The organism is Mycobacterium sp. Soil_C_30 (assembly GCF_057656995.1).
This window is the reverse complement of sequence record NZ_JBDGJH010000003.1, coordinates 1-115,027: the sequence shown is the minus strand read 5'-3', so window position 1 is coordinate 115,027 and position 115,027 is coordinate 1. Positions and strand designations below refer to the sequence as shown.

103 protein-coding genes and 7 pseudogenes (1 of these 110 cut by a window edge) are annotated in these 115,027 nt (G+C 64.5%); 62 read left to right on the top strand and 48 right to left on the bottom strand.

The genetic code is table 11. The features are described 5' to 3' along the window. Positions 1–768: the 5' portion of a VOC family protein gene (locus tag AC3A6P_RS06205; RefSeq protein WP_487689669.1), read on the bottom strand. Its footprint begins 351 nt before the window's first position; 768 of the gene's 1,119 nt are visible here — the first part of the coding sequence; it begins with the start codon at positions 766–768; the stop codon falls past the left edge of the window. A 136-nt stretch (positions 769–904) separates the two neighbouring features. Between AC3A6P_RS06205 and AC3A6P_RS06200 the strand changes: the two genes are divergently transcribed. After that, positions 905–1,567: a TetR/AcrR family transcriptional regulator gene (locus tag AC3A6P_RS06200; RefSeq protein ID WP_487689666.1), complete on the top strand. Its 663-nt coding sequence runs from the start codon at positions 905–907 to the stop codon at positions 1,565–1,567. A gap of 752 nt (positions 1,568–2,319) precedes the next feature. Here the strand turns inward: AC3A6P_RS06200 and AC3A6P_RS06195 are convergent. Then, positions 2,320–2,577: a DUF3297 family protein gene (locus tag AC3A6P_RS06195; protein WP_487690582.1), complete on the bottom strand. Its 258-nt coding sequence runs from the start codon at positions 2,575–2,577 to the stop codon at positions 2,320–2,322. Between the two features lie 557 nt (positions 2,578–3,134). On the opposite strand from AC3A6P_RS06195, the gene AC3A6P_RS06190 reads away from it, so the two are divergent. The 4 genes and pseudogenes from AC3A6P_RS06190 to AC3A6P_RS06175 all read left to right on the top strand — a co-directional run bounded on the left by AC3A6P_RS06190 (position 3,135) and on the right by AC3A6P_RS06175 (position 5,867). Further along, a complete protein-coding gene (locus tag AC3A6P_RS06190) occupies positions 3,135–3,764 on the top strand; it encodes a TetR/AcrR family transcriptional regulator (RefSeq protein WP_487689663.1) in 630 nt (209 codons plus the stop codon). Continuing rightward, positions 3,761–5,011, top strand: coding sequence for a glycosyltransferase (locus tag AC3A6P_RS06185; protein WP_487689660.1), 1,251 nt, complete (start codon positions 3,761–3,763; stop codon positions 5,009–5,011). Before AC3A6P_RS06190 ends, AC3A6P_RS06185 begins: the two co-directional genes overlap by 4 nt. A 12-nt stretch (positions 5,012–5,023) precedes the next feature. Continuing rightward, positions 5,024–5,271: pseudogene (gene atpE, locus AC3A6P_RS06180) on the top strand (ATP synthase F0 subunit C). A 74-nt stretch (positions 5,272–5,345) separates the two neighbouring features. Further along, positions 5,346–5,867 (top strand): alpha/beta hydrolase, encoded by a 522-nt coding sequence (locus AC3A6P_RS06175; protein WP_487689657.1) that lies wholly within the window; start codon positions 5,346–5,348, stop codon positions 5,865–5,867. A gap of 145 nt (positions 5,868–6,012) precedes the next feature. Here AC3A6P_RS06175 and AC3A6P_RS06170 read toward each other — a convergent pair whose 3' ends face one another. Further along, positions 6,013–6,603, bottom strand: coding sequence for a TetR/AcrR family transcriptional regulator (locus AC3A6P_RS06170; RefSeq protein ID WP_487689654.1), 591 nt, complete (start codon positions 6,601–6,603; stop codon positions 6,013–6,015). A gap of 80 nt (positions 6,604–6,683) precedes the next feature. On the opposite strand from AC3A6P_RS06170, the gene AC3A6P_RS06165 reads away from it, so the two are divergent. The 4 genes from AC3A6P_RS06165 to AC3A6P_RS06150 are packed head-to-tail and all read left to right on the top strand — an operon-like array spanning position 6,684 to position 11,279. Further along, a complete protein-coding gene (locus AC3A6P_RS06165) occupies positions 6,684–8,096 on the top strand; it encodes an ABC1 kinase family protein (RefSeq protein ID WP_487689652.1) in 1,413 nt (470 codons plus the stop codon). Continuing rightward, positions 8,083–9,264 (top strand): cytochrome P450, encoded by a 1,182-nt coding sequence (locus AC3A6P_RS06160; RefSeq protein WP_487689649.1) that lies wholly within the window; start codon positions 8,083–8,085, stop codon positions 9,262–9,264. Before AC3A6P_RS06165 ends, AC3A6P_RS06160 begins: the two co-directional genes overlap by 14 nt. A 9-nt stretch (positions 9,265–9,273) precedes the next feature. Beyond that, the gene (locus AC3A6P_RS06155; RefSeq protein WP_487689646.1) at positions 9,274–10,719 is read left to right on the top strand and encodes an ABC1 kinase family protein; all 1,446 of its coding nucleotides are present in this window, start codon (positions 9,274–9,276) and stop codon (positions 10,717–10,719) included. Then, complete coding sequence (locus AC3A6P_RS06150) at positions 10,716–11,279, top strand: alpha/beta fold hydrolase (protein ID WP_487689644.1); 564 nt, start codon at positions 10,716–10,718, stop codon at positions 11,277–11,279. The genes AC3A6P_RS06155 and AC3A6P_RS06150 overlap by 4 nt, the downstream gene beginning before the upstream one ends. 1,386 nt (positions 11,280–12,665) lie before the next feature. Here AC3A6P_RS06150 and AC3A6P_RS06145 read toward each other — a convergent pair. Further along, positions 12,666–14,189 carry a UbiD family decarboxylase gene (locus AC3A6P_RS06145; RefSeq protein WP_487689641.1) on the bottom strand — a complete coding sequence of 508 codons (1,524 nt, stop codon included), beginning with the start codon at positions 14,187–14,189 and terminating at the stop codon, positions 12,666–12,668. Between the two features lie 13 nt (positions 14,190–14,202). Beyond that, on the bottom strand, positions 14,203–14,829 hold the full coding sequence (locus tag AC3A6P_RS06140) for a UbiX family flavin prenyltransferase (RefSeq protein WP_487689638.1): 627 nt from the start codon (positions 14,827–14,829) through the stop codon (positions 14,203–14,205). Positions 14,830–15,065: 236 nt separating this feature from the next. Here AC3A6P_RS06140 and AC3A6P_RS06135 point away from each other — a divergent pair, with 236 nt between their 5' ends. The 6 genes from AC3A6P_RS06135 (at position 15,066) to AC3A6P_RS06110 (ending at position 22,295) form a co-directional block, all read left to right on the top strand. Further along, on the top strand, positions 15,066–15,779 hold the full coding sequence (locus AC3A6P_RS06135) for an alpha/beta fold hydrolase (protein ID WP_487689636.1): 714 nt from the start codon (positions 15,066–15,068) through the stop codon (positions 15,777–15,779). A 110-nt stretch (positions 15,780–15,889) separates the two neighbouring features. Then, positions 15,890–16,795, top strand: a complete 906-nt coding sequence (locus AC3A6P_RS06130; protein ID WP_487689633.1) for a LysR family transcriptional regulator — start codon at positions 15,890–15,892, stop codon at positions 16,793–16,795. A gap of 393 nt (positions 16,796–17,188) precedes the next feature. After that, complete coding sequence (locus tag AC3A6P_RS06125) at positions 17,189–19,081, top strand: FAD-binding oxidoreductase (protein ID WP_487689630.1); 1,893 nt, start codon at positions 17,189–17,191, stop codon at positions 19,079–19,081. 39 nt (positions 19,082–19,120) lie between these two features. Further along, a complete protein-coding gene (alsS, locus tag AC3A6P_RS06120) occupies positions 19,121–20,794 on the top strand; it encodes an acetolactate synthase AlsS (protein WP_487689627.1) in 1,674 nt (557 codons plus the stop codon). Between the two features lie 23 nt (positions 20,795–20,817). After that, on the top strand, positions 20,818–21,621 hold the full coding sequence (gene budA / locus AC3A6P_RS06115; RefSeq protein WP_487689624.1) for an acetolactate decarboxylase: 804 nt from the start codon (positions 20,818–20,820) through the stop codon (positions 21,619–21,621). 242 nt (positions 21,622–21,863) lie between these two features. Further along, the gene (locus AC3A6P_RS06110) at positions 21,864–22,295 is read left to right on the top strand and encodes a hypothetical protein (protein ID WP_487689621.1); all 432 of its coding nucleotides are present in this window, start codon (positions 21,864–21,866) and stop codon (positions 22,293–22,295) included. Between the two features lie 809 nt (positions 22,296–23,104). Here AC3A6P_RS06110 and AC3A6P_RS06105 read toward each other — a convergent pair. The 5 genes from AC3A6P_RS06105 to AC3A6P_RS06085 all read right to left on the bottom strand — a co-directional run bounded on the left by AC3A6P_RS06105 (position 23,105) and on the right by AC3A6P_RS06085 (position 28,843). Next, positions 23,105–23,917, bottom strand: coding sequence for a DUF5718 family protein (locus AC3A6P_RS06105; protein WP_487689619.1), 813 nt, complete (start codon positions 23,915–23,917; stop codon positions 23,105–23,107). A 26-nt stretch (positions 23,918–23,943) separates the two neighbouring features. Continuing rightward, positions 23,944–25,035 carry a tartrate dehydrogenase gene (locus AC3A6P_RS06100; protein WP_487689616.1) on the bottom strand — a complete coding sequence of 364 codons (1,092 nt, stop codon included), beginning with the start codon at positions 25,033–25,035 and terminating at the stop codon, positions 23,944–23,946. Between the two features lie 31 nt (positions 25,036–25,066). After that, positions 25,067–26,014 carry a phosphoglycerate dehydrogenase gene (locus AC3A6P_RS06095; protein WP_487689614.1) on the bottom strand — a complete coding sequence of 316 codons (948 nt, stop codon included), beginning with the start codon at positions 26,012–26,014 and terminating at the stop codon, positions 25,067–25,069. A 119-nt stretch (positions 26,015–26,133) separates the two neighbouring features. Then, entirely contained in the window at positions 26,134–27,549 is a 1,416-nt protein-coding gene (locus tag AC3A6P_RS06090; RefSeq protein ID WP_487689611.1) for a cation:dicarboxylate symporter family transporter, read from the bottom strand. Positions 27,550–27,679: 130 nt separating this feature from the next. Next, positions 27,680–28,843, bottom strand: a complete 1,164-nt coding sequence (locus AC3A6P_RS06085; protein WP_487689608.1) for a mandelate racemase/muconate lactonizing enzyme family protein — start codon at positions 28,841–28,843, stop codon at positions 27,680–27,682. Positions 28,844–28,974: 131 nt separating this feature from the next. Here AC3A6P_RS06085 and AC3A6P_RS06080 point away from each other — a divergent pair, with 131 nt between their 5' ends. Further along, complete coding sequence (locus AC3A6P_RS06080; protein WP_487689606.1) at positions 28,975–29,676, top strand: GntR family transcriptional regulator; 702 nt, start codon at positions 28,975–28,977, stop codon at positions 29,674–29,676. 1,305 nt (positions 29,677–30,981) lie between these two features. Here AC3A6P_RS06080 and AC3A6P_RS06075 read toward each other — a convergent pair. The 3 genes from AC3A6P_RS06075 to AC3A6P_RS06065 all read right to left on the bottom strand — a co-directional run bounded on the left by AC3A6P_RS06075 (position 30,982) and on the right by AC3A6P_RS06065 (position 34,050). Beyond that, positions 30,982–31,533, bottom strand: coding sequence for a YaeQ family protein (locus AC3A6P_RS06075; protein ID WP_487689603.1), 552 nt, complete (start codon positions 31,531–31,533; stop codon positions 30,982–30,984). A 222-nt stretch (positions 31,534–31,755) separates the two neighbouring features. Next, positions 31,756–33,228: an MFS transporter gene (locus tag AC3A6P_RS06070; RefSeq protein ID WP_487689600.1), complete on the bottom strand. Its 1,473-nt coding sequence runs from the start codon at positions 33,226–33,228 to the stop codon at positions 31,756–31,758. Positions 33,229–33,339: 111 nt separating this feature from the next. Beyond that, positions 33,340–34,050: an SDR family NAD(P)-dependent oxidoreductase gene (locus tag AC3A6P_RS06065; protein WP_487690580.1), complete on the bottom strand. Its 711-nt coding sequence runs from the start codon at positions 34,048–34,050 to the stop codon at positions 33,340–33,342. A gap of 178 nt (positions 34,051–34,228) precedes the next feature. On the opposite strand from AC3A6P_RS06065, the gene AC3A6P_RS06060 reads away from it, so the two are divergent. Together AC3A6P_RS06060 and AC3A6P_RS06055 are read left to right on the top strand one after the other, a co-directional pair. Continuing rightward, positions 34,229–34,876, top strand: coding sequence for a TetR/AcrR family transcriptional regulator (locus AC3A6P_RS06060; RefSeq protein WP_487689598.1), 648 nt, complete (start codon positions 34,229–34,231; stop codon positions 34,874–34,876). A 14-nt stretch (positions 34,877–34,890) separates the two neighbouring features. After that, a complete protein-coding gene (locus AC3A6P_RS06055; RefSeq protein ID WP_487689596.1) occupies positions 34,891–35,052 on the top strand; it encodes a hypothetical protein in 162 nt (53 codons plus the stop codon). A gap of 793 nt (positions 35,053–35,845) precedes the next feature. On the opposite strand, the pseudogene AC3A6P_RS06050 reads toward AC3A6P_RS06055, so the two are convergent. Together AC3A6P_RS06050 and AC3A6P_RS06045 are read right to left on the bottom strand one after the other, a co-directional pair. Beyond that, positions 35,846–36,007: pseudogene (locus tag AC3A6P_RS06050) on the bottom strand (RidA family protein); the annotation flags it as partial. Positions 36,008–36,127: 120 nt separating this feature from the next. Then, positions 36,128–36,337: a hypothetical protein gene (locus AC3A6P_RS06045; protein WP_487689593.1), complete on the bottom strand. Its 210-nt coding sequence runs from the start codon at positions 36,335–36,337 to the stop codon at positions 36,128–36,130. Between the two features lie 135 nt (positions 36,338–36,472). On the opposite strand from AC3A6P_RS06045, the gene AC3A6P_RS06040 reads away from it, so the two are divergent. Beyond that, complete coding sequence (locus tag AC3A6P_RS06040) at positions 36,473–37,060, top strand: sulfite exporter TauE/SafE family protein (protein WP_487690578.1); 588 nt, start codon at positions 36,473–36,475, stop codon at positions 37,058–37,060. 372 nt (positions 37,061–37,432) lie between these two features. Here the strand turns inward: AC3A6P_RS06040 and AC3A6P_RS06035 are convergent, their stop codons facing one another. Both AC3A6P_RS06035 and AC3A6P_RS06030 read right to left on the bottom strand, forming a co-directional pair. After that, positions 37,433–37,702 carry a hypothetical protein gene (locus tag AC3A6P_RS06035; RefSeq protein WP_487689591.1) on the bottom strand — a complete coding sequence of 90 codons (270 nt, stop codon included), beginning with the start codon at positions 37,700–37,702 and terminating at the stop codon, positions 37,433–37,435. A 17-nt stretch (positions 37,703–37,719) separates the two neighbouring features. Beyond that, complete coding sequence (locus tag AC3A6P_RS06030; RefSeq protein WP_487689588.1) at positions 37,720–38,166, bottom strand: MFS transporter; 447 nt, start codon at positions 38,164–38,166, stop codon at positions 37,720–37,722. Positions 38,167–38,395: 229 nt separating this feature from the next. On the opposite strand from AC3A6P_RS06030, the gene AC3A6P_RS06025 reads away from it, so the two are divergent. Both AC3A6P_RS06025 and AC3A6P_RS06020 read left to right on the top strand, forming a co-directional pair. Further along, positions 38,396–39,595: an MFS transporter gene (locus AC3A6P_RS06025; RefSeq protein ID WP_487689585.1), complete on the top strand. Its 1,200-nt coding sequence runs from the start codon at positions 38,396–38,398 to the stop codon at positions 39,593–39,595. A 123-nt stretch (positions 39,596–39,718) separates the two neighbouring features. Then, a pseudogene (locus tag AC3A6P_RS06020) lies at positions 39,719–40,137 on the top strand (IS21-like element ISMyma9 family transposase); the annotation flags it as partial. Between the two features lie 209 nt (positions 40,138–40,346). Here AC3A6P_RS06020 and AC3A6P_RS06015 read toward each other — a convergent pair. Continuing rightward, entirely contained in the window at positions 40,347–40,778 is a 432-nt protein-coding gene (locus tag AC3A6P_RS06015) for a pyridoxamine 5'-phosphate oxidase family protein (protein WP_487689581.1), read from the bottom strand. A gap of 151 nt (positions 40,779–40,929) precedes the next feature. Between AC3A6P_RS06015 and AC3A6P_RS06010 the strand changes: the two genes are divergently transcribed. From AC3A6P_RS06010 to AC3A6P_RS05995, 4 genes are all read left to right on the top strand, one after another. Next, complete coding sequence (locus AC3A6P_RS06010) at positions 40,930–41,628, top strand: cysteine hydrolase family protein (protein ID WP_487689578.1); 699 nt, start codon at positions 40,930–40,932, stop codon at positions 41,626–41,628. Positions 41,629–41,969: 341 nt separating this feature from the next. Beyond that, positions 41,970–42,512, top strand: a complete 543-nt coding sequence (locus AC3A6P_RS06005) for a GNAT family N-acetyltransferase (RefSeq protein WP_487689575.1) — start codon at positions 41,970–41,972, stop codon at positions 42,510–42,512. A gap of 327 nt (positions 42,513–42,839) precedes the next feature. Beyond that, positions 42,840–43,448: an HAD family hydrolase gene (locus AC3A6P_RS06000; protein WP_487689571.1), complete on the top strand. Its 609-nt coding sequence runs from the start codon at positions 42,840–42,842 to the stop codon at positions 43,446–43,448. A gap of 12 nt (positions 43,449–43,460) precedes the next feature. Further along, entirely contained in the window at positions 43,461–44,456 is a 996-nt protein-coding gene (locus AC3A6P_RS05995; protein WP_487689568.1) for a serine/threonine protein phosphatase, read from the top strand. Between the two features lie 113 nt (positions 44,457–44,569). Here the strand turns inward: AC3A6P_RS05995 and AC3A6P_RS05990 are convergent, their stop codons facing one another. Both AC3A6P_RS05990 and AC3A6P_RS05985 read right to left on the bottom strand, forming a co-directional pair. After that, the gene (locus AC3A6P_RS05990; protein WP_487689564.1) at positions 44,570–45,436 is read right to left on the bottom strand and encodes a TIGR03620 family F420-dependent LLM class oxidoreductase; all 867 of its coding nucleotides are present in this window, start codon (positions 45,434–45,436) and stop codon (positions 44,570–44,572) included. Continuing rightward, a complete protein-coding gene (locus AC3A6P_RS05985) occupies positions 45,433–46,260 on the bottom strand; it encodes a MerR family transcriptional regulator (RefSeq protein WP_487689561.1) in 828 nt (275 codons plus the stop codon). Before AC3A6P_RS05985 ends, AC3A6P_RS05990 begins: the two co-directional genes overlap by 4 nt. 140 nt (positions 46,261–46,400) lie before the next feature. Here AC3A6P_RS05985 and AC3A6P_RS05980 point away from each other — a divergent pair, with 140 nt between their 5' ends. Further along, positions 46,401–46,745 carry a nuclear transport factor 2-like protein gene (locus AC3A6P_RS05980; RefSeq protein WP_487689558.1) on the top strand — a complete coding sequence of 115 codons (345 nt, stop codon included), beginning with the start codon at positions 46,401–46,403 and terminating at the stop codon, positions 46,743–46,745. Continuing rightward, entirely contained in the window at positions 46,742–47,581 is an 840-nt protein-coding gene (locus tag AC3A6P_RS05975) for an SDR family NAD(P)-dependent oxidoreductase (RefSeq protein WP_487689556.1), read from the top strand. The genes AC3A6P_RS05980 and AC3A6P_RS05975 overlap by 4 nt, the downstream gene beginning before the upstream one ends. Positions 47,582–47,623: 42 nt before the next feature. Here AC3A6P_RS05975 and AC3A6P_RS05970 read toward each other — a convergent pair whose 3' ends face one another. From AC3A6P_RS05970 to AC3A6P_RS05960, 3 genes are all read right to left on the bottom strand, one after another. After that, on the bottom strand, positions 47,624–47,989 hold the full coding sequence (locus AC3A6P_RS05970; RefSeq protein ID WP_487689553.1) for a hypothetical protein: 366 nt from the start codon (positions 47,987–47,989) through the stop codon (positions 47,624–47,626). A 107-nt stretch (positions 47,990–48,096) separates the two neighbouring features. Further along, positions 48,097–48,960, bottom strand: a complete 864-nt coding sequence (locus AC3A6P_RS05965; protein WP_487689550.1) for a citryl-CoA lyase — start codon at positions 48,958–48,960, stop codon at positions 48,097–48,099. After that, positions 48,957–50,147 carry a CaiB/BaiF CoA transferase family protein gene (locus AC3A6P_RS05960; RefSeq protein WP_487689547.1) on the bottom strand — a complete coding sequence of 397 codons (1,191 nt, stop codon included), beginning with the start codon at positions 50,145–50,147 and terminating at the stop codon, positions 48,957–48,959. Before AC3A6P_RS05960 ends, AC3A6P_RS05965 begins: the two co-directional genes overlap by 4 nt. A gap of 172 nt (positions 50,148–50,319) precedes the next feature. On the opposite strand from AC3A6P_RS05960, the gene AC3A6P_RS05955 reads away from it, so the two are divergent. The 4 genes from AC3A6P_RS05955 (at position 50,320) to AC3A6P_RS05940 (ending at position 54,974) form a co-directional block, all read left to right on the top strand. Continuing rightward, positions 50,320–51,102, top strand: a complete 783-nt coding sequence (locus tag AC3A6P_RS05955; protein WP_487689544.1) for an IclR family transcriptional regulator — start codon at positions 50,320–50,322, stop codon at positions 51,100–51,102. Positions 51,103–51,826: 724 nt separating this feature from the next. After that, a complete protein-coding gene (locus AC3A6P_RS05950; RefSeq protein ID WP_487689541.1) occupies positions 51,827–52,864 on the top strand; it encodes a Bug family tripartite tricarboxylate transporter substrate binding protein in 1,038 nt (345 codons plus the stop codon). Then, positions 52,861–53,424 carry a tripartite tricarboxylate transporter TctB family protein gene (locus AC3A6P_RS05945; protein ID WP_487689538.1) on the top strand — a complete coding sequence of 188 codons (564 nt, stop codon included), beginning with the start codon at positions 52,861–52,863 and terminating at the stop codon, positions 53,422–53,424. Before AC3A6P_RS05950 ends, AC3A6P_RS05945 begins: the two co-directional genes overlap by 4 nt. Next, the gene (locus AC3A6P_RS05940) at positions 53,421–54,974 is read left to right on the top strand and encodes a tripartite tricarboxylate transporter permease (RefSeq protein ID WP_487689535.1); all 1,554 of its coding nucleotides are present in this window, start codon (positions 53,421–53,423) and stop codon (positions 54,972–54,974) included. Before AC3A6P_RS05945 ends, AC3A6P_RS05940 begins: the two co-directional genes overlap by 4 nt. A 569-nt stretch (positions 54,975–55,543) precedes the next feature. Here the strand turns inward: AC3A6P_RS05940 and AC3A6P_RS05935 are convergent. Further along, entirely contained in the window at positions 55,544–58,867 is a 3,324-nt protein-coding gene (locus AC3A6P_RS05935; RefSeq protein ID WP_487689532.1) for a helix-turn-helix transcriptional regulator, read from the bottom strand. 159 nt (positions 58,868–59,026) lie between these two features. Between AC3A6P_RS05935 and AC3A6P_RS05930 the strand changes: the two genes are divergently transcribed. Both AC3A6P_RS05930 and AC3A6P_RS05925 read left to right on the top strand, forming a co-directional pair. Beyond that, complete coding sequence (locus AC3A6P_RS05930; RefSeq protein ID WP_487689530.1) at positions 59,027–59,938, top strand: maleylpyruvate isomerase N-terminal domain-containing protein; 912 nt, start codon at positions 59,027–59,029, stop codon at positions 59,936–59,938. 254 nt (positions 59,939–60,192) lie between these two features. Continuing rightward, the gene (locus tag AC3A6P_RS05925; protein WP_487689528.1) at positions 60,193–60,561 is read left to right on the top strand and encodes a hypothetical protein; all 369 of its coding nucleotides are present in this window, start codon (positions 60,193–60,195) and stop codon (positions 60,559–60,561) included. Between the two features lie 642 nt (positions 60,562–61,203). Here AC3A6P_RS05925 and AC3A6P_RS05920 read toward each other — a convergent pair. From AC3A6P_RS05920 to AC3A6P_RS05910, 3 genes are all read right to left on the bottom strand, one after another. Continuing rightward, entirely contained in the window at positions 61,204–61,845 is a 642-nt protein-coding gene (locus tag AC3A6P_RS05920; protein WP_487689524.1) for a LysE family translocator, read from the bottom strand. A 1,121-nt stretch (positions 61,846–62,966) separates the two neighbouring features. Next, positions 62,967–63,599 (bottom strand): NADPH-dependent F420 reductase, encoded by a 633-nt coding sequence (locus tag AC3A6P_RS05915; protein WP_487689522.1) that lies wholly within the window; start codon positions 63,597–63,599, stop codon positions 62,967–62,969. A gap of 398 nt (positions 63,600–63,997) precedes the next feature. After that, positions 63,998–66,871, bottom strand: a complete 2,874-nt coding sequence (locus AC3A6P_RS05910; protein ID WP_487689519.1) for an ATP-binding protein — start codon at positions 66,869–66,871, stop codon at positions 63,998–64,000. 175 nt (positions 66,872–67,046) lie between these two features. Between AC3A6P_RS05910 and AC3A6P_RS05905 the strand changes: the two genes are divergently transcribed. The 9 genes and pseudogenes from AC3A6P_RS05905 (at position 67,047) to AC3A6P_RS05865 (ending at position 73,228) form a co-directional block, all read left to right on the top strand. Beyond that, positions 67,047–67,607 carry a TetR/AcrR family transcriptional regulator gene (locus tag AC3A6P_RS05905; protein WP_487689516.1) on the top strand — a complete coding sequence of 187 codons (561 nt, stop codon included), beginning with the start codon at positions 67,047–67,049 and terminating at the stop codon, positions 67,605–67,607. Positions 67,608–67,857: 250 nt separating this feature from the next. Further along, positions 67,858–68,268 (top strand): nuclear transport factor 2 family protein, encoded by a 411-nt coding sequence (locus tag AC3A6P_RS05900; protein WP_487689514.1) that lies wholly within the window; start codon positions 67,858–67,860, stop codon positions 68,266–68,268. Between the two features lie 11 nt (positions 68,269–68,279). Beyond that, positions 68,280–68,434, top strand: a pseudogene (locus AC3A6P_RS05895) (RNA polymerase subunit sigma); the annotation flags it as partial. Positions 68,435–68,599: 165 nt separating this feature from the next. Then, on the top strand, positions 68,600–69,268 hold the full coding sequence (locus tag AC3A6P_RS05890; protein ID WP_487690576.1) for a cutinase family protein: 669 nt from the start codon (positions 68,600–68,602) through the stop codon (positions 69,266–69,268). Between the two features lie 71 nt (positions 69,269–69,339). After that, positions 69,340–69,732: pseudogene (locus AC3A6P_RS05885) on the top strand (pirin family protein); the annotation flags it as partial. Positions 69,733–70,327: 595 nt separating this feature from the next. After that, positions 70,328–70,960, top strand: coding sequence for a hydrolase (locus tag AC3A6P_RS05880; RefSeq protein ID WP_487689511.1), 633 nt, complete (start codon positions 70,328–70,330; stop codon positions 70,958–70,960). A 75-nt stretch (positions 70,961–71,035) separates the two neighbouring features. Then, positions 71,036–71,332 carry a putative quinol monooxygenase gene (locus AC3A6P_RS05875; RefSeq protein WP_487689508.1) on the top strand — a complete coding sequence of 99 codons (297 nt, stop codon included), beginning with the start codon at positions 71,036–71,038 and terminating at the stop codon, positions 71,330–71,332. A gap of 206 nt (positions 71,333–71,538) precedes the next feature. Continuing rightward, on the top strand, positions 71,539–72,243 hold the full coding sequence (locus tag AC3A6P_RS05870) for an SDR family oxidoreductase (protein ID WP_487689505.1): 705 nt from the start codon (positions 71,539–71,541) through the stop codon (positions 72,241–72,243). Positions 72,244–72,466: 223 nt separating this feature from the next. After that, positions 72,467–73,228 carry a helix-turn-helix domain-containing protein gene (locus tag AC3A6P_RS05865; RefSeq protein WP_487689502.1) on the top strand — a complete coding sequence of 254 codons (762 nt, stop codon included), beginning with the start codon at positions 72,467–72,469 and terminating at the stop codon, positions 73,226–73,228. Here AC3A6P_RS05865 and AC3A6P_RS05860 read toward each other — a convergent pair. The 3 genes from AC3A6P_RS05860 to AC3A6P_RS05850 all read right to left on the bottom strand — a co-directional run bounded on the left by AC3A6P_RS05860 (position 73,186) and on the right by AC3A6P_RS05850 (position 76,884). After that, positions 73,186–75,417 (bottom strand): S9 family peptidase, encoded by a 2,232-nt coding sequence (locus AC3A6P_RS05860; RefSeq protein ID WP_487690574.1) that lies wholly within the window; start codon positions 75,415–75,417, stop codon positions 73,186–73,188. The two genes, AC3A6P_RS05865 and AC3A6P_RS05860, sit on opposite strands and share 43 nt — an antisense overlap. Before the next feature lie 292 nt (positions 75,418–75,709). Then, the gene (locus AC3A6P_RS05855) at positions 75,710–75,967 is read right to left on the bottom strand and encodes a hypothetical protein (protein ID WP_487689500.1); all 258 of its coding nucleotides are present in this window, start codon (positions 75,965–75,967) and stop codon (positions 75,710–75,712) included. A 257-nt stretch (positions 75,968–76,224) separates the two neighbouring features. Continuing rightward, positions 76,225–76,884, bottom strand: coding sequence for a TetR/AcrR family transcriptional regulator (locus tag AC3A6P_RS05850; RefSeq protein WP_487689497.1), 660 nt, complete (start codon positions 76,882–76,884; stop codon positions 76,225–76,227). Between the two features lie 97 nt (positions 76,885–76,981). Between AC3A6P_RS05850 and AC3A6P_RS05845 the strand changes: the two genes are divergently transcribed. From AC3A6P_RS05845 to AC3A6P_RS05820, 6 genes and pseudogenes are all read left to right on the top strand, one after another. After that, positions 76,982–77,725 carry an SDR family NAD(P)-dependent oxidoreductase gene (locus AC3A6P_RS05845; protein ID WP_487690572.1) on the top strand — a complete coding sequence of 248 codons (744 nt, stop codon included), beginning with the start codon at positions 76,982–76,984 and terminating at the stop codon, positions 77,723–77,725. A 31-nt stretch (positions 77,726–77,756) separates the two neighbouring features. Then, positions 77,757–78,461, top strand: coding sequence for a GOLPH3/VPS74 family protein (locus tag AC3A6P_RS05840; protein ID WP_487689493.1), 705 nt, complete (start codon positions 77,757–77,759; stop codon positions 78,459–78,461). 55 nt (positions 78,462–78,516) lie between these two features. Then, positions 78,517–78,993 carry a nuclear transport factor 2 family protein gene (locus AC3A6P_RS05835; RefSeq protein ID WP_487689490.1) on the top strand — a complete coding sequence of 159 codons (477 nt, stop codon included), beginning with the start codon at positions 78,517–78,519 and terminating at the stop codon, positions 78,991–78,993. 48 nt (positions 78,994–79,041) lie between these two features. Continuing rightward, positions 79,042–79,893: an SDR family oxidoreductase gene (locus tag AC3A6P_RS05830; protein ID WP_487689487.1), complete on the top strand. Its 852-nt coding sequence runs from the start codon at positions 79,042–79,044 to the stop codon at positions 79,891–79,893. 150 nt (positions 79,894–80,043) lie between these two features. After that, positions 80,044–80,229 carry a hypothetical protein gene (locus AC3A6P_RS05825; protein ID WP_487689484.1) on the top strand — a complete coding sequence of 62 codons (186 nt, stop codon included), beginning with the start codon at positions 80,044–80,046 and terminating at the stop codon, positions 80,227–80,229. A 30-nt stretch (positions 80,230–80,259) separates the two neighbouring features. Next, positions 80,260–80,448: pseudogene (locus AC3A6P_RS05820) on the top strand (TetR/AcrR family transcriptional regulator C-terminal ligand-binding domain-containing protein); the annotation flags it as partial. A gap of 177 nt (positions 80,449–80,625) precedes the next feature. Here AC3A6P_RS05820 and AC3A6P_RS05815 read toward each other — a convergent pair. After that, positions 80,626–81,672, bottom strand: a complete 1,047-nt coding sequence (locus AC3A6P_RS05815; protein ID WP_487689481.1) for an aldo/keto reductase — start codon at positions 81,670–81,672, stop codon at positions 80,626–80,628. Positions 81,673–81,754: 82 nt separating this feature from the next. Here AC3A6P_RS05815 and AC3A6P_RS05810 point away from each other — a divergent pair, with 82 nt between their 5' ends. Next, entirely contained in the window at positions 81,755–82,282 is a 528-nt protein-coding gene (locus AC3A6P_RS05810) for a TetR/AcrR family transcriptional regulator (protein ID WP_487689478.1), read from the top strand. Between the two features lie 344 nt (positions 82,283–82,626). Here AC3A6P_RS05810 and AC3A6P_RS05805 read toward each other — a convergent pair whose 3' ends face one another. Then, on the bottom strand, positions 82,627–83,040 hold the full coding sequence (locus AC3A6P_RS05805) for a TIGR03618 family F420-dependent PPOX class oxidoreductase (protein WP_487689475.1): 414 nt from the start codon (positions 83,038–83,040) through the stop codon (positions 82,627–82,629). 341 nt (positions 83,041–83,381) lie between these two features. Between AC3A6P_RS05805 and AC3A6P_RS05800 the strand changes: the two genes are divergently transcribed. Beyond that, positions 83,382–84,011 (top strand): TetR/AcrR family transcriptional regulator, encoded by a 630-nt coding sequence (locus tag AC3A6P_RS05800; protein WP_487689472.1) that lies wholly within the window; start codon positions 83,382–83,384, stop codon positions 84,009–84,011. 132 nt (positions 84,012–84,143) lie between these two features. Here the strand turns inward: AC3A6P_RS05800 and AC3A6P_RS05795 are convergent, their stop codons facing one another. After that, complete coding sequence (locus AC3A6P_RS05795; protein ID WP_487689469.1) at positions 84,144–84,695, bottom strand: TetR/AcrR family transcriptional regulator; 552 nt, start codon at positions 84,693–84,695, stop codon at positions 84,144–84,146. Positions 84,696–84,776: 81 nt separating this feature from the next. Here AC3A6P_RS05795 and AC3A6P_RS05790 point away from each other — a divergent pair, with 81 nt between their 5' ends. Continuing rightward, positions 84,777–85,721, top strand: coding sequence for an aldo/keto reductase (locus AC3A6P_RS05790; RefSeq protein ID WP_487689467.1), 945 nt, complete (start codon positions 84,777–84,779; stop codon positions 85,719–85,721). A 392-nt stretch (positions 85,722–86,113) separates the two neighbouring features. Here the strand turns inward: AC3A6P_RS05790 and AC3A6P_RS05785 are convergent, their stop codons facing one another. Both AC3A6P_RS05785 and AC3A6P_RS05780 read right to left on the bottom strand, forming a co-directional pair. Further along, positions 86,114–86,959, bottom strand: a complete 846-nt coding sequence (locus AC3A6P_RS05785) for an SDR family oxidoreductase (protein ID WP_487689464.1) — start codon at positions 86,957–86,959, stop codon at positions 86,114–86,116. Positions 86,960–87,021: 62 nt separating this feature from the next. Further along, complete coding sequence (locus AC3A6P_RS05780) at positions 87,022–87,915, bottom strand: helix-turn-helix transcriptional regulator (protein ID WP_487689461.1); 894 nt, start codon at positions 87,913–87,915, stop codon at positions 87,022–87,024. Positions 87,916–88,042: 127 nt separating this feature from the next. Here AC3A6P_RS05780 and AC3A6P_RS05775 point away from each other — a divergent pair, with 127 nt between their 5' ends. Then, a complete protein-coding gene (locus tag AC3A6P_RS05775; protein WP_487689458.1) occupies positions 88,043–89,146 on the top strand; it encodes an alpha/beta hydrolase in 1,104 nt (367 codons plus the stop codon). A 977-nt stretch (positions 89,147–90,123) separates the two neighbouring features. Here the strand turns inward: AC3A6P_RS05775 and panD are convergent. Together panD and AC3A6P_RS05765 are read right to left on the bottom strand one after the other, a co-directional pair. After that, positions 90,124–90,528 (bottom strand): annotated as a pseudogene (panD, locus tag AC3A6P_RS05770) (aspartate 1-decarboxylase). Positions 90,529–90,693: 165 nt separating this feature from the next. Continuing rightward, a complete protein-coding gene (locus AC3A6P_RS05765) occupies positions 90,694–91,257 on the bottom strand; it encodes a cysteine hydrolase family protein (RefSeq protein WP_487689456.1) in 564 nt (187 codons plus the stop codon). 344 nt (positions 91,258–91,601) lie between these two features. Between AC3A6P_RS05765 and AC3A6P_RS05760 the strand changes: the two genes are divergently transcribed. The 3 genes from AC3A6P_RS05760 to AC3A6P_RS05750 are packed head-to-tail and all read left to right on the top strand — an operon-like array spanning position 91,602 to position 94,241. Further along, entirely contained in the window at positions 91,602–92,342 is a 741-nt protein-coding gene (locus AC3A6P_RS05760; protein WP_487689454.1) for an ABC transporter ATP-binding protein, read from the top strand. Continuing rightward, positions 92,335–93,183, top strand: a complete 849-nt coding sequence (locus AC3A6P_RS05755) for an ABC transporter permease (protein WP_487689452.1) — start codon at positions 92,335–92,337, stop codon at positions 93,181–93,183. The genes AC3A6P_RS05760 and AC3A6P_RS05755 overlap by 8 nt, the downstream gene beginning before the upstream one ends. A 56-nt stretch (positions 93,184–93,239) precedes the next feature. Continuing rightward, positions 93,240–94,241, top strand: coding sequence for an ABC transporter substrate-binding protein (locus AC3A6P_RS05750; protein ID WP_487689450.1), 1,002 nt, complete (start codon positions 93,240–93,242; stop codon positions 94,239–94,241). Between the two features lie 96 nt (positions 94,242–94,337). Here the strand turns inward: AC3A6P_RS05750 and AC3A6P_RS05745 are convergent, their stop codons facing one another. From AC3A6P_RS05745 to AC3A6P_RS05705, 9 genes are all read right to left on the bottom strand, one after another. Then, positions 94,338–95,162 carry a FadR/GntR family transcriptional regulator gene (locus AC3A6P_RS05745; protein WP_487689448.1) on the bottom strand — a complete coding sequence of 275 codons (825 nt, stop codon included), beginning with the start codon at positions 95,160–95,162 and terminating at the stop codon, positions 94,338–94,340. Positions 95,163–95,349: 187 nt separating this feature from the next. Continuing rightward, positions 95,350–96,321, bottom strand: coding sequence for a hypothetical protein (locus AC3A6P_RS05740; RefSeq protein WP_487689446.1), 972 nt, complete (start codon positions 96,319–96,321; stop codon positions 95,350–95,352). Between the two features lie 48 nt (positions 96,322–96,369). After that, entirely contained in the window at positions 96,370–97,560 is a 1,191-nt protein-coding gene (locus AC3A6P_RS05735) for an acetyl-CoA acetyltransferase (RefSeq protein WP_487689444.1), read from the bottom strand. Further along, on the bottom strand, positions 97,557–98,909 hold the full coding sequence (locus AC3A6P_RS05730; RefSeq protein WP_487689442.1) for an OB-fold domain-containing protein: 1,353 nt from the start codon (positions 98,907–98,909) through the stop codon (positions 97,557–97,559). Before AC3A6P_RS05730 ends, AC3A6P_RS05735 begins: the two co-directional genes overlap by 4 nt. Continuing rightward, positions 98,906–100,126: a CaiB/BaiF CoA transferase family protein gene (locus AC3A6P_RS05725; protein ID WP_487689440.1), complete on the bottom strand. Its 1,221-nt coding sequence runs from the start codon at positions 100,124–100,126 to the stop codon at positions 98,906–98,908. Before AC3A6P_RS05725 ends, AC3A6P_RS05730 begins: the two co-directional genes overlap by 4 nt. A 4-nt stretch (positions 100,127–100,130) precedes the next feature. Continuing rightward, positions 100,131–100,916 carry an enoyl-CoA hydratase-related protein gene (locus AC3A6P_RS05720; RefSeq protein WP_487689438.1) on the bottom strand — a complete coding sequence of 262 codons (786 nt, stop codon included), beginning with the start codon at positions 100,914–100,916 and terminating at the stop codon, positions 100,131–100,133. A gap of 1 nt (position 100,917) precedes the next feature. Continuing rightward, positions 100,918–101,724, bottom strand: a complete 807-nt coding sequence (locus tag AC3A6P_RS05715) for an enoyl-CoA hydratase/isomerase family protein (protein WP_487689436.1) — start codon at positions 101,722–101,724, stop codon at positions 100,918–100,920. After that, positions 101,721–102,593, bottom strand: a complete 873-nt coding sequence (locus tag AC3A6P_RS05710) for a MaoC/PaaZ C-terminal domain-containing protein (protein WP_487689434.1) — start codon at positions 102,591–102,593, stop codon at positions 101,721–101,723. Before AC3A6P_RS05710 ends, AC3A6P_RS05715 begins: the two co-directional genes overlap by 4 nt. 20 nt (positions 102,594–102,613) lie before the next feature. Continuing rightward, the gene (locus tag AC3A6P_RS05705; RefSeq protein WP_487689432.1) at positions 102,614–103,516 is read right to left on the bottom strand and encodes an SDR family NAD(P)-dependent oxidoreductase; all 903 of its coding nucleotides are present in this window, start codon (positions 103,514–103,516) and stop codon (positions 102,614–102,616) included. A gap of 145 nt (positions 103,517–103,661) precedes the next feature. On the opposite strand from AC3A6P_RS05705, the gene AC3A6P_RS05700 reads away from it, so the two are divergent. From AC3A6P_RS05700 to AC3A6P_RS05675, 6 genes are all read left to right on the top strand, one after another. Continuing rightward, positions 103,662–104,396, top strand: a complete 735-nt coding sequence (locus tag AC3A6P_RS05700; protein ID WP_487689431.1) for an enoyl-CoA hydratase — start codon at positions 103,662–103,664, stop codon at positions 104,394–104,396. Then, positions 104,393–105,559, top strand: coding sequence for an acyl-CoA dehydrogenase family protein (locus AC3A6P_RS05695; RefSeq protein ID WP_487689429.1), 1,167 nt, complete (start codon positions 104,393–104,395; stop codon positions 105,557–105,559). The genes AC3A6P_RS05700 and AC3A6P_RS05695 overlap by 4 nt, the downstream gene beginning before the upstream one ends. Next, a complete protein-coding gene (locus tag AC3A6P_RS05690; RefSeq protein WP_487689427.1) occupies positions 105,556–106,578 on the top strand; it encodes an acyl-CoA dehydrogenase family protein in 1,023 nt (340 codons plus the stop codon). Before AC3A6P_RS05695 ends, AC3A6P_RS05690 begins: the two co-directional genes overlap by 4 nt. Further along, the gene (locus AC3A6P_RS05685) at positions 106,578–107,336 is read left to right on the top strand and encodes a 3-hydroxyacyl-CoA dehydrogenase (RefSeq protein ID WP_487689425.1); all 759 of its coding nucleotides are present in this window, start codon (positions 106,578–106,580) and stop codon (positions 107,334–107,336) included. Before AC3A6P_RS05690 ends, AC3A6P_RS05685 begins: the two co-directional genes overlap by 1 nt. A gap of 53 nt (positions 107,337–107,389) precedes the next feature. Then, positions 107,390–108,724: a CapA family protein gene (locus AC3A6P_RS05680; protein ID WP_487689423.1), complete on the top strand. Its 1,335-nt coding sequence runs from the start codon at positions 107,390–107,392 to the stop codon at positions 108,722–108,724. A gap of 78 nt (positions 108,725–108,802) precedes the next feature. Then, positions 108,803–109,984, top strand: a complete 1,182-nt coding sequence (locus tag AC3A6P_RS05675) for an acetyl-CoA C-acetyltransferase (RefSeq protein ID WP_487689421.1) — start codon at positions 108,803–108,805, stop codon at positions 109,982–109,984. A 1,298-nt stretch (positions 109,985–111,282) separates the two neighbouring features. Here AC3A6P_RS05675 and AC3A6P_RS05670 read toward each other — a convergent pair. Further along, positions 111,283–112,335 (bottom strand): aldo/keto reductase, encoded by a 1,053-nt coding sequence (locus AC3A6P_RS05670; RefSeq protein ID WP_487689419.1) that lies wholly within the window; start codon positions 112,333–112,335, stop codon positions 111,283–111,285. A 77-nt stretch (positions 112,336–112,412) separates the two neighbouring features. On the opposite strand from AC3A6P_RS05670, the gene AC3A6P_RS05665 reads away from it, so the two are divergent. Continuing rightward, positions 112,413–112,979 (top strand): TetR/AcrR family transcriptional regulator, encoded by a 567-nt coding sequence (locus AC3A6P_RS05665; protein ID WP_487689417.1) that lies wholly within the window; start codon positions 112,413–112,415, stop codon positions 112,977–112,979. 1,613 nt (positions 112,980–114,592) lie between these two features. On the opposite strand, the gene AC3A6P_RS05660 is transcribed toward AC3A6P_RS05665, so the two are convergent. Beyond that, a partial coding sequence (locus AC3A6P_RS05660) for an AMP-binding enzyme (RefSeq protein WP_487689415.1) occupies positions 114,593–115,027 on the bottom strand: 435 nt, incomplete at its 5' end.

Genomic DNA, 115,027 nt, shown 5'->3' with positions numbered 1-115,027 from the left:
ATCCAGATCGCTGACCTGGTAGGCGGAGTGGACATAGCGGTTGGCCGGCCCCAGTGCCACGGCCAGTGTGTGGTGATCGGCGGGCTCCGACCCACGGTCGCAGCGAATGAAGCTCATGGTCGGGCCGCGCTCCCGTTGACCCGGGAAGAAGAGGAAGTCACTGACGATCATGCCGAGGTTGTCCAGGTACCAGTTCAGTGCCGCCAGGTACGTGGTGGACTGCAACACCACATGGCCCAGGCGCTGTACCCGGGCCGGGACCCGGCGGGGCCGCTGGGTGGTGTTCGTTCGAACGACGTAGCCGCCGGCGTTGATGAGCATGGGTTGCTGTCCGGGCAATGGGGGATGACTGTGGGTGCCTGCGACGACTCGGACCCGAAACCCGCTGGGGTCGGTGAGATGGACGGCCGATCCGCCGAGCGTCTCCGGCAGCCGCTGCACCCGTGCGCCGGTCTTCTCGGCCAACCGCCGCACATCGGCTTCGTCTGCGGCACGGAACGCGACGCCGGTAAAACGGGACTTCTCGCCGCGATGCAAGATCACGCACGGGGCTCCCGGGTCCGTCCCGCGTAACTGCAGTTCGCCGGGAGTGCGCAGCGCCACTTGGAATCCGAAGGCCCGCGCAAAGGCCTCGGCGCGCACCAGATCAGGCTTCTCGAATTCCAGCCACGCAATATCGCGCACTTTGATGATGGGGTTCTGTGCGCGTCCCGGATGTTCGCCCTGCAGCGAACCCTGCTCGCTGTGCAGCTCGCTGTGAGTACTCATCATTTGTGCGCCACCTCCCGCGCCCGAAGTTGAGGAAATCGTCACATACGACGTTATGCTCAGTCAAGCATCCTGACGAAATCGTCATCAATGACAGAACTGCTACATTGACCTCACATTCGAAGGTGAGGTGGTCATGAGTGAGCCGGCCGGCGCGGTGGTCAACCGGGTGCAGCGACGCAAGCAGCGCACCCGGGCCGCGTTGATCAACGCGGCGCAAGGTTTCATCGCCGACGGCAAGCTGAATGTGGCAGTCCTGGACATCACCCAGGCCGCCGACGTCGGCATGGGCTCGTTCTACAACCACTTCGACAGCAAGGAACAACTGTTCGCCGCTGCGGTTGCCGACGCGCTCGATGCGCACGGCGCGCTGCTGGATGTACTCACCGCTGGCGTCGAAGATCCCGCAGAGACATTTGCGTGCCGGTTCCGACTGACCGGGCGTCTATTTCGGCGCCGCCCCCAGGAAAGCCAGATCCTGCTGGCCAATGGGGTGGATTTGTTGTCCGCGGACCGTGGGCTGGCGCCCCGCGCGCTGCGCGACATCGAAGCGGCCATCCACGCCGGTCGGTTCACCGTCGAGGATCCGCAGCTTGCACTTGCCATCGCCGGTGGCGCCATTCTGGGTCTAGGTGCTCTGCTGCGGAAGGATCCTGGACGCGATGACGCCCGGGCCGCTGACTCTGTCACCGCAGACGTACTCCGACTGTTCGGAATGTCGGACAGTGACGCCGCCGAGGTGTGCGCCCGCCCACTGCCAGATCTCGACGCGGCTGCTGGACCCCAGCCTACGACTTGAGGCCGATCGCGTCCGGACCACCCCAGGCCACCCGGCCGTCCAACCCGAGGTGGTCCACCGGCGCGTACTGGTTCGCAGGAGGTGTCACGGCATAACCTCTACTGATTCACATCCTGGGCCGCCTGGGCATCGCACACGTCTCCGATGATTCCGAAAGCCTGTCGGGGCGAGCGGTGTTGGCCCTCCTTGGTGGTGCCACGATTGCGATTCTCCCTTTTCGGTATCGGGACATCTCCGCGCAGAAACGAACACCTGTGCACCGCGTCGGAATCGATGGGCTCAGTGCGGATAGCGTGGACAGCTCTCAGCCTCCGAGATGCATCAGCTGGAACGGTGCACCTCCAAGAGCACCGCGCTGTGATCACTCTCGGGGAGGCGTTTTTCCACGCCGTTGGTCCTGCCCTGACGTAGGCCGGTGCGAACCTGATCGCGCTGTCGAGGCTGCCGGCAACCCGGTACCTGCGCCACGCAGCACGACAGGCTAGATCGTGCCCCCTCCACCCGACCGAGCAGTACAGGAGTCCTCGCCCGAAGACCTCGCGGTACTGCGGGCCCTACTCGACATGGCCTTACGGCCCCTCGCTTCTTCTGCGGGAGTCTCCCACGTCGAGCAGGTTCTGCTGGGGCGTTGCGCTACCAACTCAACGCGCTGGAGACGGTCGTGGCGCTCCGGCGGTGGAGCTGATTGATCTCGAGCACAGGTTGACCGCCGGGGCCGCTTGACTGCCGCGCCAGAAATCCAGGGGCGTCCGCTATTCTGCCTGGCGGAAATATGGTTCGACCGTGCCACTGAGCTTGATGACCATGGGATTTCCGCGGCGATCCTTTGCGGTAGGGACTTCAACACGCACCCAACCTTCGGCCACGTTGTATTCGTGAACGTTGGTTTTCTCGGTGCCATTGAAGCGGATACCCACGCCGCGGCGGAGAGCCTCTTCGCTGTAGAAGGCGCTGCGCGGATCGATGGAGAGGTGATTCGGTGGGCTGTCTGTGTTCTGATCCTCGGGCATGATGGCTTTCGTTGAGTGCTGCGTCAGGTGCTCGGATTGAGCCTCAAAGAGGCTACGCGGCCCTGCGGTAGCGAGTTGCGCGTAGGTCTTGGCGGGCCGCCTCGAATCAGCAGCGACGCCCCCTTCCCCCTGTGGCTTCTCATACTTCATGTCCACTACCAATCCCCTCGGCTGCGCGGACGGCAGCGTTCTCATCAGATGTCCACACCTCGAATTCTCACTTTCGTGTCCACCAGTTGGGAGACGCTGGTTGTCTTCACGGGACCCCTGTCATCCCCTTCCAGGCCCACGGCTCTCGATTGGTCGCGCGACGTGAACTCGATGGTCGAATCTCTTCAAATTTGATTCGGCTGCAACAGTTCTCAGGACCTGTGGCGATCGCTGCGATGTCGTCGGCGGACCACCGTGATAGGTGGGTTTAAGACCGGGGCCGACTGACTGGAATGGCAACGGTGCTGCTCACACCACAGGACGCCCCACGCCCACGTCAACTGATCAGTTGATCTGATCCTAGATCACCCCTTCTAAACATCGCCGGATCCGCTTACGGTCAGGGCATGCCGTCAACTCAGGCTTCGCAAGAGTCCTTCACCCGATCGGCACGCAAGGCCCAAATCGTGGCCGCTGCGATCGACGTGATCGCCGAGGTCGGGTTCGCCCACGCGTCGATCCGCAAAATCGCCGACCGGGTGGGAATCGCGATGAGCGCAGTCCTCTATCACTTCGGCACCAAAGACAATCTCGTCGACGCCATCGTCGAGCACATGTACCGCACGATGCTCACCCAGCTCGCCCCCGCAATCGACGCCGAGCGCACCGCCACCGGCAAGCTACACGCTTACATCCGTTGCAGCACCAGCTATTTCGGCACACACCGCGTCGCCCTGAAAGCGCTGGCCTCACTCGGCACCACCTACGTACCCACCGATGGGCGCCGTTTCGAAGAGCTCGGGCTCAGGCCCGACATCGCCGAGCAGCTCGCGATACTCGACCCCACCTCGATCCTGGCCGCCGGCCAACGCGACGGCGAGTTCGGGGACTTCCCGCTGCAGTCCACCGCGATCGCACTGCGCGGAGCTGTCAACGGTGTCGTCGATAAGGTGCTCGGCGACCCCGGCTACGACGCGGGCAGCTACGCCGGCGACTTGATCGAGATCTTCGATCGCATCGTGGGCAGGTCGCGATGAGCACCGTCGCGATTGCGGCAGTCGGCAGCCACGGTGACGTCGCCCCGCTGGCCGGGCTCGGCGCCGCACTCCAACAGGCCGGGCACCGGGTCGTCATCGCCGCCTACACACCGTTCGCCGACCTGATCAACGAAGCCGGGTGCGAGTTCCGGGAACTGTCTGCCGATTTCACGCCAGGCACCGACCACGCCGGTGCCACCATCAAAGAGGCGTTCGCCGCGATGTTCACCCCGCGCGGCCAGCGCGAGACTGGCCAGCTCATCCTTGGTGCCCTCGGCGAAGCACCCGCCGACATCCTGCTGCTACCACCGCTGGCCGAACTTGCCGGACACCCCCTGGCCGAAGCCCGCGCCATCCCCTCGGTCGGGGTCCGGATGCAACCGCTGTCGCCGACCGTGGACCATCCCCCGAGCCTGCTGGGTGCCTGGTCACTCGGCGGAGTCGGCAACCGGATGGCCGCCGGGGCCGCGGTGTGGGCCATCGATCATGTCTACGGCGAGGTTGTCGCGCACTTTCGACGTGAACTCGGACTCCCGAAAGCCTCTGCACGTGCGCTTCGGCGTCGCCGCACGGACGCCGACTGGCCAGTCCTGCACGGCTACTCACCCACCATCGTGTCTCGCCCCGCGGACTGGCGGCCTGGCTTGCAGGTCACCGGGTACTGGTGGCCACCAACTCCTTTCCCATGGCAGCCCCTACAAATCCTCAGTGAGTTCCTGGCCGCGGGCCCCGCGCCGGTGTTCATCGGGCTGGGCAGCACCGTGGTCACCGCGGCGCGCGCTGAGCAGCTCGCCGACATCATCGCCACAGCGCTGCCGCAGGCCGGCGTGCGCGGCATCGTCCAGTCCGGGTGGGCCGGACTCGACGTCGCCGGCGAGAACATTCTCACCATCGGTGACACACCGCACGAGTGGTTGTTCCCGCAGATGGCCGCCGTCGCACATCACTGCGGCGCCGGAACCACCGCCGCGGCCCTGCGTGCCGGCATCCCCAGCATCGCCCTGCCCGGGCCCGCAGGCGATCAACCCTTCTGGGCGCAGCGTCTGCACATGCTCGGCGCGGCCACCACGCCCCTGCCCCAGCGCCGGCTGACCGCGCAGCGCCTCGCCGCAGCCATCCGCACCACACTCAATTCCACCGACCTGCCGCAGAGCACCCGACGTCTGGCGGACCGCCTCGCCGGCGAGGACGGCACCACCGCAGCCGTCACCGCCATTGAGCAACTCCTGTACTCATTCCATCGCTGAGAGGTACAGCCCATGGCCGCAGAGGAACTCATGGGCAACGCGCTGCTGGCCGGAGCGTTCGTTCTGGCCGGCGTTGCCATCGGCGCCGGCGTCGGAGACGGCATGGCCGGCGCCCAACTAATCGGCGGAGTCGCCCGCCAACCCGATGCACTGTCCCGCCTCTACACGCCCCTCTTCATCACCGTCAGCCTCGTCGCAGCCACCTTTCATCAACGTGGCGTTTATGGCCCTGTTCGGTATTCGCCACACCCGGACTCTGACTGGCCACCCGACAACCGGCTACCCACCGGAACACCCAGGGCTCCCGGAAGGCACCTACACGTGCAAGCATCCCTTGACCAACCACAGTGGTGGCATCCAGCCCCACAAGGCGTGCCGAACCACTGGCTGCTGGCGGCCGCCGAAAAAGCCGGGACGGCGGCGATCAACCGGCTACCACCACGGCTGCGCCCCCACGTGCTGCGCGCAACCCGCCATACCCGGCCGTCCCGAAACCATCGCAGCCACCGACGCAGCCGGTCTCACACGCGACGACAAATTCTGGTGGGCGTTCAAGCTCTATGCCGACGGTATGCCGTTCAACGACCAAACTCTGTCACCGATCAACGAGTCCGTCGCCGGTCTGCCACCAGTGCACATCAATGTCGGCACCGAGGACATCTTCCTCCACGATATCCGTCGATTCCGAGATGCCCTGCACGCCAATAATGTTCCCGTCGCCTACATCGAGCAGGAACGCGTCGAGCACGCGTATACGATGCGCACCAACACTCCCCAAGCCCGCTGGGCGCTCAACGAGCAAATCCGTTGGCTGGAAGCCAAACTGCCGCCGACTGTTCACGTGAGCGAGCGATGATCGGCGAGCCGGCATCGCTGCCCGGCTGACGTCACACTAGGTAGCCGGCGCCGCCAACGTAGGTCGTGTCGGATCATCGCGTGGCAGTGCCGCTCGGCTGATCCGGCAGCGGCCCGCCCTCAACAAATTGACCCATTGCGGGGTGTCACCGCACCTCGATGCGCGCGGCGAGGATGGCGGTCCATTCGGTGAGGTAGTCGGCGTCGTCGACGATGGGGTTGTTGCGGCGGAACACTTTTGTGGCGACGCGTGCGCCGAGCAGGCTGTTGACGGCCACAGCAGCCAGGGTGGCGCAATGGGGTTGAGTAAGTGCGGGATTCCAACTGTGGACCCAGCCGGCGAGTTCGCCGGTGAGTCCGTCAACGAGGGCTGCGTAGGCGGTGTCGAGGCGCTCGGATAGTCCGGTGGGGGTACGGGCGGCAATCTGCAGCAGTTCACTTTCTTGGTCGATGACGCTGAGCAGGTAGCGGCCGAGGACGGTCAGCTCACTGTGGAGGTCGCCAAGACCTGCAAACAAGGCCCGGATGTCGCTCATCGCCGCGCGCCGATCAAGCTGCCGGTCGATGCCTGCCGTCAGCAGGGCGTCCTTGGACTTGAAGTGCCGGTACAGGGCTCCTGATCCGGCGGCCAACCCCGCGGCAGCCTCAATCTGAGAGACGCTGGTCGCCTCGAAACCCTTGTCGCTGAACAGCTTCATCGCTTCATCGAGCAGCCGGTCACGAGTCGGCGCGGTCATTGACTCTCCCAAAGTGATCACTTACTGTCTGTCTGGAATCACTTTAACATCAGGTGGTTGCCTGGGAGGAGGTCCACGCGATGTCAACCGACGACGATCACGTATCCGTCGGCAGAGTCCGCCGGACTATGCCGCTGGCCGGGTTCACCACCCGCGCGGCCGGCGGCCGACTGGTGGCTGGGTTGCGGGAACGCGCCGGTGACCACGGCGCTGTCGACCGCTTCCACGCCAAGACCGCCGACCGGTACGCCGAATTGCTCGGCAACTCCAAGGGCGCGCTGATGAAGATCGGACAGCTGGCTTCCCTAGTGGACACCAGCACTCTGGGCACCGGCGGCTTCGCGCCCTACCAGCGATCCCTGACCCGCCTGCAGGCGGCAGCCCCACCAATGGCGGCAACTCTCGTCGGTGAGATTTTGGCACGCGAGATCCCCTCAGGCAGAGGTTCATTCGCCGACTTCGACGACGAACCGATGGCAGCGGCATCCATCGGCCAGGTGCACCGCGCCACCCTGCACGACGGCCTCGACGTCGCGGTCAAGATCCAATACCCCGGCGTCGCCCGCGCGATCCGCGAGGATCTCGCCAACACCGAACTCGTTGCCACCTTCTTGCGCTTCGCCACTTCAGCGTCAGGCATCGTATTCGATCCCCGCCGGATGGCGCGCGAGTTCACCGAACGCATCGCCGAGGAGGTCGACTACCGTCGCGAAGCCGCTAACCTCGCCGCATTCAGCGAGCTCTACCGCGACCACCCGTTCATCAGGATCCCCGAACCGATACCCGACCTGAGTACCGGGCACGTCCTGACCATGACCTATCTCGAGGGAATGAACTGGGACACCGCACAAACAGCCGATCAAGGCCTGCGTAACACCTGGGCAGAGGCGGTCATGCGGTTCAACTACGGCAACATCCGCCACGCCAACCTGCTGCACGCCGACCCCCACCCGGGCAACTACCGGTTCGGCAGCGACGGCACTGTCGGCGTCGTCGACTTCGGGTGCATCAAGGTGATGCCCGAACGCGCGCGACGACTGTGGATCGACATCTTCCGCGCCACCGTCGACGGACGCCACGACGATCTGCGCTCCTACGCAGTCACCGCCGGGTTCATCACCGACGAATCACCGCTCACTGCTGCCGACGTGGCCGAGTTCTGGGGTCACGTGCTCAGCGAGACCCTGTCCGAGGAGCAGCCCGCCACGTACACCGCGGCCAGCACCGCTCTCTCGGCGCGGTGGCTGTTCGGCCTGGACGCGGCCAACCCGTTGTCGAAGATGGCCGCACCCGATGACTACGCCTTCGCGCCCCGCGCGCAGCAGGCGCTGACCGCCGTATGCGCGGGATTGCAGGCAACTGTGGCGGTCCGCGCGATCGCTGACGACATGGACGGCATCGCCCCACCCACAACTGGTCTCGGCCTAGCCCACCACGCCTGGGTCCGTGAGCGTGGCCTACCTGGAGCGTTCGACGATCATGACGACCTCTAACCTCGACCGCCCACGGCTGCCGTGGGGTGCCGCCGACCCCTACCCGTTCTACGAGGCACGGCGCCGTACTGGCGATGTTGTGTGGGACGACACCGCCGGCGCCTGGCTTGTTCTCGGACACCGCTCAGCCCGGCAGGTCCTGTCCTCCCCCGATTGGACCAGCGACCCACGCGCTAACCCGGCTACCGCCAGCGATTCGTTCTTCAGCTCCGACCTGTTGGCCGCCACCATGCTGTTCACCGACGGCGCCACCCACGACCGGCTGCGCGGCGCGGTGCGCGACGTGTTCAGTCGATCCTTCATCGACGAACTGACCGACGGCATTGAAAGCCTCTGCGCCCAGGCCGTTTCGGCGACCGAGGCCGGGGTTGAGTTCGACGTGATGTCCGAGATCGCGGGGCCGCTGCCCGTCGCGATCATCGGCGCCTGGCTGGGCCTGAACCCCGCCCAGTGTGCCGTCCTGCGCGACCAGTCCCCCGCGATCATTCGCGTGCTCAACGGCATCACCGATGACGCTGACACCGTCCAAGAGGGTTTAGCAGCCTCCACCACCATGGTCACGGAGTTCCTGCCCGCCGCCGCCGAGCGCCGCGCCCACCCGCGAGACGACCTGCTCAGCTACCTCGCCACCGCAGAAGACGTAACGCTGGAGGAGGTCGTCGCTACCGCTATCCTCCTCGCGGTCGCCGGTCACGAGACCACCGCCAACCTGCTCGGTGCAAGCCTGATCCGCCTGCTCACACCCGCAGCTGACGGCACCCGGCACGCTGATCACGTCGACGTCGACGACCCAGCTGTGTTCACTGAACTGCTCCGCCTGGATGCTCCTGTACAGGCCGCCGTCCGCACCGCCGCCGTCGATCAGCACCTCGACCGCGCCGACATCCGCCGGGGCGACACCGTTGTGGTGTGCATCGCCGCTGCCAACCGCGACCCCGACGTGTACACCGACCCTGCGCAGTTCCGTCCTGGGCGACCCGGCCCACCTCCACTGACCTTCGGCCGCGGCGCGCACTACTGCCTCGGAGCATCATTGGCGCGCTTGGAAACCACCGCCGCGCTGCGACACATTCTGCGCCGCCGCCCCGTCCTTGCTGACACACCGACATGGCGCGATACCCCCGCCATCCGCGGACCGCTGCGCCTCCCAGCGCGATTCACTCGATAGGGACGACAAATGGTGAAACCAGCGGAGCACATACCGCACGGCCGCATTCGACGCACCATGCCACTGGCCCGATTCACTGCCCAGGCTGCTGGCGGCCGAGTGCTGGCAGGCATCCGCGAGCGCGCCGGTCACGAGGGTGAGGTGCGCCGGTTCCATGAACGCACCGCCGAGCGCTACACCGATCTGCTGGGTAATTCCAAGGGCGTGCTGCTGAAGGCCGGCCAAATGATGTCCATGATGGACAGTCGAGAACTCGGGACAGGCGGCTTCTGGCCTTACCAGAACGCGATGCGCCGGCTGCAGGCCGACGCTCCACCCATGCATCCCGTACTGGTGCGTGAGGTGCTCGACGCCGAACTCGGCCGAAATATCGCCCTCTTCGCCGACTTCACTGAGACCCCCATCGCTGCGGCATCGATCGGTCAGGTGCACCGCGCCGTTCTCCACGACGGACGTCAGGTAGCGGTCAAAATCCAGTATCCAGGCGTCGCCCAGGCGATCCGCGCCGATCTGGCCAACACCGAACTGCTGGCCACATTCCTGCGATTCATGACTTCGGCGGCGGGGGTGCGACTCGATGTGCGCGCTGTCGCCCGAGAGGCGGCGGCACGGATAATCGAAGAAGTGGACTACCGCCACGAGGCGGCGACGATAGAGACCTTCACCAGCCTGTACCAGGACCATCCGTTCATTCGAATTCCGAAGGTCCATCACACGACCTCGAGCGAGCGGGTGCTGACGATGACCTACCTCGACGGGATGGACTGGCCGGAGGCGCAACACGCCGAGCAGGGTTTGAAGAACACCTGGGCTGAAGCCGTCATTCGGTTCAACCAAGGCAACTTTCGGTACTCGAACCTGCTGCACGCCGATCCGCATCCGGGGAACTTTCGTTTCAACACTGATGGCAGCGTCGGCTTCGTCGACTTCGGCTGCGTGAAGGTGTTGCCCGAACCGGAGCGGTGGCGACTGGTTGCCATGACGCGCGCCGTCATCGACGGCCGCAAGGACGACTACCGCGACCTGATGGTGCAGGCAGGTTTCCTCGACAACGACTCCGACGTCACCGCCGACGAGTTGTACCAATGGCAGGCAGAGGCGCTCCACGAAATCGTCACGTCGCCACAGCCAGCAACTTACACACCGCAAACCACCGGGCGAATCATTGCGGCCTACTTCGATGTCCGCGGCTCCGAACATCCGCTCGGCCGCATGAACGCGCCAGACGACTACGTGTTCGCCAGCCGCGGAACCTTCGCCCTCAACGCCGTAGCCGCCGGCCTCGGCGCCACCTTGCCAATGAGAGCCATCATGAACGACCTGGACGGCGTTAGCGAACCCGTCACTGAACTCGGCAGGCTGCACCACACCTGGACCCGCGACCGCAACCTGCCCTCAGCCCTGGGTCACCATGACCGATCCCGAACGGATACCAGAACCGCAGGCGACCAATGAGTTTGGCGCACGGCGGATACAAGAGCCCCGAGGCGCGTCAACGCTTTCTGAGCGCCTACGACGAACTGCGGGCCCTGAGCCCGTCACCAGACGCGCTGCACAACATCGCAACCGAGCACGGCAGCGTCCGGGTCTACCAGCACGGACCGGGCCACGGCGTGCCGATTGTGCTTATCCACGGCTTCTTCATGACATCGGCGATGTGGTGGGCGCAAGTCGGTGAATTGACAAACGATTTCACCGTGTACGCGATAGACATGCTTGGGCAACCAGGAGCAGGGGTGCAGACCAGGAAGATGTCCACCCCGGCCGATGCCGCCCACAACATCGACGCGGTGCTGACGAGCCTCGGGCTCCGCGGCGCACACCTCGTCGGGCATTCCTACGGTGGTTGGCTAGCCGCCCACACCGCCGCATACGCACCTCGACGGATAGCGACCTTAACGCTCATTGATCCAGCCGCCACGGTTGTTCGACTCTCAACACGATTCTGGCGAGCCTGGCACTGCTCCTGTCGTGCCCTCGCTCCAAGCAAGCCCAACGCGCCGCGGCGTGGGTGACGGGCCACCCCCAGCCAGGTACCGCGATCGACGTACTCACCAGAGTCTTCGTGACCGGGTTCGACACGTTCGCAGCACCCATAAACACACCACCCCTGCGATACACGGGCAATCGTCTACTCCGCTCAGTAGGGCTTCCTGTCCAAGTGCTCATCGCAGGCAACTCAATCCACACCTCAGAGGAGAAAGCGATTCACCGAATCAAATCGGTGGTGCCAGCCTGGCGTCACCGACAATGGCCCAACGCCTCCCACCTGCTGCCCGCCGAGGATCCCGCAGAGGTCAATGCCTGCATCCGCCAGTTCGTGCTTACACACCTCTCGCGCTAGGGCTAATCCCCACAATCAACTCAGCTGGTGGAGATCACCTCACGTCCCTCTCCCCTGAATACCGTCCGGCCTATTAGCCGCACGGCTTGGGCGAGACCTGCATCGGCCTTGCCGCTTTGTGCTTCTGCGCCCTCTCGGATTGCGGGCGCAGGATCCTCGCCAGCTGCAGGCACCAGCAACCCACACCGTGGTGCGTAGCGGCTGTTCATCAAATCTGTTGCGCAAAAAAGGTATTTACCACCTCGTATCGCCGGCCCGGGTTTAACGACTATCATTCGCGCAACAACTCGATAGATGAAATTCTCACATACGTGGCCAAATGCCCATCGTGTACTGACCCGCCCCCGGCCGATCACGCTCGCATTACTGCCGTATCCGGCGGATGACCAGGTTGGCTAGGCGGGGCGGGTCATGTCGAACAGGGTACCGGGACCGATCTCCGCGTAGCTCGCTGGGACGCCGGCACGAAGGACGGGGTGTGGTCCGGCGGTGTTGTAGATAGCGTTTGTTAGCCAGGCTCGGTCGACGTGTACGGCGACAACTTCGCCCAGCACGAGCCAGGTATCAACAGCGGTACCGTCGGCCTGCTGAAGCTGTGTGACTTGTGTCAGTTGGCATTCGAAGTTGACTGGACCTTCCTGCACGTGTGGCGCCGAGACCCACGGTTGAGAGAACCGGTGTCAGCCGTGCACTTTCGAATTCATCGTGTTCGGCCGGCAATGTCGCGGCGGTTTGATTCATCTGTGTCGCGAGCTGGCGCGTGGCCAGGTTCCAGACGAACTCTCCGGTGGTGTCGATGTTGGCGGCGGTGTTTTTCCAGCCGATAGAGGAGAACAAGATGATCCGGGGGGTGATAGTTGAAGCCGTTGAAGAAGCTGTACGGGGCGAGGTTTCGTATACCGGCGCGGTCGATGCTGGAGATCCATCCGATGGGTCGTGGTCCGACGATCGCGTTGAACGGGTCGTGGGGAAGTCCCGTCCCGTCGACTGGCCGGTAGAAGTGGACATCAGGTCTCGCCATGCCAGATCCTCTGTGTCAGGCGCTTTTTGGGCTGGATTACGACGTGAATCCCCACCGTTCCCAGTTGTCGAGGACCTTCTGCTTCACCGGTGCTGGGTAGTTCTTGTCGAAGGACATAACTCGCTTCTGGGGCCGGCCCACTCTGTCGGCGTTTTCCAGGCAGGCGTAGATCACGAGGGAGGTTCCTCGGTTCTCGGCGAGTTCGCGAGCGACGTGGTAGGACTCGATACCGTCGCCGAACGCTTGCAGTTCGGGGAAGAAGTAGGTGGTGAATGTCGGGTGGTTGCGTGACGCGAAGGCCCACACCACCTGCTGAACGTCGGAAGGGTCGATGTCCTCACCGACAACAAGGATTTTGGTGACGGTATCGCCCACGTGTTGGGTCCAGAAAGTGTTGCCGAGACGATTCATGAACTCGTCGAGTGTCCAGCCGGTGCGTTCGTGCCAGTCGGTGGGCACACGGACGACGAACCACAGAATGGCGGCTTCGAAGAGGTACATGCCGTCGAGGACGGGCAGGCCGGCCTTGCGTAGCTCGACCACCGAATCGGAGGAGATGAAGAACCCCATGGTGACGTGGCAGTTGTCGATGGGCACGCCGGGGATCGACATGGGCAGCACCGGGTTGTCACGAAAGGTTACGCAGGTGACCTTCTGCCGGGGAAAGGTCGTCGTCTCGTCGGGCAGGTAGCCGGGGTATTCCCCGAAGGGGCCTTCCGGTTCACTGGTGCCGTACTCGACGACCCCTTCGATGATGATCTCGGCGTCAGCGGGCACGAGGATGTCGCTGGTTTCGCATTTGACCATGTCGAGTGGTTCATCCAGCAGTGCGCTGGCGACGTCATACTCGTCGACCCATGCCGGTATCCGCGATGCGGCTTGGGTTGAGGCGACCGGACTTACCCCCAAAGCGCATGCCCATGGCATGTCGCGCTTCTGCTCGCGCCACATGCCCCAGATCATGCCGTTGTGCTGTTTGGGCCACCATTGACCGGTCATGGTCTGGGCATCGAGAATGACCGCGCGATTGGTTGACCAGTTGGTCCAGCGCCCATCGGGGGTTTGAGTGATGTTCAGGCCGGCGGTCTGCAGGTAGCGTCCCCCGTCGCCGTCATGGGCCAGCGGCGCGGGGATCTTGTTCAGGTCGACTTGGTCGCCCACCCAGGTGTTTTGCTTGCAGGGCGCATCGGCCGCATCCAGGATTCGCGGTGCGTGGGCGCGGCCGTTTTCCTTGGCCTCGATGTAGGCGGCCTGAATATCCATCAAGGGTGTCTCGGGCGGTAGGCCCATCATGACCGCCAGCCGGCGCCATGGTTGACCGGGGTGCGAGCTCTTTCCCATTCCCCAGTCGGCAGCGCGAAAGCCTGGCGCCGCGTCCTTGACCTTGTTGAAAACTGGCATGGGTGCGCATGTTTCGGCGGCGCGGCGGAAGATGGCGCCCATTTCCAGGTTCCAATCGACCTCGTCGTTGATCTCGACGAGTTCACCCAACTCTTTCATTGCGGCCAGGTAGGCGCGGTAGCTACGCGGGATCTGGGTGCGGTCGATACGGTAGGTCATCGTGCTCCTGTCTTCAGGCGTGGGCCGCGAGGTGAAGGCGCTGTTCGCCGGCGATCTGCGATTCGGGGCCGCCGCCGGTCCACCGAGGGAACAGGTCGCGGTGAAGTTCTATGTCGCACAGGTCCAGGACGCGGTTGGCGGTCTGATCGACGATGTCCTGCAGTGTGGCGGGCCGCTGGTAGAAGGCAGGTGTCGCCGGCATGATGACCGCACCCATTTCAGCGAGTTGAGTGAGCATCCTCAGATGCCCAACGTGCAAGGGTGTTTCACGTACCAGCAGCACGAGACGGCGGCGCTCTTTGAGGGTGACGTCGGCAGCCCGCAGCAGCAGGTTGTCCGCGTATGAGGTGGCGATGCCGGATGCCGTCTTGATCGAGCAGGGGGCCACCACCATCGAATGCGCCCGAAAAGACCCTGATGCGATCGAGGCCCCGATGTCGTTGGTGCGGTGAACAATGTCGGCGCGGTCTTCGATATCGCTGAGGGTGAGATCGGTTTCCAGCGCCAGGGTGCGCTTGGCTGCTTGCGTCATGACCAGATGGGTCTCGATATCGGGTTCTTCGGCAAGGGCTTCCAGGATCCGGATGCCGAAGATCGCACCACTGGCTCCCGACATACCGACGATGACTCTGCGCTTCACACTCAACTCCGTTCCGGCGACCCGCCACGTGGCGGCGAGTTCGCATCGACTGTTCGGAGTCTGGTGCGCCGGGTAGGCCGGCGTCCAATAGGAATCATCACCGGCAGCCATCGGCTTCGTCGATAGCTGCCGGATCAGCGGTACCTATGGCTGCATCGCCAAACACTATTGGACGCTGGCGGATTCGGCCATCACGCTGTGAGCGTTCCTACGTCTTCGATCGGAGTGTGTCTTTGATGCCCACCCCCACCGTCGTTCTCGTGCACGGCGCCTTCGCCGATGCATCGTCCTATCAGCCCGTCACCAAGGGCCTACTGGATTCTGGAATTCCTGTGGTCGCCGTCGCTGTGCCCAACCGCAGCCTCACCGCAGACGCGGCGGTGGTGCGCTCATTCGTCGAGTCCATCGAGGGGCCCGTTCTGCTGGTCGGACACTCCTACGGCGGCGCGGTCATCACCGAGGCCGGCAACGCCTCTAACGTCGCGGCGCTGCTCTATCTGGCCGGCTACGCACTGGCCGAAGGCGAGAGCCTGGCCCAGCTTCAAGGCCAGTTCCCGGACTCCGACCTACCCGAAGCGCTCATCCAGACACCATTCCCGGCTACTTCCTTCTCTCCCGCCGGTGTGGATGTGTCGGTGGATCCGGCGAGGTTCGCTGCGGTACTGGCCGCCGACGTCGATCCCGACCTGGCGTCGGTGCTGGCTGTGTCACAGCGACCCCTGGCGGCGGCTGCCTTCGCCGAACACGCCACGACAGCAGCCTGGCAGACTCGTCCGACCTGGGCAGTGGTGTGCACCTCCGATCACGGCATCCTTCCGCAGGTGCAACGCTTCGGCTACGAACGTGCCGGCGCGACGATCCGCGAGGTCGAGTCCTCGCATCTGGTGATGTTGTCGCAACCTGGCTTCGTCATCGACACCATCCGTGAGATTGTGGGCGCGCTAGGCTGACCCCGCTGGCAATTGCTGTGACGCAGCGCACCCACCGGCATACCGGCTAGCAGTAATCTCTGCTCATTCCGGTAGCGACCATTCAGAGTCATCGGGCATCGTATCGGCCCATGGAGTTGCGCACCCTGGAGTACTTCGTCGCGGTAGCCGAGGAAGGCTCGTTCACCCGAGCCGCTCAGAAGTGCTTCATCACCCAGCCCTCGATCAGTGCGCAGATCCAGGGTCTCGAACGCGAGCTCGGTGAAGCACTGTTCGACCGCACCCAGCGCACCACCGCCCTCACCGACGCTGGTCAGGTGCTGCTGCCCTACGCACGCCAGTGCATCCAGGCCGCCGGAGACGCCAAGGCGGAATTCTCGGCACGCGCGGGTCTGCTGCGCGGAGAGTTCCGGATCGGCACCGGAGGTGGGGTCGAGCACACCACGATCCCCAACCTGCTCGGCGCCCTCCGACACAAATATCCAGGTATCGACATCGACGTGGCCGAAGCTCCCAGCAAGACGTTGCTTGAGATGGTCCTACAGAATCAGTTGCACGCAGCGGTGATTGCGCGTCCTGTCGACGCGTTGCCCTCCACGGTGAACATCTCCCCTATGTTCAGGGACGAGATCGTCGCCGCATACGACCCAACTGCCTACGCCCTGGGCGATTCGGACCCGCTCGACCTGGCTGACATCGCGCGCGCACCGATCATCACCTACCCCACCAGCAGTGCGCTTCGCGCCAGCGTCGAACGGGTCGCCGCCGAGGCGGGTCTGGACTTCCGGACCAACTATGCCGCCAACGATGTGCGGTTACAGGTCACCTTCGCCCAGCAGGGGCTCGGCGTCGCCCTGAGTGTCCGATCGGACCCTGCACTGCGGGACACCGGCCTGACCATTCGGCGCGTCGCACCGCGCGTCGGATTCGAGAAGATCCTGATCTGGCGCAACGATCTCGCGCCGTCCGCACCGCTGCGGGCATTCCTGGAGCTGTGGGACACCATGAACATCGAGGACGGCAAGCTCAGCGCATGATCGCCTGAGTCCATACACCGCGACGAATCCTCAAGCGAAGCAGATGCGGCCGGCGGGTTGTCTGCTCCACACTCCCGACTCGGCACGAACAACGCTGTCTGGCAATGACGTCGGTTCTTGCTCCGAAAAGCGTGGCGCCAATTCGCGGTTAACGCAGCAATTTTGGCGCACCTACCCTGACGGTATAGGCGCAACCTATGCCGCCAGGTCGAAGAACCAATTGGACCGCACCCACATCACTGCGCGAAGCTTGGGTCGACAACATCATCAGACTCAGAGTCACACGGTGATGCGCCGGCGATCAGACCGACACCACTGATCGAGCCCCGCACTCCGTCACACCTTCCCCTCACCTCGGTCGCAACACCCCATCTCGTGCGAAAGAGAGCCCTCATGTCCACAGTGGAGTCCCACGTATCCATTCCTGCACTCGCGCAGGCTTTCTCCGACTCGCTATCGCGCCCTGACGCCGTACTGACCGATGCTGATGCACTCGCCGCGCACAGCCATGACTACTGGGGCCTGGGCGGCACTCCGGTACTGGTCGTCAAACCCCACACCACTGATGAGGTGGTGGCGATCGTGCGCCTCGCCGCCGAACACGGCGTTCGGTTGGTCACGCGAGGCGGCGCGTCCAACTGCGCTGGTGCCGTGATGGCGGGCGATGACCGGGTCATGATCGACCTGTCCGGGATGGACCGCCTCATCAGCATCGACGCCGACGCGCGTACTGCGCGGGTGCAGCCGGGCGTCGTGAACAGCACTCTGCAGGAAGCCCTTGCCCCGCATGGGTTGTGCTTCTCACCAGACCCCGTCTCGTCGCACTTCGCCACCGTAGGCGGCAACATCATCGAGAACGCCGGCGGCCCCCACGCACTCAAATACGGCGTGACCTACCACCACGTGCTCGAAGCAGAGGCCGTACTCGCCGACGGCACCATCGTCACCCTCACCGCCGACGCCGAGGGCACCGACCTGCTCGGCATTCTCATCGGATCCGAGGGCACACTTGCCATCCTCACTGAAGCCACCGTCGCGCTGCGCCCCATCCCGGCCGTCACCCGCAGCCTCATGGGTAGCTTCGCCACCGCCCGCGACGCCGCCGACACCGTCGCTGCGATCATCCAAACCGGCACCGTGCCGGCCTGCGTCGAATGGCTCGACCACACCGGCATCGTCGGCCTCCAGCAGTACGTCGACACCGGCTACCCTCAGGACGCCGCAGCCATCGTGCTCGTCGATCTCGACGGCACCGACGAAGAGGTCGAACGCGACACCACAATTGTCGACGAGGTGATGCGCCGGCGCGCTGTCGACGTGCGTCGCGCCGACAGCGAGGACGACCGGCACAAGCTCTGGTTCGGCAGGTTGGCCGCCCCCGACCTCGTGGTCAAGAGCGGCAAAGGTTTCTTCATCGGCGATGTCACCGTGCCCCGTCAGCACTTCCCCGAGATGCAGGAAGCCATCCAGGCCGCAGCCGCGCGCCACACCGACGGACTGCTGTTCATCATGACCTGCGGGCACGCCGGCGACGGAGATCTGCACCCGTTCACCTTCTACGACCGCGACAACCCCAAAGCCCCCGCAGCCCTGAAAGCCGCCAACAACGAAATCATCGATGCGGCACTGAGTCTGGGAGGCACAATCACCGGGGAGCACGGAGTCGGTACCGAGAAGCGCCCCTTCATGACCAAGCGCTTCACCCCCGTGGAGATCGCCGCTCAGCGCGCCATCAAGCGGGTCTTCGACCCCCACGGGCTGCTCAATCCCGGCATCATGCTGCCCGACGAGTCCGTCGCCGAACCCGACGTCAGCCGCTTCGAGCACGCCGTGGAGGCAGCGTTGGCGCCATACCGGGCCGGCGCTGTCAGTACCCCACCACCCCCGGTCGCTGCCGCACCCGATGCCGACACCCACACCGTGGTCAACGCCGCCAACCTCAGCCTGGTCGTTGGCGCCGGCGTAACGCTCGCCGAACTCACCGCACACTTGGATCGCAACCGTGTCAGCTGCGCTGCCATCCCCTCCACTGACACCCAGCGCACCATCGGCGAGCTGATCGCCAACGCCACTGGCGCCGAGCGCACTGCCGTCCGCCACGCACTACTCGGACTCAACGTGGTTCTCCCTGATGGCAACACACCCGCGCGGTTCGGTGGCGAAAGCATGAAAGACGTCGCCGGCTACGACACCAAACGGTTGTTCATCGGTAGCGGCAACACCTTAGGCACCATCACCACCGCCATCTTCAAGATCACAGTGCAGCAGCAGAGCGCGGGCAGCTGACCGAACCCACCCCTGAACTCGCCCGACAAAGGACCAGCCATGACCAGCGAAGGCCCCGCCCGCAGCGCCCAGCGCATCGTCGACGTCCTCACCGCCTACAAGGTGCCCTACGTGTTCGGCGTGCCCGGCGCCAAGATCGACGCCGTCTACGACGCTCTGGCCGACGGTGGGCCCGAAGTCATCGTGTGCCGCCACGAACAGAACGCCGCCTTCATGGCCGCGGCCGTCGGCCGGCTGACCGGCACACCCGGTGTCGTCGTCGTCACCTCCGGTCCCGGCACCACCAACCTGGCCACCGGACTGCTCACCGCCAACACCGAACAAGACCCGGTGGTGGCACTGTGCGGCGCCGTCGGCCGCGCCGACCGCCTCAAACGCACCCACCAGTCAATGGATGCTGCAGCATTCCTCACCACCGTCACCAAACACACCGGGGAAATCAACGACGCCGACAACGCCGCCGAAGCCACCGTCAACGCCTTTCGTGCCGCACTGACCGAACCGCGCGGCGCAACAGCCTTGGTCCTGCCCGCCGATGTGCTCAGCGCGCCCACCGCGGCGGCGATCACCACACACCACCCGGTACCCACACCCGCCGGCGCGCCCACCACGGCGATCCGCGCCGCCGCCGACCTGATCACTGCCGCGCAACGCCCTACCCTGCTCGTCGGCATCCGCGGCGCAGCACCCGAGAGCTGCGCAGCGCTGCGCGAACTCGTATCCACCACCGGGTTACCCGTCGTCGAAACCTTCCAAGGCGCCGGCGTCATCTCCCGCGACCTCGAACCGCACTACCTCGGACGCGTCGGGCTGTTCCGCAACCAACCCGGCGACGTCCTCGTCTCCCAAGCCGACGTCCTGATCACCATCGGCTACGACGCCGTCGAATACGACCCAGGACTCTGGAACGACGACCCGACCCGCACCGTCATCCACATCGACTCCCTGCCCGCCGGCATCGACAACCACTACCAGCCCGCAGCCGAACTGCTCGGCGACATCGCCCACACCCTGGCCGAACTCACTCACCTGCTATCTGGATTGACCCTCACCGGCGACTTCACCCGCGACATCGCCCACCAACGCCAGGCACTGGCTGACATCGACACCACCGAACGCGCAATCCCCACCACGGCAGCAGGACTCAACCCCACCGCCGTGGCCCTGGCGCTGCGCGAGCACCTCGACGACGACGCCACCATCGCCTGCGACATCGGCTCGGTGTACATCTACATGGCCCGCCACTTCCGGGCCTACGAACCCCGCCGACTCCTGTTCTCCAACGGACAACAGACTCTTGGCGTTGCGCTGCCCTGGGCCATGGCCGCCGCGCTAGTGCGCCCCGGCACACAGATCGTGTCCATCTCCGGTGACGGCGGATTTCTCTTCTCCGCCCAGGAACTCGAAACCGCAGCACGGCTCGGTCTTAACCTCACCCATATCATCCTGCGCGATAACACCTACGACATGGTCGGATTCCAGGAACTCCTCAAGTACGGCCGTAAATCCGGCGTACAGCTGGGTGATTACGACATCGCGAGCTACGCAGCCGCTTTCGGAGCACACGGGTACCGCATCACCGACATCGACGAGTTCACCACCACACTCGCACAAGCTTTGAACGAGGACGGACCAACAGTGATCGACGTCCCTGTCGACTACAGCAGGAACACCGACCTGGCAGCCCACCTCCACCACGACGCCTTCGAATAGCCCGGCACGACGGGAACCTCATCATGACACCGGCACATTCCACCCTCGACCAGTTCAGAACATGGGTACAGCGCACGATCACCCACCACAGCACCGCGGCAGGCCACCACCCCCGTACCGCTGAGGTGTTTCAGTCATCGACCATCAGCGCGCTGCTCGACGGCGTCTACGACGGCGAACTCACCATCGAAGAACTGTTGCGCCACGGCGACTTCGGCCTGGGCACCTTCAATCGTCTCGACGGGGAAATGATCGTCCTCGACGGCGTGTGCTACCACCTGCGCTCCGATGGCAGCGCCACCGAAGCGAACCGCACCGACCGCACACCATTCGCCGCGGTCACCTACTTCACCCCTGGTACCACCGTCACCGTTGGCAACCCCACCAGCCGTGCAGATGTACTCACGCTCATCGACGACACCATCCACAGCCACAACCTCATTCACGCCATCCGCATCACCGGCTCCTTCACCAGTGTGCACACCCGCACGGTCAAAGCCCAGACTCCGCCCTACCCAACCCTGGCCGAAGCCAGCGACGGGCAGGCCGACAAGACATTCGACCAAGTGGCCGGCGTACTCGTCGGCTTCCGGACACCAGAGTTCGAACAGGGCATCTCGGTGGCCGGCTATCATCTGCACTTCCTCGACAACACCCACACCAGCGGCGGACACGTCCTGGACTTCACCCTCAAAGCCGGTCACATCGCGATCAGCACCGCCGCCGAACTGCACCTGAGCCTGCCGACCACCGACGCTTTTCAACACGCCAACCTCGTCGGCGAGGACCTCTCTGCACAGATCCACCACGCAGAAGGCGGCGACTGATGCAGTGTGACAGCGATCGCGCCACTCCCGCTGTGCTCCAACCGAGATCGACAACCGGACTTGTCGCGGTACTCGTTCTCGGCGTCAGCGCCTGCGCCGGCGGTGGCCCCCTCACCACTCCGCTGTCGAACTTCGCGCCCAGCGCAGCGTCCAGCACCGCACAGACACAGCCGCCTACCGAGAACCCGCCACCAGAATCAGCGCCCTACGACTACCGAAAACTACTCATACAACCCGAAGACTTGGCACGACCCAACAACGGCTACACCATCCCCCAGCCTGCCACCCTCAACCCCGACGGCATCCCCGGCGCCGAGGTCATGCTGACAAGCAACGACTCCACCAACGCCATCGGCGTCACTATTGTCGTCCTGGCCGAGGAAGCCGCCGCACCCACCGAACTCCCCAAAGCAGTTGCGAACCTCGCCACCGTGAAATCGCTGGATCCACCGCGTTCCATCGCGGTAGGCGATGAGGCCTTTGTCATCTCCGGAACAACACCCGACGGCACCCAAACTGCGACCGCACTGATGTACCGGTACAAGCGCGCGCTGGTGCGCATCGACTTCTACGGCCTGCCCGGACAACCCACGCCGATCGAAACCGTCACCGATGTCGGACAGTTGCAGACCGCCCTCCTTCGAGTCGGTCTCGATACGGCCGCGACCCCATGAGCATCGACGTGCACTCATCGTCGAGGAGCAACAAAGCGTGATCGCCCGCAGCAAGTTCGATGACATCGAGATGGCCGACGACGTCAACCCACATCAGGCTGACAGTCGAACCAGAACGTGTTCCAGAGACGCACGGATCCGTCACGGCTCCAGTGGATCGCGGATCAACGGGCCGTCACCGCGGTATGGGCATTGGCCGATTCTTTCGACACCTTCTCCGGCGGTCGCTGCGCCGGACGATCCACCAACGCTGGGATGCGCGATGGCGCAACGGTGCAGTTGCGCAGTCAGTCTCAGGGCGGCAGCGCCACAGCCACCGCCACAGCACGGACTAGGCAGTACCCGCCGAGGATCTATAACGGCGTCAGGGGCCGCTGGGTGGAGGACGACGGCCTCTACTGTGTCGTCACAGCGATATTCGCGCCGGCTACCCCCGACCCGGACGGGCACTACGTTGTGAAGTTCGCCGGTGGCAGCTGGGCCCACAGCGCGCGAGTCCGCAGTGAATTCTGGATGTACGACCCGATAAGCCCCCCTGGCTACGGAACGAGCAGCACCGTACATCAAGGCTGCACCTCGCTGGCGGGCCCTCCCGACAAACAATGCCCCGAGCCAGGCCGCTAGCCATCGAGCCAAGAGCGACGTCAGTTCTTCATCGGCGCCCACGCTGCTGCCCGGTTACCAAGGACAACCTCTCGACATACGCATCGTCATTACTCGATCGCACGCGGGACAAGAACGGATAATGGTTGAAAGCCCGGTCATTCAGCCCGTGTAGCTCGGGTCGTGCGGAGCAGCTACCGGCGGGATCAGTGCGATACCTTCTGTCGAACCTCGGAGAACGCCTCGGAGTCGGTGTCGTAGATCCGGACGATGGATTGGTCGCCGGGCTGCAGGAAGGTGGTTGCACCGAACGGGGTGTACTTCGTTGCCCCGATCCCGATGAGAACGTTGTGGGGGTGACCGCTGGCCGCCATCGCTGCGCCGACATCTTCAAGTGGGGTGTCCTCGGACCCCTTCTGATTGGCGAGCTGTTCGATGATCCAGTCGAGCAGCGTTGCGCCGTAGTAAGAGTAGCCCTGCAGCGGACTGTCGACGCCGTACGCGTGTTCCTGGCCGTCGGCGGTGAGTAGCGCGCATGCCAGGCGGAGGGTGGCGGTGGGGCCGTTTGGTGTCAAGTCAGAGATCTCGAAGAATTGCGCGGCAACGCCTTTGGACGCCCTCCCCCAGTTTTTCTTGTGGCTGATCTTCGGCGCATTGGGCCGTCGGATCGAGCAGTCGTTGAACGCGCCGAGGGCAAAGGGCTGCAGGCTCGTTACGGTGTCTCCTTGCCACGTGACCCGGCACGCCAGGCCGACCTCCGGTTCGATTTGCAGGTTCAGTGGCCCGTCGGTGGGGCCTGCGGGTGGTAGCTCGATGGTGTTGTGCGACAGCGGGAATTCACCCAGGAAGGTGTCGTTGTTGGGTGCGTACCAGGGGAAAATCCCCTTGGGTGCGGCTCCCTTGGAGGTGACGTTCAGGAAGTCCGCTGCTTCGCCGGCCTGCTCCAGGTGGCCGGCGAAGTTGCCGGCGACACCGATCCCAAACCATGTCCGCAGCTCGTCAAGATCAATGGTGATCATGTGCGGCGGTCGCTGGGTGGCGCCACTCATGATGCGGTGATGGCGTCGGCGACGGCCTTGCCGAGGGTTTCGGTGGTGGCGCTCCCACCCATGTCAGGGGTCAAGGTGTCTCCACCGCGGGCCAGCACGGTTTCGATTGCGGCGAGTACGGCGGCGGCGGCCTGGGGTTCGCCGAGGTGTTCCAACATCATGGAGGCGCACCAGATCTGTCCGATCGGATTGGCGATGCCGCGGCCGGCGATGTCGGGGGCTGAGCCGTGTACGGGTTCGAACAGGCTCGGGTATTTCCGCTCCGGGTTGATGTTGGCGCTGGGGGCGATGCCGATGGTGCCGGTGCAGGCCGGGCCGAGGTCAGACAGGATGTCTCCGAACAGGTTTGAGGCGACCACGACGTCGAACCAGTCGGGGTGCATGACGAAGTTCGCCGTCAGAATGTCAATGTGGTACTTGTCGACCTCGACATCGGGATAGTTGGGGGCCATCGCCGCGACGCGTTCGTCCCAGTACGGCATGGAGATGGAGATTCCGTTGCTCTTGGTCGCCGAGGTGAGGTGTTTCTTGGATCGGGTCTGGGCGAGATCGAATGCGAACTTGAGGATTCGGTCGACCCCGGTGCGGGTCATGATCGTTTCTTGCAGCACCGTCTCGCGGTCGGTGCCTTCGAAGATCTTGCCACCGACGCTGGAGTACTCGCCTTCCGTGTTCTCCCGCACCACGTAGAAGTCGACGTCACCGGGTTGACGGCCGACCAGTGGGCTCGGGACACCCGGCATCAATCGGACCGGCCGCAAGTTGACGTACTGATCGAAGGCGCGGCGGAATTGCAGCAGGCTGCCCCACAGTGAGATGTGGTCGGGCACCACCTCGGGCCAGCCGACGGCGCCGAAGAACAGCGCGTCGAAGTCGCGTAGTTCGTCGAACCAGTTGTCGGGCAGCATCTTGCCGTGCTTGGAGTAGTAGTCGGCGCTGGAGTGCTCGAAGTGGGTGAAGTCCAGTTTCACGTCGTATGCGGCTGCCGCGGCGTCGAGTACGCGCAGGCCTTCGGGCACGACCTCGGTGCCGATCCCGTCGCCGGGAATGACGGCGATCCGGTGGGTCTTGCTGCGATGCGTGGTCATGTTGGGGATGCCTTTCGGTGGAGCGGTGTTTCTAGGCTCGGTCGACGGGGTGTTTTGGTTCGCGGCCGTCGAGTACGGCAAGAACCTCGTGCGCGGCGGCCAGTCCGGCGCGGTTGCGCGCCTCGACGGTTTGGCCGGCCAGGTGCGAGCTGACAACCACGTTGTCTAGATGACGCAGAGGGCTGTCGGCAGGCAGTGGTTCGACGTCGACGACATCGAGTGCTGCGCCGGCGATCTGGCCTGTTGTCAGCGCTGTGGCAAGTGCAGTCTCGTCGACGAGGGCACCGCGGGCGGTGTTGATGAGTACGGCGGTGGGTTTCATGGCGCGCAGGGTGGCGCTGTTGATGAGGTGGTGGGTGGTGGGGTCGGCGCGGGTGTGCAGGCTCAGGTAGTCGGCCGCGGTGATCGCGGTGTCACGGTCCACGAATTGAACGGAGGTGTCGTCCGGGTCGGGATGTGCGGTGTGGACCAGCACGGTCATACCGAACGCAGCTCCGAGGTACGCAACGGCGCGTCCGCTGGGCCCGTAACCAAGGACGGTGAGCGTGGCGCCGCGCAGTTCGTGCCCAGCTTCTCGCGGCCAGCCTCCCGCGCGGACTCCCTCGATCACGGCACGCAAGCGGCGCGCGGCGGTGAGCATCAACGCGAGGGTCATTTCGGCGACGGCATGGTGGTTGACGCCGGGGGTGTTGCATACCCGGATACCGCGCGCCGCGGCGGCGGCGACGTCGATCGAGTCGTAACCCACGCCGCTGCGGGCGATGACTTTCAGTTCACCTGCCGTGTCGAGCATCTCGGCGGTGACGGGCTCACTGGCCATGATGGCGGCGTCAATGCCGTCGAACAGGGTGAGCGCTTCGTCGGCAGCTCGCTTGCCGGCCGCCGGGCGATAGGTGACCTGATGTCCGTGACGTCGCAGCACGGCGTCCACCTCGTCCCCGGGACGCAGGTAGTCAGTGGTGACCAGGATGCGGGCCATCAGGCTTTTCCTTCTGGTTTGGTCAGACGAGAGATTCGTTCGGACAGTTGCGGCAGGGCCGCCGCCTGTGCGGCCGCGGCGGCCCTGTCCTCACGGATCGAGAAACACTGTTGCGGCGATCAGTGCGACACGTGCGCGTTAGCGCGGGAGGGTGACGCCGACTCGGCTACGTCGTCTCCGGCAGTGGCCTGGTGCTCAGTCCCCGCGGCCAGTACATCGAGTTCTTCGTCCTCGATGTTGAACTCGATTTTCCCGGCGAGCACGTCGCGTGCCCGGTCGGCGTCGAAGTCGTTCTCCCACTTCGCGATCACGATGGTACCGATGGCATTGCCGAGAACATTGATGAACACCCGGCCCTCGTTCAGCAGCCGGTCGATGCCGACGATCAGCGCGAGCGCGGCCAGTGGAACGTGACCGACCGCGGTAATGGTGGAGGCCAACACGATGAAGGCACCACCCGCGATGCCAGCCGTGCCCTTGCTGGTCAGCATCATCACCCCGACCATGATGAGCTGTTCCTGCCACGACAGATCGATACCGACGGCTTGCGCCAGGAACAGCGACGCCATCGTCAGATACACCGCCGAGCCATCCAGGTTGAACGAGAAGCCAGCCGGAATGACCAGCCCGACAACCGGTTTACCGACACCGAGGTGTTCAAGTTTGCGCACCAGTTGCGGCAGGATCGCTTCGCTGGAGCAGGTGCTCAGCGCGATCAGCAGTTCGGTCTTGAGGTAGCGCATCAGCGGGATCAGACCCAGGCCGCAGGCCCGGGAGATCAGGCCCAGCAGTACGACCACGTAGACGATGCAGGTCCCGGTGAACAGCAGGATGAGGAAGCCGAGTTGCTGCAGACTGGAAGCGCCGTATTTGGCGACAACGGAGGCCAGCGCACCGAAGGTGCCGATCGGGGCCAGCCACATCACCCAGCCGACGATCTTGAACACCACGTGCGAGAGTGCCTGGATTGCCTTGGTGATTGGCGCGCTGGATTCGCGGGTGACGTTGAGTGCGCACCCGATCAGCAGGGACACCACCAGTGCCGACAGGATGGCGTGGCCGGTGATGGCGCCGAACAGCGATTCGGGGATCACGTTTGACACGAACTCGACGAATCCGACCTTCTCACCGGAATCGACACCGGGAATGGTGCTGGCATCGAGGCTGTTGACGTCGATGTTCATGCCCTTGCCGGGCTGGAAGATGTTGGCGACCGCGAGGCCGATCAGCATCGACACCAGCGACAGGACAAAGAAGTAGCCCAGGGCCTTGACGCCGATGCGGCCGGCGCGGCGCAGGCTGTCCATGGTGGCGATGCCCAAAGTGACCACGCAGAAGACCACGGGAACGACGATCATCTTGACCAGGCCGATGAACCAGTCGTTGAGCGGGGTGAGCGCCTTGCCGACCTCGGGGGCCAGCAGGCCGACGGCGATGCCCAGGACGGCGCCGAGAATGACTTGGAACCACAGTTGGCGGATCAGCGATCCGAATCGGGAGCGCTTTTTGGGTGGCGCTGCAGTGGTGGCGGACATGGCAAGACTCCTTCGATGCAGTTTGGTGTTTGCGGCCGTGATGCGGGTGGGCTGGGTGGCGGCCGGTGGCCGGGTAGCGATGAACTAACGCGCCGCCCGGCCACGACACCGGGGGCACCGATTTACGCGATCAGTGGAGTTCGCGCAGCACCTTGTAGAAGGCGCTCTTGGCTTCGAAGCCGATGCCGGGCACCTCGGTGAGCCCGACCCGGCTGTCGCTGACGACGGCGCCGTCGGCGAAGCCACCGGTGGGCTGGAATTCGCCGGGGTAGGACTCGTTGCCGCCCAGCTTCAGGGCTGCGGCGATATGCAGCGAGAACTGATGCCCGCCGTGGGGGATGCAGCGGCGCGAGGACCAGCCGTGTTCCTTGAGCATGTCCTGGACACGCATGTACTCGGTCAGGCCGTAGCTCAAGGCGGGGTCGACCTGGATATAGTCGCGGTCCGGGCGCATGCCGCCGTAGCGGATCAGGTTGCGGGCGTCCTGGACGGAGAACAGGTTTTCGCCGGTGGCGATGGGGCCTCGGTACTGCTCGGAGACAATGGCATTGAGGCGGTAGTCCAGCGGGTCGCCGATCTCCTCGTACCAGAACAGGCCGTAGGGCTCGATGGCCTTGGCGTACTCGAGGGCGGTCTGCAGGTCGAAGCGGCCGTTGACATCGACGGCGAGGCGGGATCCGTCGCCGTCGAGGACGTCGATGACGGCTTCGATGCGCTTGAGGTCTTCGGTCAGGTCGGCGCCGCCGATCTTCATCTTGACCACCGAGTAGCCCATGTCGAGGAACCGGCGCATCTCGTCCTGCAGGTCGGAGAGCGTCTTGCCGGGTGCGTAGTAGCCGCCGGCGGCGTAGACGAATACCGAGTCGTCGGGCTGGCCGTCACCGAAGCGGTCCGACAGGTAGCGGTACAGCGGCTTCTCGGCGATCTTGGCGGCCAGGTCGAACAGCGCCATGTCCAGCACACCCACCGCGACCGAACGCTCGCCGTGGCCGCCGGGCTTCTCGTTGTTCATCATGAACGGCCACGCCTTGGTCGGGTCGATGTTGCCGGTCTCGTCGACCAGGCTGTCCGCGTCGGCGTCGAGCAGCCTGGGGATCATCCGGCGGCGCAGGATCTCGCCGGCGGAGTAGCGGCCGTTGGAGTTGAAGCCGTAGCCGACCACCGGCTCGCCGTTGCGCACCACGTCGCTGACGATGGCCACGATGGAGCAGTCCATCGAGCTGAAGTCGATCCAGGCGTTGCGGATCGATGAGCTGATCGGGACGACGCCCTCGTGGATTGACATGATCTTCATCGGTGCACCTTCCTTGTAACTTATAAGATGTGAGTTGTAACTGATGAGCGATGCTAGACTCCCTGTGACCGCCAGCACAACCCCAGCTCGTGATCGCGGTCATACATCGAGGTCAGAGAGATGAGGCACATATGACGGCGCCCGGAACCACCAATGTGTTCTCCAGCAAGGCCGACGTGGCCTACGCCGAACTGCGCCGCCTCATCCTCAACGGCGGCCTGCCCGCCGGATCCCGCCTGGCGCAATACGAACTCGCCGAACAGTGGCGCATGAGCATCACCCCACTCCGCGAAGCGATCCGCCGACTCAGCGGCGAAGGCCTCATCGAAATCGACAACCACAAAGACGCCCGCGTCTCAGCGATCGGCGCCAATGAAGCGCGTCAACTGTTCGAAGTACGACTGGCCTTGGAGCCCGCCGCGGTGGCTCTCGCCGCCGAACGCCGCACCGACGACGACGTCGTCCTCATGAAAGCCGCACTGTCGCAGCTGGTTCCGGTCACCCGAGAATGGGGCGAAGAGGGCCTCTGCGCCCACAGCGCCTTTCATCGCACGCTGTACGCGGCCTCACACAACGACGTCATGATCAAAACCCTCGACGACCTATGGGCGAAATCCGACCGCTACCGCCGACTCGGTCTGATGCTGCCCGCCGGAGAAGAACCGCGCACCATCGACTTCAACCAGCACCATCAGATGCTCGAACTCGTCGTCGACCGCGACATCGCCGCCGCCCACGACCTGGCGCGCCTTCACATCGAGAACAGCCTGACCGCATCGGCGATCGACGCGCTCGAAGACGAATTGCAGACACGCCAATCCGCAACCGCGTAACTGCAGTGCCTGTGACCTCCCGACTTTGTGAGCCCGAACAAGACTGACGACCATTCGCAGAAGCCACGTCAGGCAGACGCCCCCGTTCTGGTTCCAACGCGAGATGCTGATCGCTGCGAGGTGCCAGGCCGCACAGCACCCTCTCGAAGCGCCTAACGAAGCCGCCGACGCGCGGTGTGCACTATCGCACCGCGTCGGGTCGCGAGGCATTGGGCCCCAACCGCGCCGGATCTAGCACCCCTGTGCGCTCTCCGCTTGGTCTCGTCGCTGTCGTGCGCGTGCCGAACTATGGTTTATCGCTCTAATTCTCTGCAGTGCAATGCATCTGAGTCCACTGGTCTGACCTTCCGGATCTAGAACCCGGCGACCGGAGAGGGATGCGATTCTCACTTAAATGGCCCATCGAGTGGACATTCAGAATGGGAATTGGACATCAAACTTGAGAAGCCACACCCCCCGCCGACTGTGGCTTCTCAAGTTTATGTCCACTCGGCACAAAGGTACTTTGGCCGTTCACCGCCTAAACCGACTGGATCTGATAACGCGTATCACTTCTCGTCATGTGACGCGCCTGCCGCTTGGCATCCCGGCTCCATCAAAACTATGTGTGGCGCATGATGTTTGATGCCAGAGCAGGAACTACCGCGTGCAATCTATCCGCGGTGGAACCAGAGTCGCCAGCGACCCTTTATCGGCACCGCCTTCCTCAATGTAAATGGCTCATGTTCAACCGCAGCGCACGGTGGGTGCGCGCCCGCCGGAACTGGTCGTCGGCGTCGGCTCACCGAATCGCACTGCCCCCGTTACGTCGATTCGCGACCAAAGACGTACCGGTCGAGGGGTATGAGCGGTAGCGACCCGCAGTGTGCGATTCGGCGCCTCGAAGGCGACCGCTGTCTAACGACGGCGACGATCGACGCGGGGGCCCATGCGAAATCACCGGCGTAGCGGCGATCGAGCCCGCCGCGACGAGTGCCGGGGCTCCGTGCCTGCGTACTTCCGATCACCCGATCGAGTGCGAACTACCCGTCACCAACAACACCCAGTCGCGGCCAGTCAGCCACCAAGACTGAAACCCGACGGGCAGGTCAGGTCACGATGTCACCAATTCGTGCAGCAAATCCGAACCAAGCGTTGTAACACTGACCCGGTTCTGCTGTGCGTCAGAGCGATACGAAGTCGGCGTGCCACCTGATCCCCCGCGGATAGCGCCGGACCCGCTGGCAAGGCTGGAACCGTCTCGTGGTTTGGCTCAAAACCCCGAAATGGCGGCCAGACGGACCCTATGTACGTCAGCTCGGTCCTTCACTCCATTGGCTCGGGCGTAAATGTGACGTCGACACCGCCCACGGTCATCGTCACCTGACCTTCAATCACCATCACCTGCGCCGCAAACCGTCGGTCAACGGTCTGGGCCAGCTGCTGCACCGGTGCATGCGGTATCTGCACCACCGACAGGTTCTTCCATGTCGACACTTTGGGGCCGACGGTGCGCCACCAGGTAGCCGCGCCGGCCGCGAACGGGAATAACAGCACCTGATCGGCCTGGCTGGCCGCCTTGCCCAAGACGCGTTCATCAGGCTGGCCGACGTTGATCCACTCCAGGATCCGGCCCGTATAGTCGGCGAGCCGCAGGTCCGGGATCCCCGGGGTGGACAGGCCGGCCCCGAACGCCAACTCCCCGTCGACGTCGCTGAGCCGGTGTGCGCGCAGCCCAAACGCCAACAACCGCACCACCATCCGCTCATCGGTCTCACTGGGATGACGGGCCACGGTCAGCGCGTGATCGGCGTAGTAACCGTGATCGACATCAGAGACGCCGAGTTCGACTTTGAACACTGTTGCAGAAAGAGCCACGCCATAGTGTCCACCCTGATGGTGTTCCCCGAGCAGTCAGGCCGCTTCGAGTGGTCAGGCCGCCGCGCCCGTCGCCGGATCGAGTCGCCACCGACAGACGCCGGACTCGCAACCTTGCAACAACGCCTGGTGAACCGCGTGGACAATGGCCCGACGCGGCCCCGGCTTAGGCAGCTGCCGCGGGGGGACGCCAGTCGCACGAGGCCCCGACGTATCACTTTGTCACGGGTAGGATTCGGCCATTTTGCCGTCGGGCTCGGGTTTGCCGCTCCGCAGGATGAGGGCGCAGGCGAATGCGCCCGCTACGAAGATTGCACTGGAGCACCAGAAGGCGACGGCGTAGCTGTGGATCGCACCGTCGATCTGGATGGCTGGACTGGTGGCGTCCCTACCGGCCAAGTAGCGGGTGAGCGCGGAGGCGGCTAGTGAGTTCAACAGCGCGATACCGATCGATCCGCCGAGCTGCTGGGCGACGTTGACACTGGCGGAGGCGATACCCGCATCGTGCGGCGCGACGCCCGAAGTTCCGGCATTCATCGCCGGTGCGACGATTGCGCCGATGCCAATCCCGAAAAGCATGAGCGGGCCCAGAAGGTTTGCGGCATAGGTACTTTCCGTACCGATACCGCTCAGCCAGGCCATCGCGCCGGCCGCGGCGAGCATGCCCGCGAACACCAGGGGTCGCACGCCGACGCGGGGGTAGAGCTGTGTGGTGCACACCCCTCCGGTCACGGCCAGGGTGGCGACCATCGGCAGGAACGCGACACCCGTGGCGACTGGTGAGTACCGCAGGATGTCTTGCATGTAGTAATTCAAGAACAGGAACGCGCCGAACAAGCCGATGCCGGCGATGAAGATCGCGAGGATGGAGCCGCCGCGGTTTCGGTCAAGGAGCACGCGCAGCGGCAGCAGTGGGTGGGCGGTGCGGGTCTGCCACCAGACGAACAACGCGACCAGCAGTGCGCCCCCGGTGAGGAATGCCCAGGTCTGCGGGGCGCTCCAGGGGTGGGATTCGACGTTGGAGAAGCCGTAGACGATGCCGACCAGGCCGGCGGAGACGAAGAGGGTGCCGGGCAGGTCCAGTGTGGGCCGGTCGCGGGTCTTGGCCTGGCGCGGGATGAGGGTAACGGCGCCAATGAAGGCGAGCAGGCTGATGCCGACGTTGACGAACAACGTCCAGCGCCAGGTGAGGTACTCGGTGAGTACGCCGCCGAGCAGCATGCCGATGGCCGCTCCGGATCCCGAGATCGCGCCGAACACCGCGAACGCGGCGGCGCGTTCTTTGGCGTGGGTGAAGGTCGTTGACAATAGGGAGAGCGCGGCGGGGGCGAGCATCGCGGCGGCGACGCCTTGCAGGGCCCGCGCGGTGACGAGGACCTCGAAGTTTTTTGCGGCACCCCCGAGTGCGGAGGCGCCGCCGAATGCGAGCAGGCCGATCAGCAATATCGCCCGGCCTCCGAGCAGATCGGAGACGCGGCCGAACAGCAGTAGCAGGCTGCCGAAGGCGAGCGAATACGCCGTGACGATCCACTGCCGGTCGCCGAGTGAGAAGCCGAGGTCTTTCTGAGCGTCGGGCAACGCGATGTTCACGATCGTGACATCCAGGACGTCCGTGAGCTGAGCCAGACAAATGACGGCCAGGATCCACCAGCGTCGGACGTGGCGCTGTCGAGGCTGGCTGCCGGTGTTCGCCATCGGGGTGGCCATAACGGTGTCCTTTCCCGACGAGTTGGCCGGCGTGTGACGGCACGCCGGCCATGCACGTCTTTGAACGCGGCAGACAGTGGTGGGAGTGAGAGGGGTGTGTCAGATGAGTGGCTGGCCGTCGCGGAACAGCCCTCCGGTGGGACCATCGGCCCCGAGGGTGGCGGCCCAGACGACTCCGCGGGCGCTTTCGGCGGCAGGTCGGTCGGTGTCGTCGTCCTCGCGTTCTGGGTGGGTGGCGGTTTCACCGGGGTCGACAGCATTGACGAGGATCGCGGTAGCGGTGAAAGCACGGGCGAGCGCAGTGGTCAGGGCATTGAGCATGTGTTTGGCCATCGAATAGGCCGGCGCGCGCAGGCTCGCCCCGAGATCGAGGCCGGTGGCGAGCTGGAGTGCGGACACGCTGGAGACATTCACGATCCGCGCGGCGGGCGCATGGATGAGCAGAGGCGTCATCGACTGGACCAGGGCCCAGGGGCCTAGTACGTCAACTTCCATCGCTGAGCGCACTGCGTCGAGGTCGGCGTCGAGCGCGGACAGGGTCCGAAAGTCAGGCATGTCGCTCGCGTTGTTGATCAGGGCGTCGAGCTGGCCGAAGGTCTGGGTGAGGTAGTCGGTTGCCTCGCTCATGCTGGCCTGATCGGTCAGATCCAGGCGCAGGGCAGTCGCCGCGTACCCGTCCTGGCGGAGCTGCTCAGCGAGCGGTTCCGCGCGGGTGACGTCGCGGGCGGTCAGGATGACGTGGTAGCCGAGTTCGGCGAGTTGGGTGGCCACGGCGAAGCCGAGGCCGACGGGACGGCTGGTCCCGGTGATTAGGGCGGTCTTGGTGGTGATGGCGGTGTGCTCCTCACGAGCGAATGAACGAACTTAGTTCGTCTCGAATGAAGTTCTACGCGTCGAACTTTGTTCGTGTCAAGTTAAGGTGACCCGTGTGGCTTCAAACTCCAAGCACCGCAGTACCGCCCGACGCGAGGCTGACGATTCGTCGTCCGTGGCGCGCAAGCCGCCCATCACCATCGAGCGCATCACCGCCGCCGCGTTGCAGGTCGTGGCCACGCAGGGGTACGACGCGTTAACGATCCGCAGCGTGACTAACGCGCTCGACACCGGCCCGTCGTCGCTGTACGCCCACATCGTCACCAAGGCCGACCTCGACGACCTGCTGATCGGGCACCTGTGCTCGAAGCTGGTGCTGCCTCCGCCCGATCCAGCCCAGTGGCGCAAGCAGATCCGTGACGTATGCGTCCAGATCCGCGACCAATACTTGAAATACCCGGGCATCTCCCGGGCCGCGCTCGCCATGGTTCCGACCAACATCGACACCCTGCGGGTGAGCGAGGGAATGCTTGCCATCGTCATTGCCGGGGGCGTCGAGCCTCAGACCGCGGCCTGGGCCGTCGATGCCCTCTCGCTCTACGTCGCAAGTTATGCGCTGGAGAGCTCCATGATGCGCCGGCGGCAGAAGGACCGGAACGCCACCTGGGTCCTGAGCCAGGAAGAACTAGTGCGCCGCTTCGACGCGCTGCCCGAGGCCGACTTCCCGATCACCCGACGATATGCGCACGAACTCACCTCCGGAACCGGGCACGAACGCTTCGACTTCACCCTCGGGCTGCTCATCGACAACCTCGCCCCTTAGCCCAGGTGCCACCAATGGTCGGTCGGAATGCCGACCGGGACGGCGAGTTGAGCCAGGAATTCGATCGGATACGAAAGCGCCTGCTGGCCGGATCCGCAGCGGGCGTGGCGGATCGCGGTCTGCGGATTGCCGCCGAGTGCGCCGGCCAGGACCGGTGGATCGGGTGGTCTGCGTGATGGTCTGCCAGGTGCTTAGGCGTGGAAAGAGCGAAGAGAGCCTGATCTTCTTGAGGCCGCCTCGCGGAATGTCTGGTCGAATGCCGAGCAGCCCAACTGATTACGTGGTGTTGATCAGTTACGTGATGCCGCGCATGACCGTGCGGCTGCCGATGTGCTTGAGGTGTGCGGTCCGCGACAGAGGCGGAGGTGGTTGGGGCGGTGCCGAGTCTGGCGAACAGCGTTGGGGCGTCGGTGGTGAGTTTCCGCAACTTTCTTCTTTCTTCTCTGTTGCTGACTCTGGTTGGGGTGAAAGGTCAAGGCGCGAAACTTGCGGTACCCACAACATGGACCCGACTCGATCACCAATGACCCCCAGCTACGTCAGGCCATACCAGCACACCTGGCCGCGAACTCCTCGCAAGGCCGCGCACACCGATCCGGCGACAAAATCTCACCTTCACGTCCAATTGGACATCAGGTGGACATTCGGGTTGAGAATTGGGCATCACTGAGCTGCGTGATCGCAGCATTCTCACGTCATGTCCACACTCAAGATCTCACGTTCATGTCCACACGGCACTTAGGCGCTTTTGGCCGTCCACCGCCTTATGCTTCCGGATCCAGAGATGCTTACCGCTTTTCGTCATGCGACGCGCGCTGCCGCTTGGCGCCCGGATTATGTCACAACTTGTTGCGGTGCAGTGCATTTGACCGCAGTCGCATATAACGGCGTACAACTCCTCCGCGGCGTAACCAGTGAGTCGTTTGCGAGCGTTCATCGGCACTACCGCCTCGCTCGACGAGTCCGCCGTCAGTCGAACATCGCCGTCGCCTCGACCTCGACGAGTACGTCGGGCCCGAAGAGGGAGTCGACGCCGATCAGGGAGGCCCGGGGCATCGGGTTCGGAAGTCCCACCGCCGTGGCCACCTGCTCGGCCCCGGCCATGAAGTCGCCGATCTTCTCCGGCGTCCACTAGGTCACGTAGGACGAGCGACGGCTCGTCGGTTCGCGTCCCGTCCTACTGGTGTGGGCCTGGGCCAACATGCCGCAGATCGAACGGGTGCGAGCGACGTTCGACGCCGAGGTCGAGCCCTAGTCGATCCTCGGCCTAGGCGACGGATATCCGGTCCGGCGGGTCCCTCGGCCGGGACGCTCGTGCGGCGGCACCTTCGGCGCGTCCTTCAGCGACCGGCCCTTGCCCGCGACGGTGCTCAGGGCCCGACGGCAGCGGGGGCAGATCGGCTTGCCTTCGATGTCGACGGTCCAACTCTTGCCGCCGCCCGGGCAGGGCTTATCGATCATCGTGCCCACGTTACGGTTCGACGGCCCAGGATCACCACTCGTCGGAAACCAACAGGTACCGGACTTTGGCGCGTACTCGGCGGTTTCGTTGTCGTGCCCGTGCTCTACGGACTCAACGCCGGACACCCCAACGCGATGCACATTGCAGTCGCGACCTCGACCGCCGTCATGGTTGCCAACGCCTCCATCGCCACCTTCACCAGTCGCGCCAGCGGACTAATCAGCCGCGACTACCTACTGCCACTCGCCGTGTTCGTAGCGGGCGGGGCCGCGATCGGCGCTTTGGCCGCGACCCACGCACCGGATTCGGTGGTCCATGCACTATTCATCGCTTACCTATCGGTGACCATCATCGACAGTGTGGCCCGCAGCGGCTTCCTCATGCGCTCCGGCGATCCCAAACCCCTCAGCAAGCGCGCTTCGACAGTCGGGGGCCTCGCCATCGGAGCAGTGGCGGCCTTCCTTGGAGTAGGCGGCAGCGTTATGACGGTTCCCCTCCTACGACGCCGACAGCTGCCCATGGCTGCAGCGACAGCAATGGCAAACCCGCTCAGCATCCCGATCGCAGTGGCCGGCACTGTCCTGTATTCCCTGCCCCCCCGGTCACCCCCTGAACTCTGTGGGAGCAGTGGGGTTTGTCGATCTCATTACCGGGGGCAGCCTCCTCGCAGCCTCGCTACCCACAATCGCACTCGCTCGAAGGCTCGTTCACCGTGTGCCTGACCGCGTTCACGCCATCGCCTACATTGCGCTGTTGACCGTTACGCTGGCCGCGATGATCGTCGTCTGACAACCGACCCGGTTTCGAAACGGCCTCACCGCAGTGGCCAATATGACACACCGCCCCACCAAAAGAGGCTTTTCGATGCGGCGCATTGCGGAGATACTGAGCCAGCAGGAGCCGATGCAGTCGCCGCGGACTCGTGCTCCCAGTTACGGTGGCCACAACCGGAATACTCACTTTCGTGTCCACTGCACGAATGTGACGAATGAGGTCCAACAGGTACTGTTCGCAGTTAATCGGGGCCGCTCAGTCGGTTTCGTCATGTGACACATCGCCAGCGGGACCGCACTCGTCTACTGACCGTCGCCCGCTCATCGCCGGGAATCGGGCAGCGAAACCAGGCTCCGGCCGTCCACCGTCGGCCCCACCTCACGGGCACGTCCCATCATGAACAGCACGACCAACAACACGGCGGCCAAGCACGATGACACGCAGAACGTCCAGAACAGTGTGCGGGGATCTACCCCGGACGCAAGTACCGTGCCGCCCAGCCAGGGTGAGACGATGGCGCCGAGCCGACCGGTGCCGGTGGTCCACCCCAGCGCCGTCGCGCGGATCTCCACCGGGTAGGCGTTGGCCATCGATGAGTTGATCTGGATCAACGACGAGTGACCCCCATTCCCATGACTGCGATCGCGACGAGCAATGCCGCTGTCTGAGTGGGGCCCGTTGCGGTGAACGCGATTGCCGCTGCCGTGACGACAGTGGCGACCAGCGCGATCAGGCGGGTGCCGAAACGGTCACCCAAGTAGGCGAACAGGAACGACCCGAATACGGCGCCGATGTTGAAGGTCATCGAGAACTGCAGCGCCGAGCTCAGCGGATAGTTCAACTCGTGCATCAGCGCGGTCAACCAGGTGTTGAGGCCGTAGGTGGTCAGGATGTTGAGAAATGTTACGCACGTGAACAATCCGGTGAGAAGGACGAACTGCCTGGCGAACAGATCCTTCATCAGATGCGTCGCAGTGTCGGTCGTGGCCCGGAAATGACAGGACTCCGGCAGCAGCCACCACGCGACCGCGAGAATGCCCAGGGAACGAGCCATTGCGCGAACTGATTCAGCGACTCCCGGCGAATCCGAGGAGTGCACCCAGCTCATTGTTCCCGCTCATGTCAGCACCTCCTCTCTTTGCACCGTAACCGCCTTGACCGCCGGCTGGGGAGGTGTGGCGCACCCATGAATACTCCTGCCTCCTCGATGCAGAGCGCCGACCCTAACGTCGGTGACAGGCCAGTCCAGACACTTGGGGCGTGCGACTACGAATGGAGACTGCATGGACTCCCGCCGGAGAGCTATCCCGATCACGATCCTGGCGATGGCCGGATTTGTCGTTGTCACAACCGAATTCATCATCATCGGTTTCCTTCCCCAGCTGGCCGCCGATTTCGGCGTCTCGGTCGAGCAGGCAGGCCTGCTGGTCTCGTTGTTCGCCTTCACCGTGGTGATCGCCGGGCCGGTCCTGACCCCTCGCCTGGCTCACCTTGACCGACGAAACCTGTTCGCGGCGATACTGCTTGTGTTCGCGGCCGCGAATACCGTTGCAGCCCTGGCCCCGAACATCTGGGTGTTCGCCGCGGCGCGCTTCCTCCCAGCTGTTGTACTTCCAGTTTTCTGGGGAACCGCCAGCGACACAGCGGCCACGATCGCCGGGCCCGGCCGGGAGGCGCGTTCCGTGGCCGGCGTGTATCTGGGCATCTCTGCAGCAATGGTCTTCGGCGTGCCTCTGGGCACGATCGCAACGGCATCGATCGGCTGGCGCGGCTCGTTTGCCTCACTGGCCGTAGCGGCGACGATCATGGCGGTGTGCATCAAAGCCGGTATGCCGCCGACACCGCCGAGCCCACGCCAACAAGCAGATTCCGTTGGTTATACGCTGCTCAAGGAACGGACGTTCCTCCACCACGTCACGCTGTCTGTCCTCATATTCACCGCAATGTTCACGGCCTACACCTTTCTTTCCGAGACGGTCAACGTGGTCATCGGGGTGGATACGGCGCAGGTGGGGTGGTGGCTCATGGCGTTCGGCGCGGTGGGACTGCTGGGCAACTGGCTCGGCGGTTGGGTCGCCGACCGACTGCCGATCGGATCAACCGTTGTCTTCACCACGCTGCTGGCCGCAGGTATGGCTGCTGTGACACCTCTGTCTTCCGTGGAGGTAGGTGTGGTGATCTGCCTCGGCATCTGGGGTATGGCCTACACAGGACTCTTCCCGGTCAGCCAGATCCGCGTGATGAAACGGGCCAGCAATGATCAAGCCCTTGCGGCCACGGTGAACGTGTCGGCGGCCAACGCCGGGGCAGGACTCGGCGCGGTGGTAGGCGGCGTGGTGATCGATCACTGGGGAATCGAGAATCTCGGCTACGCGGCAGCGGGAATCGCGATGGTCGCGGCCCTGTACGCCGTCGCGTTGGCTCGACTTCGGCAGAGAACGGGCCCGGCCACCGAAGTCATCGCCTTGCCGCAGACATCGTGACCGTGCGCCCCGAGCAAGAGATCACCGTCGAGGCGAGGGGGTGACCGGAGTATGCCGTCTCGACGTTCGCACGGCACAAGAGGCACATATGGCCATCCCGATCGATTGGCCCCCACGATGGCTACAACCACGTGGGCGCAGGTCGAGTTGGCGGTGCGGGCCCTGCTCACGGAGTTCCGCTGATGCCGGCGACCGTGATCGCCGAGCGGGTCGCGTGGTCTGGTGGGCATTTCTGGTTCGCTGAGAATGTCGCCAGGATCCGGCCGGAGTACGCCCCGGTCGATCCCAGCGACCGCCTGGTGCATCTGCCCGGCGAGCAGGTGCACGGCGATCTGTGGTTCCCCGGTCACCTCGTCCCTGATCATGCTGGGGTGTTGCGGTCGTTTCCGGTGCTGGTGATGGGGGCCGCCTATTCAAGGTTCCTTGCTGCGGTGATGATCCCGTCACGAGTCACCGGGGATCTGTTGGCCGGAATGTGGCAGTTGATCAACACCCAGATCGGTGGGACGCCTCGGATGCTGTTGCGGAACAACGCGTCCGGGTAGCGCAGCAGATCTCATACGTTGGCTCTCAGGCCGAGGCCACCTAAGCGCGCTTGATATAGAAGCGTCCCCAGCCGCGGTCGAGCAGCTGGAGGCCTTCGTCGGCACCATCTAGTCGACCCACCACCGGGTGGTGGGAGATTCGAGGCGGGGTCCGATCAGCCTCGAGTCTTTAGAAATGAGAATGGCGACTGCGCGAGCCGTAGGTGTCAGACGCTCGCGACGGCGCGGATCTGCCTCGGTGCGATGGTGATGAGAGCGCGACCACGATGCAAGCCTCGTTCGACTGCAACAGGGCTCAGCGTCTCGTCGATGTACTTACGGCGTATCCGTCGCGTCCAGGTGCCTGTGGGGTCTGCCGAGACCGCAGCATCACCGACCACCCGTACCTGACGGTTCGGCCGTTCGCCATCACCACGTTGCTCGTATTCCGTGTCGATGACCAAACCCACTCGGGGGTTAGACCGGATACGACTGAGGTGCGGGCGATCCAAATAGCTGGTGACGTAGAAAGCGTTGTCTACCCAGAGGAACCAGACCGGGGTGATGTGGGGGTAACCCGCTTCGTCGATGGTGGCCAGTCTGGAGACCAGATCAGCCGACAGCAGCTGGTTGATCTCGGCGTCATCTAGCGTTCTCATCAACCTGATGGTGCCAGCCCTAGGCGGACCTTGACGGGGGTTGAATTCGAGCGGATGCGAGGACAGGACTTGATCGGCCTCAAACGTCTAGATACAAGACGTGCTTACCGTTGAAGGGGAGTCGTCGCTGTCGTTCTGGGAGGATCGGTCTGTGCTCACCAAGCAGGACTACACCGCACCTGAATTCGATCGTTCGGCGTTGGTGCTCATCGACGTACAGAACGATTTCGTCGACGGAGCATCCCCGGTCGAAGGGACAGCTGACCGCATCGACACCATGGCTCAGCTAGCTGCCATCTTCCGTGCAGCTGGCCGGCCGATCGTCCATATCGTGCGGCTATACCTGCCAGGGGGAAGTGATGTCGACTTGCCCCGACGCGCAGCGATTGAGGCGGGTAGCCAGGTCGCTGCCCCAAACACCCACGGGGCCAACATCCCCGAACCGCTCCTCCCGAACACAGAGGGCGTCCTGGACTTCGAATTACTACTCGCCGGGAGCGCCCAGCACCTTGGGGTCAATGAAGTCGTCATGTTCAAGCCGCGCTGGTCGGCGTTTTACCGCACGAGACTCGACGATCACCTACGCCAGATGGGTGTCACCACGATCGTTCTCGCCGGGTGTAACCTCCCCAATTGCCCACGCGCCACCCTGTTCGACGCCTCTGAACGCGACTACCGAGCAGTTCTCGTCACCGACGCCACCTCACAGGTGACGCCACAACGATTAAGCGATCTCCAGCTGATTGGGATCCACCTGGCCACGACTTCTGATGTTCGAGAAGGGTTCGAAAGCGGTCGCAGTCAGACACTCACACAGTCAGCGAACCGAAGAACCCGAGACAAGAACTGATCGACCTCGAATCTTTCGATTTGAGACTGGAACTCCGCCCAAAAGCCGTTGCATTCGGTCGGGGCGGTTCGACGCGATCATGCTCCTCAGTGCCGCCTGCAGCTGTTGTGTTTGGCCGTGTTGCTTGACGCAGCAACAACCCGTTCGGCAAGACACTAGCCGACCGTGAGCACAGCGCCAACGACCTCGCCGAGGTCGAACCTCTGCTACGACAGGCAGCCACCCACGAGATCACCACCACACGTCCGCTGTCCGAAGTGGTCGATGCCTTGGTCGATACCGCAGGGAGTCCTCAGCGTGGCAGGACGTGACGGCGACCCCGCTGTGCCACGCTGGTAGGCATGGTCGAGGTGTTGATCGCCGAACCGGGTGAACTCAGCGAGGCGCAACTGGATGCCGCGGAGACATTGGTGCGCAGCGCGTTCGGGCCCAGCTTTCGGCCTCACGATTGGCTGCATGCCGTGCAGGGCATGCACGTGTCCCTCATCGACGGTGAGACCCTCGTCGCGTTCGCCGCCGTCGTGGCCCGAACTCTGCACCACAGCGGTGTCGCTTTCGACACCGGCTACGTCGAGGGGGTCGCGGTCCGCGCCGACCAACAGGGCCGCGGACTTGGTCGTGTCGTGATGGATCACGCCGAGACGATCATCCACACACGCCATCAACTCGGTGCCCTCAATGCCGTCGAGACTGCAGCCGGCTTCTACGCTGCTCGCGGTTGGCAACCATGGACCGGACACACCCAAGCAACGAGTCCAGAAGGCGTAATCGACACTTACGACGCCGCTGATCGGATTTACCTTCTCAACCCCACCGAAGGAAACCACTCACTGGACACCGGCGCCGCTCTGATCTGCGACTGGCGGCCCGGAGATCTCTGGTAGAGCCACCAACGAGCAAGCTGTGGTCACGGCGTCCATCGACGCATCCGCCACTGTCTGCAACGCGGTTCCTTGTTCATCATCGGCCAGCCGGGCGTGCACGGAGTTGATGACATCCCCATGACCTCACTGTGTCTCGTCTTCGAATGTCCGGTGTGAAGCCTTGCGAGGTCGACTCCCACCTCGGTTGTCCCGGCACAGTGACGCCGCCCGGAGTGGACACCGGTCTACGCCGTTGGCGGGTCAAACGGTCTCGAGCTCGAAAACTTCTAGTTCGTCGCTACTAGCCTGGTTGTCATGGTGGGGACCTTGCCGGTGGGAATCCGGTGCGTGGTGTTCGATGTCGGTGAGACGCTAGTCGACGAGACTCAGCTCTGGACGGGGTACGCCGCACAGACGGGTGTTCCGGCTTTCACGCTGATGGGGGTTCTCGGTGCGTTGATCGAACGCGGCGCTGGCCATGACGACCTGTGGGCAACGCTCGGGATCAATCGACCGAAGAGCCCGGTGCCGTTTGATCGGATCGACCTCTATCCCGACGCGCTCCCCTGCCTGTCGATGGTGCGCGGGGCGGGCCTTTCGGTGGGTGTTGCAGGGAATCAACCCGAGAGCACACAGGCGTTGCTCCAGGCCGCTGGAGTACGCGCGGATTTCATCGCGGCCTCTACTGAATGGGGTGTGGCTAAACCTGATTCGCGGTTCTTCGAGCGACTGGTCGAAGAGTCAGGAGTGCCGGCCACCGCGGTACTCTACGTCGGCGACCGTCTCGACAATGACGTCCTGCCCGCTCGAAGCAGGGGCATGCGAACAGCTTTCCTACGGCGCGGTCCGTGGGGCCACATCCACGCCCGAAGGCCAGAGGCGGCACTTGCCGACATGCACCTCGAATCCCTCAACGACCTCACCGAGGCACTGCAAGCCACAGAAGCGGGTCGGTGACACAATCGTGCGATGACAGCTACCAGAGCTGCGCGCTACCAAAGACTCTCGGCATTCCTGGCGGCCCGCGGCGATGGTGAGCTCGCTGAGTTGGTGGGCACCGGTCGAATCATCAGCGTGGGTGTAGGTGGTGGGTCTGCGCTTGTCGACGTCGAGAGCGTGCCGGTGTTCACCAAGCGGATCCCACTGACCGACCGGGAGCGCGCCAACCCAGGATCCACAGCGAACCTGTTCAACCTGCCGATGTTCTGCCAATACGGCCTCGGCGGACCAGGTTTCAACGCCTGGCGCGAGCTGGCCGCCAACATCATCGTCACCGACGCCGTACTGGCCGGCGAGACACAATCGTTCCCGATCCTCTACCACTGGCGGGTACTCCCTGGCCGGTCGCCGGTCGCCGCCGAACACGCTGACATCGACGCCGCCGTCGCCGCCCAGGACGGTTCCCCCGCCGTGCGGGCCCGCCTCGAAGCGCTGGCCGAAGCCACGTGGAGCCTCGTACTGTTCTGCGAGTACCTCCCCCACCCGATCACCGACTCTCTGCGACAAAACCCGGCTGACAAAGCTGTCGCCGTCGAGCGGCAGCTCTTCGAGATCGTGACGTTCCTGCGGGACCGGGAGTTGTTGCACATGGATGGACACTTCGGCAACCTCCGCACCGACATGGAGCGGATCTATCTCAGCGACTTCGGGCTGGCGACATCGCCGCACTTCGACTTGTCATCCGCGGAGCGCGACTTCACTGCGCAACACGTCACGCATGACGCCGGCTACGCCGCCATGCGACTGGTCAACTGGTTGGTGACCGATGTCTGCGGAGTGCCCAGTAGCAACCCAGTCGCCCACAACGAGTACCTACGCCAGTGCGCTACCGGGCGTATACCGGGTGACGTGCCGCCGACGGTCGCCGCGATCTTGACCCGGCACGCACCCGCCGCCGCGAAGATGAACGCCTTCTACGGGAGACTGTTCCACGGCGACCTCCACGCCGAATACCCCGATCTATAAGGGGGATTGAGCCGACGCACCCACTCCTCGCCTCGTAGGCGCCAGATTCTGAAATAAACAAGTCTTCCACCCGTCCGCCCATGCCCGTCGCAGGGAGTCGTTTCGAGTGCGTCTCAGTAAGCGGGTCGGTGTTCGGCCAGGGCGCGGAAGGCCTGTACCGGTGAGGCGGTGGGATCCTCGGCGAGAACCTGGATGCCGACATGGTTGGCGCCGGCCGAGAGGTGATCGTCGATCTTGGTGTAGATGGTCTCCGGGGAACCGTGCGCGACCAGGGCGTCGATGAGTGCGTCGCTGCCTGCTCCGGCGATATCGGCTTCGGTGAACCCGTGCCGCAGCAGGTTGTTGGTGTAGTTACGCAGGCCCAGGTAGGGATGCTGCACCGCGGATCGGCCGATTCTTCGCGCCTGGTCAACGTCCTGGTTCAGCACGACCTTGTGCTCGGGAGCCAGGAAGGCGTTGTTGCCCAGGGTCTCTCGCGCATATTGTGTGTGCGGGGGGACGGTGAGATAGGGGTGTGCCCCCAGTGTCTTCTCACCGGCCAGGGACAGTGTGTTGGTTCCCAGGGCGCCGATCAGGATCGCGCCGGCCGGCACCGCATTATCCAGGAGCGAATCGACGTAGTTGACCATCCGTTCGAAAGGCCGTTCGTAGGTGGCTCGCGTCTCGGGATGACCGAGACCGATGCCCAACAGCAGGCGGGGTCCGTGGCGGTCGACGATCCGGTGATGGTGACGGGCGATGCTGCGGGGGTCGTCTTGCCACATGTTGATGATCGCCGTCGCGATGATCGCGTTCTTGGTCGCGGCGACCATCTGCTCGAGCAGGTCCATGTCACCGACGGGGTCTGCGCCGATTCCCACCCAGATCGTCTGATAACCCAACTCTTCGAGCTCAGAGGCGTAGGCGATACGGGGAGCATCACCCAGTGCGGGATTGAGCCATGCTCCGTATGTGCCGAACCGCTCGTGTGTGTCGTTCATCGCGGCGGCGCGGTGGTGCTGAAGATCGGCCAGCAGATCTCGGTTGCGGTGAACCGGGCCGGATCTGTGGGAGTGCCGCCGAGATAGTGCTCGCGGATGGGCCCCTGGCTGCTGATCAGATGCTCGTTGACGTAGATGCCCAGGGCCGCGTAACTGCGGTCGATGCCATCGTGACCGCCCGGGTGGGTGAGCACCGCGAATTCGGCCCTGGGTAAGACCTCGGCGTGGACACCCTCGGGGGGATCTGCGGATGGTGGTGCTTCGACAAACATGGTTGCGCTGCCGCGCTGTTCGAGGAACAGCGCGCGGTCGTAGAGGCCGCCCGGCACCACCGCGGTCGGCGCGCCTGCTGCCATGGCGACGGCCCGGTGCAGGGTCCGCAGTGACGCCGTAAACCAGTCGTCGATCCCGGAGGTGTCGATGGTGGCGCTGACGGACCACACGGCGAGCGCCGGTTCGTGGCGCGATGTGACGTCCGTGGGAGTGCGCACGGGGGAGAGCAGTTCGCGCAGCGCACCCACGGTGTCACGGGTCCGCTGCAGCTGAGCCTCCATCTGTTCGAGATGAGTGGTGATGATGTCGGTGCGGGCCCCGGCGTCGTCGGTGCTCAGTAACGCCTTGATGTCGGGAATGGACATGCCCAGCGATCGGAACCGGCGGATGATGTGGGCGTGATCGACCTGGCTGGTGTCGTAGAAGCGGTAGCCGGTGTAGGGATCGATGTGGGCGGGTTCGAGAATGCCGATGTCGTGGTAGTGGCGTAGCGCCTTCCTACTCAGACTGGTCATCACTGCGAAGTCTCCGATCGAGACCTGTGCGCCCATGGCGTCCTCCTCTGCGTTTGCATCGCCTATGTGATGGGACACGGCCATCCTCAAGCCTCCCCCTGGGGCAAGGTCAACATCACGTCGCGGGTCGAACCTGGGGTTGACCTTCCCCTTGGGGCAAGTTTCATCGTGGGGTCATGACCAACACCACAGACTGGGATGCACTCCCGGACACCATAAAGACGTTCATGACTGCCCTCGATGCCCGTGAGGTGGACCAAGCGCTGGCCACACTCACCACCGATGCCGTGATAACCGACGAAGGCCATGACTACAAGGGACACGACGAGATCGGGGCCTGGGTGGCCACCGCGGCCGCCGAGTACACCTACACCACCGCATTCACCGGCGCGACCACCACCAAAGCGGGCGTCGACGTCGGGCAGCACCTGGAGGGCAACTTCCCGGGCGGGGTCGCCGACCTGCACTACCGCTTCACCCTCGACGGCACTGCGATCAGCCGGGTGGTGATCGAGCCATGACGCGGCGTTGGTTCATCACCGGAGGCACCCCCGGCAACTTCGGAATGGCGTTCGCCGAGACCGCACTCGAGGCCGGCGACCGCGTGGTACTCACGACCCGGCGCCCGCAGGAGCTGGCGACGTGGGCCGAGCAGTACGGCGACCGCGTACTCGTGGTCCCACTGGAACTCACCGATGCGGCGCAGGTACAGCGTGCGGTGCACGCCGCAGAGGAGCACTTCGGCGGCATCGACGTGCTGGTCAACAACGCCGGCCGCGGTTGGTACGGATCGATCGAAGGGATGGACGAGTCCTCGTTGCGGGCGATGTTCGAGCTGAACTTCTTCGCCGTGCTGTCGGTGACACGTGCGGTGCTGCCGGGGATGCGCGCCCGCGGCAACGGGTGGATCGTCAACGTGTCCTCGGTGGCCGGGCTTCTGGCGGCGCCCGGATTCGGCTACTACAGCGCGACGAAGTATGCCATCGAAGCCATCACCGATGCCCTGCGCGACGAGGTGGCTGCTCAGGGCATCTCCGTCTTGACGGTCGAACCAGGTGCGTTCCGCACCAATGCCTATGCCGGTTTCGCCAACGAGCCTGTCACGGAGACGATTCCGCAATACCACGACATGCTCGAAGAGGTCCGCGCCGCCTTCGTCGAGATGGACGGTGTGCAACCCGGCGATCCGCACCGCGGTGCCCGGGCGGTGATCGCAGCGATGGCTCAAGATCCGCCTCCACGCCGGCTGGTCCTGGGCAACAGCGGATACGACGCCGTGATCGATACGCTGGAGAAGAATCTGGCCGACATCCGGGCAAACGAAACACTCTCTCGCAGCGCCGATTTCCCCACCTGACAGGCCGCCCGAGCGAGACATACCCGACCCGGCCCGCCGATCTCAGGGCGCCAGTTGACCGAGATCAGCGGGTCGAGTGTGGGCAAAGGGCATGCCTGCCAGGAAAACCCACCATTCGTGAGAGAACGGGAAAAGGAAGGCGACGGCGGTGGCGGAGACGGCGAAGCTGACCATGAACGCTTTGCGGCGCCCGATTGCGTCGGCGATGAACCCCCAGCTCACATAGCCGATGATGCCGCCGGCGGAGTCACCGGGCTGGGCTTTATGGCCGGCGGCGCGCCTGGCTTTGCGCGCGTCGATATTGCTGCGGACTTCCGGCGGTTCAGGGACGTGGCGCCTCATGAAGTACACGAGGAAGGCAGGGAAGACGGCCAGCCCGCCCTCAACGCATTCGCAATCACCTTCCACGGCCGGATCATTCCGACTGGCACCTCACCACTGCCAGAAACAGACCCACCGTTTTCCGACAGACCCGCGGGACGTTCGACGGGTGCGATCAGCGGCATGTGAACGTCTCAGCTAGCAGACCGGTCTGTGCCCGTGTGCGGTCGGTTTGGGTGGCCGGTGTAGTCCGGAAGCAGAGTGCGTGGGATCGGTCCCTTGTTGCGGCCGCCTTGTTGAGTCTGCTCCCAGCCGTGGGCAAGGATGCCGACCGAACGTGAGAGCACAAATAGCCCTCGGCCCAGAGGTGGCGGGAACCCCAGTTCGGCGTAGACGACGGCGGTGGCGCCGTCGATGTTCATCGGCACGGGCTTGGTCCGACCTTCCGCCAGTGCCGCTTCCAAAGCAAGTGCCGCGTGCAAGTATCGGCCGGAAACCGCACCGTCGCGCTCGGCCTCGGCCACCAGGCTCAGGAGTGGGTCACGGCGGGGATCACGGGGATGGAAGCGGTGGCCGAACCCGGGGACATATCGACGACTTGCGCGGTATGCGGCGACGGTTCGGTCCGCAGCGGGCCGTAGCTGGGCCGCGTCCTCGGCCTCGGCGCAGAGGCCGGCCAACACTTCCATGCACTGCTCCCCCGCACCGCCGTGAACGTCACCGAGCATGCCCACGCCAGTGGCGATGACGTTGTTGAGTCCGACGCCGCATGTGGCGGCCATACGGGCCGCCGCGATCGACGGTGCCTGCGGGCCGTGGTCCACTGCTGAGACCAGCGCCGCGTTGAGGAGGCGTTCCTGCCATGGCGATGGCAGTTCGCCGCGGATCATCAGCCATACCATGGCGGCATACGAGGTGGTCGGGATGATGTCCTCGATGGCATAGCCGTGGTAGCGGATCACGCCCGGCGAGATATCACTGATGTCGGTGCGCCACCAGGCGGTGACGTCATCAATGGTGGTATCGGAGAGCGTCCGCGCGGTGTGGTTGGTTGTCATACCGCCTCCTGTGCGTTCAGTTCTGCGATCTCCTGGTCGGAGTATCCGAGTTCGGCCAGCAGTTCGCCGGTGTGTGCGCCCAGCGTTGGTGGTGGTGATTTCGGTTGCAACGGTTGGCCGTTGACGTGAAACCCACTGCCCAACACCTTCACCGTCCGATCGGGAAGAACAACCTCGTGCACCAGCGATCGCTCGACGATCTGATCAAGTGCAAGGGAATCGGTGACGTCGAGGACCAGCCCGGCAGGCACACCGGCTTCATTGAACAGCGGTTCCCAATCACGCGCCGATTTGGCCACCAACGCTGATTCCAGTTCGGCACGCAGTTCGGTTCTGCGCACCTTGCGGTCGTCGCGTTGAGCGAATCGAGGGTCGTCGATGAGGTCTTCACGGCCAATCAGCTTGCACAGCGTCTCGAACTGCTCCTGTTTGTTGGCGGCGATGTTCAGTGCGCCTGCACCGGTGGCGAAGGTGGCCGATGGAGCGCCAGTTGGATTCTCATTACCGTTCGGCGTCGGGGTGCGCCCGGCGATCAAATAGTCGGAGACCACCCAGCCCAGCGCGGTCAGCGAACTCTCGAGCATCGAGACGTCGAGATAGGCGCCTTCGCCCGTGCGACTGCGAGCGACCAGCGCGCCGTTGATGGCCATCGCGGCCGTCATGCCGCCGAGTGTGTCGCATACCGGGAAACCGACGCGCAGTGGTGCGGTCTCTGGAGTCCCGGTCGCTGCACTCATCCCCGAAAGGCCCTGGATGATCTGGTCGTAAGCCGGTCGGGTTCGCATCGGGCCGGTTTGGCCGAACCCAGAGATGGCGCAGTACACCAACTTCGGGTTCGTCGTCCGAAGGTCTTCCCACCCGTACCCCAGTCGGGCCATCACGCCGGGCCGGAAGTTCTCCACCAGCACATCGGCCTTGGCAACAAGCCGTTCGAATACCTGACGCCCTGCGTCGCTCTTGAGATCGACGGTGAGGGAGCGCTTTCCGGCGTTCTGCGCCACGAAGGACGCACCCATCCGCTGCGCCGACAGCGACGGCTCGGCTCCCAACTGGCGCGCAAGATCTCCTGTTTTAGGGACCTCGACCTTGATGACGTCGGCACCCATCAGGGCCAGTTGGTAACTGGCGTACGGGCCGGCCAGGACGTTGGTGAGGTCCAGAACTCGAATTCCGTCGAGTAGTTGCATAGGTCGGACCTCCGTCGGCGCATTGACAGCTTCGCCCCTACGGTAACACGGAAAACCGTTCTATGGTTTATTTGTTCCATCTGATGGTTTAGAACTGAACCCCTGCTGTCAGCGACTGGTTCCACAAAACCGTAGGGTGGGTGACACCCCCGAGCGTGCGAGATGAGGTGCCATGAGCGCAGAGGCGTTGGATCCCACCGAGAAGCCGGCGTCCGCCGACGCCGGCGTCCGTAGCGTCACGCGCGTCATCGATCTGCTCGAACTCTTCGACACCGCACACCCGGTCAGGACGTTGAAGGAGCTGGTCGAGGGCACGTCGCTTCCGAAGACGACTGTTGTCCGGCTGGTTGCCACCATGTGTGCCCGCAGCGTGCTCAGCGCGCGACCCGATGGCACCTACTGCCTGGGTCCGGCGATGCTGCGGTGGGTTCGCCTCGCCGGCAAGACCTGGACCCCGCCCGACGAAGTGGTCGCAGTGATGCGGCAACTTTCCGCAGACACAGGCGAGACCGTCAACCTCTACATTCGGCAGGGCCTGTCCCGCGTAGTAGTCGCCCAGTGCGAGAGCACCGCCACAGTGCGCTCCGTGATCCCCGTCGGGGTGCCGTACCCGCTCTGGGCCGGTGCAGCCGGGAAAATCCTGCTGATGTCCGCACCCGACCTCGTGGACGACGTGGCCGCGGATTCCCCCCACGGTCCCGGATTCGCCGAGACCCTGCGTACTGCGATCGAAGAAGGTCGCGTGCGGGGCTATCAGATGGTGCACGGGGAGCGCGAACTCGGCTCCACCGGGCTGTCGTTTCCCATCTTCGACACCCGCGGAACAGTGGTAGCCGCACTGACACTCGGCGGACCCACCGGGCGATTCACCGACGACCGCGTTCCGAGGTACATCGACTTCACCCGCAAGGCCGCCGAAACCATCTCCGAGATCGGGCTGCCCGGCCTGGACTGAGAACCCGGGTCGCCAGTCGGATGGGTTTCGCGTTGGCGATGCGCTGAACGTTCTCCGACGCAGCGAGTCGCTCTGTGAGAGCTGTTCGATCGTGCGCCGAGCCACATTAGCGACACCATCGAGATCCGCGATGGCGGCACCACCGGGAAAACACACGTCACCCATGGCCGTCGGCTCCAACGGTCGAAACGGGCCATGCTTGACGGGCCTTGCCAGCGCGAAAGCGCGAGCGAAAACCCGCATGTCGAGATCCCTCAGAGCCTCGATGTCGAGGGCCGCGCCGTCCAGCACAACGCCGGCAGTACAACGCGCCTTCGGTTGGTTGCGAGCATCTCCCCGATCAGCGCCCGGCATGGATCTCCTTCCATTGGCGATGATTGCGTCCCCGCAAGTTGGATGGCCTTGCGGACGCCCAGGTTTTCACCCGCCACGCGTCCACACGGTGAAGGCGTTCCCGCTTATCGTGCGCACCGACCACCGGGCGCCGATCGCAGAGTCCACGGCGCCGAATTTCCCAATGGCCTCTATCACCAACGCTGTGCCGAGCTTGGCCAACTGTTCAAGCATCGAGGTCGAGCACCGATCAAAGCCCTCGATCGCGGACTGCCGTCGGTCATGGGCACCTTCGCCGCAACAAATATCGACCACTCTACGGTTTCTCTAGACCATTAGATGGTTCGTCGTGTAGCGTACGCCACACACCCGCAGTGATGAGGAGCACGCTATGAAGAACCTTCGATCAAAGGTTGTCGGACGGCTGACGTCGAACGGCGTCCTACTCGGCACCACCCTGGCTATCGCGCTGACCACGGCGTGCGCGCCCGGCGGCGGCGGGAACGGCGGAGGCGGAGGCGACGCGGCGAACTACCCCAGCCGCTCCATCGAACTCCTGGTACCGGCCAAGCCTGGCGGCGGATGGGACCAGACCGCGCGCGGCATGCAGCAGGTCGTGCAGGAGGCCAAGCTCACCGATCAGAGCATCGAGGTCATCAATCGGGAAGGCGGTGGCGGCGCCACCGGCCTGGCCGAGCTCACCAGCAACGACAAGGGAAACCCGAACACCCTGATGATCGGTGGGCTGGTGATGATCGGCGCGCTCAAGCAGGCGGGGTCACCGCTGTCGATCACCGACGCCACCACCATCGCCACACTGACCTCTGAAGCCGAAGCACTTGTCGTGCGCGCTGATTCGCCCTTCCAGACCATTACCGATGTCATCAACGCCTACAAGACCGACCCGAAGTCAGTGGTCTTCGGCGGAGGATCCGCCGGTGGCTCTGACCAGATCCTCGTCGGCCTCATGCTCAAAGCGGCCGGCCTCGCACCTAGCGATATGAACTATGTCGGCTACTCCGGGGGCGGCGAAGCCACGGCAGGAATCCTCTCCGGCGATGTCAAGGTCGGCGTATCGGGCGTCTCGGAGTTCGAAGGACAGATCGAGGGCGGCGAAATGCGCCTGCTCGCCATCAGCTCCGACGACGAGGTCACCGTTGCCGGCAAGCCCGCACCGACCCTCAAGAGCGCCGGCCTCGACGTCGACTTCGTCAACTGGCGCGCCATCTTCGCGCCCCCCGGCTTGTCGGACGAACAGGTCGAGGGCATCACCGCCTTCGTCACCAGGATTCACGATGCCGAACAGTGGAAGACGCTGGTCGACGAGCGTGGCTGGACCGACGACTTCCGCACCGGTGAGGATGCAGCCAAGTTTGTCTCCGATGCGCAAGACGAAACCGGCTCGATTCTCGAAGAGCTCGGACTGTGAGCGTTTCCAAGGACGGCATGTCCGATCACGACGTCGAGGGTGCTCCCCTCGATGGTTCCGATGAGGGCATTGATATGGAGAGCGACACCACTATCGTGGCCAGCTCACCCCGCGCTCCGGCTGTACTCGGGGTGGTCATCGTCGCGATCGGCGCTCTACTGCTTTGGCAGGCATGGGAAGTACCAGGATCAATGGCGCCACAGGGGCCACGCTTTCTGCCGGTGATCATCGCGGTCGCGTGGACCCTGCTCGGCGTCGCCTACCTGGCCGGCGCGTTGGCCGCACTGGCGGGCCGGCGCCACCAGCCGGCCGCCGAACGGTTCGACCACTTGTTGCGCGTCATCGTTCTCATCGGGGTGCTCGTCGCCTACGCCTACGCGATCGACCCGATCGGCTATCTGATCTCGACCGCGGTGCTGTTCGGAGTGTGTGCCGCACTCCTGGGCAGCCGCAGCCACATTCGCGACGCCGTGATCGCCGTAGCGCTCACCGTCGCAATCTACTTCCTGTTCAGCTACGGACTGAACATCTACCTACCACCAGGACTCCTCCCGCTATGACGGTCTTCGCCGATCTTCTCGGTGGCTTCGCCACCGTTTTCACCCCGACCAACCTGCTGCTGGCCGCGCTCGGTGTCACCCTCGGCACCCTCGTCGGCGTGCTACCGGGTATCGGACCCGCGGTCACCATCGCTCTACTGCTGCCGGTGACCTTTCAGTTCGACGATCCCGCCGGTGCGTTCATCATGTTCGCCGGCATCTACTACGGGGCCATGTACGGCGGGTCGACCACATCGATCCTGCTGAACACTCCCGGCGAATCCGCCTCTGTCGCAACGGCCATGGAAGGCCACCTGATGGCCAAGGCCGGACGAGCACGCGCGGCGCTGGCCACCGCCGCCATCGGCTCATTCGTCGCCGGCACCATCGCCACCGTGCTGCTCACCTTCGTGGCCAAGCCCATCGGCAAGCTCGCCGTCACCTTCACCGCGGCCGACTACACCGCCCTGATGGTTCTGGCCTTGGTCTCGGTCACCGCGCTGGTCGGACGCTCCCTGGTGCGCGGCCTGCTGGCGCTGCTGGTCGGCGTCACCCTCGGCATGATCGGGCTGGACTCACTATCGGGGCAGGCGCGACTCACCTTCGGCCAACCACTGCTCTACGACGGCATCAGTGAAGTCATCCTCATCATCGGACTCTTCGCCATCGGCGAAACCCTTTACGTGCTGGTCCGCGGCCGCACCAAACCCGGCGTGCTCGCACCCCTGGACCCACCGCAGAAGGGCGACATCTTCTGGATGAGCCGCACAGACTGGAGTAGGTCCTGGCGACCGTGGTTGCGCGGGACCGCCGTCGGATTCCCCTTCGGCGTGCTGCCCGCCGGCGGCGCCGAAATCCCCACCTTCCTGTCCTACACCTACGAAAAGAAGCGCTCAAAAGGTAAGGCACAGTTCGGCAAAGGCGCCATCGAAGGCGTCGCCGGACCCGAAGCTGCCAACAATGCCTCGTTCTCCGGCGTGCTGGTACCCCTGCTGACCCTCGGCCTCCCCACCTCCGCGACCGCGGCCGTGCTCATCGCCGCCTTCCAGATCTTCAACCTCCAGCCCGGCCCGCAACTCTTCGAAGAACAGTCCGGGCTCGTCTGGGCACTGATCGCCTCGCTCTACATCGGCAACGTCATGCTGCTGCTGCTCAATCTCCCGCTGATCCGGCTCTGGGTCAAAGTCCTACAGATTCCGCGCCCCGCGCTCTACGCCGGAATCCTCGTCTTCGCCACACTCGGTGTGTACTCCGTATCCGGCAGCGCGGTCGACATCCTCATCGCCTACGCCGTCGGCATCGTCGGACTGTTCATGCGGCTCTACGACTTCCCCATCGCACCAGTCATTCTCGGCGCCATTCTGGGACCCAACCTGGAAAACCAGTTCCGCCGCGCGCTCACCGCCTCCAACGGCGACTGGAGCGTGTTCGTCACCCACCCCACCTCCGCGATCATCCTGGCACTCGCAGTCGTCGCCTTCTTCGTCCCTTACCTGCCATGGATCATCAAACGCCTCAAAGGCCAGGAGACACGGGGCTCAGTCAAACTCGCAGTAGGAGACGACGACTGAATCGGCTGGCTCCACGGTGATTCACGAGCGGCTGCCCAGTCCAACAAAAACTGAACGGCAAAAACGTATTCAGAGGAACCACGTAGAACAAGATTTACGGTGAGGTACTGGCCTGGCACGCCGCCCCAGTTCCGATGGGGCTGCGGCCGGGTCTCTCAAGATCTCAGCGCGCTGGTGCTGCGTCACGACCGCCACGGCCCCCTTTTTCACTGGCCGAGGTCATAGTAGAGATGTTCCAGAGCTCTACTTCCTTTGCTGGCGGCGAGTGGATTGAACCTCGTTCAGAAAACCTGTTTCACGCCCACGATCGGGCGCCGCTTACCAAACCAACCCGGAACGTTCGAAAATCCCACTTACACGTCCAATTGGATATCGACTGGACATTTGAGTTGACAAGTGGACCTCAAACTTGAGAAGCCACAAGCAGCTTGTAGGTTCTCGCGGTTGGTGACATATCGCCATGCATTGACGTGCGAGTTCTGCGTTGTCTCACGTCGATTCCAACCGGCTTGTCTCATGGAGCCCTTCATTTCCTACAAATGCGCGGACTGTCCGACATGCGGGCCGGGTCAGCCGCGCCGGGCTGCTTCCTGCGCGAGTTGCACGCGTGAGGTGAGTGCGAGTTTGGTGTACACGTGCGTGAGGTGGGTTTGCACGGTACGCGGTGACACGAAAAGCCGGGTGGCGATGTCGTTGTTGGCAAGGCCTTCGCTGACCAGCCGTACGACATCGCGCTCGGTGGGCGTAAGCGAAGCCCAGCCGCTCGCGGGGCGTTTGCGTTGACCGCGACGGCGCTGGGCGTAGGCGATCGCCTCTTCTGTGGACAGGGCGGCGCCCTCGGCCCACGCGGACTCGAAGTCATTCTCGCCCAACGCTTCCCGTATTGCCGCCACCGGGAATTCGAAGAAGGCGTCGAATATCTTGAATCGGATCAGCCCACCACGTTGGCGGATAGCATCTGCGGCGCCGAACAGCCGCGCCGCTTCAAGGTGACTGCCTACACCGAAGGCAAGTACCGCGAGGCATTCGAGAGCTTCCGGAGTGGCGCCGAATGTCCCAGTGCTGGCGGCGGTCACGAGCGCGGCGTGCGCGTCTCGGCCGGCCTGCTCGGGCTCACCCTCGGTGATCGCCACGCCTGCGCGCGTGGTCAGCGCGAGCGCCAGGTGAAAGCCGCTTGTCCGCGCGACGGCGTCGTCGGCGAGATGCCGGGCCCTGGTCAGATCCCCGCGCGCCAGCGCCGCCTGAGCCGCGTAAGCAATCCAGATCGCCGCCAGCTTGGGCTGCAGACTCAGATGGGGCAAACCCGCCGCGATCGCGTTGTCGGCAGCGGCAACGTCGCCCTCGGCGAGGTTCGCGGCCGTCAACCCCACGTAGGCGAGGCCGGGGAAGATCCCACCAAGCTCCGTCGCGATCTCGACGGCCGCGTCGGCGGACTCCCGCGCCGCACTCGGGTCCCCGTGCCACGCCAGCATGACGGCCTGCAAGGACAGGCCGCAGCACACCCAGTACACGTCGTGGACCGCGTCGGCCTCGGCAATCACCTCGCCCAACTGGGCGACGGCTCCCGCCAGATCACCGGTCATCCCCTGTGCCACACCGAGACACCAGCGGCTCGCATGTGAGGAAAACCGGTCACCGATGGTGGCGGCGAGGTCGCGTCCTTCTTGCGCAGCGGCACGTATCGCGATCGGATGACCCTCCATGGTCAGCCCGAACGCCTGCCAACCCAGAATCTGGCTGAGCCGCCATCCGTCGCCTAACGAGCGGGCCAGGCCGATCGCCTCGGCGAAGTACGGCTCGGCCACGTCGGGGTCGTAGACCGCGACGCAACCGCAGGCAGTCAGGGTCCGGAGCAACAGGGCGGGGTCCTCGAGTTCCCGCGCGATCGCCAGAGCGCGGAGGGCGTGCTCCATGCTGTCGGTGGCGCCCATGTGCGCGTTGAGCGTGGCCTTGTCGGCAAGCGCCCGTGCGTGCACCGCCGGCGCCGCCACCTTTGAAGGGTCCGCGTGTCGGTCCGTGAGCGCGGCGTCGAACCAGGACAGCCCTTCCCGGATGCAGCCCCGTCCGAGCCACAGTGGCTGCAGCGTTGACGCGAGCTGCGACGCGAGCTCGATGTCGGAGTTCTCTCGGCTCCACGTGAACGCGGCGCGCAGGTTGTCGAGCTCGGTGGCGGTCTGCTCGAGCAGCTGCTCGTGGCCGGTAGGTGCCGGGGTGTCGAGCATCGCCGCCAGGGCCGTGTAATGGTCGCGGTGACGGGCCCGTATGGCGTCGGCAAAACCGGATTCGCCGAGCTTTTCCAGAGCGTACTGGCGCACCGTCTCCAGCAGCCGGTATCGCGTTCGGCCACTTGCGCTTTCGGCCACGACCAGGGACTTGTCGACCAGCAATGTGAGCAGGTCTAGGACTTGGAAGCGTTTCACGTCACCATCGCCCGCGACCACCTCTGCGGCGTCGAGGTCGAACCCGCCCATGAACACCGCGAGCCGGGCAAACAAGATGCGTTCGGGCTCGGTCAGAAGTGCGTGCGACCAATCCACCGAGGCCCGCAGCGTCTGCTGGCGCCGCACCGCGGTGCGTGCACCGCCGGTTAGCAGCCGGAAGCGGTCATTGAGGCTGTCGCGGATCTCGCTCAACGACATGACGCGCACCCGCGCCGCCGCCAGCTCGATCGCCAGCGGCACTCCATCGAGGCGGCGACAGATCTCCGCCGTCACAGTGGCGTTGTCGTCGGTGAGGCGGAAATCGGGCCGGACCCGTCGCGCGCGATCGGCGAATAACTCGATGGCCTCGTCGGCCAGTGACAGCGACGGTACCCGCCAACTCACCTCGCCGGCCACCCCGATCGGCTCGCGACTCGTCGCCACGAGCGTCACCTCAGGGCAGCCGCCCTGTAGGCGGACAACCAGCGCCGCGCACGCGTCCAGCAGATGCTCACAGTTGTCCAGCACCAGCAGCAGCCGACGGTCGCCGACAAATCGGAGCAGTATGTCCATCGTGGAGCTGCCCTGCTGGTCAGGCAGGTCCAGCGCGCGGATCACCGCGACCGGCACCAGCTCGGGATCGGTGATCGGCGACAGATCGACCAACCACACCCCGCCGTCGAATCCACCGGCGACCTCGCCCGCCAGCTGCACCGCCAGGCGCGTCTTGCCGACACCGCCCGCGCCGGTGAGCGTCACGAACCGATTCTCGGCCAGGAGCTGCCGCACGTCGTTCAATTCGGCGGCGCGGCCCACGAAACTGGTGAACTGCGCTGGAAGGTGTTGAGCGGAAACGGTTTCAGATGCCCGCAGCGGAGGGAATTCGTTGCGCAGGTCGGGATGGCACAGCTGCACCACTCGTTCCAGGCGCGGGAGATCCCGCAACCGATGCGAACCAAGGCCGGTCAGCCAGGCGTCGGCAGGCAGCCGGTCCAGCACCAGATCTTCGGTGGTGCCCGACAGCACCGTCTGTCCACCGTGGCCCAGCTCGCGCAGCCGCGCGGTCCGGTTGATGGTCGGACCGATGTAGTTGCCCTCGTCCCGCAGCTGCACCTCCCCGGTATGCACGCCGATGCGCAGCCGGATCGGGGCCAGCGGTGCGCGCTGCAACTCCAGGGCGCACGCCACCGCATCGCTAGCCCGCGCGAACGCGACCACGAAGCTATCGCCTTCGCCTTGTTCGACCGGCCGGACACCGTGATGGGCGGAGATGACCTCGCACACCGTGCGATCAAGCCGCGCGATCGCGGCCGTCATCTCCTCCGGTTGGGTCTGCCATAGCCGCGTCGAGCCCTCGACGTCGGCCAGCAGCAACGTCACAGTTCCGGTGGGAAGCTCGCTCACGCCCAGGTCGCTCCAGTTCAACGGCTTCGTGTCCGCGCGTGGGTCAATCCCGCTCATGCTAGCCAGCATGCGGCGACCACGCGCCCCAAAACATCGGCGGAACCGCGTAGATTTGCCGCGCCGCAATGCGGACCTACGACCAACCCGCTCGCGCATTCACGCGTTCTGACCGACGATCTCGCGTCGGCGTCATCGGATAGTCGACTCATTCCAACCCGAGGAGACCACATGACCATCCACACCAAGACCGTCCACACCAGCCGCTTCAACGGCCTCGGCAATGAACGAGTTGACGACACGCCGGCGACGGTCGTGACACTGGACCGGGAAGCCGCGCGAGCCGCGATCAGCACGGCAGCCGCGCGGTTCACCGCGCTGCTGCAGGAGACCGACGACATCGAGCGCCCGGCGGCCGGCACCGACTGGACGGTCGCCGAAACCGCGGCCCATGTGTCCGTCGTGCTCACCGGGTTCAGCACGGCGATCACCGGGGAGCCGCAAGCGCTGACCCCGGAGCAGTACCTCGATGCAGACTTCCCGACTCGGCTGGCAGCCACCAATGCCGCCACCATTGCCATGGTCGACCACACCGACGCGGGATATCTCGCGGAGTTGATCACCGCTGGGACGCGAAGGTTCCTGGAACTCTTGGCGGCGGCCGACCCGCAGGTGCAATGCGAGACGCCGTGGTACGGCCCCGGTCGGATGCGCACCCTGGACTGTCTGACCGCCCTGGCACTCGGGGAATTGACCGTGCACGGGCACGACATCGCGACTGGGACGGGCCGGCCATGGCCGATCCCCGCCGAGCACGCGAAGCTCATCGTGGGCACGGTGTGCCCCGAGATGTCGCCGTTGGTGGTGCGGCCCGAGGCGGCACGCGGTGCGCCGGTGACATACGAGGTCCGGTTGCGCGGTAACGGCCCGCGCTACGTCATCCGGGTCGCGGACGGCGCGGCGGAGGTGCGGGCCGTCGGCGGACCGGTCGATTGTGTGATCTCCGCGGACCCGGTGACGTACCTACTGGTCGTCTACGGGCGGATGCGGCTCGGCCGAGCGCTGATGCGGGGCGGGATGCTGGCGCGCGGCCCCCGCCCGTGGCTCGGGTTACGTTTCAAGAACCTGTTCTTCAATCCGTGACGCCGTGATACGCGCTGACGTTCCGACCTGAGTAGAACACGTTGACCGTCGACACGCAGTTCCCATCCGGGCGTCTCAATCATTGAGTTGAGCGCAAACGCCGACTCCCCGACGAAAACCCCCTTCCAGACGCACTGAGGACCACGACCAAAGCCCTCCGGCCCCCTCAGCGCCTCGCCGCCGCCATAGTCTCCTGCAGGCCGCACCCGTTCACTTGGCGGCTTCGGCATTCTGCAAGGTCTAGCGTGGGCGCAATGGGTTTGTTCAGCCATGAGGAGTTCCGCGACCCGGACGAGGGCGTTGCTGGCGGCGCTAGTGGTGGGGCCGTTGAGAGGGCTCGCGGCGCTGATGTTGACGAATTCGGGTCAGATCATCCCGTGGTCGTTGGTCCGGGGTCACCGCCCGAGGATGGTTCTTGCGGTCAGTTCGCCGTGCAGTTTCACGTGTCGACGTCGATGCTGCTCGGGTTGAAACGTATTGCTGATATGCGCGGGGTCGGCGTGCCGGAGGTGTGCCGGCAGGTTATCGGTGTGTTTGTCGCTCAGCAGGAGGGCGAATTGAGTGCGTTGCTCGCTGCTGAGGCCGAAGTGGCGGACTACCGGCCGAGTTTGGGTGACGCATAGGCGCACCCTGCTGGGGTGGATCACGCGGACAGTGTCGTCGGCCGCCACTCAGATCGGCGTGGGTCCGAAACGCCCGGCACGCAGCTTCCGCGGGAGTGGTCCAATCCCCGGGCGCTGACCAGCGGCCGGCCACCAGTGCTACCGCTGGCTCGATAGGCGGAATCTCATTCAAATGTCCAATTGGACATCAAATGGACATTTCATTTGAAACTGGAGCAGTTGTCGAGACGCAGTGAAGATCGACAGGACTCGCCTGGGTACTTTGACAAGACTTCGGCGTGTCGCGGAGGCTTGTTAATCTACGTTGCAAACGCCTCGCTCCATGCGTCCGATAACGCTCTGCCGGCAGCGACGCACTACTACCTCACCCCGCCCCGAATCAAGGGCGCAGGGCCGCACTAGGTGTGTAGCTTTTCGTCACTATGACAGCCGACGTTAACGCGCCACCGTTTCATCGGAGTGCTGCACGGCTGTAACGGAGCGCGAGGAGTAAACATACCCGCGACTGTGGAGCGATGGCCTAAGGCCGCCGCCCGCAGCCATGGTGTCACCCTGATCGTCCGACGGGGGGGCAGGTTGCACTAGCTGCCCGCCGAGGCTCGCGGCCACATATCTAGGAGGCGTAACCGGCAGCCGCAGCGCTTACAGGGACTCAGCGGCAAGCGCCGCGGCCAACAGGATGAGGCAGCAGCCCGCGCCGCGATCGACCCAACGCAGAGTGCTGCTAGAGGGTCCCTTGACTCGCAATACGGAGCCCACGGCGGCATAGATACTACCCACGACGGCCTCCACGACCAGATAGGCCACACCTAGAGCGGCCATCTGGACGTGGCTGTTTGTGTCCGTGGCGACGAATTGCGGAAACAGTGCAGCAAAGAGCAACACTGCCTTGGGGTTCGTTGTTGCGGTCACGAATTCGTCAAAGGGTATCCGGCGGCGGTCTGCACGTAACCGTGCCGCTGTCTCAAGGTCAGCGGGTTCCGACGGTAGTGGCTGAGCGCGGATCGCGGCTACGCCGATGAAGAGGAGATAGAGAACCCCGACCCACTTGAAGACCACCAACGTCACCGGCGACGTTGCGAACACCTCCGCGAGCCCGATGACGACTAGGGCGATGAGCATGGCAAGCCCGGCGAGTCGAGCGACGATGCCTACACCCGCCCAGGCAAACCCGAATCGGATCGCGTTGCGCAAACCTAACAACTGGTTGGCCCCAGGTGTCGCCGAGACCAGTGCGGCCACCACAAGGAACGCGGCCCAGTTGACCACGTGGAGCGAGTGCATCGCCGCTCGGTCCTTTCGTCAGTTCTAAACTCCGGCAATCAGCCGGTGCCCATGCGGTGGCGCGTTCCACCATCGAACTCGGCCGGGACCGACTACCGGCGTTCCGTTCCTCCCCCTTGTCCCGCCGTGAGCGCGACAGACGTCCGGCATTTCACTTTCCGGGTAACCAAGGAGCGACCGACCTTTAAGGCTGCGATAACCGAAGTCGAGGCCAAAATAATTGGCGTTCGGCTAGTTCCGGTTGCTTGGGCGGAATTGCCGACCGCACGCAAGCGGTGTCTGGGTAGGTGCGGACCCTCCATTTCGGTACGAGGATCTTGACCGAATTGACAAGCGGCACCCTCGAATCGCATTGACCCAGGTAGATTTCAGGGCCCATACACACGACGGTGGGCAGCGACTTTCCGTTGGCTACGGCCAGCGGAGCCTGGCCAATGGTCGTTGCCGCGAATACTGCTCTCGCCGACATCGTGAGGATGACGGTGCGCTGCATGCGGCTCATCTGGCCGGAACGAGTGACAGGCTGACGACGACGCGGCGCCGGCGTCCGAGGTCGGTGTCGCTGGTCGCCGCCGCGTGTTGGCGCTACCGTTTCCCCTGCCGAGCGGACGGCAATCTTCACCTGCCCGCCCCCGGGAGGCACCGCGGCGGCTCTAACTACATGAAGCTCTTCAGTATCGTCGTACTCGGCAAAACGCAAAGTACGGGCCATCGGTGAACTCCAATGGATGACGGAGAGAACAAATTTCAGGATCGTCGGCCGCACCAGCGCGCTCCTAACTCTCGACCGAAGGCGAATCTGAACCTGCATTGGTCACCCCCACAAGACGCAGTGCACTACTCGGTGCCGCGGCATCTGCCCAGCGGTCGGGCTAGACATTCTTTTGGTTGCCGGGCGCCGGAGTCGACGGCCGACCCGATTCGGCCGCGACCACCATGAACACGGCCACGGCGTCTCTCCCCCGGGGTCGCAGGTATGCCCGTGCGTGACGTCGACGACATCATCGACGACCACGTCGCGGCTTCAGACAAACATCTTGCGATCAGCGGTGGTTCACCCGCGTGCGGTCCCGTCGGGCAGGTCAGGTGGGCGACCCGCATGTGAGCGCCTTCCGCGCGGATCACCCGACGACGGTGATGCCCAGAACGAAGTCGGTTTGCTCCAGCCCGTGGGTCTTGAGATTGAGTTCCAGCAGGCCGGCGTACTCCAGGGCCCGCGCCATTGACAGCGGACCGGCATCCAGCGGGCGCAGTCCCAGGCTCGCGGCGAACGCCGACACCTCGGCCTTCGCCTGGGCGTCGTCGCCAGCTAGGAACACGTTCAGCGGTCGATCCGCATCTGGGGGGGTTGCAAGAATCTCGGCGAATAAGGTGTTGAATCCCTTGATGATTCGCGTGCTCGCGGGAGCGGCCTTGGCGGTCTCCTGGGCGCCGGAGCTGTCGCCGGGAGTGACGAGGCCTGAGAGATCCGGGGCAAAGGGGTTCGTGATGTCGACGAGGATCTTGCCCGCCAGTGCCTCGCTGAACTCGCCGACCGCCGCCGCGGCGCTTGCGTACGGAACGGCAAGCACGACGATGTCTCCAGCCGGGGGCTCGCCGATCGTCCCGAGGGTGGCACCGCCTAGCCTGCTGGCCAGCTCGTGCGCCTTGGCCTCATCGCGACCGATGATCTCGACGGTGTTGCCGCCACCGAGGGCGCGACCGGCCAGAGCGCTGGCCATGCGGCCCACGCCGATGATGCTGATGCTACTCACTGAATGTCTCCTGCTGTTCTCGCTCGATGTGTGTGCCGCGGATTGGACCGGCTGAACCCGACACCTTCCACCATCAGGTTCGCAGCGCACGGGCCGCCTTCGCGTCGGTAGAAGTCCCTTACGTGGCAATGGCTTCCATTTCCCGAGACGGCGCGGATTCAGACTTTCATGTCAGACCACACCGTCTGCTGGAATGGGTCGCGGCCCAGACGGTACGAATCCGCATACCTCTTCGTCTCAGACGGGACGACGCCCCGGGGCGGGGCAACGGGATTGGCAGCCAATCCCGAAGCCCGACCGAGGCTCGGCCGTCGCGGCGCGCGTTGGTGGATGTTCACGTAGGTTGTCGCTCACTCCTGAAAGGTGCTCTGCGAGGGCAGTTTGCGTTCCGCCTCAGGTCAGGGTGGCGGCAGCTCCCTGAGTTGTCGGCGCGAGGTGATGCCGAGTTTGCGGAAAATGTTTCGCAGGTGGGTTTCGATCGTGCGCGGGCTCAGGAACAGTTGCGCACCGACCTCACGGGAGGTCGCTCCGGTCGCGACGAGTCGTGCGATGGTCAGTTCTTGGGCGGTGAGCGCGTCGGTGGGTTGGGCGGTCCGTTTGCGGGGATGCTCGCCAGTGGCGCGTAGCTCGCGGGCGGCGCGTGCGGCGAAGGGCTCTGCGCCCATTTTGGTCAGGAGTGCGTGAGCGGTGCGGAGTTGTTCGCGGGCGTCGTGGCGGCGGCCTTCGCGGCGTAGCCACTCGCCGTAGACGAGGTGGGTGCGGGCGAGGTAGATGCCCATACGGCATTTTCGTAGCCGCTCGATCGCTTCGCGGTAGTGCTTGTCGGCTTCCGCTCCGGTGCTGGTCAGCGCTCGGGAGTGCGCCGCAACCCCGAGCGCCCATTGGGTACCGCTGGCGCGGGTTCTGGTGTCGAGTTCTTCCATTGCGCGAGAGGCGGATTCTGGATCGCCCGCGCGGGAGGCCGCCTCGACCAGCTCGTACAGCGCATGCCCCTTGGTCGACGGTTCGTAGGTGTCACATGCTTGAATCGCGGCCTGCTGCGCCGCCGGATAATTGCCCCGGCCGTTGTGGAGCACCGCCGTGGCGAGGATGGACGTTGTGGCTTCGATGCCGCGCGCGCGTTCTGTCGCCTCGCCGTCACGGGTGTCTTGCCGATCGGTGGCTTCGGAATCAATCCCGCACCACCCATCCAGGTACGTTCGGGTGTAGCTCAGAGGCATTGCGCCCGACGCTTGTGTTATGGCAGCAGCTTCGTCTGTCAACTCGGCGGCAAGAGCGAGCTCACCGGTGTAGACCCGCGCGAACGCCGACACGATGAGCGCTGCCGGCAGCGTGGCGAGGGCGCCGGCGTCGCGAGCTTGTCTCACGTAGCGATCGGCCAACGTGATGGCCAGTTCGTCCTCGAAGAGCGCTATTGCGGTCCGTGTGGCCAGCCACAGCCAGTTGCCGGCGTCGCCGGCCTGAACGGTCTCGACGGGGAAGACGTGTTCACGGAACGCCTCCAGTGCCCGCCTGAGTGCGGGCGCACCGGCTTCGAATCCATCCGTGTGGACGGCTACCAACCCGCCGAGCAGCAAATCCGCCGGCCCGAGCGGCGTCGGTGCGGCACGGACCGCTTCGGCGATTTCCGCCAGATGGGGTTCGAGGCCCAAACTTCCGGTGATGGTCGCCGCGTCGAAGGCCTGCAGGTAGGTTTCGCGAGCAAGTGAGGGATCCAGGGGCGCCAACATTCGAGCGGCGCCAAGCAACATCCCAGGCACCTGATTGCCTTGGGTCAGGTGGAATGTGATTTGGGCGCGGAGCAGTTCCCGGCGGGCGCGTTGCAGCGCATCGAGTTGGGCGGCGTGCACGTTGTCCAGCAGTGCGAGGGCGGTCTCTGGAGCACCGGCGCAGTGTTGGGCGTTGGCGGCATCCAGTGCGCGTCTCGCCCGGTGAGCGGGCTCCGGTGTCAGCTCGGTCGCGCGCCGAAGAAACGCCGCGGCGGCAGCGAACCCGCCGCGGGCCAACGCGCGGTCTGCCGAACGCTCCAGGTCTGCGGCGGCTTCTTCGTCGGTGCCCCGTACCGATTGCCCGCGGTGCCAGGCGCGGCGATCCGGGTCGGTTTGTGGGTCGGTGGCGCAAGCCAGGGCGTGGTGGGCTCGACGGTGCTCTGCTGCCGTGGCGGCACGGTAGACCGCCGAACGCACCAGCGGATGGCGAAATCGGACGCGGGTGTCGATTTCGAGCAGTCCTGCAGTTTCCGCGGGCTCGGCTGCATCGTGGTCTATCCCCAGATAGTCGGCCGCACGCCAGAGCAGGGCGGCGTCACCGGTCGGCTCGGAAGCAGCCACCAGCATCAGCTGTTGCGTCTGCGCCGGGAGGTTGCTCGAGCGCCGCTGGAAGTTGTCCTCGATGCGGCGCGGGACGCTCATGACGTTGGGGAGTTCGAACCCTCCAGCCAACTGCAGGCTGCTGGGCAGCTCTAGCAGCGCCAACGGGTTACCGCGCGCCTCGGCGATGATGCGGTCGCGGACCCCCCGATCAAGCGGCGCGCGCGGTGCGGTGGTGGTCAGCAACGCCCGGGCGTCGGCGTACCCCAGCCCGTCCAGGCGTACCTCGGGTAACCCAGTCAATCGGTCCCCGCCGCTTTCGCAGGGGTCGCGCACCGCGAACATCAGCACCAACCGATCAGCCGCCACTCGCCGCGCCACGAACGCAAGAACCTGCGCGGACGCCTGATCCAGCCACTGTGCGTCATCGACGAGGCACAGCATCGGCCCCGCCTCTGTGAGGAGATTGAGGACGGCGAGCCCGACCAGGAATTGGTCTGGCGTGGCGCCGGCCTGCAGGCCCAGCGCGACACCGAGGGCGGTCTTCTGCGGCTCAGGAAGCGTCTCTGCGCCCTCCAGTAGCGGCGCGCACAACTGGTGCAAGCCAGCGAAGGCGAACTGCGTCTCGGACTCCACGCCGACTGAGGACTCCACCCGCATCGCCATGGAGATCGCGGTGTCGCGGGCGTGCTTTAACAGCGCAGACTTTCCGATGCCCGCTTCCCCGCGCACGACGAGCACCCCGCTGCGCCCCTCTGATGCCTCGGCTAGGAGTTGGCCGATCGTTTCGCATTCTGCGTGTCGACCGAGCAGGCCCAGACCTTTCTTCTCAGCCCGGGCTCGGGCGAATCCGTCTTCCTCCCGTAGTGGTGGCTGTGCCGACAGCTTCACCTCAAGCAGCCAGGGTGCGGCGTGTTGATCGGGTGGAAACGCTTCGTCTGGATCGATCGGCTCGACGGACACAGCTGGCTTCTTTCCCGAGGTGGCGCCTGCCCGTGCTGAACGGTGTGATCCAAGCCCTGGTCGGGAGCGCCGCGCCGACCACCAAAACGATAGGCAAGGGTAAGCCTGACGTCAATACGGACCGCACCGTATCCAATCCGCTTCGAAGCGCACCTGCGGTGGCTACGATCTCCTCATGCCTGCGGTCCGCAACGAACAATCGCGTCGCGCCATCCTCGACGCGTCCATGTCGATGATCGGCGAAGTTGGCTACGACACGATCTCGATCGAAGCGATCGCCAGGCAAGCAGGCGTCAGCAAGCAGACCATCTACCGCTGGTGGCCATCCAAGGGTGCGGTGATACTCGAAGCCGCGACCGAAATCCTCAGCACTGCCGTCACGCTTCCCGACACCGGCGACATCGTCGCCGACATCCGAACCCAGCTCACAGCGATCCTGGAGTTGATCAACACCACCGGCTTCGGACCGGCATATAGATGTCTGATCGCCGCCGGCCAGTCCGACCCCGATCTCCTACGCGCCCTCTTCGATCAGATCATCGCACCGAATATCGACGACTTCCGCGCCCGCACAACCCTGGCGCGGCAGCGCGGTGAGATGCGCGCCGACGCCAATTGGCAGACCATGCGTGACCTGCTGTACGGGGTCGTCGAGTACCGGCTATTTCATGCGATGCCGCTCGAACCGGAATATATCGACGGCGTTCTGGAGATCGTGTTCCAGGGACTGCGTTAACAGAGGATCCCCTCGACGACCGGCCACCTAGTCCGGTCAGCTGTCGTGGATCATTCCGCCCGATACCGCGTCGTATACCCCCCTCAGGCGTCGCGACGGTGGCCGCCGGGAACGACGTAAGGGATTTTCACCGACGCGAAGCTGACATCAACGATGCGAACCTGATGGCACGGAGAAGCCGGTCTTACCGACTGATCCGCAGCACAGACGCATCCAGCGAGACCCCGCACACAAACGGAAGTCAACGACTGTGGATGAGATTCCAGCAGGACTAACGGCATTCTTGACGGCTCTGCAAGCACGCGACGCCATAAGCGCCGCGGCCCAACTCGCCGATTACGTGATCCTCGAGAGCCCAATCGACGCGGAGCCCATCGTCGGCCGCGAACAGGTCGCGAACGCGGTCTCTCAGATCCTCGATGTCGCAGACGAGTACACGGTCACCCAAATCATCTCAGGAGATGGCCTTTTCGCGGTCGTGACGAATATCAGATGCGGTACCGCGGAGATCGACGGCATCGATCTGATCGGCATCAATTCCGGAGGCAGGGTGGCCTCACTGTCGATGCATCTGCGGCCGATGCGAGCCATCGTCGCCCTTCACAACCGCCTTGCACCTGCCACCGGAACGCCGGTGCTCACACTTACCGAAGAGCACTAGGAGATCCCGTCATGGTCACCCTCGACCCCGACACCATGGGGCACGCCGGTTCGGTTCCGGACGAGACCGACGCCGAACTGACAGCGCCGTTCGAACGTGACGTGATCCCGCTTCTGGACACGCTTTTCCGGGGGGCATGCGGATGACTCGACAGCCGATCCCTGCTGCGCGTCCTGTTGGCTTCCCTCGCAGTACTCCCGAACGCACCGACAGGCGGGGTAGCTGCGACAAGGCGACCCCTATGAGCAGAAAGGGCACACGCGTCATGGAGAGGCCATCGCCTTCCAATTCAGTTGCCACGCAGTCAAACACGCGTCTGCCGCTCTACGCGATGGCCGTCGGCGCGGCGGTCGCGGCGCTGGTCAGCAACCCTAACCCGGGACAGGCTTACGGGGCGCCCGTAGCGGCGTCCATCGCCGACTGCGCCGATGTCGAGGTCGTCTTTGCTCGCGGCACGTTCGAGAGCCCCGGCGTGGGCAAGGTCGGTGAGCCCTTCATCGAAGCCTTGAGCCAACGACTACCCGGGCGCATCATTGGCGTCTATGCCGTCAACTACCCGGCGTCCTTGCAATTCGATCGCGCCGTCGACGGCATCGTGGATGCCAGTAACCATCTGCGCGACCTGAAGGACAGGTGCCCCACCACCGAGATCGTCGTTGGCGGCTATTCCCAGGGTGCTGCCGTCAGCGGGTACGTCACCAGCGAGACCGTTCCCCCCGGATACGCCTTGACCGCTCTGTCTCCCGACGTCGCCGACAGCATCGCCGCGGTGGTCCTGTTTGGTAAACCCTCACCGGGAATTTTGAGACTGCTGCAACAAGACGCGCCCCCCATCGAGATTGGCCCCGCCTTCGTCGCCAAGACTATCGACCTGTGCGCGCCGCGGGATCCGGTCTGCGAATCGGGCGGCCTCGATTCTGCCGCCCACAGTGCGTACGGCGTCAACGGGATGGCCGGGCAAGCCGCTGATTTCGTCGTCGACCACCTACGCAGCCGCTGAGCGGAACCCGGCACAGCCGCCGCCTTCGTCTCCGAACCCCGCCCATTTTCGTCAACTGACAGGAATAGACCATGCCCGCCATCACTGCCGACACCCTCACCTTGCCTCGCGTCCCTGTCCCCGATCCGTCCACCGACACGCAACGTCCGGTCCGGTCAGTCACCACCGCACCGGCCGGATTCTAGGGCGACGGGTTCCCCGTGCGGCGCGCCTTCGCCGGTGTGCCGCAGGACGACTTGGACCCGTTCATCCACATGGACCAGATGGGCGAGATCGACTGGGCTGCAGGTGAGCCCAAAGGCACTCCGTGGCATCCCCATCGAGGGTTCGAGACCGTCACCTACATCATCGATGGCGCGTTCGAGCACACCGACTCCCACGGCGGCGGCGGCACGATCACCAACGGTGACACCCAGTGGATGACCGCCGGCAGCGGAATACTCCACATCGAGAAGCCTCCGGAGCGCGGTCGCGCGACCATCGATCTGCGGGACACCTCGGTGGCACAGTTCCACCAGGCAGTGCTCGATACTCTCGGCGGCCAGAAGATTGGTGCGCGAATCTCTGTCGGCCATCAGGTTCGCAGCACGAACGCCACCTTCGCGTCGGTGAGAGTCCCTTACTTGCTTTAGCGGTGACTCTTAGTTCGTGTGGCCCAGACGTGTTCACCGACGCCACACCCACCCCGGCACAGTCGCGCCTGCCTATTTGAGGTGATGCACCTGCGTCACCTCGGCCCCCCGGGTGCACCGGGGCGCGCCTCGACGGATTCTGGGGCATGGATCTGCGCCCAGGCGTGAGCCTTCTGCAAATCGCGTTGCAAGGAGTGCAATTTCAGAGGCTGCCCTTGGCGAGCGGACCAGGCGGTCTGATCAGTCCTGGTGCGCAGATCCAATGATGCGCCGCGACGGCGGCAGCCGCTGACCATCTAAGGGACTTTCACCGACGCGAAGGCCGCGTCGGCGCTGCGAACCTGATGACTGCCTCAAGTCAGGCAGGGCATGCCTCGCAGCCGGTCCTCCAAACATCGGTACCAAACCCACTTGGAAGGGAATCTTCGTGACAAGCCAAGCTATCCGCGATCCGAAATTCGACCACCTGCTCACACCGCAGAATTCGGCCTTCGTCCTCATCGACTACCAGCCCATCCAAGTCAGCTCCATCCGTTCGATCCCGCAGGACGAACTGGTGTTCAACATCGTTGGCTGCGCCAAGGCGGCCGTGAATTACGGACTGCCAATCGTTCATTCCACCGTCAATATCCAGACCGGTCGGAACAAGCCGCCGATCCAGCCGCTCCTGGACGTCCTCGGCGACTATCCCACCTATGACCGCACCTCGATAAACAGTTGGGAAGACGCGGAATTCAAGCAGGCTGTCGAAGCCACCGGCCGCAGGAAGCTGATCATGACCGCGCTTTGGACGGAGGCATGTCTGACCTTTCCTGCCCTCGACGCAATCGATCAAGGCTATGAGGTCTACGTACCCGTCGATGCGGTGGGCGGCACCTCACTCGCGGCGCATGAGGCGGCGCTCCGCCGTATCGAACAGGCGGGCGCCAAGTTGATCAGCCGAGTGCAGATGTATTGCGAACTCCAGCGTGACTGGAATCGCGACGAAACGCTGACTGGTTTCATGGGTGTGTTCGACAGTTATGACGGGTTCAACCCGGAGAAGAACTTCAAGGGGTAAGCAATCCTGCGTCGCGAAAACTACCGGCCTTTAGATCAGCCCAGCTCCTAGCTAGTTATTCGAAGGGAATCTCAGGTGACTGAATTGTTCATTGTCGTCGGCCTTGAAGCCAAGGAAGGCAAAGAGGACGAGCTGCGGCGAGACCTAGGTGCACTCGTCGCGCCCTCGCGTGAGGAGGAGGGCAATCTGGACTACGACTTGTACGAGGACATCGGCGAGCCAGGCAAATTCGTATTCGTGGAGCACTGGTCAAGCGAAGAGCTACGTAACAAGCATCACACCCAAGGGCCACACATCCAGCGATTCCACGCGAACGGTGTAGCAAACGTCGAAAGAACCGTTTTTGCGCACTTACTTCGCAAAGTAGTCTGACTGTCTGAAAGCTCGTCGGTAGCCTGTCGTTTGCTAACTCGGCTTGCGCAGCTGTCGACGACCGCGCTGCCGGGACGTCATCAGTATCTACGATCTGCTGACAGCGCAGAAGCTCCCCGCATTGCGTGCCAGCCGACTACTTCACGCGAGCCAATGAGAGCCTCGGTTTGAACCTGCCACTGATCTCACATTTTTAGGATGCAAGAGTGGAACTACAAAACAGGACAGTCCTGGTGACCGGTGCCAACCGAGGATTAGGGGCGGAGTTTGTCCGCCAGTTGATCGAGCGCGGCGCCGCCAAGGTCTACGCCGCAACGCGACGACCGGAAACCATTGCCGCAGGCAACGCACGCATCGTGCCGACCTACCTCGACATCACCAACGACGCGACCGTAGTCGACGTCGCCGCCACTGCCACCGACGTCGACGTGGTGATCAATAACGCTGGCGTCGCCACCATGCAAAACCTCGTCACGGGTGACCTCGATGCCATCCGCCTCGAACTCGACACCCATTTCTGGGGCACACTGTCGATGACACGCGCCTTCACGCCAGTTTTGGCGCGCAATGGCGGTGGCGCCATCCTCAACGTCCTGTCGATCGGATCCTTCCAAGTGTTCCCCGGCAACGGCGCTTACGCCGCCGCCAAGGCCGCCCAGTGGCAGCTGACCAACAGCACTCGACTCGAGTTGGCAGGCCAAGGTACCCAAGTTCTCGGGTTGCACCTGTCAGCCACCGACACCGACATGCTGGACGGCGTCGACATGCCCAAGAACAACCCAGCCGACGTGATCCGCCAAGCCCTTGACGGCCTGGAGTCCGGGTTGGATGAAGTACTGGCCGACGCTGAAACCAGGGCAGTGAAAACGCTGCTGGCCCAGCCGCCAGGGGCCATGTACAGCGGGGGTTAGCAGTAGTGGCGCCACCCAGCTACACACCCCATGAACTCCTGCAGTGCAACTGCCTTCCGAGTCTCGTCTGGGGTAGGTAGGTCGCCGATTGCGCCAAGAACGCCCGCGAGCGTGTGATCCGCCGACATCGGCCCCAGAACGCCAATCGCGGTGTGCAGCAGCTTTCACGCCAAACGAGTCATCAGAGACAAGCCACGTTTGGTGAGTGCGCCAGGATGGAGTCGTGGCATGGAGCACTCGCGAACTGGCCGAGCTGGCGGGCACCAGCCTTCGCTCGGTCCGGCATTACCATCAGGTCGGCCTGCTGCCCGAGCCGAAGCGTCGCAGCAACGGTTACAAGCAGTACGGCGTCGAGCACCTCGTGCGGCTGGTACGTATCAGGCGGCTGACCGATCTCGGGTTCTCCCTACCGCAGATCGCTGCGATGGGCGAACGCGACCATCATCCGGCGGACGCCCTGCGTGCACTCGACGCTGAACTGGCGGCGACGATGGTGCGGCTGCAGCGGGCACGTGACGACCTGGCCGATCTTCTCAAGCACTCGGCTCCGACCGACCTGCCGCCGGATTTCGTGGCGCCGGAGACCGCTGCGAGTATGACGGACCCTGATCGCAAGCTCGTGGTCGTGCTGAGCCGGGTGCTGGGGCCAAGCGGTCGGCAAGCCTATGCGGACATGATCCGCGAAACCCCCGACGATCCCGCCGCGAAGGAATTGGACACCCTGCACGCCGGCGCTGATGACGCGACCCGGCAGCGTCTCGCCGAGCGGCTTGCCCCCTACATCATGGCGGTGAGGGACGCGCACCCCTCACTCATCGAATCGCGTGACGACGCCCCGCGTGGAAAACGATTCGCCGACAGAGCGATCGACCAGGCGATGCTCGAGCTGTACAACCCGGCGCAGCTGGACGTGCTGCGCCGGGCGAGGGAGATCGTGCGGGGTCACGCACCAACGGCCGGCAACGGCAAGGGCGCGAGGCGGTAGGTCGGCGGCTCGCTGCCGTGCAAGTGCCGGACGAAGTAGTCCCAAGTGCGGCGCAGGAAGTAATGCTGACGGCCAATCAATGCGTGCTCGGCGCCGGGGATCATGATGAGGTCGAAGTCCTTATCCGCTTTGATGAGCGCATCGACGAGCCGCATCGTCATGTAGGGGTGGGCATTGTCGTCGAGTTCGCCGTGGATCAGCAGCAGCTTGCCCGTCAGGTTGTCGGCGACGGTTGCGTTCGAAATCGCCTTGCGCCCGTCCTCAGTGAGGTCGCCGTGGTAGTGCTCGGCCCACATCGCCAGGTTGATGTTGTTGTCGTGGTTCCCGGACGTCGCGACGGCCACGTGATAGGCCGCAGGATTTACCAGCACGGCGCGGGCGGCGGCGAAGCCGCCTGCGGACTGACCGGTGATGCCTACCCGGCTGGTGTCGAGCCACCGATGCCGATGTCCCAGTTCACGAATGGCGGCGACGTGATCGTCAAGGGCGCCGGCGTTGCCGAGGTCGCCGTAGGAGTGATCATGGAAGGCTTTGCTGCGCGCAGCGGTTCCGCGGCCATCGATCGCGACGACGGCGAAGCCAAGCGCCGCGAATGCCTCCGGCTCTCCCTGATGCGGCGGGTCGAACGACGGGCCCGCGCGGTGGACCTGCGGACCGGGATAGATGTGCTCGACAATCGGGTAGCGCTCCTGCGGGTCGAAGTCGTGTGGGCGCCAAAGCAGACCGTAGATCGGTGTCTTGCCGTCGGCGGCGGTGGTGCGGAAGCGCTCAGGTGGGTTCCAGCCCAGCGCTTCGAGGGCCGCGGTGTTTGGCGTCTCCAGCTGGACCACGATATTGCCTTCGGTATCGAGGACGGCGGATTGCGGCGGCAGGCTCGGCGAAGACGCCCGGTCGACGATGTAGCCGCCCCGAGGCGGGCTGACTGCGTCGTGGTCGAGGTCGTCCTCGGTGAGCCGGGTGAACCCGGTTCCGTCGAAGTTGATGCGGCAGATCTGGCGGGTGTACGGGTCGTCGGCGACGAGACCGCCTGCGACGAAGAAGACCTGCCTACGATCCTCGTCGGCCCACAGCAGGGAGCGAACCAGCCACTGCCCCTGCGTTATCTGGGTGGCGTGCAGGCCATCGGCCGAGTACAGGTAGAGGTGCCCCCATCCGTCGCGCTGCGACCACCAAACGATCTCCCCGGACTCGCACACGTGCACCAGCGGCGGATCACCGAGCTGCACGGCAGGGTCGACCCTCGTCTCGCCCGTCTCGGTGATCAGCGTGGTGGTCTTTCCCGTAGCCGGGTCGAGGCGGCGCAATTGCAGTGTGCGGGCGTCGCGGGAGTGCTGCAGGAAGTGCACCGAGTCCCCCGATTCTCGGGTCCACCACGCGTAGACCAGCGCTGTGTTGTGCATGATCGGGCTGGGCGGGTCCTGCTGGCGGACAACAGTGCGCTGGTGCACGTCCAGCACGTTCCACGTCATCGTCGCCGCCGCGTCCTCGCCCGGCATCGTATAGCGCGTGCGGTGTTCGACAGGCCTGCCGCCGTCGGCGGGTGTCGACTCCACCAGCACCAGTTCCGGCAGATGGCGTTGATCGATGCGTTGCACCAAGATCCGCGTTGAGTCTGGTGACCAGTGAAAGAAGGACAGGGGGGGCAGTCCGAGGAGTCGGGTCAGGGCTGTAGCTCCGGTGGCGTCGGGCAGCCCGCCGTAGTCGAACTGCGATTCGGCATCGTCGGTGAGCGCGAACTCCTGCTCGCCGTCCTCTGTGCGCGGCGAATCCCCTTGCTGCTGTCCTGCAGTCCGTCGAACCCAGATGTTGCCGTCTCGGCGGAATGCGATCCACTGCCCATCTGGGGAGGGCACCTCGCCGGGGGCGCGGGGCGTTCGGCGGTCGGCCTGGAGGCCCGTGTCGTCGGACCACTCCCAGGCGGTTCCGAACGCTGTGAACCTCGCCGTGCCGTCGTCGCAGACCTCCACACCCGCGATCGGAAGATCAGCGCCGACCGCCGCCTGTTTGGTCTGCACTGACAGCGCGGCAGCCAGGCGGTCGTGGTCGAATGCGGGCCGCCTGCTGCCTTCGTCGGGGGCGACGATGACGTAGCGCCCGCCCACCTGGTACCAGAAGTCCGCGCCGCCGGGAAGCCACTGAGGTTGCAGCGCACTGCCAGGCACCTTCCTTGCCCGGTAGGGGGCAAGCATCTGCTCGGCGCGTGCGTAGTCCGACTCGGTCAGCGTCCTGGTGTCGTGTCTCACGGGTCCATGCAACACCCGGACCTAGGGGCACAGTCAATCACCAAACATCCTGGGCGACTACCAGTCGCACAGGAGCGCCGATGCGCCTGCCGGCGCGGATGATCTCGACCTGCCTTCAGCCGAACTAAGACTCTCTGGCCCACAAAGTATTCGCTGAGCGCCTGAGTACCCGTCCGCTGGCGACAATCTTCCTCGGACGCGCCGTTTCCGGCGGGCCTAGCTTTGTTGCACCGGCGCACTAGATCGAATGACGTTTGGCAAAGTCCCACGCGATAGTGCTGGCGTCAGGGCCCGCGTGGTCGGTGAATCGGCCCTCGCCGGACGGACCGGGCCATGCATGACCCATGCCCTCGACGAGGTACGACTCGGTGAACGAAAACCCGTCCGCAGCAGTGCGAGTGGTTCGCGTGTATGCGAGCGTGCCCGATGTCGATCGCACCACGTGTGTCTTCTCGATCATGCGCAGGCTGTGGTTGAGTAGGCCGTCGTCGATCAAGTCGTTGACAGCAGTCCAGTGCGCGACAAGACGGCTCCCCACCATCGGCGTGGAGCCCCAGCTCCAACCACCGCGCCCTCTAGCTCCTTGGCGACGGCGTAGCGACCTAGAGCCAATCCCAGGCAGACCTTCTATTCGCAGATGACCCAAGCCTGCAACGGTAGACGTGACCCGCTGTTGCACAACGGAACCGAGTCACCGGCGCGGGTGACCGCGGAGATTCTGCGTCGGGGCCGATGCCACTGCTGTTGGCGTATTCATGACTTGGTCGCAGGTCGTCGGCGTGAGCGGCCGTCCGCGTCGTCGGTTCGCAGATTTGAGACCAGTAACATCGCCAGGCCGGCAAGAGCCACGTCGACGGCGGCGTCGAGCTTGGCCTGCGGCACTCCGGCGGCAGCATCCACCGCAAGCCCTTGTCCGATGGTCACGGCGAATCTGGCCAGCGCCTCAGTGTCGCTGTTTGGCGCATCGTCAGCCGCCGCAAGGGCTTTGGCGATCGCTTCTTCGATCCCGTGGCGATACTCGGCGAGCAGCTGCGGTATGCGCGCGTTATTCGGCCCGCAGGAAATGCCGCCTTGAATGGACAGACATCCCAGCGCATTCCCGGCACGCACAGCCTTCGCGGTGTCACGCAAGTACGAATCGAGGATGTCGTAGGCACGGGGTTTCGAGAGCACCTGACGCAGATGTTCGTGGTAGCGCTGGCCGTAACGCTTTAGGGCATGGACGAACAGTTCCTCTTTGCTGCCGAACACGGCATACATACTCGGCTTGTTGATGCCCATCGCCTCGGTGAGTTCGGCCAAGGACGCGCCTTCGTAACCGAGACGCCAGAAAACGTCGATGGCCCCATCGAGCGCCCGGCCCTCGTCGAACGAGCGCGGCCGGCCTCCCGCGTGCCGTTGCTCTGCACCCATGCGGGCCATTCTATCGCCGGATCCCCGCCCTCCTACCTATCGGTACAAAACTGGTATGGTCGTGCTGCAACCGATTGGTACAAAACTGGAGGGCTTCATGTCGGACCTGACCGGAAAGACCGCACTCGTCACCGGAGCTACATCCGGGATTGGCCTGGCCGCAGCACGGGCGCTCGCGAAGCAGGGGGCCTACGTCTTCCTGGTCGGGCGCCGCCAAGACGCCCTCGACGACGCCGTTTTCAGCATCGGCCCAGCTCAGGCCCAGGCCATTCGCGCCGACGTGACCGAGCAGGCCGATCTCGACCGTGTCGCGGCCACCATCGAAGCCACGGGACGGCGGCTTGACATCGTTTTCGCTAATGCGGGAATCAGCGAGTTTGCGACGTTGGGCGGTCTCACGTGGGAACACCACAGGAAGATCTTCGACACCAACGTCGGCGGGGTGATCTTCGCGGTGCAGGCCGCCCTTCCGCTGCTGCGCGAGGGCGCGTCGATCATCCTGTGCGGCTCCAACGGCGACGTGAAGGCGGCTCCCGGGGCGAGCGTGTATGCCGCGTCCAAGGCCGCGATCCGGTCCCTGGCGCGCAGCTGGGCCGCAGAACTCGTCGACCGCAAGATCCGCGTCAACGTCGTCGCTCCGGGTCTCACCGAGACACCGGGCCTGGCCGGCCTCTTCACCGGGGCCGACGCCGCGCTGGCCGATTTGACCTCCACCGTGCCCATGAAGCGCCGTGCGCGCCCAGAGGAGATCGGCAATGTCATCACCTTTTTGGCCTCCGACGGAAGCTCCTTCATGACGGGCTCAGAGGTCTACGTCGACGGTGGCGTCAGTCAGTTCTGACCCGTTGAGCGCCGAAAGGAGTGCCAGATAAGTGACCGACACCGCGCAACCGCCCGCAGAGTCGAACCCGCCCACTCTGGCCGAGGACCTACTCCTGCTGCTGTTCCAGCCGGAGTCAGGAACCATCGCCGGGGAGACCACCCTGTATTACGTACTCGGCGCAGCGGTGCTCGCCGACATGGCACTCGGCGATGACATCGCGGCCACGACGGAACGCAATGGCACCGTGACCGTGGCCGCGGCAGAACGGGACCGACCGTCAGACGAACTGTTCCACTCGGCCTGGGAGTACGTGTCCGAACGACCGCGCGCAGTTCAAGCCGTCCTTGCCGCGGTCGGTCCGACGCTGCGGCGGCCCGTATTGGAGCGTCTGATCGCTCGCGGCGATGTCCGCGAGGAGAAGCGCAAGGCACTGGGCCTGTTCACGATCACCACCCTGATCGACGGCGGAACCAAGCGACGCGCCGATCTCATGAACAATGTCCGTGCGGTACTCGTCGAACACGCTACGCCCACACCGCGTGTCGCCGCGCTTGCCGCCCTGCTCTGGGGAAGTGGCGCACTGCCGCAGTTTCATCCGGCGATTCCCTGGAACTCTGCTGTCATCGCCCGCGCGGAGGAACTCGGACGCGGCAATTTCGGCGCAGCGGCGGCCGGTGAGGCGGTGACACGCACGATGACCGCGATCGTCATCAACAGCGTCATCGTCGCGACCACGGCGCCCCGACCGCAATGACACACCTCCGACCACGCCCCCGCAACGCTGTGCTAAGGAAGGACCTTCCACTCCAATGACTCCCGACCCTTTGACGGTGTTGACCGAATTCCTCGACGGCGCCTTCGATCCTGACAAAATCGCGGAGGTTACCGAGCGATTGGTGGCCGACGACGCCACATACGTGTCGCTGACCTTCGACCCCGACCCGGGCCTGCACGAGATCATGCCGTGGGCCGGCACCAACCACGGGAAGTCGGCCTTCGTCGACAACTTTCGCGGTGTCAGCACGCAGTGGCGGCTCGAAGACTTCACGCCGTTGGACACCCTGGTCGACGGTGACAAGGTGGCGCTCTTCGGACGCTTCACCCTGCGATCGGTAACACTTGGCAAGGCGGTGACCTCACCCTGCGCCGTGCTGGCCAAGGTCAGCGACGGCAAGATCCGGTACTTCCAGTACATGGAGGACACATTCGCGACGGCACTCACGTTCCGCACATCCGGCACCTGGACCATCGACGCCGTGCCAGGCGCTGAAACCTTCGAGGTGTAGACGCGCGACGCGCCATACCCCCGCTTGAACGAAATCTGAGGAGTATCGATGCCGGGAATCGCTGATAAGGACGTCCGCCACTGGTTAGTCACCGGAGGGTCGGGGGGTCTGGGGCGTCGTCTCGTCGAACACGTGTTACGGCAGGGAGATCGGGTCACCGCGACCGTGCGTCGCGCCGGCGCGCTAAGCGACCTGGCCGAGGAGTTCAGCGGTCGCCTGAGTGAGCGGGTTCTCGATCTCACCCGGCTCGACGACGTCGACTATGTGATCCACCGGCTGATTGCCACTGATCCGGTGGACGTGGCGGTCAACAACGCTGGTTTTGCCGTGGTCGGCGCTGCGGAGGAGATGAGCGTGGAGCAGATCCGTGGGCAACTGGACGTCATGCTGATGGCGCCGCTGCTCATCACGCGCGCGCTTCTGGCGCCGATGCGCGAGCAAGGTGGCGGCAGGATCATTCAGATCTCCAGCATGGGCGGTCAGGTCGCCATTCCCACGCACAGCTCCTACCACGCCGCGAAGTGGGGTCTGGAGGGATTCACCGAGAGCGTCAATCAGGAAGTGTCCGTATTCGACGTTCACTTGACGTTGGTCGAACCTGGCGGTACGCGAACGGGTTTCAAAGATAACTTGACATTCGCTTCGGAGTTGGGCGTTTATCGCGGAACTCCGGTGGATCAGGTCAGACGCCAGCTTCAGGACGCCGGCGCGAACGCCTTGACCGGCGACCCGGACAAGATCGCCGCCGTGGTCTTTCAGACCACCCGTCAGACCGACCCGCCGCTGCGTCTGACCCTTGGCGATGATTCTTACGACGCCGTACACGCGGCACTGACTGGCCGTCTGGCTGCCTTGGAGGATCAGCGCGCGGTGGCTGAGTCGGTCAGCTTCGGCCGCTGAGCTTCTCGTCGGCCAGGCCGGAGATACCGGGCGGCTGCGACGGCCAACCACGCCCATCGGCGTTCACCCGACAACAAACGGGCGGAGGTCGCCAGGCGCTCCGGGGTTAGCAAAGCCACCATCTACAAGCACTGAACCGGCGGTCTCGACGTGGCAGCCGACGCCTACGGCCAGAAGGTGAGCGACGCGGTGCCGACGCCTCTGACCGGTGACGTGGTCGCGGACCTGACGAGCCAGATCGTTCGGCTCGCCGACTTCTACGCCACGCCCCGTGGTCGCGTGATCGCTCAGTTGATGGCGGCGGCCACCGGGGAGCGTCGGGGGCTGACGTGCTGAAGGAGAGGTTCTTCGCCGGAGCGGCGACGCGCCGCCATTGAACTGGTGCGCGAGGGTATGGCGAACGGACAGCTCCGACCTGGCCTCGATCCCGACCTCTCCATCGATGTGTTGTTCGGGGCCGTGGTGTTTCGACTGTTCAACGGCGAGGCACCCTTGCCGCGCGAGGCCGCGCACACCGTCGCGAGGATGGCGATCCGAGCCATCATCGCCACGTGAGACCGAGGATCTCGCGCGCCTGCAACCGCGCGGCGGGCCGGGGTCCAACCGTCACGCCACGCAGGTCTGCCGAGCCCGAACTCCGGTCGTGATACTCACGGCTGATGTGCGGCACGGAGCCGTCGTGTCAAGCCGTCAGACCGGCTCGTGCGAGCCGGCTTCGGCAACGTGCCTCGATCAGACGACGGTGACTGGTGGACTGGCGAATAGCGTCCGGTTGCCGTCGAGTCCGTTGCGCAGGGCGTTCGCGACGTCGTCGTGCGGAGTGCCCAACCGTGGCAAGCTGACCTCGTCCAGGCGCCGGTAGTGCTCGTCGTCGAGTTCCAGCTCCAGTGACCGCAGGTACTCCTGCAGGTGCTCCACGGAGCGTGGTCCGACGATGGGGACGAGAGCCGTGTGCGCGACAGTGGCCCGGCGACGCAGCCATGCCAACGACACCTGGACCGCGGTGCTGTCGGTCTCGGCAGCGATCGCCAGCACCGTGTCCACCACGACGGTCTGCTGGGCGGTGTCCTCGGCGGCGTCACCCCGACCGCTCAACCGCCCCGTCTCCCCACGCCGATACTTTCCGCTGAGCAGTCCCCCGGCAAGCGGGGAATAGAGGAGCACGCCGAGACCGTGCGCCGATGCCATCGGCAGAAGTTCCCGCTCGGCGCTGCGTTCGGCGAGGCTGTACTGGGTCTCGATGCCGACCAGCGGGCTCAGGCCGCGCAAATCCGTCCAGACCGCGGCCTCGGCCACCCGCCACGCCGGGAAGTTGGACAGCGCCCCGTGCAGGATCTTGCCGGACCGAGTCAGGTCTTCGAACCCCAACAGGATTTCCTCGATCGGGGTGACCTCGTCGGGGAAGTGCGGCATGAACACGTCCACGTAGTCGGTGTTCAGGCGGCGCAAGCTCCCCTCGAGGGATCGAATCATTGACTTGCGGCCGTTTCCGGTGGTGACGGGTAGGGCACGCTCCTGCCTGGTCCCGCTGTACTTCGTGATCACCACGAAGTCGTCGCGGCCGCTGCCGAGCAGTTCGCCGAGCACGGTCTCGGCTTGACCGTCCTGGTAGATGTTGGAGGTGTCGAACGTGGTGCCGCCGGCCGCCACGAAGGTCTCGAAGACGTTGCGCGCGGCTACTTTCCCGATACTGGCGTCAGACGTGCCGAAGTTGGCGGTGCCCAAGGCGTACTCCGAGACTCGCAGCCCGGTTCGTCGTCCAAAGGTTTGGTAGCGCATGCACACTCCTGAGGGTCGCCGGGCGGGGTACGCTGGCGACGGTACCAAATAAAACGAGGGGTTGTTCTTTTTCATGCCGAAGGTGACGCAGTCCCATCTCGACGCGCGGCGTCAGCAGATCGTGGACGCCGCCCGCATTCGATTCGCCGCCGACGGCTTCGCCGGCGCATCGCTGGCCGACATCGTCGCCGAGTCCGGGCTCTCGACCGGTGCGATCTATCGGTACTTCAGCGGCAAGGACGACATCATCCGCGCCGTGTGCGAACAAGCATCTGGCGCCTTCCCAACCGCGCTCACCGCCGAGGCGGTGAACGGCTTTCTCGAGCACATCCGGGCGTTGGCCCGCCACCAGGGTCATGCGCGGCTGGTCGCCCAGATCTACGCCGAGGCAGCGTTGTCTCCGGCGTTGGCAACGATTGTTGCGCAACAGATTTCCGCGATGCGCGACGCTGTCGTCGATCTGCTTCCAGGTAGATCCGACGATCAGTCCGAGGAGATCGCCGAGGCGTTCGTGGCGGTCTGCGCCGCATACAGCCAGCAATTGGCAGTTCGAGGTGACGTGGACCCCGCCCCGTTCGCGAGGGCGCTCATGTCCATCGTGCGCGGATAGGTCGCCGTTCGCCTGCCGGTAGAAGGCGCCTAAACCGAGCTTACGTGCTGTTTTGCACCTCTGATAGTCAGGCCCACTGACCGTGTTGTTTAACAACGGCTACACGCTTGTCACTCTCCACTGCATCTCGCAGTTGTGGCTTCTCAAGTTTCATGTCCACAGTCGTTTCCCTGACCTGCATCGTCGGCGGCGTTCTCACCCGATGTCCACACCGAGAATTCTCACGTTCATGTCCAGTGGTCAGCGAAGGCGCAACCCGCCCATGTGGCCCCGTTGTTCTGCGGCCTTGGAGCAGGCCTTCCGCATCTCTTTCTTGAAGTCGAAGGCCGCCGTGCAACAGGTTATTAGACGAGACTGCCGCCGACCTTCTCGACCCGGATGTGCGTAACGAACCCGGCTGGCGCATTCGGCGGAGGGAAGTGCTCGCTCGTCCCGAGCATCGCCTCAGCCAGTTCGACGGACAGTTCAGGGGCCCCGCCCTCGACAACGCGCGCCGAACCGGTGATCGACAGGTACGGCGTCGCCTGTCCGTCAATTTTCGGAGCGAGGATGGTGACGGCGACCCGCCCATCGCGGCGGATGTTGCGCGTCTTGCGGTACTCGTTGAGATGGGCGGCGACCAGTTCGTCACCTTCAGGTGTCGAGCGCAACGCCACCCAGACCACTGAAACCTGTGGGCTGCCATCGGGATTGAGGGTGACGAGTGTCGCGTCAGCCCCGCGGCCTATGAGTGCGCGAGCGGATTCTTCAAGTTTCACGCGGTGTTCACCTTTCCTGTCACGTGGCTGCCGAGCAGCCAGTACCGACGAAGCGGCACGTCGTCGGCCAGCTCAGCACTGCGTATGCGGGGTATTCCTGTACGTTTGAGTCCTCGCGCTCGAGGTGCCGGGCCCATTGATGCTGGGCGTCTAGCAGTGCCGAGCTAGACGATCAGGCCGCCGAACTGGCGGCGCCACCCGTGGTGAGGGTGTGTGTCGCCCAAGCGAATTCGGATCAGGGCCAGTGAACGTCAGATGCGGACATTGGCTTCATCCCAGCTCTCCCTTATCCGACACCTTGCACTTGAGTGCAACCGACTCCGTGACTAGTATGCACCCGAGTGCAATTTGGGGCAAGGCGACCGAGGGAGGTGGTCAAGGACGTGCATCCTGGACCGCCGTCGCCTCCGCCGAACCGGCGAGTTGTGAATACGAGAAGAGCCCTGTTCGAGGCCGCTGCAAAGCTTTTCGTAACTCAGGGGTATGAGAACACGACCATGGCTGACATCGCTGCGGAGGCCGGCACCTCCCGCAGGACGGCGTTCAACTACTTTCCCAACAAGGGCGACATCCCGATGCTGTGGGTCAGGCAGATGGCCGATATCGCCGTCGAGGAAGTGACGAACGCTCGCATCGAGGACGTTTCAGAGATCATTCGAGACTATTTCCGGGTGATCAGCCAGGCGATGGAATCTGAACCGGAGCTGAGTCGACAGATGATGCGGGGCTGGACCGCCGCGCTCGGGCCGGTCCTCTATGAGTCACAACTGTTGGATGACCTGTCTCCAGTCCTCAAGAACGGTCAAGACCACGGGCGGATCGGTCAAACCGTGGACGCCGCCGTAATGGCGCGCGCACTCAGTGATGTCGTGCAGGGCGCCGTCTTCAGATGGGTGCGGGAACCCGACACTGCGCTTCAAGAAGAGGTCGACATCGTAGTCACGCTCCTGCTTCGCGCACTCACGGCATAGTATGAATCGCCTACTTGCGTGAGCGGATGAACCTAGAGACCGAAACCGATTGAAACCGTGAACTTCTCGCGCGCGGTGCGGGCGGCGTTTGGCCGCTTGTGCACGACGACATTCATGCGATCGGTACCGTCGCTACCGCGCTGCCACCAGACCGTCGATCAGAAGGTGCCGCATTCGGTTCGCCTGCGCGGCGGAACCGCTCGCGATGGCGATTCCGATGAGGCTCGCCACGACGTCATCGGCGATGACGTCGGCGCGCAGGCTGCCGTCCTGGGCGCCCGCACGCAGCAGGGCCTCGACCGCCCCGACGATGCTCGTCCTCGTATCGCCGACGTCGACCGTACCGGAGGCGAAGATGGCACCGAGCGACTCGGCCATCCCCTGCTTTGCGGCGACGAACGCCGCGTAGCGATCCATCCATCGGCGCAATGCGACCAGGGGGGGATGGCGCTGCAGCAGCAGGCCGGCTGACGCAGAGACCTCGGCCAACTCGGCCTGGTACACGGCCGCGACGAGTGCCTCTCGGTTCGGGAAGTGTCGATACAGCGTTCCTATCCCGACACCGGCGTCGCGGGCGACTGCCTCGAGAGAAACGGGGGCGCCATCCGCGGCAGCGAACGCCGCGGTCGCTGCGGCGAGAATCCGCTCGCGGTTACGGTGCGCATCCGCACGCAGTGGCGCCATAGCGGAGGGCCCTCCGTTTCTGCTACGGTCAACTAAACGGAGGTCCCTCCGTATGATTCCAGTATCGCATCAAGGAGCGCCATGATGGAAGCATCCCACCCGGGTGGGCTAGGCCGGATTGGCCGATTCGAGGTGGCCCGAATTGGCTACGGAGCCATGCAACTAGAGCCGCAGTCGACGTCCACCGAAGTGGCAGTGGCCCTCCTTCGTCGCGCGATCGAACTCGGTGTGAACCACATTGACACCGCATCCTTCTATGCCGACGGGGAGGTCAATCGCCGCATACGCATGGCGCTCGCGCCCTACCCCGACGAAGTCGTCATCGTCAGCAAGGTCGGCGCCCGCAGCGTCGCCGACGGCGGCGCGATCCCGCTGGCCGCCGCACAGAAACCCGCTGAGTTGCGCGCCGCTGTCGAAGCCGACCTCGCCCAACTGGGTCTCGACCAGATCCCGGTGGTCAACCTGCGACGCCTCGACCTGGGCCCAGGCTTGCAGGCCGAGGGTGACCAAATCGTAGACCTCGACGACCAACTCGCCGAGATGGTCACCCTCCGCGACGAGGGCAAGATCGGCGCGATCGGCATCAGCAACATCCCCCTCGATGTTCTTCGGCGCGCGCTCCCGGCGGGCATCGTCTGCGTGCAGAACTCCTATGGCCTGCTCAACCGATCACAGGAAGATCTGCTGAACGTCTGTGTCAACGAGGGCATCGCGTGGGTACCGTACTTCCCGCTCGGGTCGTCCTTTCCTGGCTTCCCCAAGGTGTCCGCCGACCCAGTGGCGCTTGCCATCGCGGATGAGATCGGCGCCACGCCATCCCAGGTCGGCCTGGCCTGGTTGCTCGCCCACACGCCGAATACCTTGCTGATCGCGGGCACCCGTTCGGTGGGCCACCTCGAGGAGAATGTCGGCGCAGGCGACGTCGTGCTGGACGAGGAGGCGCTGGCCCGGCTCGACTGCGCTTACAACCCGTCAACGGACCCGCTGCTCGGCGCCACGGGCATGGACGCTTTCCAAAAGAACTGAACCCCATCCCCTTTCCCGGTAATCCAGCCCCAGTTCACTGGTGCACATATCGATCCAGCGCGCCCACATAACCGTTCAGGCGGCGCACTTGACTTCGGTAACCGAGGACGCCGTGCCGCTCGGGCCTCCCCTGTGCGTGCTAGTGGCCGTGGCCGCCCAATGACCGGTAAGCACTTCGGGGAGGTCTTGCGCCAATCGACGCGACGCAGTTGTGACTTCTCAAGGTTCGTGTCCACTCGCGGCGCACTGAACTGCGGCGACTCGCAGCATCTCGTGTCGTGTCCACCGGGATTTGTCTCACGTTCGGGTCCAATGTTCACACGGCCAACCATGTGGATGCGGCACACCCCGTCGAACCCCAGCGGCACATCCTGCCGCCGGATTTCGGCGATTCAGACGTTGGCGTCGTCGTATGTGAGGTTGGCGCCGAGATCGCGAGAGGCTCGTGCCTGGACGAGCAGCTCCTCGGCCTTTCCTTCGGTTGCCTCGATGGCGTCGGCGCCGGCGACGAAGCGCAGCGGCGGTTCGTCTTGCTCGACGAGCGTGAGCAGTGCCTTGGCGAGCTTGGCGGGGTCGCCCGGCTGGGCGCCGTTATGGCTCTTCCAAGTTGCAATCATCTCGGCGGTACGGGGGGCGTAGTCCTCGATGGACAGTTCGGGCCAAGTGGTGGAGGAATCCACCAGCAGTTCGGTGCGGAAGAAGCCGGGCTCGACGATCGTGGTGTGAATGTTGAACGGCGCCAAGTCGAAATGTAGTGATTCCATCCATCCTTCGAGGCCGAACTTGGATGCCGCGTAGGCGGCACAGAACTCTTGGCCGATGAGACCGGCCAGGGAGGAGATCGTAAGAATGTGGCCACCTCGCTGCTGGCGCAGGATGGGAAGCACGGCGCGGGTGACGTTCATGGGTCCGAACAGGTTGGTCTCGATCTGCTGGCGTAGGTGCTCCGGGGAAATCTCCTCGAAGAAGCCGGCGTAGAAGTTTCCTGCGTTGTTGATCAGGACGTCGATCCGACCGAAACGTTCGACGGCGGCCTGCACCGCTGTCAGCGCGTCTTCGGGATTTGTGATGTCGAGGGTGACGGTGAGCAGGTTGTCCTGCGGACCTCCGAGCGTCTTTTCCACCTCTTCGGGTCGACGGCCCGTAGCGACGACCTGGTGACCGGCCGCCAGTGCCGCGCGGGCGATGTCGGTGCCTAAGCCCCGTCCGGCGCCGGTGACGATGATGACCTTGCTCATGAGCATGTTCCCTTCCGCGGAGACCCCGTGGGCCGTCGCGATGTCGATTATTGCTTCGCGAATTACGTTGTGTTGCGGTTCTTCTGGACCACCGACTGCTGATCGTCGTGATTGAGCGTCGCGGCCCAGCTCGCCAGGAGCTTCAACCCGTCCCGTGATGCTGGATCGGCGGCGGTGAAGGCGGTCAGAGCCAGTCCGTCATCGGCCGAGAGGTCCATGACGTCGAACTCCAGAGTGAGCCGGCCGACCACGGGATGGTTGTATTCCTTGGCGCCGGTGCGGTGCAGTCGCACGTTGTGGTTGGCCCAGCGGTCGCGGAATGTGTCACTGCGGGTAGATAACTCACCGATCAGATCGGACAAGTCGCGGTCATAGGGGTGGCGGCCGGCTTCGGTGCGCAGCATCGCCACGGTTGTGTTGGCTGCCTCGTCCCAGTGCGGGTACAGCGCCCTGGCCTGGGGGTCGAAGAAGCAGAACCGGGCCAGGTTCGCCGGTCGCGTCGCGTCGTCGTAGACCGGGGAGTACAGCGCGGCGCCGAGGGTGCTGGTGGCCAGCAGGTCGAGGCGTCCGTTCATGACGATCGCCGCGACATCGGACATGCCGTCCAGGATGCGCTGCACACTGGGGCGGATCTGCTGCTGTGCGGGTGTCTTGCGGCGGGCGGCCTTGGGTGCGGTGTTGGCTGCGCGGGTCAGGTCATACAGGTGGGCCGTTTCGGCGTCATCGAGGCGCAGGGCGCGGGCGATCGCGTCCAGCACGCTGTCGGACACCCCGACGAGGTTGCCGCGCTCCAGGCGGGCGTAGTAATCGGTGCTCACGCCGGCGAGCATGGCGACCTCTTCGCGGCGCAGCCCCGGCACGCGACGGCGACCGTAGCTGGCCAGACCCGCCTGCTGCGGGGTGATCTTGGCGCGACGACTGGCCAGGAACTCGCGAACGTCGTCGTGGCTGGACATCAGCTCAGGCTACGACCGATCGCCGCCGGTAGGGGTGGTCTGTCATTACATGGCTAGACAGGTCCTGTTGCCGCCGCGGGGACACCGGTTTCCTTGAGTCATCACCCCCCAGCGAAACGAGAAGACCGTGGACACCATCAGCCCGAGAAGCAGCATCCTGAAGAGGACGTCGGCCCTGCTCGTCGGAACGGCCGCCGCCGTCACGCTCGTCGCGTGCTCATCCAGCACCGGTGACAGCACCGCCGCCGCGCCGTCCAGCAGCACCAGCGGTGCGCCGTTCAATCCCAGTGATCTTCCGGCCTCGGTTGCTGGGCAGACCTCGATGCAGGCCGTCGAGTTCAAGAACGGCGACATCACCATGGCGGGCAACGTCTTTGTCCCCGCCGACTTCGACGCCAACCGGGCCTACCCGACCATCGTGGTCGTGCACCCCGGCGGCGGCGTCAAGGAGCAGACCGCGGGCGTCTACGCGCAGCGTCTGGCCGATCAGGGCTTCGTCACCCTGGCCTTCGACGCGTCGTACCAGGGTGCCAGTGGCGGGATGCCCCGCTTTGTGGACAACCCGATGAACCGCGTCGGCGACATCTACAGCGCCGTCGACTACGTGACGACCCTGCCGTATGTCGACGATGCCAACATCGGCATCCTCGGCATCTGCGCCGGCGGCGGCGTCACCGTCAAGGCCTCCACCACCGACCCGCGCATCAAGGCTGTCGCGACCGTCAGCGCTGTCGATACCGGCGCGACGGCGGCAAGGGGCTGGAACGGTGACCAGAACATCTCGGCAGCCGACCAGCAAGCGGACATGCAAGTGGCAGCCGACCAACGCACCGCCGAAGCCGCCGGCGCCGAACCGGTTTACGTGCGCTACGTCCCCGAGGTCGGTGACACCACCGCACCGCTGGACCTGCAAGAAGCCGCCGACTACTACCTCACCCCGCGCGGCCAGCACCCCAACGCGCCCAATAAGGCTCTGCTGTCGGCCCAGATCTTCGGCGCAGGGTTCAACGGCTTCGACCGCATCGACACGCTTCTGACCCAACCCCTGCTGGCCGTGGCCGGCAGCGACGCCGGCTCGCGGTGGCACAGCGAAGAGCTCTATGCCAGGGCCGCCTCCACTCAGAAGGAACTCGCTATCATCCCCGGCGCCACCCACATGGACCTCTACGACGGCCCCGGCGTCGATCAGTCGATGGCGCATCTCGCACCGTTCTTCACCAACACCCTCTAGAACGCGCATACCGGGTTCGCTGGCGGCCTGGCAAGGACGCGCTATCCCCTTGCCAGGCCTAGCCCACGTATCAACTCGAATCGTCACGTCAGTCGTCCCACAACACATTTCATTCACATCAACTCGTGAGGAAAGGACGGATCCGATGGGATTGGTCTCGAACGTACCCGTTGCACTCGCCACCGGTACCAGCAGCGCAATCGAGCCGTTACTGCGCACCACCACGCTTCTGACCGCTCACGCGAGCGCGAGCCCCACCGCTAGCCCGCAGCACCGTTTAGCACCGCGACGGCTCACCATTCAACCCTAGGAACGATTGCAACACCCGGTTACTTTGGCGCTAGGCACCGGAGTTCAGGCCGACTGCCGTTTTCGAGATGCTTTCCGCTGCATCTGTGCGAACGAAGATGGACGGCATCCCGCGGCCACGTCCGCGCCGAGGTAGTAGCGGCGTGCAAGCGGGACTCGATTACCGACATCAGCTCAGAGAATCCCGAAGCGCCGAGTTGTGCTCGACTTTCTTAGATTCCTTGACGACGACTTACTAGGACAACTGCGCCGTTTCGCAGCAGAAGAACTGGCTGAGGGGCGCTCTCACGCCCCTGTGGCTTCTCAAGTTCCGTGTCCACTCGTCAGTCGCTGAACTGCGCGAATCGCAGCATTCTCACGTGATGTCCATGCCGAAAATTCTCAAGTTCGTGTCCACTACGCCTGCGAGGCAAATTTCGCACTTTTCTGCCCTGCCCTGTGGGATCAGCTACCAACGCAGCGTATCGTCACGTGACGTACTATCCGGTGCTTAACGCATGTCCTGAACTACTTGTGGTTCAACGGAATTGATAGCGCACACGCCTAGCCGCTACTTGCGTGCGCTGCATGCCGCGCTCTACCGAACGAGATTTCCGTCCTGCAGAGTGACTCCTGACGCGGCACTTCGACCGCGACGCACGTAGCGCCTCCGAGCACTAGTTACGGTCTCATGCTCCCGCGACTTGGTTTCTCCCGCCGGGTACCGGCTCGGATGGATCTGAGCCCAATGCAACGATGCGGTTGTCTGCATCGACATGGACCACGCGTGCCCGGTGAGCGTCGCGCTCTGCTTCATCGACATGCAGGAACGACATGAAGTTCACCAAGTTGCCCGGCGAGATCAGATGCGCTGCGGCGCCGTTGATCCCGATGACACCACTGCTGGCAGTTCCGGCGATAGCGTAAGTGACCAGTGCGCCAGTGGTGACGTCGACAACATCCACCTGCTCACCGTCGATGATGTCTGCTGCCTGCATCAGGTCGTGGGCGATGGTGATGGATCCGACTTAGTTCAGGTCGGCTTGCGTCACCGTTGCTCGGTGTATTTTCCCGGCCAGCATTGTCCGATTCATTCGGGCCTTTCCAGTGTTGGTCATCCGTTGTGTTCATCTGTGACCGAGGTACAGAACACCGCCGCCGGCGTTCCATTCCTCGGGGTGGAATGTTCGCGGAGTTCCGGAGATGTGCGGCCGACCGTGGGCGAACGCTCCCCTGGCGCCACCGCGCGAAGACGCAGACTAGAGACCACTGGACCAGTCCGTGATCGATATGACGTCGCACTGAGTGGGGAAGACCTTGTCCATGAGCGTGCTGTGGACGTCTGGGTCGCGATCGGCGCAGCCGTCAGAGAGCACCACGATCCGGTAGTCGAGATCAGCCGCCTGCCGCACCGTCGATAGCACGACTCCAGAGGTGGCCACTCCGGCGAGGACCACGGTCTCAATATGGCGGGCCCGCAACAACAGGTCAAGATCGCTGCCTGCGAAGGCGCTGACGCGCTTCTTGGTGACCACGAAATCGTCGGGCGCCGTCGCGACCATCGTATGTACACGGGTCATGTCAGTGTTTAAAAGCCCGTCGGCCGCCGTCGCGAAGACCCGGTTGGTTGATGCCACCTCGGCCGATCCGCGCGGGAACTGGACACGGACATGCACCACGTCGATGCCGCGGCGGCGAGCGACCTCACCGGCCTCGCTAATCCGCTGCAGGAGGCGCTCGTCCCCTCCGTAAGACGGGACAACAGCTGGCATGAAGTCCATCAGCAGCAATGCTTTTCGGCCTGCGTCCCGTGCGGTGATCATGGCTCCTCAATTTGGTCCTCGGACGTAATGTTCGGCCCGACCAACCTAAAGGACCGCGACGGTGGTCGTGAACGCACGCCAGGCCAATCTCAGTCGGGTGCCTGCGCCGAGCCCCGACGGGGCACCACAGTCAGCTAGTTGACGTGACGTAGGCCACGTGCTTCGATTAGGAGAATCATGCGCACGATTGCCCCGATGGCAGAGAAGCGAGGGAAGCTGTGAGCCGGTCTAGTACGACAACCCTGCCCCCAGTGCGGGCAGGAGCATCTTCGACGTCCCGCGGACGGGCGACCGATGGGAGGGCCCCGTCCGGCACAGTGGGGGTGGTCGCAGAGGGGGTAAACGTGGTGTTCCCCGGCAAAGGGGACAGCGACCTCAATGTGCTCAGCGATGTCTCGGTGACCATCGAGCCGGGCCAGTTCGTCTCCCTGCTGGGCCCCAGCGGTTGCGGAAAATCGACGTTCCTGAACGCCGTCGCGGGGTTGGTGAAGACTGCCTCGGGTTCGATCGCGGTCGGAGGGTCGATCTTGACGTCCATTAACGGGCGCGCCGGCTACATGTTTCAGGAGGACACGCTCCTGCCGTGGGCGACTGCGCTCAACAACGTCCTGCTGCCGATGCAGGTTCGCCACAAGGTCGACAAGTCAGAGGCGCAGCGACTGCTGGAGTTGGTGGGGCTGAAAGGGTTTGAGGACCGTCGTCCCAGTGAGCTGTCCGGCGGGATGCGCAAGCGGGTGCAGTTCGCACGTTTGTTGGCACAGACCCCGGAGATCATCTTGATGGATGAGCCTTTCGGCGCCTTGGATGCGTTGACCAAGATCGTGATGCAGCAAGAGTTGCTGCGGGTGTGGGAGATGGATCCTAAGACGGTGCTCTTTGTCACCCACGATCCCGGCGAGGCTGTGTTGCTGTCGGATCGCATCTTGATGTTCAGCGCCCGGCCCGGGCGCATCGTCGAGGACTACAAGGTCGATATCGAACGTCCGCGCGGCGATTTGGCCCAGGTGATGAAACGCCCCGAGTACCGCGAACTCTACGACGAGATTCTGCACAAACTTATGGCCGGAGAAGAAGCCCATGCCTGACGACACACTCACCGCGCAACGACCGCAGCCGGACGCCGATGCAGCCGTCGGCAACGCCCGTAAAAGGCGCACCGTCGTCCCCGCGCTCCGGCTATTTGCCTACCGGCTCCTGTTCCTCGTCGGCGCCTTGGCGATCTGGCAGGGCGGGGTTGAGCTCGGCATCATCGACCCGTTCTACGTCAGCGAACCGACCGCCGTCATCAGCCGACTCTCCGAACTCGTGTTTACCAGCGAGCTGTACAGCGACATCGCGTTCACCATGCAGAACACGCTGCTCGGCTTTGGTATCAGCGCGGTAGCAGGGATCGCGACGGCCTGCCTGTTCTACCAGGTGCCGATCATCCAGAAAATCGTTGACCCGTACATTCTCGCGCTCTACAGCACCCCTCGACTGGCCTTGGCGCCGCTGTTCATCATCTGGTTCGGTATTGGCCCAGCCTCCAAGATCGCCCTGGTGGTCTCCCTGTGCTACTTCGTGATGCTGCTTAACACCTACTCTGGCTTGGTTAATGTCGACAAGCGGCTCATCAACCAGGTGAAAATGATGGGCGGCGGGGACTGGTTCGTCTTCCGCAAAGTCAGCTTGCCCGCGTCGATCCCATGGGTGCTGGCCGGCACCCGGGTCGGCATGGGCTTCGCTCTCATGGGTGCCGTCGTCGGCGAGCTCATCATCTCTGAACGTGGACTCGGACTTCGCCTCGCCAGAGCATCCGGATTGTTCGACACCACAACCGTTTTCGCTTACCTGGTGGTCGTCGCCATCCTCGGCATGGTCATCGACCAACTTCTCCGACTACTCGAAAAGAGCCTCGCGGGCTGGGGCACAACCACAGCGGTGTGATCACTCCACGAAAGGGAAACACTATGTACCGTCGCAGTACAGCGATCCTTGCGGTCGTGGTACCTCTGCTGTTGCTGCTCAACGCATGCGCAGGCAAGCCGGGCTCTAGCGAGGCGGGTTCGACCTCGATCAAGATCGCCGGGGTCAACCTGATGACGTTCAGTCCCGCGTTTCTGGCGCAAAGCCTCGGCTACTACGAGGACGAAGGCCTCGATGTCACCATCGTATCCACCGAAAGTGGCGACGCCTCGGTGTCGGCACTGCTGGGCGGCAGCGTTGTTGCCGTGACCACCGGCTTCGACACTCCCATCGAACTGGCCACCAAGGGCCAGGCGATTCAGAGCCTGGCCGGTTTGGAGATGGCCACCATTTACGCCTTTGTCGGCGGAAACTCTTTCCCTGACATCCCCGCCGACGATCCACAGGCATTCGTTGATGCCATGCGCGGCAAGCGTTTCGGTGTGGCCGCGTCAGGGTCGACCGGCGACACCATTGCACGCGGCGTCTTCACCGAGTACGGCTTGAACCCGGAAACCGATGTCACGATCATCGCTGTCGGCACCGGCGCAGAAGCGAGTGCTGCGCTGCGTGCCGGCGCGGTGGATGCGCTGGTCACCTACGAGCCGGACCTCACCGAGATCACTGAAGCAGGCATTGGCCGGATCGTGTTCGACCTGCGCAACACGACCAAGGAGTCCACCTACTCCAAGCTGCCGACCTCCACGCTGCAGGCGACCAAGCAGTGGATCGACGACAATCCGGAGGTAGCCGAGAAGCTGGTTCGGGCGGTGACCCGGGCGAACAACACCCTCCGCGACGACCCGGACACAGCGTTGCCTGCCCTGCAGGTGCTGTTCAAGGATCTGGATCCCCAGATGGTTGCCGAGATCTACCGCGCCTCGCAGTCGCACTTCACATCAGATATCAGTGCGGCCACCTATGACGCGGCGATGAAGATCTACCACGACACTGGCCTGATCAAGGAAGACGTTCCCTATGAGGAAGTCGTCGCCACCCAGTTCGCGGACCTCTGGAACGCTGCGCAGCCATCGAATTGAGCTCTTCGCCGAACAAAATTGCCGGCCCCTGATTCAGGGGCCGGCAGTTTCGTCTCTGCGTAAAGGTGCTGCTGCACTCTCAGCGGCTGCGCCGATTCAGCTCCATCCACTCATGATGTCACCGAAGCCTTCTGGCACGTTCCGCAACCACTGTTCCTGCGGCACGATGGGACGGTCGAGGCGACCCGCCCGATCAAAACGATGCTCGAAGGCTTCGAGGTGCTTCATCATCGCGCGTTCCGCACGGTCACCGTCGCCGGCCAGGATCGCTTTCGCGATCGCCCGGTGGGCATTGTTGGCCTCAGAGACCACCGCATCGTCGAGCACCTCACCTTTGAGGTGTTCGCGGAGAAGATCGTGGGGAACCCGCACCAGGACACGGAGCAGCAGATTGTCGGCGAGCTCGGCTACGCGCTCGTGGAAGGCCACTTCGTTGACGTACCCAGCCCCAGGATTGTGGCCCGCCAATTCGAGGAGATCCGCCTTGTCGGCGTCGCTGGCCAGACGCGCCGCCAACGCGGCTGCCGGCGGCTCCACCATCTTGCGGTAGGTGGTCAAGTCCCGCAACGGCGCCTTGGACAACGTGAGGACAGGAGCGATATTCGCACTCAGGTTAGAGAGGTTGGGTTGTGCGACAAAGAGTCCGCCGTGCGAGCCGCGGCGGATGACCACGAGGCCTTCGGCCTCGAGCAGTCGGATGGCTTCCCGCACCGATGCGCGTCCGAGTCCGCTCTGTTCGATCAACTCGGTTTCGCTGGGGAGCGGGGTGCCGGGTTCGAGGCCCAGTCCGAGGATCTTCGCGCGCAGTTCCTGGGCAAGCGTGGATGCGAGCTTGGGTAGCGTTCGGTCACTGCGCACGGCAAGCGATGTCGCGCGGGCCTTGGAGCCGCGTTTCCCGTTGACGGCTTCGATCTCCGCCACGCCGAACCCCTTTTCTCACTGGTCCCCGACCCCACACGCTTCGACTTCCCTGCCCGCGTTAGGTGCGCATTATTCGACTAATTGTAGCAGTAGGGACCGTGAAGTCGGCATACGTGGAATGCCCAACCAGCCGGCGGTGTCGTTGCACACGCCGGCTGGTCGGGCAGGTCTTACCTCAGGGCTGTGTTCAGCTGTTTTCGTAGAAGTACAGCGCGCTGCCGTAGGAGGGGGCATCGACACGGTGGTCCTCGCCGCGATAGGTAACCACGCCGGTGGCGTGGCCCGCGCCGTACAGGCCGGTCCACTTGGCGCGCGGATCCGGGTCGTCGAAGTAGTTGCGCAGGCCGAGCCGGTGCGGGTTGCGCACGACGTCGATGCTGGCGGTTCCGCCATCGCCCTCGGCTGTGAGCCGGTAACGCATCGGGTGGTCGATCTCCTCGAAGCCGGGCAGTTTCGCCGTCTCCTGGATGTCAACCTCGACGTTCTCGAAGTCCACCATCTGCTTTCCGTCCACGGTGAAGGTCAGCGTCTGCAGTTGGATGGTGCCGTCGTTCTTCCACACCTTGTAGAACAGCGGGATCGCAAACGGTGCCGGGCCGGCGCCGGGGATGCTCTCCCACAGGCCGCGGTTGATGCCGGGTGTCCAGAACCGGCCGCGGCGCCGCTCCAGGTATCCCACGCCGGATACGGAGGTGGCCTTGCCGCCACGGGTCAGTGTTCCCTTCACCGTGAACCGTGGCACGTAGTGCCAGGTAATGCCGCGCAGGTTCGGCAGTGCCTCGAACGCCGGGGTATCCGCGGTCATTTCGACCTTCAAAGACACCGGCTCGCCGCTGGGTTCACCCTCGACGTAGATTTCGTAGTTCGGGAAGGACCCGCGAATGTACTGGTTGCCGAACTGCACGTCGACACTGGAACGCGAGGTCTTGAACGTCCCCAGCGGCTGGTAGAGCTGAGTCAGGTCGAGCATCTCGTCTTTGGTGTGCAGTGAGCAGATCCACGCCTCGTCGAGTGAACCGAGCGCCGGCCAGAAGTAGAGGCCGGTCTCGTTGCCTTCGTCATCAACCAGATCGGCATGCGCACACCACCATTGCATTTTCGGGCTGTAATACGTGCCCTCCAGATCCTTGCTCAGATCTGCGGCTTCCAAGATGGCCATTGGGGTCCTTTCGGGGATTTTCGATGTTGGTGCACGCGAGCGTGCGGGTTATCCGTCGGACGGTTCCTTGCCGACAATGCCCACGAACGACACACAACGCCCTGGACGGCCGCCGAGATTGTGCGTGAGACCAATAGTGGGGTCCAGCAGTTGGCGTGGACCGGCTTGACCGCGGAACTGCAGCCAGCATTCGAACATCATCCGCAGACCGGTCGCCCCGATCGGGTGTCCGAACGATTTGAGGCCGCCGTCGATGTTGACCGGCAACGCTCCGTCGGCGTCGAAAACGCCGTCGAGGACATCGCTCCACCCGTGGCCCCGCTTGGAGAATCCCAACTCCTCCATCAGGACCAGCTCGGTGGGAGTGAAGCAGTCGTGCACTTCGGCCAGCGACACTTCCCGGCGGGGATTCTTGATGCCGGCCTGGCGGTAGGCATCGGCCGCGCAGGCGGCGACCTCCGGGATCGAGGCGAGGGAGGCCTCGTCGTCGAGAATTGAGTAACCGTCACCGGCAGTCACCGACAACGCTTTGATGAACATCGGTGTATCGGTGTACTCGTACGCGTCTTCAGCGCGGACCACGAGGGCGGCGGCGGCACCGTCGGCGACGCCGGAGCAGTCGAACACGCCCAGAGTGCCGGCAACCAGCGGTGAGCAGGACACCGTGTCGGCGCTGACTGGGGTGCGGAACTGGGCCCGGGGATTCTTGGCGCCGTTGGCATGGTTTTTGACCGCGATGTGGGTGAGGACCTCGCGCATGGTGGCATCGCTGAGACCGTTGACCTTCTGGTAGGCCGGCGCCAGGTACGAGAACGCGGCGGGCGCAGTGGTTTCCACTGACGATCCGTCGTCCGGTGGGTCCTGGCGGACCAGGCCGGAGTAGCCGGAGTCCTTGAGTTTCTCCACCCCTGTCGCCATCGCCACGTCGTAGGCGCCTGAGGCAACCGCATACACCGCAGCGCGCAGCGATTCTGACCCGGAGGCGCACATGTTCTCCACCCGGGTGACCGGTTTGCCGGTCGCTTTGAGCGCCGTGGAGAGGGTTAGTCCGCTGTAGCCGGAGTCCATGGTGCCCAACCAGAATGCGTCCACGGCGCCGAGTTCGGTGTCGGCGTCTTTGAGGCAGTCGGTGACGGCCTCGACGAGTAGATCGGAGGTGCTGCGGTCCCACAGCTCACCAAAGCGGGTGCAGCCCATGCCAACGATGGCAACTCTGTCGCGAATGCTGTTGCTGCTCATACGATCCCTTCCGTGGTGGCTTTCCAGACGTAGTTGTGCACGCCACCGGAGGAATGCCGACGGCGAAACGTCATCCGCACGGGTGCGCCGACAGCGACGGTGTCGGGGTCGGTGTCGGTGAGTTCGACCTCCATCCGGCCGCCCCCGTCAAAGCCGACCACCGCAGCGACCATGGGTGGGTTGAGGCTGTAGGCCAGGCGGTCGACACTGAAGGTGCGGATTACGGGTTCTCTCTCCGACATCGTGATCGGTGTGCCCTGTTCGGCTGACCCGCAGCGCAGACAGACCTGCTGCGGCGGGGTCGAGACATTGCCGCACGCCGAGCACACCGAGGCCTTCAAGGCGAACTTCCACGAGGACCCGCGGAGGGCGGCGGGCGCACTCACCACGCGCGGTTCCGGCCGGCGCGGAGGCTCACGGTCGAGCAGACCGCGCCAAGTCAATGCGTCCAGGTAGGTCGGAACGACTCCCGCGCCGACGAGCGCCGGCCGGAACCACGCGCTCGCGTCGTCACTACTTACCCGAATCCGCAGAATGTCGCATCCGTCGGCCAGGCTCACCGCGGTCACGGTCTGTCCCATGCTTGCTCCGCCGAGCACGTCTACCAGGTTGACCAATAGATCCGCCGCGCCGCTGAATCCGACTCCGGCCACGCGGCTGGCCTTGCCCACCGAGGCGAGCTGCTTCTCGGCGGCCTTGAGTAGCCGCGACGAAGCCGCGCTGACGACCACATGGTCGCTGCCGCCGAGGTCTGCGCGGATCAGTGCCTGCTGCAGGAGGTTCAGGTAGGTGCCGACGGGGAAGCGGTCCTCGGACTGACTGATCCAGGAAGTATCGGGGTTGCGCCAGTGGTCGAGGATTTCCTCGGTCAAGGTGACGGCGAGATCGATCGATGCCGCCGCGTCGTTGTCACCGACCAGAACCGCTACGCCGGCATCCCCGTGGGTCAGCTCGTTGGGCGCTCCCGGGCGTGCGGTGGTGACGTCGGCGGCCAGGATCAGGGTGCCCGGCGCCGCGCCGAGCAGAGCTCCGAGCGCGGAGCGCAGCGCGCCCCCGGCATCGTAGGCGGGCACGTCAGGGTCCAGGCCGAGCACCGCGTGGGCGGCGCTGGCATTGTTCTTGACCAGGTAGGGGGCGGTGGTTGAGCAGAACACCACCGACCTCACCTGGTCGAGCGCACCCGCGGGTAGCCGGCGGGCGGCTTCGAGAGCCAAGGTCAGGGCATCCTCATCGGGACCGGCCAGGCTCCGTTGTCCTTTTCCGCCCTCGCGACCGAAACTGCGCGCGATCTCCGCGCCGGAGAGTCGGTAGCGGGGAACGTAACTGGCGGCGGCGGCGATGCCGGTCATCCCAAAGCTCCCCTCTGTGACAGTGCGTCCATGCCGGCGGTGTCGATGCCGAGCCAGTCGGCCAGCACCGACTCAGCGTGCTCGCCGGGCTGGTCGGCGGGCAGCTGATCGACCGGTTGCGGGGAGTCGGTCATCCGCCACGGCGCTCCCGGAGCACTCACCTGGTGGCCGCGGACGTTCCACTGGGTGTAGAAATTGCGGTCGTGCAGTTGCGGGTGGTCGAGCAGCGCCTCGACGTTGTTGACGTTGGCGCACGCCAGGCCGGCTTCGCTGAGGACGGCCACCAGGTCGGCGCCCTCCCACTTGTCGAAAACCGGCTGCAGTTGGGCGTTGAGCAGTTCACGGTTATGCACCCGCATCGGCGCGGTCGCGAACTCGGCGCGGTCACGCAGGTCGTCGCGCTCGATGAGGCGGCAGAACGTGCCCCAGTGCGCCTCGGTGAGGATGGCGATGGCGATCGGGGAGGTCGCGGTGTTGTACACCTCGTAGGGGGCCAGCAGCGGGTGCGCGGTACCGATGGGCCCGGGGATGACCCCGGACAGGCCGTAGCTAAACAAGTTAAACGCCATCGAGGAGGCGGCGACGTCGAGCATGGACACGTCGATGTAGCGGCCCTGACCGAGTGCGGCTTTCCCGCGCAGCGCGCTGGCCACAGAGAACGCGGCAACCATGGCGGCCAGTACGTCGACGACCGCGGTGCCCACCTTGGCCAGCGAGTCCTTGTCGGTGCCGGTGACAGACAGCAGCCCGCCTTCGGCCTGAATGAGCAGGTCATAGGCGCGGCGATCGCGGTAGGGCCCGGTCTCCCCGAAACCGCTGATCGAGCAGTACACCAAGTCGGGATGGTCTGCCGAGACCGTGCCGTAGTCCAGGCCCAGCCGGGCCATCACTCCAGGGGCGAAGTTCTCGACCACGGCGTCGGCTTGAGCGATGAGTTCTTTCGCGGTGCGCAGCCCATCGGGGTTTTTCAGGTCGAGCACCAGGGAGCGTTTGTTGCGGTTGACGGCCAGGAAGTGTGGGCTGAGTCCGTCGAGGTCGTTGCGCGTCCAGTTGCGCACGTGGTCGCCGACCCCGGGGGATTCGATCTTGACGACATCCGCGCCCATGTCGGCGAGCATCATGGTGCCGTACGGAGCGGCCCACGCATGTTCGAAGGCCACGATCTTGACGCCGTTGAGCGGCCCGGCCACCGCCGGTCCGGTCTGGGGAGTGGTCACGGTCTTACCTCCGGAATTGCTGGTAGTCGGGTTCGCGCTTCTCGGCGAATGCGGTCGTGGCTTCGCGCTGTTCAGGCGAGCCGAAGAACGAGGCGAGACTTTCCACGATCATCGGGATCACGTCGTCGCCGAGCACGTCCTCGCCGGCGATGGCGGCCTTGAGGATCCGCAGCACGGTCGGGCTCTTGGCCAACAGATCCGCAGCGATCTGGGCTGCGACGTCATCGACGGTGCCGGCTGGGGCGACCCGGTTGATCAGGCCCATGTCGAGTGCGTCGGCGGCGGTGTACTTCTCGCACAGGAACAGAATCTCGCGAGCTTTCTTCTCCCCCACGATCTTCGGCAGCAGCCGGGTCATGTAGATCGGTGCGCCGCCGACTTTGGCGCCGACCTGCCCGAAGCGGGCGTTCTCGTCGGCGACGGTGATGTCGGCGAAACAGTGCAGTTCGTGTCCGCCGCCGATGCACCAGCCTTTGACGGCGGCGATGATCGGGATGCCCGCGCCGCGCATGGTCGCGAACAGGTCGCGCAGGTCCCGGGCGATGGCGCGCCACCCTGCGGCGTCGAGTTTGGAGACCAGTTCCTTCTGGTCGGCGCCCACGCAGAATGCCCGATCCCCGGCGCCGGTGAGGATGGCCACGCCGACAGTTGAGTCATCGTCGGCGCGCCGGAAAGCTTCGATGAGTTCGGTGACGGTGACCGTACGCAAGGCGTTGAGCGCCTCGGGCCGGTTGATGGTGATGGTCGCCACGCTGTCTGTGGCGTCGTAGAGGATGTCGGTGAAGGTCATGTCAGTGTCCTTTGAAGACGGGCGGGCGCTTCTGCGCGAACGCGGCCAGCCCTTCTTTGAAGTCATCGGTCTTGAAACACGTGGTCTGTCCCCAACTTTCAAACTCGAGTTGGGCGGCGAGGGTGTGTTCGTCGGCGCGTTGCACCGCGCGTTTGGTGAACGACAATGCGATCGCTGGCCCGGCGGCCAGTTGCGCGGCGAAAGCCCCGGCGGCGGTCAGTAGTTCGTCGTCGGGAACCACCTCATCGGCCAGGCCGAGCTCGAGAGCTTCGGCGGCGCTCACCTTCGCCCCGGTCATCATGATGCGCAGGGCCCGCGAGCGGGAAATGAGTTTGGGCAGCAGGTAGGTCAGCCCACTGTCGGGCATCAGGCCCCGTCGGACGAAGGCGGCGACGAACGAGGCTGATTGCGCCATGATGCGGAAATCCGCCGCGCAGGCCAGCGACATACCGCCGCCGGCGGCGACACCGTTGAGGGCGGCGATGACCGGTTTGGGGATCTGCCACACCGGCAGCACCAGCGAGCCCAGGGGGCGTTGCAGGGTGGTGGAGTCCGGCGTGGAGATCAGAGCCGGGATGTGGTTGCTGACATCAGCGCCGGTGCAGAATCCGCGTCCTGTGCCGGTGATGACGACGGCCTTGACCGCGGGATCTGCGCCGGCGGCGGCACACAGCTGGGGCAGGGTGTGGGTGAGCATCACCGTGGTCAGCGCATTGAGCTGCTCGGGACGGTTGAAGGTGATCGTCGCGACGCCGTTGTCGGCGACGTCGTAGCGAATGTCTGGCGGATCGTCCTGTGATGCACTCACTGATGTGCCTTCCCTTCCCGCAGCTCGATGTGGCCGCCGTCGAGGACCAGTGTGTCGGTGTCGGCATAGCTGCGGAACCGAATGGTGCTGCCGTCACGCCAGAGGTCGGTGCGCAGGTCCTGACCGGGGTAAACCGGGGCTTTGAAACGGGCCGCCACCGACACCAGCGCGGAGGCGTCGCCGCCGGCGACTTCGCGCAGCACCGCCCAGGTGGCGTGGGCGAAGGTGCACAGCCCGTGCAGGATGGGGCGGGCGAAACCGGCGTCGACCGCAACTTTCGGGTCGATGTGGACGGGGTTGTAGTCGCCGCTGAGCCGGTAGATTAGGCCCGCCCTTGGCGAGATATGTTGGTGCACCGATGATGTGGGCGCATCCTCCGGCCAGGGTGTCGGTGTGCTTTTGGGTTTGGCGGGGCCGCCGAAGCCGCCGTCTTTGCGGCAGAACAGGGTGCTGTCCGCGGTGGCCACCGCGGTGCCAGTGGCGGCGTCGATCAGGCGTCGTTGCCAACGCACCAGCGCTCCGCGGCCTTCACCCTTGTCTTCGACGTCGACCACGCTGGTGTGACAGCGAAAAACGCTCTCGGGTATAAGCGGCTGATGAATCTGCAGCGACTGCTCGCCGTGCACGACATGCACCCAGTCGATTCCGGTGTCGGGGTCGGCGTACCAGGGGCCGGGATGTCCGATGACCGCAGCCATGGTCGGCAGCACGGCGAGGTCACGCTCGTAGAGGTAGTTCAGTTCCGTCCCATTGGTGGGGTCGGTCCCCAACCCCACCCCCAGGGCATAGAGCATCGCATCGCGCGCCGAACAGGTGTGCTCGGTGACGGGAAATTCCCAGTCCAGGAGCCGTTGTGTGTCGATTGTCATTGCCGCACGGACCTTTCCGGTTATACCGGGTCGTAGGAGAACAGCTGCGGTGAGGTCTCCAGCGGGACCAGGCTGCTGCGGATCGCGGGCGCGAACTGCCCGGCGAGGGTCTCTTCGGTCCAGCCGTCCGGGCGAGCCATGGTCTTGATGGGGCGAGGCTGGCTCATCAACATGACTTCATTGCCGCGCACCACGAAGACTTGACCGGTGATGTCGGCCGCGGCGTCGCTGAGCAGGAATCCAACCAGAGGGGCGATTTGGTCCGGTGTCATTGCTTTCATCCGCGCCACCCGCGCCTTTTCTGCGGGGGTGTCCTCGGGTAGCGTGCCGATCAGCCGACTCCACGCGAACGGGGCAATGGCATTGGAGCGCACGTTGTAGCGCGCCATGTCCAGGGCGATGGACCGTGACAGGCCCACGATGCCCAGTTTGGCGGCGGAATAGTTGGCTTGGGCCAGGTTGCCGATGAGGCCGGCGGTCGAGGTCATGTGCACATAAGCTCCGTGCGACTGTGTGCGGAAGATTTCGGCGGCGGCGCGGCTGACGGCGAAGCTGCCTTTGAGGTGCACTTTGAGGACCGCGTCCCAGTCGGCTTCCGGCATCTTGTGAAAGATGCTGTCGCGCAGGATTCCTGCGCAGTTGACTACTGCGTCGAGGTGTCCGAACTCTTCTACGGCGGAATGCACCATCGCGCGGGTGGCGTCCCAGTCGCTGATATCGGCGCCGCTGGCGATCGCGACCCCGCCGGCGTCGCGGATCTCTTGGGCGGCGGTTTCGGCAGGACCGGCGTCGGCACCTGCACCTTGTGGACCGGCCCCCAGGTCGTTGACGACGACGGCCCACCCTGATTTGGCCAATGATCCGGCGATTGCTCGTCCGATTCCTCGCCCGGCTCCCGTCACTACGACAACTCTGCTGGTCATTGGCGCCCTTTCGTCGAGGTGCGACCGGCAGGCCCCGGCCGCCGCTGGCCTCAGATGTGGCGGGCTGGTTTCACGCGCGCCGCCATTAGGTTAATCTTGCGCCAGATTCGCCCAATGCGCAAGTGGCTCGGAGAGGACGCAGCACATGGCAGTGGTAACCATTCGCAAGGTGGAAGGGGTGGGGATCATCACCCTGGATGATCCCTTGCACCGCAACGCGATAAGCCTCAATCTGGCCGCCGAACTCGTCACGGCGGTCGACGACCTGCAGGCCGACCCTGCCGTGCACGCCCTGGTGCTCACCGGTGCCGGTAGCACCTTCTGCGCGGGTGCGGACCGACGATTGTTGGCTGCTGCCGAAGAGAGCGCACTCACCCAGATCTACGCGGCATTCCTACATGTGCGGAGGTGTTCACTGCCCACCGTCGCCGCCGTCAACGGTCCCGCCGTCGGCGCGGGCCTCAACTTGGCGCTGGCCTGCGATCTGCGGGTCGCGGCCGCCTCGGCGGTGTTCGATGCCCGCTTCATCAAGATCCCGATTCATCCCGGTGGCGGCTGCACCTGGATGCTGCGCGAACTCGCCGGGCCACAGACCGCCGCGGCGCTCACCTTGTTTGGGGCCCGACTCGACGGCGCCCAGGCAGCACGCACCGGGCTGGCGTGGGATTGCGTGCCCGATGATGATCTGCTGCCAACCGCGCTGCAATTCTGCGCGGTGGCCGCGCGCGCCCCCCGCGACCTGGTGGTGCAGATCAAGGCCACACTTGCCGCTGCAGAATCCTGGACAACCCACACGGAAGCATTGAAGTACGAACTGCGCGAGCAACTTTCCAGCATGCTGAGCCCGGCATTCGCCGCCGCGTTTGCGGGGTTACGATGACCGCGCCCGCTGCCGCCGAGTTGACCCTGTTCCGGGAGTCGATCCCCTCCGAAGGACCCGAAACCACCACCGAGCGCGCCCGCGTGCGCGCCTTCCTCGACCAGGCCCGCGCCGACGGGCTGATGGCACCCCAGTGCGATAGCTGGCTGTCTGGGCATTCTCCGGACTTCTCCCGCGAACTCGGACGCCACGGCTGGATCGGGATGACCTGGCCCACCCGCTACGGCGGTCGCGACGCTTCGACGGCCACCCGGTTCGCAGTCATCGAAGAACTCCTCGCCGCCGGGGCGCCGGTGGCTGCGCACTGGTTCTCCGATCGCCAGATCGGCCCCGGCCTGCTGCGCCACGGCACCGAAACCCAACGCGAATTCTTCCTGCCCGCATTGGCGCGCGGAGAAATCTTCTTTTGCATCGGCATGAGCGAACCCGAGTCAGGTTCTGATCTCGGCTCGGTCCGCACCCGCGCCACCCGCGCCGAGGGCGGCTGGTTGATCAACGGCGCGAAGATCTGGACCAGCCACGCCGACAAGTCGCACTACATGTTGGCGCTGGTGCGCACCGGGACCCCGGCTCAGAAGGCCGCTGACGCCCTGAGCCAGGTCATCATCGACATGAGCGCTCCCGGCATCACCGTGCGCCCCATCGAGACGCTGGGCGGCAAGGCCCATTTCTGTGAAGTTACCTTCGACGACGTACACGTCGAAGACGCGATGGTGCTCGGCACCGTCGGCAACGGCTGGCGCCAAGTGCTCGGAGAGCTCGGATTCGAACGCAGCGGCCCGGAACGGTTCCTTTCGACCTTCCCGATGATCGAAGGCCTCGTCGGCGCCGGCGCGAACCCCGCGCGAGACGCCGACGTCGGCTTGCTCATCGCCCGGCTCAGTGTGTTGCGCGCCATGTCCGCCCGCATCAGCCGCCACCTCGATGGCCCCACCGCTCCGGGTGTCGCCGCCGCCGTGGTCAAAGACCTCGGCACCACACTGGAAAACGACAGCATCCACATCGCACGCCGCTGGCTGCCCACCGTGCCCAACGCCACGCGCCACGCGCAGGTCCGCGAGCACCTTCACCACGCCCAAGCCCACGCCCCGGGTTTCACACTGCGCGGCGGCACCAACGAGATCATGCGCGGCATCATCGCCCGCGCACTAGGAGCGTCATGAGCGAACTCGACGATCTGCTGACCCAGATTCTCGGCACCGGAACCGACAGCGTCGGAAGCGGGGTCGGATCTCAGTGCTGGAATGCGCTGGTTGACTGTGGTCTGACCCGTGTCGGACTCCCCGAAGACCTCGGCGGCGTAGGCGGCGAACTGTCCGACGCTGTCACCGTCATCACCCGGGCCGCTCAAGCTGGCCTCGACGGCCCGCTGACCGAACCGCTACTGATGGCCTCCCATGTCGCTTCCGCCACCGGAGTGCCGCTGCCCGAGGGCACCCTGTCGGTGGGCATCGCCCGTGTCCCCTGGGTCACCTCCCCACCGCAGCAGTCGATCGACCCCGCCACGACCACCGCAGCCAACACCGCAGGCTGCGACCACCTTTGGGTCATCGGCCGCACAGCAGGCGACGGCGCAGCGCTGGTACGCGCCCACCCACAAGAAACCGGCCCAGCCATCATCAAACATGCAGTCCAACACTGCGACCCGGCTCTGGCCATTGACATAGGACTTCTGGGCGCGCTCGGCCGCAGTACCCAGATACTGGGTGCCCTTCGGGCCTGCCTGCACCTGTCCTGCACCTATACCGCCGCACGCACCCAGTTCGGCCGAGCCTTATCCAGTCACCAAGTAGTGCAACACGCCCTGGCTGCCATGGCCGCCGACGTGGCCGCCGCCGAAACCGCGGTGCAATCAGCTGCCGACCTGACCACCACAGGTCTCAACACCAAGACCTCGCTCGCGATCGCCGCCGCGAAGGTCCAGACAGGGCTCGCCGCCACCACGGTCGCGCAATCTGCGCACCAACTGCACGGCGCGATGGGGCTAACAGCCGAATACCCGCTGCAGCACTACACCTCCCGGCTGTGGGCCTGGCGCGACGACTACGGAACTGAATACACCTGGTCCACGCACATCGCCGAATTGGTCCGCTCCCACTACGACGGCGACATCTGGCGCGCGCTGACCGCGCAATCAACCCTCCCCCAACCCGCAATCCAACTCACGGACGGAACCCTCTGATGAACATTGATGGTCAAGGCATCCTGATCACCGGCGGCGCCTCAGGGCTGGGACTAGCCACCGCCAAACAGGCACACGATCACGGCGCGCACGTCGTGATCGTCGACCTGTCCGCTGAGGCTGGCCACACCGCGGCACAGCAGATCGGCCCGCGCTGCCACTTCGTCCAAGCCGATGTCACCAACCCCAGCGACATCGAGTCCGCCCTCGCCGCCTTCGGCGACAGTCCAGTGCGCGTCGCCGTCAACTGCGCCGGGATCGCTCCACCGGCACGCATTCTCGGAAAACGCGGGCCTCATGATCTCGACCACTTTCAGAAGGTCATCAACATCAACCTGGTCGGCACCTTCAACGTGCTGCGACTGGTCGCGCAACGCATGCAGCGCAACGAACCCGACGCCGGCGACCGCGGCGTCATCATCATGACCGCCTCCGTGGCCGCCTTCGACGGCCAGATCGGTCAAGCCGCCTACAGCGCGTCCAAAGCCGGCGTCGCGGGCCTGACCCTCACCGCTGCCCGCGACCTCGCCGAACACCAGATCCGGGTGGTCTCCATCGCGCCCGGCATCTTCGAGACACCCATGCTGCTCGGGCTTCCCGAACCCGCGCAGAAAGCGCTCGGCGCAGCTGTACCCCACCCCAGCCGCCTCGGGCGGCCCACCGAGTACGCCGAACTGGTGTCCCACCTCATCGCCAACCCCATGCTCAACGGCGAGACCATCCGCCTCGACGGCGCCATCCGGATGCCACCAAAATGACCTACACGCCCGCCGCCGCAACACACGCGCACCCCCACACCACGGAGGCATGAGTGGACACCACAATTCGGGTAGCCGCCACCGGCGACGCCATCCTGACCCATCCCATCTCCGCCGACACCTCGACAGGCTTCACCGAGCTCGTCCATCTCCTGCGCGACGCCGACGCCACGATCACCAACGTCGAGATGGTCCTACCACCGGCCCCCCGACACCCGTCGACAACGATGCACGGCACTCCACTTGGCGTCGATCCCGTCCTGCTTGATGAGTTCGAATGGTTGGGCATCGACCTGTTCGGACTGGCCAACAATCACGCCACCGACTACGGCACCGACGGCCTCGCCGCCACGCTCGACGAGTTCGATCATCGTGGATTGCTCTACGCCGGCGCCGGCCGCACCCTCAGAGACGCGCGCAAACCGCGATACCTGGATACCGCCGGTGGGCGGGTCGCGTTCATCGCCGCCGGTTCCAGCAACGCCCGCCTGGCGCTGGCTGCCGATCCCGGGATCGAGGATGCTGGCCGGGCAGGGATCGCACCGGTGCGCGTCCAGAAAACCCACTTCGTGCGCACCGACCGCTTCGACACACTGCGCGAGATCCTGGCTGAAACCGGAGTAAACGTCACTGCCGCCCACACCACGGCCCCCGGCATCCATTTCCCGTACCCTGACCGCAACGTCTATGACCCACCCCCGCCTGGCGGCATCGCCGTCGAGGGTGTCCACTTCGTCGCCGACGACACCCCGCGCATCCAGACTGACGCGTTATCCCGCGACGTCGACGCCCTCAAACTGGTGGTGCAGGAAGCTGGGCGGCAGGCCGATGTGGTCATCGTCGGCTTGCATTGCCACGAGGGGATCCAAGGCCGCTGGAACAACGACACGCCCGCGGAGTTCCTTCAACCCCTAGCGCACGCCCTCATCGACGCCGGGGCACATGCCATCATCGGCCACGGCCCGCACATGCTGCGCGGCATCGAAATCTACCGAGGCCGTCCCATCTGCTACTCCCTGGGAAACTTCGTGTTCAACCTCGAAACCATCTCCGCATTCCCGGTCGAGGTGTACGAACAACAAAGTATGCCTCTGACGTCCACGGCAGCCGACCTCTACGACGCAGTGACCGGCTACGCAGCCCAGCCCCTCTTCTGGGATTCGGTAATTCCCCACTTCACCTTCAACAGCGGCGAACTGGCCGAAGCGATACTTCACCCCATTACCCTCGGTTGCGACCGTCCCCGAAGCCGCCGCGGCACACCACATCTCGCCAACAACGCAGACGCGCACCGAATCCTGAACCGCCTCAACGAGCTCTCGCAGCCGTATCAAACCACCATCACCATCGACACCACGGCGACGCGACCAGTGGGCAGGATCGCTTGACCAACCTCACCCACCTCTGACGGGCGACGGCGCAACCCCACACAACCGCACTCAGAATCTAGAAAAGAGAACAGACTCGTGAACACTGCAGTGATAGTTGCTGGAGCGCGTACTCCGATCGGCAAGCTGTCCGGGGCGCTGAAGGATTTCTCGGGGTCGGACCTGGGTGCGGTGGCGATCAAGGGCGCACTGGAGAAAGCGAACGTCGCGGCCTCGTTGGTGGACTACGTGATCATGGGCCAGGTGCTGACCGCCGGCGCCGGGCAGATGCCGGCGCGCCAGGCCGCGGTAGCGGCCGGGATCGGTTGGGATGTGCCGTCGCTGACGATCAACAAGATGTGCCTGTCGGGCATCGACGCCATCGCCCTGGCGGACCAGCTGATCCGCGCCGGCGAATTCGAGGTCGTCGTCGCCGGTGGGCAGGAGTCCATGACCAAGGCCCCGCATCTGCTGATGGACAGCCGCGCCGGCTACAAATACGGCGATGTCACGGTGCTCGATCACCTGGCCTATGACGGCTTGCACGACGTCTTCACCGATCAGCCGATGGGTGCGCTGACCGAGCAGCGCAACGACCAGGACCAGTTCACCCGCGCTGAGCAGGACGAATACGCGGCCGGGTCGCACCAGCGGGCGGCCGCGGCGTGGAAAGACGGCATCTTCGCCGACGAAGTGGTTCCGGTGACGATCCCGCAGCGCAAGGGTGACCCGATGGAATTCACCGAGGACGAGGGCATCCGCGCCAACACCACCGCCGAATCGCTGTCGGGACTGCGGCCGGCGTTCCGCAAGGACGGCACCATCACGGCGGGCTCGGCGTCGCAGATTTCCGACGGAGCGTGCGCGGTGGTCGTGATGAGCAAGGCCAAAGCCGAAGAGCAGGGCTTGGAGTACCTGTGCGAGATCGGCGCCCACGGAGTGGTGGCGGGTCCGGATTCGACGTTGCAGTCCCAGCCGGCCAATGCGATCAAGAAGGCGATCGCCCGCGAAGGGATCACCGTCGACCAGCTCGATGTCATCGAGATCAACGAGGCGTTCGCGGCGGTGTCGCTGGCCTCGACCCGTGAGCTCGGTGTCGACCCGGCGAAGGTGAACACCAATGGTGGGGCGATTGCGGTGGGGCACCCGATCGGGATGTCCGGGGCCAGGATCACCTTGCACGCAGCGCTGGAACTCAAGCGCAACGGTGGAAAGTACGCGGTAGCTGCGCTGTGCGGTGCCGGCGGTCAGGGCGACGCCCTGATCCTGCGCGGACAGTAATCTAAAGCGGCGGATGCGGTTCGGCTGAAGGCGCAAACCGCCATCCTCCTTAAAAGCTCTTCTGCCGAGGACTTCACTCCCACTTCCATGCGCCCGATTTTCGCTTTGGTGCGGCTACTAGCGGCGTGCCTGTCACGTGCCACCTATTCAGGAATGCGGCTTGAACCTTAAGCCCGAGGTGTGCTACGAGTTCGCATGATTGGTCTGCGCTTTGGACAGTTTCCGCAGAACGACCAATGTTGAACCGTAACTGAGACTGGCTGAACCGCTATGTCGACGTATGGTCCGCCGGGAGCCCGGGAACAGCCGATGTCGATGTCAGATGAGTTGACTGAGTTTTCGGCCAGCAGCTATGACAGCCGCGGCATGAATCGATCCGCCCTCTCCTGCGAGCCCTCGGGCCACTGAGTGAAGTTACGGCAAGGCCCGAATCGAATACGGTCGTTCACAACGACTTTGGTCAATCTGATCGCCGACTCATCGATTGCTATCGCGATGCCGGCTTGCCGCTTCCTCCTATAGGCGTTTCGACAGCGACTCCTCATGGTGCTCCGGGGGCCGACTTGTCACGGTTGGCAAGATGCCGGGCCAGTCGCGACACTCAGCAATGCGTGTAAGAGTCTCAGCAGCGAGCCAATTATTATGCAGCGCGATTGATGTCGGGCGACCCAAGGCATCGGTAGTCCTTTCACCAATGCCAATAGCCTGCTTCGTCGGCTGGCGCGGGTCGATTCCATCCGTGCAGCCAGGACAGGTTGATGTCCCTGCGCGGGTTTTCGGCCTCGGTCGGTGTGAAATTCCCTTGGCAGCGTTCCGTTCGAACTTCATCCGGCTCCAACACCGATCAAGAGCCGAAGGCGCGCGCCGCTTCTTCTCCTCCAGTCGGCCGCCAGAGTTGTTTCATGCACCCGCCTCGCAGCTAGCTACGTCATACGGTGAAGATGTCGGCGGCGTGGATGGTGTCTAGGTACTCGCGCGGTGATCTTGTCACCATCGAGCTCGAAACATAGGCCACACCGTTGTCGTAATTCCTGCCGTCGGGACGGCCCGTCCCTGTACATGCGCTTCGATGACGACATGTTGGACCGACTCCACCACCGTAGCGATCTCGGGTCGAGGGCCGTCTGGGAGTGCGGCTGCGACGGAGGGCATCGCGGGGATTTGCTCGGCGGTGTACACGCCCGACAGCGCGAATTCGCCTCCAGGAGTAACCGGAACCGTCCATGTGAACCCCTGAGCGGTACGCGCCTGATCAACGTTTCCGGCGTCTAGGTCAGCGAAAAACTGTTCGGCTGGGTTCATGATGCCAAGGCCATTCCGGGGATGCGAGCTCGGATCTCCTCCAGGTCGGTCTCGTCGGAGACCCCCTGGAAGTCGTATCGCGGCGTGTAGGGTGCCTGAAGCGCGCGCACCTCGTCACCGGTCAGTTCGACATCCAGCGAGGCGATCGCCTCGTCAATATGCTCGACCGAGGCCGCACCGACCAGCGGCGCCGTCACGACCGGCTGACGGTGCAGCCACGCCAGTGCGACCGTCGCCCGCGACACCCCCCTCGTGCGCGCAATCTCGCCCACTGCGTTGATAATTGCGCGGTTCGCGTCTTCGTCAGCTGCGGTATAGAGGGCGTCGGCGAAGGCGCCATCAGTGGTCGATCGCGGGGTCGTCTTTGCCTCGTCCCAGCTGCGCGCCAGGCGTCCGCGGGCAAGAGGACTCCACACGATGGTTCCGACACCTTCGTCCCGACAGAGCGGAATCATCTCCCTCTCCTCTTCGCGGGCGAGCAGGTTGTAGTGGTCCTGCATGGTGACGAAGCGGGTCCAGCCGTGACGGGTCTGCAGGTGCAGGGCCTTCGCGAACTCCCAGGCCGGCATCGATGACGCCCCCAGGTAGCGAACCTTCCCGGCCTTGACAACTTCGTCGAGGGCCTGCAGGGTCTCCTCCAACGGGGTGTCGTGGTCGTTGCGGTGGATCTGATAGAGGTCGATGTAGTCGGTGCCCAGTCTGCGCAGCGAGTGGTCGACCTCGGTCATGACGGCCTTGCGGGACAGGCCGCGTCCATTGGGACCCGGCCGCATGGGATGGCGCAGCTTGGTGGCGATCACCACGTCGTCGCGGTCGGTGAAGTCCCTGAGCGCGCGGCCGAGGATCTCCTCGCTCGAGCCGTTGGAATACATGTTGGCGGTGTCGAAGAAGTTAATGCCTGCCTCAAGTGCGTGCTTGATCAGCGGCCGAGACCCGTCCTCGCCGAGTGACCACACCGGGTGTCCACGATCGGGTTGGCCATAGGTCATGGCACCGATCGCGATGGGTGACACGTCAAGGCCCGTGGTGCCAAGCTTGCGGTATCGCATGGGAGCCCCTTCAATAGGTAGTGGAGATGTCTCCGTTTAACCGTAGCGGAGAGTTCTCCACTTAACAAGGAGGGCACGTGGCTGGGGCGCAGCGGGCCGACGCACAGCGCAATAGAGCGCGGATTCTTAACGCAGCGTTGTCGGCATTCGCCGACAATCCTCAAGTCTCGCTGAACGAAATCGCGAAGCACGCCGGGGTGGGCCCGGGTACCTTGTATCGGCACTTCCCCACCCGCGAGGCGCTGTTGTTGGAGGTGTACCAGCAGCAAATCGAACTGCTCACCGAATCGGTCCAAAGGCTACTCGACGAGGGCCCACCGCTGAAGGCCTTTCGCGTGTGGGCCCGCAAGCTGGCTGAGTTGGTCCGGGTCAAACACGGCCTCGGCGAGGCACTGGAAACTGCACCAGCACAAGCGATCATCAATGCCACCTACGCCCCCGTCGTCGACGCCATACAGCGGCTACTCGATGCCGCTGAGGCCAACGGCGACATTCGCCAGGGCGTCGACGCCGGCGATGTCCTCCTTCTCTTGAGCGCATTATGGCGGGTGCCACCAGGCGAGGGCGGACTGCGGCAGGCCGAGCGATTGCTGGACCTCATCGTTGACTCGCTGGGCGCTCCGCACTTCCCGTCACTCGATTGAGATTCGAATTTCGCGACCCATTCTGGGTCGTCCGGTGGAGAGAGCGAGCTCCATCTGGGGACGCCGGAACATCCACCACCTGAATGCGGTACTGGTCAATGGATCTCAGCGCGACTTACCGGTCACCGTAATCCTCGTCGAGGGTGTAGCCAGCTCGACGCTGGTCCTCGATCAAACCTTCAACCGAGCCGCCGTCGGGCCATGTAGAGCGAAGGACGATGTGGCGCTTGACCTTCCGTCAAGTCGCACCATCTCATGGAAAAGTCCAGAATAGCGTCGTGCGCTAACCGATCGGAAGCGCTCGTATCCGCGCAAGCGGGGGTGTACCCCCTTCATTGACCGTAGTGACACAGTGCGATACTTCGACAACGCGTATTAAACACACGGCAGTCTTCCCGGGCCCGTTGGTGCCCGGGTGCAGTTAACCTCGAATTCAGCTGTGTTGGCGGCGGTTCCGATCCAAAGCAACGGAAGGTGTTGAGCTTGATGCTCTCTCTGAGCATTCGACGATCATTTGTCTTGCGAATCGATCACGCGATCGCTTCGTTAGAAGACAGGCACACTGCTCTTCGGAGCAAGCAACGGCAGCAGCAGCGGTGGCGGCGGCAGCAGCCGCCGCAGGAGCAGCAGCAGCACGCCGCCTCGGTAGCGCACCTGCGGCACCTGAAAGTCTCACTCAAATGCTCTATTGGACATCGGCTGGACATTTAAATTGAGAACTGGACATCAAACTTGAGAAGCCACAACGGCGCTGCAGCAGTGTGGCTTCTCAAGTTTGATGTCCACACCCACTCCCCTGACCTGCACCGTCAGCGGCATTCTCAGTCGATGTCCACACCGCGATTCTCACTTCCATGTCCACACCATGACTGATGTGAATATGTGCCTGCGAACGCTGAGCTCGCATATCCCTGCACCAGGCCTTAATTCGTCACTGTTTGATGCACTTCAGCGATATTAGGCCGACAGTACCTTAGAACACTCTAAAGCAGTCGTACCGCAGTATATTTCGTGGAACATTTGACGGCGGCCCTCGGAGCTCAAGACACGCGGCTTCGGGGGCACCCTTTCATGCCATGCCAGAGCCCCTTCGGTCAACGGACTCTCCGACCTCGCGGACAGGCGTGTGGTCAGCCCGCGGCGCAAGCAGGTCGCGGTTGTCTCCGCGATGAGCGCGGATCACTCGGCCCGACTCGTCGTGTCGATCATCGGGCCAATCGGGATCGACCAAACTGGTCGCTCTCCCTACACTGCGGCCATCACGGCGGCAATCTGATTGGGCTTGACCAACAGACGGAGTTGCAGCTCGGATTCACCTCGGAGAGCCGTGGCCGTGTCGTCACTGACCCACTACTCGTCATAGAGTCGCTTGGCGACGCATACAGTCGTCGAGACCCTCTGATGCGCGGGAACTTCAGCACGGCCGACACGAGGTCCACGCGACGGATTGTCGAGCGGAAGTACGTGGCGTTGACGCCGGTGACACGGACAGCTGCATTAGCACCGGTGAGAGGCTCGCGGCATTGCCGCATGACGAATTGTCCAAATTGATCGGGTCTGAATGCGGGGAGGCTGGTGGGCTCGCAGTACCAGTCGCACGGCTAGCGGATGGTCTATTTGCTGGCGCGGATGGCTTCGAAGACGCTGGGGTCGACGAGGGTGGAGGTGTCGCCGAGTTCGCGGCCTTCGGCGACGTCGCGCAGCAGCCGGCGCATGATCTTGCCGCTGCGGGTTTTCGGCAGTTCCGGCACGACGTGGATCTCGCGGGGTTTGGCGATGGGGGAGATCTCCTTGGCGACTTCGGCGCGCAGTTCGTCGATCATGTTGTCTTCCCCGCCGTGGGCGGAGGATTTGAGGATGACGAACGCGCAGATGGCCTGCCCGGTCTGTTCGTCGGTGGCCCCGACGACGGCGGCTTCGGCCACCCCGGAATGCCCGACGAGGGCGGATTCCACTTCGGCGGTGGAGATCCGGTGTCCGGAGATGTTCATGACGTCATCGATGCGGCCCAGCACCCAGATCTCGCCGTCGCTGCCATAGCGGGCGCC

Excerpts from the sequence above, each read along its gene's own strand:
- AC3A6P_RS06200 (WP_487689666.1), top strand. The coding sequence starts at position 905 with ATGAGTGAGCCGGCCGGCGCGGTGGTCAACCGGGTGCAGCGACGCAAG.
- AC3A6P_RS06195 (WP_487690582.1), bottom strand. The coding sequence starts at position 2,577 with ATGCCCGAGGATCAGAACACAGACAGCCCACCGAATCACCTCTCCATC.
- AC3A6P_RS06190 (WP_487689663.1), top strand. The coding sequence starts at position 3,135 with ATGCCGTCAACTCAGGCTTCGCAAGAGTCCTTCACCCGATCGGCACGC.
- AC3A6P_RS06185 (WP_487689660.1), top strand. The coding sequence starts at position 3,761 with ATGAGCACCGTCGCGATTGCGGCAGTCGGCAGCCACGGTGACGTCGCC.
- AC3A6P_RS06170 (WP_487689654.1), bottom strand. The coding sequence starts at position 6,603 with ATGACCGCGCCGACTCGTGACCGGCTGCTCGATGAAGCGATGAAGCTG.
- AC3A6P_RS06165 (WP_487689652.1), top strand. The coding sequence starts at position 6,684 with ATGTCAACCGACGACGATCACGTATCCGTCGGCAGAGTCCGCCGGACT.
- AC3A6P_RS06160 (WP_487689649.1), top strand. The coding sequence starts at position 8,083 with ATGACGACCTCTAACCTCGACCGCCCACGGCTGCCGTGGGGTGCCGCC.
- AC3A6P_RS06155 (WP_487689646.1), top strand. The coding sequence starts at position 9,274 with ATGGTGAAACCAGCGGAGCACATACCGCACGGCCGCATTCGACGCACC.
- AC3A6P_RS06150 (WP_487689644.1), top strand. The coding sequence starts at position 10,716 with ATGAGTTTGGCGCACGGCGGATACAAGAGCCCCGAGGCGCGTCAACGC.
- AC3A6P_RS06145 (WP_487689641.1), bottom strand. The coding sequence starts at position 14,189 with ATGACCTACCGTATCGACCGCACCCAGATCCCGCGTAGCTACCGCGCC.
- AC3A6P_RS06135 (WP_487689636.1), top strand. The coding sequence starts at position 15,066 with ATGCCCACCCCCACCGTCGTTCTCGTGCACGGCGCCTTCGCCGATGCA.
- AC3A6P_RS06130 (WP_487689633.1), top strand. The coding sequence starts at position 15,890 with ATGGAGTTGCGCACCCTGGAGTACTTCGTCGCGGTAGCCGAGGAAGGC.
- AC3A6P_RS06125 (WP_487689630.1), top strand. The coding sequence starts at position 17,189 with ATGTCCACAGTGGAGTCCCACGTATCCATTCCTGCACTCGCGCAGGCT.
- alsS (WP_487689627.1), top strand. The coding sequence starts at position 19,121 with ATGACCAGCGAAGGCCCCGCCCGCAGCGCCCAGCGCATCGTCGACGTC.
- budA (WP_487689624.1), top strand. The coding sequence starts at position 20,818 with ATGACACCGGCACATTCCACCCTCGACCAGTTCAGAACATGGGTACAG.
- AC3A6P_RS06105 (WP_487689619.1), bottom strand. The coding sequence starts at position 23,917 with ATGATCACCATTGATCTTGACGAGCTGCGGACATGGTTTGGGATCGGT.
- AC3A6P_RS06100 (WP_487689616.1), bottom strand. The coding sequence starts at position 25,035 with ATGACCACGCATCGCAGCAAGACCCACCGGATCGCCGTCATTCCCGGC.
- AC3A6P_RS06095 (WP_487689614.1), bottom strand. The coding sequence starts at position 26,014 with ATGGCCCGCATCCTGGTCACCACTGACTACCTGCGTCCCGGGGACGAG.
- AC3A6P_RS06090 (WP_487689611.1), bottom strand. The coding sequence starts at position 27,549 with ATGTCCGCCACCACTGCAGCGCCACCCAAAAAGCGCTCCCGATTCGGA.
- AC3A6P_RS06085 (WP_487689608.1), bottom strand. The coding sequence starts at position 28,843 with ATGAAGATCATGTCAATCCACGAGGGCGTCGTCCCGATCAGCTCATCG.
- AC3A6P_RS06080 (WP_487689606.1), top strand. The coding sequence starts at position 28,975 with ATGACGGCGCCCGGAACCACCAATGTGTTCTCCAGCAAGGCCGACGTG.
- AC3A6P_RS06070 (WP_487689600.1), bottom strand. The coding sequence starts at position 33,228 with ATGGCGAACACCGGCAGCCAGCCTCGACAGCGCCACGTCCGACGCTGG.
- AC3A6P_RS06055 (WP_487689596.1), top strand. The coding sequence starts at position 34,891 with ATGGTCGGTCGGAATGCCGACCGGGACGGCGAGTTGAGCCAGGAATTC.
- AC3A6P_RS06045 (WP_487689593.1), bottom strand. The coding sequence starts at position 36,337 with ATGATCGATAAGCCCTGCCCGGGCGGCGGCAAGAGTTGGACCGTCGAC.
- AC3A6P_RS06040 (WP_487690578.1), top strand. The coding sequence starts at position 36,473 with ATGCACATTGCAGTCGCGACCTCGACCGCCGTCATGGTTGCCAACGCC.
- AC3A6P_RS06035 (WP_487689591.1), bottom strand. The coding sequence starts at position 37,702 with ATGGCCAACGCCTACCCGGTGGAGATCCGCGCGACGGCGCTGGGGTGG.
- AC3A6P_RS06030 (WP_487689588.1), bottom strand. The coding sequence starts at position 38,166 with ATGGCTCGTTCCCTGGGCATTCTCGCGGTCGCGTGGTGGCTGCTGCCG.
- AC3A6P_RS06025 (WP_487689585.1), top strand. The coding sequence starts at position 38,396 with ATGGACTCCCGCCGGAGAGCTATCCCGATCACGATCCTGGCGATGGCC.
- AC3A6P_RS06015 (WP_487689581.1), bottom strand. The coding sequence starts at position 40,778 with ATGAGAACGCTAGATGACGCCGAGATCAACCAGCTGCTGTCGGCTGAT.
- AC3A6P_RS06005 (WP_487689575.1), top strand. The coding sequence starts at position 41,970 with ATGGTCGAGGTGTTGATCGCCGAACCGGGTGAACTCAGCGAGGCGCAA.
- AC3A6P_RS05995 (WP_487689568.1), top strand. The coding sequence starts at position 43,461 with ATGACAGCTACCAGAGCTGCGCGCTACCAAAGACTCTCGGCATTCCTG.
- AC3A6P_RS05990 (WP_487689564.1), bottom strand. The coding sequence starts at position 45,436 with ATGAACGACACACACGAGCGGTTCGGCACATACGGAGCATGGCTCAAT.
- AC3A6P_RS05985 (WP_487689561.1), bottom strand. The coding sequence starts at position 46,260 with ATGGGCGCACAGGTCTCGATCGGAGACTTCGCAGTGATGACCAGTCTG.
- AC3A6P_RS05980 (WP_487689558.1), top strand. The coding sequence starts at position 46,401 with ATGACCAACACCACAGACTGGGATGCACTCCCGGACACCATAAAGACG.
- AC3A6P_RS05975 (WP_487689556.1), top strand. The coding sequence starts at position 46,742 with ATGACGCGGCGTTGGTTCATCACCGGAGGCACCCCCGGCAACTTCGGA.
- AC3A6P_RS05965 (WP_487689550.1), bottom strand. The coding sequence starts at position 48,960 with ATGACAACCAACCACACCGCGCGGACGCTCTCCGATACCACCATTGAT.
- AC3A6P_RS05960 (WP_487689547.1), bottom strand. The coding sequence starts at position 50,147 with ATGCAACTACTCGACGGAATTCGAGTTCTGGACCTCACCAACGTCCTG.
- AC3A6P_RS05955 (WP_487689544.1), top strand. The coding sequence starts at position 50,320 with ATGAGCGCAGAGGCGTTGGATCCCACCGAGAAGCCGGCGTCCGCCGAC.
- AC3A6P_RS05950 (WP_487689541.1), top strand. The coding sequence starts at position 51,827 with ATGAAGAACCTTCGATCAAAGGTTGTCGGACGGCTGACGTCGAACGGC.
- AC3A6P_RS05940 (WP_487689535.1), top strand. The coding sequence starts at position 53,421 with ATGACGGTCTTCGCCGATCTTCTCGGTGGCTTCGCCACCGTTTTCACC.
- AC3A6P_RS05935 (WP_487689532.1), bottom strand. The coding sequence starts at position 58,867 with ATGCTGGCTAGCATGAGCGGGATTGACCCACGCGCGGACACGAAGCCG.
- AC3A6P_RS05930 (WP_487689530.1), top strand. The coding sequence starts at position 59,027 with ATGACCATCCACACCAAGACCGTCCACACCAGCCGCTTCAACGGCCTC.
- AC3A6P_RS05925 (WP_487689528.1), top strand. The coding sequence starts at position 60,193 with ATGGGTTTGTTCAGCCATGAGGAGTTCCGCGACCCGGACGAGGGCGTT.
- AC3A6P_RS05920 (WP_487689524.1), bottom strand. The coding sequence starts at position 61,845 with ATGCACTCGCTCCACGTGGTCAACTGGGCCGCGTTCCTTGTGGTGGCC.
- AC3A6P_RS05905 (WP_487689516.1), top strand. The coding sequence starts at position 67,047 with ATGCCTGCGGTCCGCAACGAACAATCGCGTCGCGCCATCCTCGACGCG.
- AC3A6P_RS05890 (WP_487690576.1), top strand. The coding sequence starts at position 68,600 with ATGGCCGTCGGCGCGGCGGTCGCGGCGCTGGTCAGCAACCCTAACCCG.
- AC3A6P_RS05860 (WP_487690574.1), bottom strand. The coding sequence starts at position 75,417 with ATGCTTGCCCCCTACCGGGCAAGGAAGGTGCCTGGCAGTGCGCTGCAA.
- AC3A6P_RS05850 (WP_487689497.1), bottom strand. The coding sequence starts at position 76,884 with ATGGGTGCAGAGCAACGGCACGCGGGAGGCCGGCCGCGCTCGTTCGAC.
- AC3A6P_RS05845 (WP_487690572.1), top strand. The coding sequence starts at position 76,982 with ATGTCGGACCTGACCGGAAAGACCGCACTCGTCACCGGAGCTACATCC.
- AC3A6P_RS05835 (WP_487689490.1), top strand. The coding sequence starts at position 78,517 with ATGACTCCCGACCCTTTGACGGTGTTGACCGAATTCCTCGACGGCGCC.
- AC3A6P_RS05830 (WP_487689487.1), top strand. The coding sequence starts at position 79,042 with ATGCCGGGAATCGCTGATAAGGACGTCCGCCACTGGTTAGTCACCGGA.
- AC3A6P_RS05815 (WP_487689481.1), bottom strand. The coding sequence starts at position 81,672 with ATGCGCTACCAAACCTTTGGACGACGAACCGGGCTGCGAGTCTCGGAG.
- AC3A6P_RS05795 (WP_487689469.1), bottom strand. The coding sequence starts at position 84,695 with ATGGCGCCACTGCGTGCGGATGCGCACCGTAACCGCGAGCGGATTCTC.
- AC3A6P_RS05790 (WP_487689467.1), top strand. The coding sequence starts at position 84,777 with ATGATGGAAGCATCCCACCCGGGTGGGCTAGGCCGGATTGGCCGATTC.
- AC3A6P_RS05785 (WP_487689464.1), bottom strand. The coding sequence starts at position 86,959 with ATGAGCAAGGTCATCATCGTCACCGGCGCCGGACGGGGCTTAGGCACC.
- AC3A6P_RS05780 (WP_487689461.1), bottom strand. The coding sequence starts at position 87,915 with ATGTCCAGCCACGACGACGTTCGCGAGTTCCTGGCCAGTCGTCGCGCC.
- AC3A6P_RS05765 (WP_487689456.1), bottom strand. The coding sequence starts at position 91,257 with ATGATCACCGCACGGGACGCAGGCCGAAAAGCATTGCTGCTGATGGAC.
- AC3A6P_RS05755 (WP_487689452.1), top strand. The coding sequence starts at position 92,335 with ATGCCTGACGACACACTCACCGCGCAACGACCGCAGCCGGACGCCGAT.
- AC3A6P_RS05740 (WP_487689446.1), bottom strand. The coding sequence starts at position 96,321 with ATGGCCATCTTGGAAGCCGCAGATCTGAGCAAGGATCTGGAGGGCACG.
- AC3A6P_RS05735 (WP_487689444.1), bottom strand. The coding sequence starts at position 97,560 with ATGAGCAGCAACAGCATTCGCGACAGAGTTGCCATCGTTGGCATGGGC.
- AC3A6P_RS05730 (WP_487689442.1), bottom strand. The coding sequence starts at position 98,909 with ATGACCGGCATCGCCGCCGCCGCCAGTTACGTTCCCCGCTACCGACTC.
- AC3A6P_RS05720 (WP_487689438.1), bottom strand. The coding sequence starts at position 100,916 with ATGACCTTCACCGACATCCTCTACGACGCCACAGACAGCGTGGCGACC.
- AC3A6P_RS05710 (WP_487689434.1), bottom strand. The coding sequence starts at position 102,593 with ATGACAATCGACACACAACGGCTCCTGGACTGGGAATTTCCCGTCACC.
- AC3A6P_RS05705 (WP_487689432.1), bottom strand. The coding sequence starts at position 103,516 with ATGACCAGCAGAGTTGTCGTAGTGACGGGAGCCGGGCGAGGAATCGGA.
- AC3A6P_RS05700 (WP_487689431.1), top strand. The coding sequence starts at position 103,662 with ATGGCAGTGGTAACCATTCGCAAGGTGGAAGGGGTGGGGATCATCACC.
- AC3A6P_RS05695 (WP_487689429.1), top strand. The coding sequence starts at position 104,393 with ATGACCGCGCCCGCTGCCGCCGAGTTGACCCTGTTCCGGGAGTCGATC.
- AC3A6P_RS05690 (WP_487689427.1), top strand. The coding sequence starts at position 105,556 with ATGAGCGAACTCGACGATCTGCTGACCCAGATTCTCGGCACCGGAACC.
- AC3A6P_RS05685 (WP_487689425.1), top strand. The coding sequence starts at position 106,578 with ATGAACATTGATGGTCAAGGCATCCTGATCACCGGCGGCGCCTCAGGG.
- AC3A6P_RS05670 (WP_487689419.1), bottom strand. The coding sequence starts at position 112,335 with ATGCGATACCGCAAGCTTGGCACCACGGGCCTTGACGTGTCACCCATC.